Below are 115,343 nucleotides of genomic sequence, written 5' to 3'. Positions count from 1 at the left end.
TTAGCAACTAACGCTGTTCGTATGGGTACTTTAGTAGGTAAAAACATTATCGAACCTAAAGTGAAATACAGAGGAACGCAATCAACTTCTGGTTTGTACTTGTTTGGATACAATATTGGATCAACTGGGGTAAACGTTAATAGTGCTGCCCACTTTGGTTTAGATGTTCGTGCAGTTTTCGTTAAAGACAACTACCGTCCAGAATTTATGCCAACAACTGAAGAAGTTTTCATGAAATTAGTTTATGAAGTAGGAACAAACCGTATCGTTGGTGGACAAATCATGTCTAAATATGATGTGACAGCTTCTGCTAACACATTATCATTAGCGATTCAAAATAAAATGACGATTGAAGATCTAGCTTATGTTGATTTCTTCTTCCAACCTTATTTTGATCGTCCTTGGAACTACTTGAACATTTTAGCTCAAGCTGCTTGTGATCAAGAAGATCAATTAGCTAAATAATTTAAAATATAAATTATTGTGTAAAAGAGTTAAATTTTTTGATAGTTGAAAAGATTCATAATAAAATAGGAAAGGGTCTGAGGCAGTTAATCTCAGACCCTTTTTATAAGCATTAAAATTGGGGGTTCTACTATGAAAATAAACAAGAAAATCTTTTCTGGTATTATTGCGCTTATTCTTTTCTTTACAGGATCGTTTGTTATCGAACAACAGCAAGAAACACCTAATACATTAGCAGAGGATCAAACAGCTGTTGAGTTGGTCAGAACGATTGACGGAGATACAATCGTTTTTACTGAAGATGGTGAAGAAAAGAAATTGCGGTTATTGCTGATTGACACTCCAGAAAGTAGTACGACAAAAACGGGTTCTGCACAGCCATACGGTAAAGAAGCAAAAGACTTTTTGAAAAATTATTTAGATGGAAAAAAATTATCGATAGAATATGACCCAGCTCATGAAAAAATAGATGACTATAATCGTGTATTGGCTTATCTTTACGCAGATGGAGAATTGATACAAGAAGTGATGGTTAAAAAAGGACTAGCGCGTGTAGGGTATGAAAATGGAGATGAGCTTTACTTGGATATGCTTGAAGAAGCAGAGCAAGAAGCAGAAGCATCAAATGTAAATATCTGGTCTATTGACGGGTATGTTGGAGAATATGGATTTGATAAAAAGTGAATAGGGTATAAAATACACTACTAAATATGCTATAATAATTGAGTTAATGAGATAGGCTGCTAGAATAGAGTATTCGTATGACTTACGAGCGTAATCAAAGATTGAGTTAGACTAAATAAAAAAGACTTAAATGAGGGATAATGAATGGAAAGCTATTTAAAAGATGAAGTAGAATCACGAAAAACATTTGCAATTATTTCCCATCCGGATGCAGGTAAAACGACCATCACCGAACAATTATTGTTATTTGGTGGAGCAATTCGTCAAGCTGGTACGGTAAAAGGGAAAAAATCCGGAAAATTTGCTAAATCAGATTGGATGGAAATTGAGAAACAACGGGGTATTTCTGTAACCAGTTCTGTGATGCAGTTTGATTATAAAGGCAAAAGAATTAATATTTTAGATACACCAGGACATGAAGATTTTTCTGAAGACACGTATCGAACATTGATGGCCGTTGATAGCGCAGTGATGGTTATTGACAGTGCAAAGGGTATTGAGCCTCAAACAAAAAAATTATTTAAAGTTTGTCGTATGCGTGGCATTCCGATTTTCACGTTCATTAATAAATTGGACCGTGATGGAAGAGAACCACTTGATCTATTAGAAGAATTGGAAGAAGTACTTGAGATTGATTCTTATCCAATGAATTGGCCTATCGGTATGGGAAAAGGTCTTTTAGGTCTCTATGATAACTACAACAAAACGATTGAAGTGCATCGTCCTGAAATTAATGGTTTAAATGGACAAAAAGTCATTAAATTGAATAAAGATGGGGAAATAGAAGGCGATCATCCTCTTAAAGCTTCTAGTTTATATACTCAAGCTTTAGAGGATATTGAATTATTGAATGAAGCAGGTAATGAATTTTCCGAAGAAAAAATTGCTGCTGGAAAATTAACACCGGTATTCTTTGGGTCAGCATTAACTAATTTTGGAGTAGAAACATTCTTAAATACGTTTATTAATTTTGCACCAAGTCCAACAGCTCACACTGCAACGGATGGTGAAAAAATTGAACCGACAACAAATGAATTCTCTGGTTTTATATTTAAAATTCAAGCTAATATGAATCCTGCTCATCGAGATCGAATTGCTTTTGTCCGTATTTGTTCAGGCATTTTTGATCGTGGAATTGATGTTACTTTAGCGAGAACAAATAAAAAAATGAAACTATCAAATTCAACCCAGTTTATGGCTGAAACACGCGAAGTTGTACAACACGCTGTAGCAGGGGATATTATTGGGCTTTATGATACTGGGAATTTCCAAATAGGAGATACGATTTTTGGAGATAAATTAAATATAGAATATGAAAAACTTCCTCAATTCACTCCAGAAATGTTCATGAAAGTTCAAGCTAAAAATGTTATGAAACAAAAATCATTCCATAAAGGTGTACAACAACTGGTTCAAGAAGGAGCTATTCAATTGTACAAAACATTCCATACGGAAGATTATATTGTTGGAGCAGTAGGACAATTGCAATTTGAAGTTTTTCAATACCGAATGTTAAATGAATACAATTCAGAAATCATTATGACGCCAATGGGGAATAAAATTGCACGTTGGATCAAACCAGAAGATTTGGATGAGAATATGTCTTCCAGCCGTAATTTATTGGTACGTGACCGTTTTGGCAATCCGTTGTTCTTATTTGAAAATCAATTTGCGCTTCGTTGGTTTGCAGATAAATATCCGAATGTTGAATTAACGTCGTTACTATAAAATTCAAAAAAAACAAGCCATTCTGATGTAACTTAGAACGGCTTGTTTTTTTTGATTGTGAAAATAATAAAGAGCATTAAAGAGCGCTTGAAATAAATAGTAGTAACCGTTAAAGTTGAAATGTAGCTTTGTTGGTTATAAATTCAGAAGATTATTCGTAAACAGGAATAGATAGTTCAACAATATGTGGCGCATGTAAGATGTCAACATTGTCTACTGTTGTTTCAAGTATATTTTCTATTGCAAAGTTGATTTCCGCATTTTTTATATTGCGCACTTTGTTTAGTAATAGAACATCTTTATGCGTTGGAGCACCTGAGTAAATAACAGTAGTCGGACCTAGAGAAAAAACTTTCACAAAATTAGCATCAGTATTTTCTAATTGTTCCATTACTAGTTCAGAATGATTATTTGTAACGTCTATTAGTTTCATAATCTTTCACCTCTTCTATACCGGTTAGGTTACAAATATTATATAATTAAAAACACAACAATTCAAAACATTTTAACTTCATAGACACTACTAGTTAAGAAAAGATAACGTTAATCCATCATAAGGAGGTTAGTATTTGAATATTTATAAACTTATATCTAGATTGTCTAATCAATTTTCTTCTATTCAATTGATTGTGTTGTATTATTTTATTGTCGTCATAGCTGCTAGCATCCTTTTGGCGTTACCTATATTTAGGAACCCGGGTATGGAACTCTCTTTTATTGATTTGATTTTTACAGCTGTTAGTACTGTTAGTGTAACAGGACTAACTACAATTAATTTAGGAGAAACCTATAATTTAGCCGGTGTGATTCTTATGCAATTTTTATTTATGCTAGGAAGTTTAGGAGTAATGATGGTTTCGACTTCCTTTATGCTCATTAGGAGAAAAAAAGTTTCTTTAAAACAAAGACAGTTGATTATGACAGATATGAACCAACCTAGACTGAGTGGAACAGTTCGATTAATACGTAATACTGTGCTTATCATTCTGGGATTTGAATTTATTGGCGGTTTAGTTTTAAGTATTTACTTTTTCTTTTTTTCAAATTGGCCATTAAAAGAAGTTCTATTCCAAGGATTTTTCACGAGTTTTTCAGCAGTTGCAAATGTCGGGGTAGACCTTACAGGGCAAGTGTTGATTCCTTTTCATGATGATTATTTTGTTCAATTCATTATTATGTTGTTAATCATTGTAGGGGGAATCGGTTTTCCGGTATTATTAGAAGTTAAAGATTTTTTACAGTATCATAAATTGAAAAAGACATTGCCTTTCCGTTTTTCTTTATTTACTAAAATTACAGTGTTTTCCTTCTTTATCTTATTATTCGGTGGAGCACTTTGTATTTGGTTATTAGAATATAATCAATTTTTTAAAGATATGTCGTTTACTGAAAGTGCTTTTTATTCTTTCTTTTATTCGGTAACCACTAGAAATGCAGGTCTTATGACAACGTCGTTAAGCAATTTTAGTGAAGGAAGTTTGTTGCTGTTTTCTATTTTGATGTTTATTGGAGCAAGTCCTAGTTCTGTAGGTGGTGGGATACGAACCACTACTTTAGCAATTGTAATGGTTTACTTAATTTCTTTTATTAGAGGACATGATCAAGTTTCGTTATTTAAGCGTCGCATTGAGCGAGACGATGTGCAAAAATCAATTACGGTTTTTATTTTGTCTATGGTTTTGTGTCTGTTCAGTATCATGGTGTTAAGTGTCAGTGAATCACATGATCTGATTACGCTCATTGTAGAGGTGACTTCGGCGTTTGGAACAACAGGATTGTCATTAGGAATAACGCCTACTCTTACAGTAGTAGGCAAATTGATTATTATTGTGCTAATGTTTATTGGAAGAATAGGCATGTTGTATATGTTAATGCTGTTAATTCCTAAGCATAAAGATGATAAAAATTATCATTACCCAACTGAAAAAATCATTATAGGATAAAATCAATAAAAGAAGCTCACAATCAAGATTTGATTACTTGATTGTGAGCTCTTCTCATAGTTTAAGTTAGAATTGATCTTCAGTATCTGGTTCTTCAATTTCTTCAACAATAGTTTCTTTTAAAATAGGTTCTTTTGCCTCTACAATTAAATTTCCTTCTTGGTCTGTTTTTGCAACTAATTCTTTTACAGAAGGGTAGTCAAGATAAAAATCAGCAATACGATCTTCAATTTGTTCTTGGATGACACGACGTAATGGACGAGCACCTAGATTTGGATCATAACCTAATTCAACTAATTTTTCTTTAGCAGACTGATCAACTTCTATGGATATACCTTGATGTTCGAGCATATCATTCACATCTGCTATCAATAAATCTACAATATACAATAAGTTTTCTTTTGTAAGTGAGTTAAATTCAACGATTCCATCAAAACGGTTAATAAACTCGGGTTTGAAGTAATCCGTTAAATGATTTAACACAGATTTTTGAGTACCAGAAGCGGCAGCACCAAAACCTACACTTGCTTCTACGTTACCAGTACCCGCGTTACTTGTCATAATAATAATGGTATCTTTGAAGCTCACTGTACGTCCTTGAGCATCGGTCAATCTGCCATCGTCTAGAATTTGTAAGAACATATGAAGAACATCTGGATGAGCTTTTTCGATTTCATCTAATAAAATAAGGCTATAAGGATTGTGGCGAACCTTTTCAGTCAATTGACCAGCTTCATCATAGCCAACATATCCTGGAGGAGAACCAATCAATTTAGAAACACTATGTTTCTCCATATATTCACTCATGTCAAAACGAATATAAGAATCTTTACTACCGAAAAGTTCTAGCGCTAATTGTTTAGCTAATTCAGTTTTTCCGACCCCTGTAGGTCCAACGAAAAGGAAAGAACCGATTGGACGATTTTTACTATTAAACCCTATTCGATTTCTACGAATAGCTTTAGAAACTTTTTCAATTGCTTCATCTTGTCCAATAACATGTTTCTTCAGATCTTCTCCTAAATTACGCAATTGTTCTTGTTCTTTTTCTTTTAATTCGCCTACTGGAATATTCGTTTTCATTTCAATGATTTCAATCATATCTTGTTCCGTTACGGTTGGTTCATCTGAATCTGGTTTTTGCTGATCACGCATAGTAGAGAATTTTTTAGCTTGATCACGATAAAAAGCAGCTTTTTCATAATCTTCTTGTTGTAAAGCTAATTGTTTTTGTTGAGCAGCTTCTGCGATTTTATCTTCTAGTTGTTTAGGATCAACGACTTGTATCGTCAGGTTCTTTTTGGAACCAGATTCATCTAACAAATCGATTGCTTTATCCGGCAAAAAACGATCCTGAATGTAGCGATTAGAAAGATTTACAGCGCTTGTGATTGCTTCATCAGTGTAATGAACGTGATGATAATCTTCGTATTTTTTTTGCAATCCTTTAAGAATGGTAATCGTCTCTTCAACCGACGGTTCGCTTACACGTACAGGTTGCATACGACGTTCTAATGCAGCGTCTTTTTCAATTGTACGGTACTCTCTTAAAGTTGTTGCTCCAACCATTTGCAATTCGCCACGTGCAAGAGCTGGTTTAAGCATATTTCCAGCATCCATACTTCCTTCTGCACTTCCGGCTCCAACAATTTCATGAACTTCATCAATAAACAAAATAATTTGTGGATTTTTCTTCAATTCATCCATTAATTGTTGCATCCGCTCCTCGAATTGTCCACGAATACCAGTTCCTTGAACCAGTGAAGCGACATCTAATCGAATAATTTCTTTACCCAATAATTTTTGAGGAACATCGCCGTCAACAATTTTCTGTGCTAAGCCTTCTACAACAGCTGTTTTACCAACACCAGGTTCTCCAGTTAAGACAGGATTGTTTTTAGTACGGCGATTTAAAATTTCAATTACGCGTTCAATCTCCTTGTCACGCCCTATAACGGGATCAATGGCACCTGATCGAGCAGCTTCAGTTAAATTTGTTCCGTATTCACCTAAAAGACCAGGTTTCTTGTTGATAGGTGGCTGTCCTCCAGATCCATTTTGAGTTGGAGGGACGTCAGGATTATTTTTTTGGAAATTATTGTTTTGTGCGTTTTGCATTGAACGGAAAAATTGATCTAAGTTACCAAAACCAAATGGGTCTTGTGGTGTGCGATTGTTTCTAATTTCTCCACGGTTTTGTGCATCTTTGATAAGTTGATAACAATTTTGGCAAACATCTAATTGACCTTTTTGACCATTCATATTGGTATATAAATGGATAGTTGCTTCACGTTGGTTACAATTTTGACATAACATTTCAGCACAACCTTTCATATAATCGGTTAGTTAGGAAAATAAAAGACCAAGCAATTAATTGACCATTACTGACCTTTCATGATTATTATTATACACTGACCTTTTTTTGCTTTCAAGTAATTGATACTATAAATTTTCAGTATTTTCCATTAGACTATTTATATTCAAGATAAAATAAAAAATAAAGCAAGGATGTTTTTAAAATGACAAAAGAAGAACTGCAAATGATGACGGATCAATTAGTTCAAGGTAAAGTGGATAATGTAACAATTGAAAAAAAAGATTTTATGATTTTTCGCGAAATTTGGATCAATCATGAAAAAAAAGACCAGATTATTGGAGAAGCTCTGCATAATGGGAATATCATTTATCGGTATAGGTCAAACTAAAGAGTAACAAATCAAAATTAGGAAATAATAGTTGTTTAAATGAGCAAAAAGTGGTATTCTAGTAAATTGTAAGGGCTGTATCAAATGTTTTACTGAAAAGAATGTTATTGACAGTTAAAACTGGATGTAGTTCTCAAAAATAATTTTTATTAAAGGGGATTTTTAATTATGGAAAAACGCGAATTTCACGTAGTAGCTGAAACAGGTATCCATGCACGTCCAGCAACTTTATTAGTACAAACAGCAAGCAAATATAGCTCAGATATCAACTTAGAATATAAAGGTAAATCAGTAAACTTAAAATCAATCATGGGTGTTATGTCTTTAGGTGTTGGCCAAGGCGCTGATGTAACTATTTCTGCTGATGGTTCAGACGAAGCTGAAGCTCTTGCTGGAATCGAAGAAACAATGAAGAAAGAAGGCTTAGCTGAATAATGGTTGAAAAATTAAAAGGGATCGCAGCAAGTGACGGTATTGCAGTAGCAAAAGCTTACTTACTAACTGAACCCGATTTAACTTTCAACAAAATTTCAGTTGAGAACTCTGATTCAGAAATTGACCGCTTAAAATCGGCATTAAACGAAGCATCAAAAGAACTTGAGATCATTCGATCTAAAGCAGCAGAATCTTTAGGCGAAAAAGAGGCCCAAGTTTTTGATGCTCATTTAATGGTTCTTTCTGATCCAGAATTAATCGGGAGCATCGAAAGTTCAATCGTTGACAACAAAATCAACGCAGAGAGCGGTTTAAAAGAAGTAACGGATATGTTTATTGGTATGTTTGAAGGCATGGAAGATAATCCTTACATGCAAGAACGTGCAGCTGATATTAAAGATGTTACTAAACGTGTATTGAGCCACTTGTTAGGTGTCAAACTTCCTAATCCTTCAATGATTGATGAAGAAGTGATCGTGGTTGCACACGACTTAACACCAAGTGATACTGCTCAATTAAACCGTCAATTTGTCAAAGCTTTTGTTACTGACATTGGTGGACGTACTTCGCATTCAGCTATTATGGCTCGTTCGTTAGAAATTCCTGCAATTGTAGGAACGAAAGAAATCACTTCTTTTGTTAAAGAAGGAGATCTTATTATCATTGATGGTTTAGAAGGCGATGTAATCGTTCACCCTGAATCAACAGATGTTGCAACTTACGAAACAAAAGCTAAAGCTTTTGCTGATCAAAAAGCTGAGTGGGATAAATTAAAAGATCAACCAACAATTACTGCAGATGGAAAGCACATTGAACTAGCTGCAAATATTGGTACTCCAAAAGATTTAGTAGGAGTAAAAAGTAACGGTGGGGAAGCTGTTGGGTTATACCGTACAGAATTCCTTTATATGGATTCGCCTGATTTTCCTACAGAAGAAGCTCAGTTTGAAGCCTATAAAGAAGTTTTAGAAGGTATGGAAGGTAAAGCTGTTGTTGTCCGTACCATGGACATTGGTGGCGACAAAGAATTGCCTTATCTAACATTGCCACACGAAATGAATCCTTTTCTAGGGTACCGTGCAATTCGTATTTGTTTAGCACAACCGGACATGTTTAGAACGCAATTGCGTGCATTGTTACGTGCGTCTGTTTTTGGACAATTACGTATTATGTTCCCAATGATCGCGACTTTACAAGAGTTCCGTCAAGCTAAAGGAATGCTTATGGAAGAAAAAGCTAAATTAGTAAGTGAAGGCGTAGATGTTTCAAATGATATCGAAGTAGGTATCATGATTGAAATTCCTGCTGCTGCTGTTATTGCAGATAAATTTGCTAAAGAAGTTGATTTCTTCAGTATTGGTACAAATGATTTGATTCAATACACTATGGCTGCTGACCGTATGAACGAACGCGTTTCTTATCTGTACCAACCATATAACCCATCAATTTTACGTTTAATCAAAAATGTTATTGATGCTTCTCATAAAGAAGGAAAATGGACTGGTATGTGTGGAGAAATGGCTGGAGATCAAACAGCAGTGCCACTTCTTGTAGGATTAGGACTAGACGAATTTTCTATGAGTGCTTCAAGTATTCTTAAAACACGTAGTCTAATGAAACGTTTAGATACAAAACAAATGGCTGAATTAGCTGATAAAGCAATCAATGATTGTGATACTGCTGATGAAGTTGTAACACTTGTTGAAGCGTACACTAAATAGAAACAGTTAAGCACAAGAATCTAATGGATTCTTGTGCTTTTTTTGTAATTATTTCATCAAAATGAATGCGTTCTTCTTATTAGAACTGATATACTAGAATTAATTTAAGTTAAGGGAGAGGATGCAAATGACAAAAGCTATCGGATTTATTGGAATTGGGGTTATGGGTTCTTCGATTGTCGAACACTTATTAGCAGCTGACTATGCCGTAACAGTATACAACCGCACAAAGAGTAAGGCTGATGAATTGATTCAGTTAGGGGCTAAATGGGCTGACTCGCCAGCTGATGTAACGGCTAAGAGTGAAATCATTTTTACGATTGTTGGGTATCCGCAAGATGTAGAAAAAATCTACTTTGGTGAAGAAGGAATCTTTAAAACAGCAACACAAAACCATATTTTAGTGGATATGACAACAAGTACACCTACATTAGCTCAAAAAGTGTATCAAGAAGGTAAAAAGCGAGGGATTGAAGTTCTAGATGCTCCGGTATCTGGAGGAGATCTGGGCGCTAAGAATGGGACGTTGACTGTGATGGTTGGCGGAGAAGAAAGTACTTATGAGAAAGTAAAACCTATTTTTAACGTATTTTCTGCTAAAGTAAATTTACAAGGTGGAGCGGGTAGTGGACAGCATACAAAAATGGCGAACCAAATTATGATTGCCGGCACAATGATGGGAATGGCAGAACTTTTAGCTTATGCTAATGCTGCAGATTTAGATCTTGACAAAGTCTTGGATACTGTTGGTGGAGGAAGTGCACAAAATTGGTCATTATCAAATTACGGACCAAGAATTCTTAAAGAAGATTACACAGCTGGTTTTTTTGTAAAACACTTTATCAAGGATTTGAAAATTGCGTTAGATGAGTCTGAGAAGATGAATTTAGATTTGCCTTCTACACGTTTAGCTAAACAACTGTATGAAGACTTAGCACTAAATGGTTTTGAAAATGATGGAACGCAAGCTATTATTAAGTTATGGTGGCCAGATGGAAAACGCCCATAAAGAGTATTAAAAGAGAAATAAAAAGTACGCCAGTCCTATGCACCATTTGCTTATGGACTAGTGTACTTTTTTGAAAAACTATACAGTTTTCGTATGAGAAACTATATAGCTTTTCAATCGTTCAACAGCTTCTACTAAGTTTTCCATGCTGGCAGCATAGCTTAGACGGATATAACCCTCACCGGCGTCTCCAAAAGCTGAACCGGGAATTAAAGCTAGCTTATTTTTTTCAGCTAAATCCACACAAAATTTCATGCTATTTTGATTGTACTCTTTCGGAATTTTTGCAAAAAGATAAAAAGCGCCATTAGGACGTGCTACTTCAAATCCTAATTGAATCAACTCTTCAAAAAGATAATCTCTTCTCTTCTGGTATTCTTTTTTCATAGGAAGGGCATCATCTATTCCAACAGTTAAAGCAGCTAAAGCAGCTTTTTGAGAAATAGAAGTGGCGCACGTAACCAAATATTGGTGTACTTTAATAATTTGTGCAGTAAGTTCTTTTGGCGCAAAGATAAACCCGATTCTCCAACCGGTCATGGCATGTGACTTTGAAAGACCATTAATTAAAATCGTTTGTTCTCTTAAGTACTCGGCAATAGAGACATGCTCATTATCGTAAGTTAGTTCACTATAAATTTCATCGCTAATAACAAATAGGCCATGTCTTTTTAGGACTACAGCTAGAGCTTTGATTTCTTCTCGCGTGTAAGTTACACCTGTCGGATTATTTGGGTAGTTTAAAATAATTGCTTTTACAGAGCTACCATATTCTGTCATTGCATCTTCAATCATCTGAGGAGTTAAGACAAAGCCATTTACACTCGTGTCAATAAAAATAGGTGTTGCTTGGCTTAAAGTGATTAAGGGTTCATACCCAGGGAAAATAGGGGAAGGCACCAAAATTTTATCGCCTGGGTTTAAAATAGCTAATAAAGAGGCGGATATAGCTTCAGTAGCACCAATGGTTACTAAGATTTCATTTGTAGGATCGTAAGAAAGTGAGTATTTCTTTTTAAGAAATTCAGAAGCTGCCATTCGTAACTGAATATCGCCAGCCATACCTGTATAATGTGACTCATTGTTGTTAATAGCTTCTATAGCTGCTTCTTTAATATGGTCTGGTGTGTTGAAGTCTGGTGCTCCTAAAGTCAATTTAAGCATGCCTTCTATTGGTGACACGCGTTCATCGAATTTACGGATATCTGAAACTTCAATTTTATAGACTTGATTGTTAAAACGTTCTTGTAATGGATTCATTACTTTGGTGCCCCCTCTTGATAATGTATTTCAACTATATTAACATAAGTTCTTGCAAAGATTCGACATTTTTTGTATAAAGATTATTTTTTTATGAAAATAGAGTGAGTTTAATGTCTTTTACATAAAATTCTGGTAGAATGATTACTGAGTTAAGTTTGAAAGGGGCACGAAACTATGACAACTTCACAATTAGTAGGAATTATTCGCCGATTGGAAGCTATGCTAGAAGATACAGAAAGTGAAGTTCAAGTTCGTCGATTTGAAAAAGAAGGAAACGAACGTTGTGTTATTACTTATGATGCAAAAACTGAAACATTTGAATTATTAGAGACTTCTACTCAGCAAGTTTATCAATTTGATGATGTGGACTTGGTTGCTATGGAAATATTTGAATTACTTCAAGATTAAAATAGCCTGTTAAAGACATACAAAAAAATTCTTTTAAGAATTTTTTGTATGTCTTTTTTTGTTTATTTTCGAGCTAGTATTTTTTTTTATATTCGTTATACTAGTAATACATATAATTAAAAATGTATGAGATTAAAATTGCTTACATCTCATAAATGACAGGGAATAATTTAGCTGGAAAAGGAGACAGATAATGAAAAACCATTTGCAAATAGGGATTTTAGGCTTTGGAACAGTTGGAAGTGGTGTGTTGCGTATACTGAAACACCATGAAACTAAATTAAATCAAGTGACCGGTGTTTCTTTAAAAGTAAAAAAAGTTTTAGTGCGCGATATTGATAAAAAACGAGGTGAAATTGCTGAGGGTATTGAGTTGACTCTGGATGTCGACGAGATTATAAATGACCCAGAAATAGATATTGTTGTAGAGGTTATGGGTAGTATTGATGAAGCAAAAATGTACATCAAAAAAGCATTGGTAGCTGGAAAACATGTTGTCACAGCAAATAAAGATTTAATTGCACTGCACGGAAATGAATTGGTGGCATTAGCAAAAGCAAACCAGTGTGATTTATATTATGAAGCAAGTGTTGCTGGTGGAATTCCAATTTTACGTACGATAGTAGATAGTCTTGCTTCAGATGAGATCCAAAAAGTTTTTGGAATTGTTAATGGAACAACGAACTTTATTCTGTCAAAAATGACGAGTGAAGGAAAAACGTATGAAGAAGCTCTAAAAAAAGCTCAAGAATTAGGTTTTGCGGAAAGTGATCCAACAAATGATGTTGATGGAATAGATGCTGCACGTAAAATGGTAATATTGACGCGTTTAGCTTTTGGTATGAATGTCGAATTAGACCAAATTGAAACAAAAGGAATTCGAGATTTACAACAAGAAGATATTCAAATGGCTGAAAAATTAGGCTATAAAATCAAATTGATTGGTTCGGCAATTCAAATTGAAGAAAATATAAGCGTGGATGTCGGTCCAGTCCTTGTACCAGATGATCATCCATTGGCAAGTGTGCAAAATGAAAATAACGCTGTTTTTGTGGTTGGTGCAGCGGTTGGGGAAACGATGTATTATGGCCCTGGTGCAGGAGAGTTGCCCACTGCTAATAGTATTGTCAGTGATGTAATTACAGTTGCGAAGAATATTCAGTTAGGTACGAGTGGCAATGTTTTTAGTTCTTATCAGCATGAAACAAGTCTTGCACAAGATATTGAAGTAAGTAATAAATATTATATTGCTATTGAGATGCAAGATAAAACTGGCCAATTTTTAGCACTAGCAAAAGTATTCAGCCAATGCGATAGCGGTTTTGACCAAATTATTCAGCAACCACATTCAAGTGAAACGGCAAAAGTAGTGATCGTGACGCATGAAATAAATAAAGCTCAACAAAAAGAAATTTTAAAAGCACTCAAAGATTCCAGAGATATGGATCTACTTGTTTGTTTTAAAGTAATGGAGGGAAGATAATGTATCAAGGTTTACTTGAAAAATATAAAGAACACTTGCCTGTCACAGATAAAACGCCCATGATTTCTCTCTATGAAGGAAATACACCTCTCATTCCACTAACAAATCTCTCTAACGAACTCGGGATTGAGTTGTATGGAAAATACGAAGGGTTGAATCCTACTGGTTCATTTAAAGATCGTGGAATGGTTATGGCCGTAGCAAAAGCAAAAGAAGAAGGTGCAAAAGCAATTATTTGCGCATCTACTGGGAATACCAGCGCTGCAGCTGCAGCATACGCTACACGAGCTGGTTTAAAAGCATATATCGTCATTCCAGATGGAAAAATTGCTTTAGGTAAATTGGCTCAAGCAGTCATGTATGGAGCAGATATTATTTCGATTCAAGGTAATTTTGACCAAGCTTTGAAATCTGTTCGGAAATTGGCTGAAACAGAAGCTGTAACATTAGTTAATTCGGTTAATCCTTATCGGATCGAAGGGCAAAAAACAGCAGCTTTTGAGGTATGTGAAGATCTTGGGAAGGCACCGGATGTGTTAGCTATCCCGGTCGGTAATGCAGGAAATATTACTGCCTACTGGAAAGGATTTAAAGAATGGGATAAATTAAATCAAACGGGATTACCAAGAATGCATGGATATGAAGCAGAAGGCGCGGCAGCTATTGTACAAGGAAAAGTGATTGAAAATCCTGAAACAATTGCAACAGCTATTAGAATTGGAAATCCAGCTAGTTGGGAATTAGCGGAGAACGCTCGAGATGAGTCTAAAGGGAAAATTGATTTTGTAACTGATGATGAGATCATTAATGCTTACCGTAAAGTTGCTGCAATGGATGGTGTATTTATTGAACCAGGATCTGCTGCTTCATTAGCAGGAGTGATTAAGGATGTTAAAACCGGAGCCATAATAAAGGGTGAAACTGTTGTCTGTGTATTTACTGGAAACGGATTGAAAGATCCAGATACGGCACTTGAAGTGACGACAATTCCTATTTCAAAGATGGATGACTTAGAAGATATGAAAAAACATTTGCAAGCAGGTGTTGAAAAATTATGAAAATAATCGTACCAGGAACAACGTCAAACTTGGGTCCCGGTTTTGATTCATGCGGGTTAGCTTTAAACCTCTATTTGACATTGGAAATAGGGACTGAAACGGACAATTGGATCATTCACCATCAACTTGGAGAAAGTATACCAAACGATGAAACAAATCTTATAATTCAAACGGCCTTATCGCTAGTTCCAACGCTTACGCCTAGAGAATTATGGATGGAAAGTGAGATTCCTGCAACACGCGGATTAGGAAGCAGCTCAGCAGCAATTATTGCAGGTATTGAAATGGCTAATCAATTAGCTGGATTAAATTTGAGTGACAAAGAAAAAGTAACCTTGGCTTCTAACTTAGAAGGGCATCCAGATAATGCTGCGCCCGCTATCCTTGGTGATTTTGTAGTAGCCAGCAAAATTCAAGACTCTGTTTATGCAATGAAACAGGTTTTCCCGGATGTGGGCATACTAGCGGTTATCCCCATTGAAGAATTATTAACAAAAGAAAGTCGGGATGTATTGCCAAAAATATTGGATTATGCGCAAGCCGTAAAAGCTAGCTCTATCAGCAATGTAATGATTGCAGCAATTTTAGCGAATGATTTGAATTTAGCGGGAGAAATGATAGAAAATGATTTGTGGCATGAAAATTACCGGAAAGATTTGGTGCCTCATCTATCTAAAATTCAGAGTCTAGCCAAAGAAACTGGAGCTTACGCTACATTTTTAAGCGGCGCAGGATCAACGGTAATGATTTTAGTACCTTATTCGAAATTAAAAGAGCTAGAGCAACGATTAAAAGAAACCTTTACAGATTGGGATGTACGACAATTTAGTGTTGAACGAGAAGGTATCCAAGTACAAAGCAACTAAAAAAGACAGAACAACATGTTCTGTCTTTTTTTAGTTTGTATTTTTTAAGCAGAACATGTCTCTGAGCAAGCATGATCATTTACTGCCGATGGAAATATGGGTTTAAAGTTCGCCAACTATTTTTGAACCATGTAATTCTGTAACGCCAAGGTATTGTTGGATAGAATCAGCATTTTCACTAGTGATGCCTCCACCAGGAAGAATAAGAATACGATCCTTCGCGTAATCAACTAATTCTTTAAGGTGAGGGAGTGTTTCTTCAATAGGCAAACTTAAATCTCCACCATGAGTTAAAATTCTTTGGACGCCATGTTCAGCTAACCAGTCAATAGCTTCAAATTGTTTTTCAACGGGTATAGCATCGAAAGCCATATGAAATGTTACTTGTAGTCCGTAGGCTTCTTCTAGTAATTGTTCCATAGCATCTTCATCAATCAAATGGTCGCTGGTCAGACAACCTAATACAATGCCATCTAATCCTAAATTACGGGCTTCGATAATGTCATATCCCATAATTTTCAGTTCGCTATCATTGTAAATAAAATCACCTGAACGTGGACGGATCATAGCCATCAATGGAATCATTTTTTCAGCGCAATAAGCAGCTGCTTCATGCATGACACCTTTGCTTACAGTTGTTCCCCCACTAATCAAGTAATCACATAATTCAATTCTGGTTGCTCCTTGAGCAATGGCTTTAGGAATAAAACTATAATTTTCTAAACAAACTTCTTTTAAATACATTAGTATAAGCCCCTTTTAAGTGAATGTGATAATTTGTTGACTCTTTCATTGCTTATTTTATTGTGTAACCATTATTAGTATAGCAAAAAAAATCTAAATTGTTCTATGAAATTCGTAAGATAATTGAAACTAAAGAATGTCTTCGCTATAATAAAGCAGGAATGCTAAATCTAAATTTCTAATTAAAAAACGTACTTAATAGGTATGCTGTATTTAGTGCAGCTAAACAGATTTAAAGGATGGTAAACAATGAAAATTTTAATTCAAAAATTTGGCGGTACATCAGTAAAAAATGAAGAAAGTCGATTAGCAGCTGAAAAACACATTGAACATGCTGTCTCATTAGGTTATAAAGTTATTGTTGTGGTGTCCGCAATTGGAAGAATGGGCGATCCATATGCAACAGATTCTTTATTAAACTTGATTGATGGAGAAAGAAGCTACTTAGACCTAAGAGAGCGAGACATGCTGTTGTCCGTTGGAGAGACGATTTCAACAGCAGTTTTTACAAATCAATTAAAAAAGAATGGCATCAATGCAGTCGGTTTAACGGGACAAAGTGCTGGTATTCGAACCAATGAAGATTACGGACAGGCAAAAGTGATAAGGGTCGATACTGCAACTATAAATGAGCAGTTTAAAACAAAAGATGTTGCTGTAGTAGCTGGTTTTCAAGGAGTAAGTGATAATGGACATGTCACAACAATTGGTCGCGGGGGTAGTGATACCACTGCTGCTTTGCTAGGTGCTGCTTTTAAAGCAGAAAGCATTGATATTTTTACAGATGTTTCTGGAATGATGACAGCAGATCCTAGGTTAGTAGAAAATGCTCAATTCTTACAAGTAGTAAGTTATAACGAAGTTAGTAATATGGCTCATGAAGGAGCAAAAGTCATTGATCCGAGAGCGGTTGAAATCGCACAACAAGCAGGGATACCGGTTCGGATTCGTTCAACTTATGAAACTGTAACCGATGTGGGAACATTGATCACACATTCAGAAAATCGAAACATCCCACAACGACTAGTGACAGGAATTGCTCACGTATCTCATTTAGTGCAATTTACGATTGAAACAAACGAAAAGCTGCAGGAGTCATTGTTCAATCTCTTAGCTCAATCCGGTTTTAGTTTAGATTTCATCAATATATTCCCTGGTAAAATAGTTTTCACTTTACCACAACAGATTAGTGAAAGAGCCAAACAGTTATTGGATGAACATAATGTGATCTTTACAACTCACGAAAATTGTGCGAAGGTAGCAATTGTAGGCGCAGGAATAACGGGAGTCCCAGGTGTGACTGCTAAAATTGTAACAGCAATGGCAAAATTGAACATAGCTATCTACCAATCTGCCGATAGCTATACCACCATCTGGATTCTTATTGAAGAAAAAAACTTGAAACTAGCATTGAATGAACTTCATGAAGTATTTTTGCAAATAAATTAAATGAAAAAATTTGTAGCTGTTCTTTATAAGGTTAAAAAATCTGGCACATGAGAATTAGCCTAAAAAAGACCGCTAATGATTGTTTTTTTAATAATTTGGCGTATAATTAAGTAAATAGTAAACTTTAGGAGTACTGTAAGAGGTACTCCTATTTTAATGAGTAGGGTGAAAAAATGTTAAAGGTATTTAAACCGACTTATATGGTAGAAGCGATTTACCATATAACACCAGAACAATTGAAAGAACAAAATGTCAAAGCTGTCTTAGCAGACTTGGACAATACTTTGATTGCATGGAATAATCCGGATGGGACCGCAGAATTGATTGAGTGGATCAGCCTTATGGAAGAAGCTGGTATTCCTGTAGTGATTCTTTCTAATAATAAAGCAACACGTGTGGAGCGAGTTGCAAATGTATTGCAACTAGACTATATTTCGAGAGCTTTAAAACCAACGACGATTGGGTTTAAAAGAGCGAGTAAAAAATTAAATCTATCCACTGATGAGATCATTATGGTCGGCGATCAGATTATGACGGATATTTGGGGAGCAAACCTTGCGGGGATACGTAATGTATTAGTAAGACCGATACTAAATACAGATGCTTGGAATACTCGATTTAACCGTTTTATGGAGCTGCATATTATGAACTACATGATCAAAAAAGATCCAACTATGAGATGGAGGAAGTCAATAAATGACGACAAAAGAATTAAATAATGAGGAAGAGATCCGGTGTATTGGGTGCGGAGCTATTATTCAAACAACGGATAAAGAGGCTGTAGGATATACACCAGCTTCAGCCTTAGAAAAAGGGTTAGAAAAAGGTGAAGTCTATTGTCAACGGTGTTTCAGATTGCGCCATTATAATGAAATTCAAGATGTTCAACTAACTGATGATGATTTTCTGAAATTATTAAATGAACTGGGTTCGGAAGATGCATTAATTGTAAATGTAATTGATATTTTTGACTTCAATGGCAGTTTGATACCTGGACTACACCGTTTTGTTGGGAAAAATCCAGTATTGCTAGTTGGGAATAAAGTAGACTTACTTCCTAAATCATTGAAGCGTGGTAAAATGACGCAATGGTTACGTGAACGGGCTCATGAGGAAGGGTTACGTCCAGAAGATGTTTTACTAACTAGCGCCATGAAACCTGCTGAGATGGAAATCTTGCTTGATGCTATTGAGAAACATCGTAAAGGACGCGATGTATTTGTAGTTGGGGTTACCAATGTTGGGAAATCGACATTAATCAACCAGATCATTAAATCAACTGCTGGTGTACAAGATTTGATTACGACTTCTCAATTTCCTGGAACAACACTTGATCGGATAGAAATTCCTTTAGATGACGGCAAAAACTTAATCGATACACCAGGAATTATCCATCGTCATCAAATGGCTCATGTTTTAGGAGACAAAGATTTGAAGTTGATTGCACCTAAAAAAGAGATCAAACCGATCGTTTATCAATTAAATGAAGGGCAAACTTTATTTTTTGGTGGAGTCGCTCGTTTTGATTACTTAAAAGGAGCAAGACATTCCTTTACTTGTTTTGTGTCTAATGATTTGCATATCCACCGTACTAAGTTAGAAAAAGCGGATGAATTGTATCAAAAACAAGTAGGTAAGTTATTGCAACCACCTCGTGAAGATGAGGTTGATGGATTTCCTGAATTAGTTCGATTTGAATTTTCTGTTAAAGAAAAAGCTGATATAGTCTTTGCGGGCCTTGGTTGGGTAACAGTTAATGAGCCTGGATGTGTTGTAGCTGGATGGGCACCAAAAGGTATAGATGTCCTTATTCGAAAATCTTTAATATAATATAACAGAGTAGAAATAAAGTAGAAGAGATCGCTATGGTCTTAATGGAGTGAATAAAAATGAAGTTAACAGGTAAACAAAAACGTTTTTTAAGAAGCAAAGCACATCATTTAAATCCTATTTTTCAAATTGGGAAAAATGGATTGAATAAAGAAGTTATCGTACAAATTAATGAAGCTTTAGAAAAAAGAGAATTAATCAAAGTAGGTTTATTACAAAATACAGATGAAATAGCTGAAGATGTAGCAGCTGTTCTTGAACAAGAAATTGGCTGTGATGCAGTACAAGTAATTGGTCGTGTTATTGTGTTATTTAAGAAATCTAATCAAGAAAAATATCAACGTATTTCGAATGAAATTCCACGAGCAAAATAACAAACCTTTTAGATTAGTATATTTTTGGGAAGAAAGGTGATTAGCTTGAAAAGGCAATCTTTTTCTAATAGTAGAACTCAATTGGCAACAGAAATTGAATTTGACATCCAACAAAAAAAAAGAGTTGGCATTCTTGGAGGCACATTCAATCCTCCTCATATTGGACACTTGATTATTGCAGATCAAGTTTGCCATCAATTGGGGTTAGAAAAAATCTATTTCATGCCAAGTGCCAATCCGCCACATCAAGATGAAAAAAAAGCAATTGAAGCTAATCATAGACTTCATATGGTTGAACTAGCCATCGAAGGCAATCAAAGATTTGATGTTGAAAAAGCTGAAATTGAACGCGGTGGAAAAAGCTATACTTATGATACAATAGTGAAATTGAAGGAAGAGCATCCTGATACAGATTATTATTTTATTATTGGCGGAGATATGGTGGAGTACTTACCAAAATGGTATAAAATAGAAGAATTAGCTCAGCTTGTAGAATTTGTGGGAGTTAATCGCCCAGGATATAATCTTCTTAGTCCTTATCCAATTATTTGGGTAGATGTACCTTCAATGGATATCAGTTCTACTTCTTTACGTAAAAATTTAGAAATGAACTGTCCAGTAAATTATTTAATCCCTAGAAAAACGCTAGAGTATATTTGGCGCGAAGGGCTGTATCAAAATGGAAGATAAAATGAATCGTTTAAGGTATTCGAAAAAATACACAACACTTACAAGAAGCGAATTAATCCAAGCTGTTCAAAGTCAAATGAGCCAAAAACGGTTTCAGCATGTTTTAGGTGTAGAGCAAACAGCTGTTCAATTAGCAGAAAAATATGGTGCCTCAACTGAAGCAGCTAGTATTGCTGCATTAACGCATGATTATGCCAAAGAACGCAGCGATAAAGAGATGCATGATTTAATTTATCGCGAACAGTTTGATTTAGAATTGCTGGAATACGGAAGCAATATTTGGCATGGACCATTAGGTGCGTTTCTAGTTGAACATGAATTAGGAATATCTGATTCAGATATTCTAAATGCTATTAAGCATCACACAATAGGTGCAGAAGAAATGACGGTTTTAGAACAAGTTATTTACGTTGCTGATTATATCGAACCTGGTAGAAATTTTCCTAGTGTAGAAAAAGCTCGTAAAATTGCAGCAGAAAATCTACAAGAAGCAGTTCAATATGAAACAAAACAAACCTTGCAGCATTTGATTGAAAAAAACAGGAAAATTTATCCAAAAACAATTGCTACTTATAATAAATGGGTAGCAAATCCTTAGGAGGAACAACATGGTAACTGAAAGTATAGAATTAGTAGAATTGGTTGTAAAGGCAGCAGATGATAAAAGAGCAGAGGACATCATCGCGATGGACGTTAGTAAAATTTCTATTTTAGCAGATTATTTTATTGTTATGCACGGTAATAGTGAAAAACAAGTTAAAGCTATCTCTGAAGAAATCATTGATAAAGCTGAAGAAGCTGGAATTGATGTAAGAAGAGTTGAAGGACGTGATTCATCTAAATGGTTGCTAATTGACCTTGGAGATGTAGTTGTCCATGTTTTCCACTATTCAGAACGTTCATTCTATAATCTTGAAAAATTATGGAGTGATGCTCCGTTGGTAGCCATCACTAAAATGGTCTAATTTCAATGAGTTATCAAACATTTGCACAAGTATATGATGCGATTATGGATGAATCCCTTTATGATCGTTGGGGGCAATTTGTTGATAAGTACCTTCAAAATAAAAAAACAAATGTGTTGGAACTTGCTTGTGGAACGGGTGCGCTAGCCGTAGCGCTCTCTAAAAGAGGCTATACTGTGACAGGACTAGATTTATCTGACAATATGCTGAGTTTAGCAAATGAACGAGCAATTGCAGAAAAAGTAGATCTACCCTTAATTCAAGCAGACATGATGGAACTATCTGACATTGGACAGTATGAAGCTGTTACGTGTTTTTCAGATTCATTATGTTACATGCCAAATGAAGAAGCAGTGTCAAAAGTTTTTCAACAAGTCTACAACGTATTGACAGAACCAGGAATATTTTTATTTGATGTTCATTCGACCTATCAAACGGATAACGTATTTCCAGGATATATGTTTAACGATCAATCTGAAGATATTAGTTTCTTATGGAAAAGTTATGCGGGTGAAGAACCTCATTCTGTCGAACATGACCTAACATTCTTTGTTTATGATGAAGAATTAGATCTATATGAACGCTATGATGAAACACATAAAGAACGAACCTATTCAATCGAACAGTACAAAAATATGCTTTCAAAATCTGGTTTTTCTTCAATTGAAGTAAGTGCTGATTTCGGGGATACTGAAGTAACCGAAGAAAGTCCACGTTGGTTTTTTGTTTGTACGAAATAAATGGCTTATGAATGAAACCTTTTTAATGGAAAACAGAAAAATCGATTAAGATTTTTCTGTTTTTTTACATAATGATTTCTATCGAAAGGAGAGATACATTGTTAACAAAGGCCTATCAAGTGCTCCAAGAGACATATGGTTTTACAGAATTTAAAACAGGACAAAAAGAAGTTATTGAAAAAGTTTTACAAGGAAAAGATACGTTAGCCATTATGCCAACAGGCGGGGGGAAATCCCTTTGTTACCAGATTCCTTCTCTAGTATTTGAAGGAGTGACAATAGTTGTTTCACCGCTTATATCATTGATGAAGGATCAAGTAGATGCATTAACAGAAGTAGGTATACCGGCTACTTATTTAAATAGTACGTTAACTGCTACAGAGATGAATGTACGTTTAAAAAAAGCAGTGAATGGAGAGTATAAGTTGATTTATGTTGCTCCTGAGCGTTTTCAAACGGAAGAAATTTTTTATTTGATGCATACGATAAATATTTCAATGATAGCTATTGATGAAGCGCATTGTATTTCTCAGTGGGGGCATGATTTTAGGCCAAGTTACTTATCTTTAGGAGAATCAATCCTACAGTTGGATTATCGACCTGTCGTGTTAGCTTTAACAGCTACGGCAACGCCTATTGTCTCAAATGATATTTTAAATTTATTAGGTATTCTTCCTGATAATCGAGTGAAAACAGGATTTGAGCGTGATAATCTAGCTTTTCAAGTTATTAAAGGACAAGAACGCAACCGATTCTTAATGGATTATTTAACAGTGAATAAGGGGCAATCTGGGATTGTCTACGCTAGCACACGAAAAGAAGTAGAGCGGATCTATGAACTGCTAAATGCCAAAAAAATTAAGGCTGGTAAGTATCATGGTGGGTTAAAAGAAGCTGAACGTAATAGCTGGCAAGAAAAATTTTTATATGATGAAGTAACGGTAATGGTAGCAACAAATGCATTTGGTATGGGAATTGATAAAAGCAATGTCCGTTTTGTTATTCATTACCAGATTCCAAAAAATATTGAAGCTTATTACCAAGAAGCTGGACGTGCAGGTAGAGATGGACTGCCAAGTGATGCGATTTTATTATTTTCTCCTCAAGATATGCAAATTCAGAAATTCTTTATCGATCAATCAGAGATGACGGAAGAATTAAAAAATCAAGAATACCGAAAATTAAGAGAAATGGCCCAGTATGGATCAACTCAAATTTGTTTGCAGCGGTACATTGTCGAATATTTTGGCGACAACTGTGAGGATTGCGGAAGGTGCAGCAATTGTTTAGATGATCGTGAAGTTGCAGACATTACGTTGGAGACTCAAAAAGTTTTATCTTGTGTTAAGCGAATGGGTCAAACGTATGGAAAGTCTCTCATCATGAAAGTATTGACTGGCTCAAAAGATAAGAAAGTCACGCAATGGCATTTTGAAGATCTTTCAACTTATGGATTGATGAAAGGGGTGCCTCAAAAAGATGTGACCCAATTGATTGATTATTTAACGGCTGAAAAATATTTAGCGCCTACTGATGGGCAATATCCTATTTTAAAATTAACAGAAAAAGCTGTTGCTGTTTTAAAAGGAGAACTGTCTGTTACCAGAAAACAAGCAAAAGTTGCACAAAAAGTAGCAGTAGATGATGCTTTATTCGATCAATTAAGAGAACTAAGACGTGCATTCGCAACGGAACAGAAAGTTCCACCTTATGTTATTTTCTCAGATGAAACCTTGCATCAAATGTGTGTCTTAATGCCTCAAAACGAAACCGAAATGTTGACAGTAAAAGGTGTAGGAGAAAACAAATTAGAAAAATACGGAGAAGCTTTTTTAACCTGCTTAAAACAAGCTAAAGTAACCAGTTAAAGAGAGGTCTTTAAATGATGAAGAGTTGTGGTGTAGTTGTAGAATATAATCCATTGCACAATGGTCATGTGTATCATTTGAAAAAAGCTAGGGAGTTATCGGGTGCGGATATGATTATTGCTGTAATGAGTGGGAATTTCTTACAACGTGGCGAACCAGCTATTGTAGACAAATGGGCTCGGACACAAATGGCGTTAGCAGCTGGAGCCGATATAGTGATTGAACTACCAGTAGCTTTTAGTGCGCAACCAGCTGATTATTTTGCCAAAGGAGCCGTTGGATTACTGCAAGCTATGAAATGTGATGCAATCTGCTTTGGCTCTGAATCAGGAAAAGGGTCAGATTACCAAAAACTAGCTCAATTTTTAAATCAGAATACAGCAACTATTAACCAACGGTTTAAAGAAAATAAAAACCAAGGACAAACATATGCTTCACGAATGGAACAAGTTCTTAAAGAGCTTCTTCCGGATCAGCCCATCGCTCTATCTACACCAAATAATATTTTAGGACTAGCCTATGCAAAAGAAAATCTACTGTATGAAAAACCGATGAAGCTTTATACACTGACACGGATTGGATCGGATTATCATGACAAAGAATTAATTGAGCAAAACTTTTCAAGTGCTACAGCTATTCGAAAAAAATTGTTGGAGACCAAACAAAAAACTTTCCCTCTTGAAGAAATAAAGGCAAGTATGCCAATAAGCAGTTTGGAATTAATAGCGGCCAATCCGCTTGTTAGCTGGGAAAACTATTGGCCTTATTTAAAATATCAAATAGAAGTTCAGTCTTTGGAGGAACTCCAGTCGATTTATCAAGTAACAGAAGGAATTGAATATCGCTTAAAAGAATGTATTCAAGAAGCCAATAGTTTTGAGCAGTTTATTTCGTTAGTTAAAAATAAACGTGTATCATGGACTCGATTGCAACGAATGTGTGTGTACATTTTGCTTCAATTAAAAAAAGAAGATATGGTCAAGGAACTGAAAAACCCAAAAGCTGTTCATTTACTAGGGTTCAGCTTATTAGGAAGAAAGTACTTGAAAGAAGTAAAGAAAGATTTGGCGATACCTTTAATGACTAATGTAACCAAAAAGAATAAAAATTTATGGGCATTGGATATAAAAGCGGGTAAGATTTATCAAATGGGTCAGTTGGGTTTAATAAAAGAACAAGATTATTATCGTCAGCCGATAAAATTTTCATTTTGAAAATACGTATGAAAACAATGCTTAGCAAGAAAAGACTGTAAGGTAAAATACATTGACAAAGGGTTCATTCACTAGTATAATAATCTTTGTTGCTTTAGGAGTGATGTAAAATGAAATGGTCATTAAACGAATTGCAAAAATACCGCAATGAGCCGTTAGTTTTCTCGGAAACTGTTGACTTAAAAAAACCGTTGATGAATCGAGAAAAGGAATTAATGGATGTTTCTCCGATTAACTTAGAAGGAACACTCATTGTTCATGAAAAAGAAATCTTGCTTCATATGGTTGTTTCATTAAATGTGACACTACCCTCTGCAAGATCACTAAAACCAGTTTTGTTCCCTATGTCAATTGGAATAGATGAAATCTATATTCCGCCTTCTGCTACTCCTGGATCTAAAATAGATAATGAGGAAGAAACAGTCATTCTTTTAGATAAAGATATGATTGATCTATCTGAAGCTATCACGGATGCAGTTTTGTTAAATCTTCCATTGCAAGTCTTTACGCAAGAGGAGATAGAAGGGCAAGAAATGCCTAGTGGAAATGATTGGCTGGTCGTTTCTGAAGATGAATACATTTCAGATTTAGAAACACAGAAATCAGAAACTGTGGATCCTCGTTTTGCTGGTTTGAAAGATTTGTTTAAAGACGAATCTGATAATCAGAAATAAGTATGTATTATACGCTTCTTTTTAGCACAAATTTGTGTAGAGAAGCAATTTTTAAGGAGGTGTAAGGAATGGCAGTACCAGCAAGAAGAACATCAAAAGCTAAGAAAAACAGACGTCGTACTCATTTTAAATTAGAAGTTCCAGGTATGAACGCATGCCCTAACTGTGGCGAATTGAAAAAAAGCCATCACGTTTGTGCATCATGTGGACATTACGATGGTAAAGAAGTAATCAGCAAAGAAGCTTAATTTTTTGCAAATTTCATCACGAGATGATTTGAAAACCCTTATTGAGACCATGGCTCAATGGGGGTTTTTTGATTTTTAAACTAGTACTTAATTAGGAGTATACAAAAAGCTGAAATTACGTTAAATTTAAAAAGAGTGTTTTTTATGGTAATGTAATCTAATAAGTAACTAGATATTAAGTAAGGCATATACATATTTAAAAGGTGGGATGAAATGGAGTCCGAAACTTCTTTAGTAATAGGAAAACTGATACTGTACTGTTTGCCGCTCTTTTTATTGATTTTTTTCAGTAAGAAAACGCAACATCATTTTAAAAGGCAACATTCAGCTATTAAGTTGCCAGATCTGTTGGTTCCTTTTTTATTTTTAGGGATTCATATTCTTAGTGAGTTAACCTATGGATTTTCTGTAATTCCATATTTTTTAATTTTTATATTTAGTTTAGGGATTATCGTACTTTTAGTTATTGCGGCAAAAAAGGGTGAGATTTTATATAAAAGTTTTTTTAAAACATATTGGCGTTTTGTTTTTATCAGTTCTATATTAACTTATTACAGTTTGGTTACAGCTAATATAATAGTGACTTGAAAAAGACTTAAAAAAGTCTGACTAACTAAAAAGTAAGGTTCTTTCTAATTTAGGAAATAATAGTTTAAATATTGTTTGGAAATAATTTTAAGATTGGTTAAACAAAAAAAGCGAAAAAGAGACAATTTTGTCTCTTTTTCGCTTTTTTTGTTTAATAATTTGGGAAAATTCCCCACATGAAATTCAGTATAGGAATATAAGCATTTAAGTAATTAAAATTAATCAAGCTGTAATCAAAAAGATTTATGTCTTTTTTTGAATAAATGTGGAGGAAAGTGGGGCATTGTGGTAGACTAAAAATATCTAATTGGAGTTTGGGGTGAGACAGCTATGTTATTGGGTGAACACAAGCACAACATTGATGCCAAAGGTCGTTTAATCATGCCATCAAAGTTTCGATCTGATTTAGGTGAGAAGTTTATTCTTACTCGTGGATTAGATGGATGTTTGTTTGGATACCCGCAAGAATCATGGTCTGCTCTTGAAGAAAAGCTCAAACAACTTCCGTTAGCAAAGAAAGAAGCTCGTGCTTTTACAAGATTCTTTTACTCAGCTGCTGTTGAATGTGAAATAGATAAACAAGGAAGAATCAATATTCCTCAAACATTGAGAGAACATGCAAAATTAGAAAAAGTTTGCCATGTTGTTGGAGTTTCTGAACGAATTGAAATTTGGGGAGAGACAAGATGGAACCAAGTTTCCCAAGAAGCTGAAGAAACATTTGATAGTATTGCCGAAGATATGATTGATTTTGGATTCTAGCAATCTACAAGTTTAAAAATAAAAAAAGATAAATAAATTAGTGAGTTAGGTAGGCGAAAAAAATGACAGCATTTAATCATGAAACAGTCTTATTGCGCGAAACAGTTGATGGGCTGTCGTTATCCCCAGAAGGTATTTATGTTGATTGTACTTTAGGTGGAGCGGGTCATAGTGAATATTTATTATCACAATTGAATGAAAACGGGCATTTATTTGCTTTTGACCAAGATGAACGTGCAATTGAAAACGCAAAAATCCGGTTAGCTGAATATGTTGAAAAAGGTATGGTTACCTTTATTAAAGCAAATTTCCGATATATTAAAGAAGAATTAACTGAACGTGGAATAAACGAAGTAGATGGAGTGCTATATGATTTAGGAGTTTCTTCTCCACAGCTAGATGAAGCAGAACGTGGCTTTAGTTACCATCAAGATGCACCTCTAGACATGCGAATGGATACAGATGCTCCCTTAACGGCAAAAGATGTCGTTAATGAATGGTCTTACCACGATTTGATTAGAATTTTCTACCGTTATGGAGAAGAAAAATTTTCGAAACAAATTGCTCGTAAAATTGAAGCTGCTAGAGAAATTAAGCCTATTGAAACAACTAGCGAATTAGTTGAACTCATTAAATCAGGAATACCTGCACCAGCTAGAAGAAAAGGCGGGCATCCAGCAAAACGGGTTTTTCAAGCAATACGAATTGCCGTTAATGATGAGTTATCTTCAGTAGAAGATTCGTTAGAACAAGCAATTGATTTATTGGCAATAGGCGGACGGATCAGCGTGATTTCGTTTCATTCATTAGAGGATCGAATCGTTAAATCTATCTTTAAGGATCACTCTAAAGGACCTGAATTGCCGCGTGGATTACCAGTTATTCCAGACGAATTTTTACCTGAATTAAAATTGATTACCAGAAAACCAATTCTGCCTTCAGAAGAAGAGCTAGCCGTAAATAATCGTTCGAGAAGTGCCAAGTTACGAATTGCTGAAAAACAAACTAAACTAAACACTAAAGGATAGGAAGGATGTATTAAATTATGCCATTAGAAAGTAATTTAGCTAGAAACCTTGAAGTCGAAGTACCCTTTCAGCCGCAGACAGCTCCTACTCCTAAAAAGGAAAAAATACATACTCCTTTTACAAAAAGAATAGGTATAACAAAAGGAGAAAAATTACTTATCAGTTCAGTTTTAATTGTTTTGTTTGCTCTTATCGCTGTTAGTATTTCATTAGAAATTACCATTGCCAGTAGCAATCGCACACTGCAAGATGCAACAACCACAATTTCTGAATCCACAACGGTCAATGAAAACTTAGAGCAAGAAGTCCAAGAATTATCACGTTATGATCGCGTGTATGAAATTGCGAATAAATTTGGTTTAGAAATGAATGAAGAAAATGTAAGGAATGTTATAAAATGACGAATAAAAATCCTTTAAAAAACAGAAAAAAGGTTGCCATACTGTTGTTTTTTTGCACAGTTCTTTTACTCATTGTTTTTGCGGGACGAATTGCATTTATCATGGTAAAAGGTGAAGTTAATGGCGAAAATTTATCCCAAAATATAAATAATTTATACACGAGAAGTAGCATCCTAGAAGCAAACCGAGGAACCATATATGATGTTGGGGGGGAGTCGGTTGCATTAGATGCTACTTCTTATTCTTTAGTAGCGGTTTTAACAGATCAATGGTCTAATCCTGATGAAGCACTTCATGTATCGGATAAAGAAAAAACAGCTGAAATATTAGAAAAATATATCCCTATGAGCAAAGAAGACATTTTAACCAACTTAAATCAAAAAAATCTTTCTCAAGTTGAATTTGGTGAAGCAGGAAAAAACTTGTCCTTTGATACAAAAAAAAGTATTGAAGAAGAAAAACTACCAGGGATTGTCTTTGAGGAAACCCCTACAAGACTTTATCCTAATGGAATATTCGCTTCGCATTTAGTCGGGTATGCTGCATTACCTTCTGGCAAAGAAGAGGATGTTTCTAGCACAGATTTAACAGGCATGATGGGTATTGAACTTGCATATGACGATATCCTTAAAGGAACAGATGGGAAAACGATTTATCAAAAAGATAGTTTTGGTTACGTTATTCCAAATTCTAAAGTAGAAACAACAGAGCCTGAAAATGGTGATGACATCTATCTGACGTTAGATAAACGTATGCAAGTCTATATGGAAAATGTCATGAGCGAAATTGATGAAAAATACAATCCTGCGATGGTAACGGCAACGTTGATTAATCCAGAGACAGGTGCTATTATTGCAGCGTCACAGAGACCTACATTTAATGGGACCACAAAAGAAGGAATTGATCAATTGTGGCAAAATCTTTTGGTTGAGAACACGTATGAACCAGGATCTACAATGAAGATATTGACTTTATCTGCAGCTGTCAGCGAAGGTGTGTTTGATCCAAATGCTTATTTCCAATCAGGAGTAAAAATGATTGGCGATGATCCGATTCACGACCATGATCCAAATGGTTGGGGTACAATTTCTTATTTAGAAGGTTTGGCACGTTCGAGTAATGTGGCATTTGCTAACTTAATGGAAAAAATGAGCCCAGAAACTTGGAAAGAATATATGGAGGCCTTTGGAATTGGCGAAACGACTAATTCTGGTTTGGCAAATGAAGCCAAAGGTTCAGTTGCCTTTAACTATCCTCTAGAACAAGCAAATACTGCATTTGGGCAAGGATTAACCGTTACCGCATTTCAAATGCTGCAAGCTTTTACAGCGGTAGCAAATGATGGTCAAATGATGAAACCACAATTTATAAGTAAATTTGTTGATTCAGATACAGGAAAAGAAACAATCGTTGAACCAGAAGTTGTAGGCCAACCGATTAGTAAAGAAGTAGCAGACCAAACATTGGACTATTTAAAAGAGGTCGTTTACAACAAAAATGGTACTGGGGTAGGTTATCAAATCGATGGCTATGAAATTGCTGCAAAAACTGGGACTGCTGAGATTGTCAATCCTAAAACAAAACAGTATTATAGTGGTGGAACAAATTACATTTATTCTGTCGCCGCTATGGCCCCAGCAGATGATCCAAAAGTGATTCTTTACATTACAGTACAACAGCCTGAAATTAAAGATGGCAGTACAACAGGAAGTGGAGTAGTTAAAGAAATTTATCACCCTATTATGAAACGAGCATTAGAATATTTGGCCTTAGGAGAAGATGAAGAATCTGAGACAAATACGGTCGAAATGCCAAAAGTTACTGGGATTTCAAAAGATGAAGCACTTAAATCATTAGAAGGTACTCAGTTAAATGTGACCGTTGTCGGAAATGGTGATACAATAGTACAACAATTACCATTACCAGCTGAAACCACTATTGAAAATCAACGTGTGGTTTTAATGACCAATGGGGCTATGACTATGCCAGATATGATGGGATGGTCAAAAAATGATGTTTTAAAGGTATCAGAAATAACTGGATTAGAATTTACATTTGAAGGTGAAGGCTATGTAGTTAGTCAAAGTCTTGAACCAAACGCTAATATGCAAAGTACGGATAAAATCAACATAAAATTAGAAACTCCACAAGAATAGAAAAAGGTGAAAATAGTGAAAGCAATTGAATTGATCAAACCATTAAAATCAAAGAAGTTTTCGACAGGTTTTTCCGATAATTTAGAAATTACAAAAGTTACTCAAGATACGAGAGAAGTTGAACCTGGTTCACTTTTTGTCTGTATTATTGGTTCTCTTCATAATGGACATGAATTAGCGAAAGAAGCTGTTCAAAAAGGAGCAGTTCTAGTGGTGGCAAGCGAACCACTAGATTTAGAAGTTCCGGTTGTATATGTAAATAATACAATGAAAGCTATGGCAATTTTAGCTGCTGTTTTTTATGATTACCCGAGCCAGAATTTACGTGTCATAGGTGTTACTGGTACAAACGGTAAAACAACAGTCACACATCTTTTGGATTATATTTTTCATGATCATAAGGAAAAAACAGGGGTTATTGGAACGATGTACCGTCGTATTGGTGCTGAAGTTTATGAAACAAAAAATACAACACCAGATAGTCTTACGCTACAAAAAACATTGCGTGAAATGCAAGAAAACGGCGTAGAGACTTGTTCTATGGAAGTTTCTTCACATTCTTTGGTTCAAGGTAGGGTGTGGGGGACTGATTTTGACATTGCAATTTTTACTAATCTAAGTCAAGATCATCTGGAATATCATCACACTATGGAAAAATATGCTGAAGCCAAAAGTTTATTATTTTCACAATTAGGTAATGGCTATCAGCAAGATAAGCCTAAATTTGCTATCTTAAATTTTGATGATCCAGTGGGCAGAAGTTTTGAAGAAAAAACGGCTGCTTCTGTTTTTTCTTATGGAATCGATCAACCAGCTGATTTTAAAGCTACTGATTTAAGGATCACAAATAAAGGTACCCGTTTTAATTTGAATTTTGAAGATCAAGTATACGAAGTACAATTACAACTAGTTGGTAAGTTTAATGTGTCGAATGCTTTAGCAGCAATTGCAGGAGCATATGCGGCTGGATTGGAATTGCCTTCTGTTATCCAATCCCTTAGTCAGATAAGTGGCGTAAGAGGCCGTTTTGAGATTGTTAAAGGAGAATACGATTTTGCTGTAATAGTTGATTACGCACACACGCCAGATGGGTTATTAAATGTATTAAATGCAGTAAATGAAATCAAAACTGGAAATGTATTTTGTGTAGTTGGTTGTGGCGGAGACCGTGATCGCACTAAACGACCAATAATGGCTGAAATTGCACAAAAAAATTCAGATACAGTCATCTTTACATCTGACAATCCAAGAACGGAAGATCCTTATGATATATTAGATGAGGTAGTTTCAGGATTAGAAAAAGATTCATATCAATTGATTCCTGATAGAAGAGAAGCTATCCAGTCTGCCATTAAACAAGCAGCACCAAATGATATTGTCTTGATTGCTGGAAAAGGTCATGAAAATTATCAAATTATCGGGACTGAAAAAATTCATTTTGATGATGTTGAAGAGGCCGAAAAAGCGATACTCATAAAAAACAATGATAAATAGGAGCGGAAAATAATGCAGTGGACAGAGATGTTAATCGCAGTTGTGAGCGGATTTGCTTTAACTATTATGGCAATGCCGATCGTGATTGGTTTTTTTAAAACAAAACAATTAGGACAAACGACTAGAGATGAAGGGCCTAAGTGGCACGAAGTGAAGACGGGAACTCCAACTATGGGAGGGATTGTCTTCCTAGTAGCTGCCATTATTTCAACTGTTTGGGTTTCTATATGGCAAAATGTCTTTTCAATAGGCATTGTGTTAACTCTTTTCATCTTAATCCTTTATGGCTTATTGGGATTCTTGGATGATTTCATTAAGGTGTTCAAAAAAAGAAATCTTGGTTTGACTTCTAAACAAAAGTTAATTGGACAAATACTTGGTGGAGTGCTTTTCTTTGGTGTTTTCCTTTATGAAAATATTCCAACAGAATTAGCTTTCCCTTTTCTAGGCACTGTTGATATTGGTTGGTTTTATGGACTATTTATTATCTTTTGGTTAGTTGGTTTTTCAAATGCTGTTAACTTAACGGATGGTCTAGACGGGCTAGTTGCCGGAACCGCCAGTATTGCTTATGGAGCATATGCTATTATTGCTTGGAATCAACAGCAATTGGATATTTTAATTGTTTGTTTAACTGTCATAGGTGGGTTGATTGGCTTTTTCTTTTTTAATAAAAAACCCGCTAAAATATTTATGGGAGACGTTGGTTCACTAGCATTAGGTGGTGGTTTAGCAGCTATTTCAATTTTGTTGCATCAAGAATGGTCACTTCTTTTAATCGGTCTTGTTTTTGTTATGGAAACCGCAAGTGTTATGATCCAAGTTACTTCTTTTAAACTAAGAGGTAAACGGGTCTTTAAGATGAGCCCTATTCATCACCATTTTGAAATGAGCGGTTGGAGTGAATGGCGTGTCGTTCTTACTTTTTGGTCTATTGGATTATTAGCTGCAGTAGCATGTCTAATAATTATTCTATGAAGCTTACAGTAACTTTCACTGCTTGATACTAAAAAATCCTTATTTTAAGAAAAAGAGGTTTAGATATGAAAAAAATAAAACGCTATGAACATAAAAAAGTATTGGTTTTAGGACTCGCTCTAAGTGGAGTAAATGCAGCTAAACTCCTTCATTCGTTAGGTGCACTAGTAACCGTTAATGATTATAAAAATTTTGATGAAAATCCTCAGGCTCAAGAATTATTAGAATCTGGTATACGAGTAGTTACAGGAGGACATCCCGTTGAGCTATTAGACGAAGATTTTGAATGGGTCGTGAAAAATCCGGGTATTATGTATAACAATCCTATCATTATGAAAGCTGTGGAAAAAGGCATACCTGTCATTACAGAAGTCGAATTAGCTTATGAAGTAGCTGAAAGTATGATCATTGGTATTACAGGTACAAATGGAAAAACAACTACTACAACTATGATAGCAGAGTTGTTAAATGCCGGGCGTTCTCAAGGTCATGCTTATGTGGCTGGAAATATTGGAACTCCTGCAAGTCTTGTAGCTCAAAAAGCAACAAGCAATGATGAGATTATAATGGAATTATCTAGTTTTCAATTAATGGGAATAACTGAACTAAGACCGCATATTGCGGTCATAACAAATATTTATTCCGCTCATTTAGATTACCACGGAACAAGAGAAGAGTATGTGGCAGCTAAGATGAGTATTACTAAGAATCAAACTGAAGAAGATTATTTGATTGTCAACTGGGATCAACCTGAACTAAGAGAATTGTCTCAACAAAGTAAAGCCACTATTGTGCCTTTTTCAAGAAAAGAAATCATAGAAACAGGAGTGTATTTGCAAGACGATGTGATCTATTATCAAGGGGAGCCCGTAATGGCTAAGGAAACTATTTTGATTCCTGGTGATCATAATGTTGAGAATGCAATGGCAGCTATTGCAGTTGCTAAGTTGATGAATCAAGAAAATGGCGTAATCCGGACGAGTTTAGAACAGTTTACGGGTGTCAAACACCGAACTCAATTTGTAAGAGAGTGGAATGAACGTCGCTTTTATAATGATTCAAAAGCCACGAATACGTTAGCAACAGAAAATGCATTAAAAGGTTTTGATGTTCCTGTTATTTTACTAGCTGGTGGTTTAGATCGAGGAAACAATTTTGATGAATTGATTCCAGTAATGAATAAAAAAGTAAAAGCTTTAATTGTTTTTGGAGAAACGGCAATGAAATTAAGTGAAACGGGTACTGAAGCTGGAATTCCATCGATTATATCTGTTCAAAATGTTGAAGCGGCTGTGCCGGTTGCTTATGAGCTAAGTGAGCCAAACGATGTCATTTTATTATCGCCTGCTTGTGCAAGTTGGGACCAGTACCGAAGTTTTGAGGTTCGTGGCGATGCCTTTATTCATTCCGTTGAACAATTAGTAGAAGAAGCAACAGAAGAGGAGGAATAGGCCTTTTGGTCTAGCAGCCGATGAAAATTTTATTATCTGGTGGTGGAACTGGAGGACATGTCTATCCAGCACTCGCACTTATGCATCGTATACAAGAACTAAATCCAACTGCAGAATTTTTGTATGTTGGAACTGAAAAAGGGTTAGAAAATAGAATTGTAAAAGAATATGGGATACCTTTTGCTTCTGTAGAAATAAAAGGATTCAAACGTTCATTGTCTCTTGATACAGTTAAAACGATAAGAATGTTTATCAGTAGTATAAATCAAGCTAAAAAAATTATTAAGAACTTCCAACCTGATATCGTTATTGGGACTGGTGGGTATGTATGTGCACCGATAGTATACGCGGCATCAAAATTAGGTGTTCCTAGTATTATCCACGAACAAAATAGCGTTGCAGGTATAACGAATAAATTTCTTGCACGGTATGTAACTAAAATTGCAATTTGTTTTGAAGAAGTACGAAATGATTTTGCTAAATATCCTGGAAAAGTTTGTTTTACGGGTAATCCAAGAGCACAAGAAGTAAGTAATGTACAAAAAAAAGCGGCTTTAGAAGAGTACAATTTAGATTCTGAGAAACCAACTGTCTTAATTTTCGGTGGTAGTAGAGGAGCCAAAAGGATTAATGATGCTTTTGTTGAATCCCTACCTTTATTAGCGAATAAAGATTATCAAGTATTGATGGCTACAGGAGATGTTCATTTTGAAACGATTCAAAGTCAGTTAACAAAAATCAAGAATGAGAAATTTAATGTTTCTGTAGTATCCTACATTTCGAATATGCCAGAAGTCTTCTCGACGGTTTCTTTGGTTGTTTCAAGAAGTGGAGCTACAACGTTAGCAGAACTTACAGCACTCGGATTACCAAGTGTCTTGATTCCTAGTCCTTATGTGACCAACGATCACCAAACAAAAAATGCAGAGAGTTTAGTAAATAAAAATGCTGCAAAATTAATCAATGAATCCGAATTAACTGGTGAAAAGTTAGCCCAAACATTGGATGATTTGATGCTAAACCAAAATTTGCGTCAAGAAATGGCAAGAAATGCTAAAAAAATGGGCATGCCAGATGCGTCAGATAGAATAATTGAAGTAATCAATAAAATTGTGAAAAAATAACTTTTATAAAGGAGGATAGGTGCATGAGAAAACAGAATAACAAAAAAAAACCTGTAACTAACCTGCATCTTTCTTCTTTAAAGAAGGGAGAACATAAAAAAGAAACGGCAGATAGCGATAGGCAAGCTGCATTTCAAAGAAAAAAATCATTAGAGCATACATTACCAAAATTAAAAAAACAACGTCAAAAAAAACTTTTCACACGATTAATCACACTTATTTTATTATTTTCATTTGCAATTTTGATAGTTGTGTATTTTATAAGTCCCTTAAGCAAAGTAGATATCGTTTCTGTTAGTGGTGCAAAAGAAGTAGCTGATCAAGAAATAATTGATGAAAGTGGTATTAAATCTGGAGGTAATCTCTGGGAAATATTCTTTGAAAGAAATAAAATTTCTGGAAAAGTTGTATCTGAATTACCACAAGTTAAATCTATGGAAATTGTTTTAGATGGTTTGAATGACTACACTTTGGAAATCGAAGAGTATGAGACTGTTGCTTATTTAGTTAAAGACAATGAATACTACAATATCCTTGAAAATGGGAAAATTGTAAATGAAAGTAGAAAAGTATCTATTGGAAATCCACCAATTTTCAAAGAATTTGAAGAAAACAAAGCGTTAAAGGAAATGATTGTTCAGTACCAATCACTAAATGAAAATATCCAAAACAGTATTTCAGAAGTCCAGTATACGCCTAGTAAGGTTGATGATTACCTTATTAAATTGTATATGAATGATGGGAATGAAGTAATTGCTTCGATACCTTCTTTTGCAGAAAAAATGATTTATTATCCTGATATGGTAAAAAAAGTGGGCGACCAAAAAGGAACAATAAATATTGAAGTTGGGGCTTATTTTTCTCCATTTAAGTATAGTGAGGATAAAAATGAAGAGTCAAACGGAGCTTCTGATGAAAACGGTGTTGAACTCGTTCCAGAAGAAGAAGCTCAATAAAAAAATGGAATAAAAAGTTTTTTATCTAAACAGAAAAAAATCCTGAAATACTTCGTAAATTGGTAACGCTTATGTTAAAATTGGTAATAACTATAGGTTTTAACTTAAAATAATGATATAGGAGGTTTCAATGAATTGAGGAATACTGAAATGTATGTAAGTCTAGATATTGGAACCACTTCAATAAAAGTAGTTGTAGCTGAATATATAAACGGTCAAATGAATATTATTGGAGTAGGAAATGAAAAGTCTGAAGGCTTAAACCGTGGAATTATCGTAGATATTGATAAAACGGTACAATCGATTAACAAAGCAATTAAACAAGCAGAGCAAAAAGCAAATGTAAATATTCATAACGTTATTGTAGGAATTCCAAGTACATCTGTCGAAATAGAAGCATGTCATGGAATGATAGCAGTATCAGGAGAAAATCGTGAGATCACTGAAGCAGACGTCCAAAATGTTTTGGCAGCAGCAATGGTAAAATCGGTTCCTCCAGAAAGAGAAATCTTAACCATTTTACCAGAAGAATTTATTGTTGATGGATTTGACGGCATCAAAGATCCGAGAGGAATGATTGGTGTTCGTTTAGAAATGCATGCTATTATGTTAACTGGACCAAAAACTATCTTACATAACACAAAACGTTGTGTGGAAAAAGCTGGTTTACAAATTCAAAACATCGTCTTACAATCTTTGGCGGCAAGCAGTGTAGCTATGTCTAGCGGCGAAAGAGATTTTGGTACAATATTGCTTGATTTGGGAGGCGGACAAACAACGGCTTCAGTTATGCATGATCACCAGTTGAAATACACATATGTAGATCAAGAGGGTGGAGATTACGTAACGAAAGATATTTCTGTTGTTTTAAACACCACCATTGAAAGTGCAGAAAGAATAAAACGCGATTATGGATATGCTTTGCCAGAAGAAACTTCTCAAGAAGAAACTTTTCCAGTAGAAGTGATTGGCAAAAGCCAGCCGGTAAAAATTGATGAGCGTTATCTGTCAGAAATTATTGAAGCTCGGATGGTCCAGATTTTTGAAAAAGTGAAATCTGAATTAGATAAGGTCGGAGCAAGAGATTTGCCTGGTGGAATGATTTTAACGGGTGGTGCTGCAGCCTTACCTGGTGCAGTAGAGCTTGCTGAAGATATGTTTGAAATTCCAGTAAAACTCTATATTCCTCATCAAATGGGTCTGCGTTATCCAGCATTTACTACTGGTATAGGCTTGATTCAATATGAAGCTAACTTAGATGATATTCATCAAATTATAAAAGAATATCAATTAGGTGTTACCAAAAAAGAAGAGACTTCTTATAATGCTAAACTAGAAACCTTTTCAGAAAATAATGAGATCAGTTCTTTAGAATATGAAAAAGAAAAACCAATTAAGAAAGAAAAGAAAAAAGAAGACAAGTGGAGTAATAAGGCAAAAAGCTTTATCTCAAATTTTTTTGATTAAATAGAATACATTCAGATTGTAGTAGGAGGAAATGGAATGGACTTAGAATTTGACACAAATCCAGCTAATGGAGCGATAATTAAAGTAATTGGTGTTGGTGGAGCTGGAAATAATGCTGTTAACCGAATGATTGATGAAAATGTACAAGGTGTAGAATTTATTGTAGCGAATACTGATTTACAAGCGTTGGCAGGTTCAAATGCAGAAGTGAAAATTCAGCTTGGGCCAAAATTAACACGTGGTCTAGGAGCAGGAGCAAATCCTGAAATTGGTCGTAAAGCAGCAGAAGAAAGTGAAGAACAAATTGCTGAATCATTACGTGGAGCCGATATGATTTTCGTAACTGCTGGTATGGGTGGTGGAACAGGTACTGGTGCTGCACCTATCGTAGCTCGTATTGCTAAAGAACAAGGTGCTTTAACAGTTGGAGTAATCACTAGGCCCTTTACTTTTGAGGGACCTAAACGTGGACGTTTTGCTGCTGAAGGTGTAGCACAAATGAAAGAGCACGTTGATACTCTTGTCATCATTTCAAATAATCGTTTATTAGAAATTGTTGATAAAAAGACACCAATGCTTGAAGCCTTCCATGAAGCTGATAATGTTTTACGCCAAGGTGTACAAGGGATTTCAGATTTAATCACTGCACCTGGATATGTAAACTTAGATTTTGCTGATGTAAAAACAGTTATGGAAAATCAAGGATCAGCATTAATGGGTATTGGTATGGCAAGTGGTGAAAATCGGACAGTTGAAGCTACTAAAAAAGCTATTTCATCTCCATTGCTAGAAGTCTCCATTGATGGAGCAGAATCTGTATTGTTAAATATTACAGGTGGATCTGACTTAACATTATTCGAAGCACAAGATGCTTCAGATATCGTTTCTGCAGCGTCTACTACGGAAGTGAATATTATATTTGGTACTTCTATTAATGAAAACCTAGGTGATGAAGTTATTGTGACGGTTATTGCAACAGGTATCGATACAAATAAAGCAAAAGAAGCGAAACCACAAACAAGTGAAAGAAATCGAAACAGTTCCACTCAAAGAATTGTACCTGAAACATCATCTTTACAATCTGATCAAACAAAAGATCCTTTTGGTGACTGGGACATTCGTCGCGAACCTAGTCTACGTGATCAAAGAACTAAATCACAATCGAATGAGTTGGATCAACAAAATGAAAAACCTGACTTTGACATTTTTAAACGAGAAGAAAAGCAAGAACAAGAGAGTCGTCAAGAAGAAGATAATCTTGATACACCTCCATTCTTTAGAAGACGCCGTAAATAAAAATGAGTTCTGTTAAAGAAAATTGTCAAGAAATTGAACGTAAGTTAGGTTTGTCATTGAAAAAAGTCAATCGAGAACGTTCTAGTTTACAAGTTGTTGCAGTGACTAAAAGCGTTTCTAGTGAACAGGCTATTGCTGTAATTGAAGAAGGCTATACACATCTGGCAGAAAATCGACCTGAAGGGTTGGAAGCAAAACTGGAAGAACTAAATGTCCCTCAATTGGTTTGGCATTATATTGGAAATCTACAAACAAGAAAAGTAAAAAAAGTAATCAATAAAATTGATTACTTTCATGCTCTGGATCGTTTGGCATTAGCTGAAGAAATTGAAAAAAGAGCACAAAAAAGAATTTCTTGTTTTGTTCAAGTAAATGTGACAGGTGAAGTTTCCAAGAGTGGTGTAAGCCCGGATGAGCTTGATGAATTTATTGGCAGCCTTTCACAGTATTCAAAGATAAAAGTAGTTGGTTTAATGACTATGGCGCCTCTAAATGCTGAGGAGACAGTTGTTCGCGCGGCTTTTGCTCATCTGAGGAATTTACAACAGACCATTCAGAAAAAAGTATTCTCTCATGCACCATGTACAGAACTTAGTATGGGAATGAGCAAAGACTACACCATTGCTGCTGAAGAAGGAGCAACTTTTATTCGAATCGGAACGTCTTTTTTTGAATAAGAATCAATTTCAATATTGAAGGAAATTGATTTAAAAAGGAGGACTTTAAATGAGTATGTTAACTAATTTATCTCAATTCTTTGGTTTAAGCGATGAAGAAGAATTCGAATTAGAAACTGCAGCTGACAACCAAGAAAATGAATCATCAAAAGTAGAAAAAAGTGAAACTAAGCGAGAATTAAAAAATCAACGAGCTTTTAATACACGTCGTGAGCCAGCAACAACAAATAAAGTTGTTGCACTGAAAAATCCAGATATTCCTTACCAATCTAAAATTGTTGTATTTGAACCTAGAGTTTATTCTGAAGTTCAAGAAATTGCAGATTTACTGCTTAGCAATCAATCTGTCATTTTAAATTTCACTCGTATTGAAGAAGATCAAGCTAAAAGAATCGTTGATTTTTTAACTGGAACAATCTATGCTATAAGTGGAGATATTCAACGTATTGGTGAAGAAATTTTCTTATGTACACCTAAGAATGTTGAAATTGATGGTGCATTATCAGATGTTATGCAAGAAAAAGATTTTTATTAAAGAAATGAGGAAAAATTAATAGTGGCTTATTTTATATCTTTACTTTACACGATACTTTCTAGAGCCTTAGATATCTACTCTACTCTGATTATCGTATATATCTTAATGTCTTGGTTTCCTGGAGCGTATCAATCAAAGTTTGGGCGCATATTAGCATCTATTTGCGAACCGTATTTAAACTTCTTTAGACGGTTTATTCCACCAATTGGAATGATTAGTTTTTCAGGAATTGTAGCTTTAATTGTTTTAAATTTAGCTAAAAGTGGATTATTTTCACTATTTCAGCTAATTATGAGGATTTTGTATTAATTGAAGGAGGTATTTTTCTTATGATTGAAAATGTCTATCAACATTTTAGAAAAGAAGAGCAATCCTTTATTGATACAGTTATTGGTTGGATAAGAAATGTTGAAGACCAATACACTCCTTATTTGACAAATTTTTTAGATCCCCGTCAACTGCACATCGTAAAAACAATCATTGGGAAAAATAGTGAGATTACTATACATTCTTTTGGAGGATATGAAGCAGCAGAGAGAGTGAGAGCTTTCATCTGCCCTTCATACTTTACTCCAAAGCAAGATGATTTTGGAATAGCGATTTTTGAAATCCGTTACCCTATAAAATTTGCATCGTTGTCACATGGAAAAGTTTTAGGGACTTTACTTTCAACTGGACTAAAAAGAGATTATTTCGGGGATATCATTTCGGATGGTACACGTTGGCAAGTATTTGTCGAAAATGCAACGAAAAGTTATGTGGAACAGCAAGTTATTAGTATTGGGAAAGTTGCAGTCCGTATGGAAGAAAGAGACTATACCGACATTTTAGTTCCTATAGATAATTGGACGATTGAAAGTCAAACAGTTTCATCTATGCGTTTGGATACGTTGGTTTCTAGCGTGTTTAAAATATCTAGACAACGTGCTAAACAGATGATCGAATCAGGAAAAGTGAAGTTGAATTGGGTTGAATCAACTCGACCGGATTTTGAAATTGGGTTGTTAGATATTGTTTCAGTTCGAGGATATGGACGACTACAAGTTCAAGAAATTGAAGGCAAAACTAAAAAAGATAAATGGCGTTTGCAGTTAGGTGTATTATATAAATAACTGCTAACTCATTTACTTGTAGGTTAGTTTATGATAATTTAGTACTAAAGCACGTAAAAATTAAAAAAATGGAGGTGTCTTATATGGTGTTGACTCCCTTAGATATACATAACAAAGAGTTCCCTGTCAAGATGCGAGGCTACGATCAAGATCAAGTAAACGATTATTTAGATCAAATCATTAAGGACTACGAAATGGTTTTAAAAGAAAAACGTGAATTAGAAAAAAACTTGCAATTTTCTGAAGAAAAAGTTGGGCACTTCAACAATCTTCAGGACGCTTTAAATAAATCGATTATTGTTGCTCAGGATGCAGCCGATAGATTAAAAGAAAATGCGGCCAAAGAAGCAAATATTATTCGTTTAGAAGCTGAAAAAAATGCAGATCGTTTGTTGGATGAAGCAGTTTCTAAAGCTAGAAAAATTACGACTGAGACAGATGAATTGAAAAAACAAAGTAGAGTTTTTAAACAACGTCTGCAAATTATGATAGAATCTCAATTAGAAATGGTTAAAAATTCAGAATGGGACGATTTGTTAAGACCTGCTGAAGAAGAAACCCTCAACATTCCTACATTAAAGGAAATTTTAGCAAGTGTTAATCAGCCAGAAGAAGTTGTGAGTTCTGATGTTGAATCTAATGATGAAACAATTGAAGAGAATAATTCTGAGAAATTGACGGTAGTTAGTACCAATGAAGTAGAAAATAATGATATACAAGAACAACCTTCATTAGAAGGCACTTTGCCAGCTATTGAATTGCCTAAATAAGTAAAATCAGTGAATGGAACAGAAAAACACTAGAACACTAAATTAAGCGAGTTAGAGATAGTGAAAGCCTAACAGTCCCTTCTAGTCGTCAGATCCTCCATGAGTGTTAATTTGAACTTGAGTAAAATTAACCGGTTAATTGACGTTATACAATTACTTAAGAGAAGGAAAAGGTATAAATTTTTTCTTCTAAATTTGGGTGGTACCACGAAGATTTCGTCCCTCTAGGGATGAAGTCTTTTTTTATTGATAAGATTAGTTGCAATTGACAAATCTCAGTTGTATGATGAGCATGTCGTTTTGGAACTAAAGAGATAAATTATAACAAATGAGGGGTAGATCTTAATGAAAATGAAAGAAACTTTACAATTAGGTAAAACAAAATTTCCCATGCGTGGAAATTTACCAGTACGTGAGCTAGAATGGCAAAAAAACTGGGAAGAATTAGATATTTACGGACAAAGACAAAAAATCAATGAGGGCAAGCCAACTTTCGTATTACATGATGGCCCACCGTATGCAAATGGGAACATCCATATTGGACATGCCTTAAATAAAATCAGTAAAGATATCATTGTACGTTACAAATCAATGTCTGGATTCAGATCTCCTTACGTGCCAGGTTGGGACACTCATGGTCTGCCAATTGAACAAGCTTTAACAAATAAGGGTGTTAAACGTAAAGAAATGAGCCTTGCAGAATTCCGTAAATTATGTGAAGAATATGCTTGGGAGCAAGTAAATAAGCAAAAAGAAGATTTTAAGCGTTTAGGTGTAGCTGGAGAATGGGATCATCCATACGTAACATTAACGAAAGAATATGAAGAAGCACAAATTCGCGTGTTTGGGAAAATGGCCGAAAAGGGTTATATCTATAAAGGTTTAAAACCCATTTATTGGTCTCCATCTAGTGAATCTGCACTTGCAGAAGCAGAAATTGAATACAAAGACGTTAAATCAGCAAGTATTTATGTAGGTTTTAAAGTTGTTGATGGAAAAGGTCTGATCGATGAAGATACTTCTTTTGTTATTTGGACAACTACGCCATGGACTATCCCTTCAAATCTTGCGATTACTGTCCACCCAGAATATGACTATTCTGTTGTAGTTGCAGACGATAAGAAATACGTTTTAGCAAAAGACTTGATTGATGCTGTCGCAGAAGAAATTGGGTGGAATCAAGTTGAAACGATTAAAGAAATAAAAGGTAAAGACTTGGAGTTCATGACGGCTCAACACCCAATGTATGACCGAACTTCTCTTTTGATTTTAGGGGACCATGTAACTCTTGAAGCTGGTACTGGACTTGTTCATACAGCTCCGGGTCATGGGGATGATGACTTTATTGTAGGACAAAAATACAAATTAAGTGTTTTATCACCAGTTGATGATAAAGGTTGTTTTACAGATGAAGCGCCAGGTTTAGAAGGTATTTTTTATAATGATGGAAATAAAGTCATTACTGAGTGGTTGGAAAAAGAGGGAGCACTATTGAAATTAAACTTCTTTACTCATAGTTACCCACATGACTGGAGAACTAAGAAACCGGTTATTTTCCGTGCAACACCTCAGTGGTTTGCTTCTATTGATCAATTCCGTGGAGATATTTTAGAAGCTGTTGAAGGCGTTGAATGGGTTCAAAAATGGGGTATGCAACGTTTGTATAACATGGTCCGCGATCGAGGCGATTGGGTTATTTCACGTCAACGTGCTTGGGGAGTTCCTTTACCAATTTTCTATGGTGAAAATGGAGAAGCTATTATAACACCGGAAACAATTGAACACGTAGCAGCTCTATTTGGGGAGTTTGGTTCAAATATTTGGTTTGAACGTGAAGCTAAAGATTTACTCCCAGAAGGATTCACTCATCCCTCAAGTCCAAATAATCAATTTACAAAAGAAACAGACATTATGGATGTATGGTTTGATTCTGGTTCATCTCATGAAGCTGTACTAAGAGCTAGAGAAAACTTAACTTTCCCAGCGGATATGTATCTTGAAGGTTCAGATCAATACCGTGGTTGGTTTAATTCAAGCATTACGACCAGTGTAGCTATCAATGGAGTAGCACCTTATAAAACAGTTCTCTCTCAAGGAATGGTTTTAGATGGAGATGGCCGTAAGATGAGTAAATCTCTTGGAAATACGATTGCACCAAGTAAAGTTATCAAACAAATGGGAGCCGACATTGTGCGTCTATGGGTTTCTAGTGTAGATACACAAGCAGATGTGCGTGTGAGTGATGAAATTTTAAAACAAGTTTCTGAAGTTTACCGCAAAATTCGTAATACTATGCGTTTCTTATTGGCTAATACCGCTGACTACAATCCTTCAACAAACAAAGTAGCGTTTAATGATTTAAGATCTGTAGACAAATACCTAATGATTCGTTTGAATCAATTGGTAGAAAAAGCAGAAGGGCATTATGATAACTATGAATTTTCTTCTATCTATCAATTAATTAATAACTTCTGTACAGTGGACTTGTCTCAATTCTATTTAGACTTTGCTAAAGATGTTGTCTATATTGAAGCTGAGGATGCTTATGAACGCCGTGCTATGCAAACAGTGTTCTATGAAGTATTAGTAAAAATTACAAAACTTATAACACCGATTCTTCCACATACTGCTGAAGAAATTTGGTCATTCTTAAGTGAAACCGATGAGTTCGTTCAATTAACGGATATGCCAGTTGTTGATCGTTATGAAAATGAAGCTGAACTATTAGACATGTGGGATGCTTTTATGGATATTCGCGATGTGGTTCAAAAAGCTCTTGAAGAAGCACGTAATGAAAAAATCATTGGAAAATCTTTTGAAGCAAAAGTAACTCTTTACCCTACAGAACAAACAAAAGACTTGTTTGTTTCGTTAAATAGTAATTTAGCACAATTATTAATTGTTTCTAATTTAGAAATAGCAGAGTCGATTGAAGATGCACCTAGTCATGCGGTTCATTCAGATTCTGTAGCGGTTGTAGTAGAACATGCTCATGGAGAAACTTGCGAAAGATGTCGCGCTATCAAGGAAGATGTAGGTTCTAATGAAAATGCACCAACTCTTTGTGCTCGCTGTGCAGCAATCGTTGAAGAACATTTTCCAGAAGCTTTAGTACCTGAAGCTGAAGAAGAATAAACTTGTTATAAAATAAGGAAGTGAGGCAAAAGTCTCACTTCCTTATTTTGATACTTTATATTTTTTATTGTAATCTATAAATGAAATGGTAAAATATGTTAAGGAAAAAAGGAGGTACAATTATAATGCAAGTAGACTTAATTAAAGTTCATGGATCAGAAAACGAATTTTTTATTTTAGATGAAACATTGCTCGAAAGAACATTAACACAAGATGAACTTGTATCTCTGACTAAAATCATTACAGATCGTAACACAGGGCTTCTAAAGGGAGCTGACGGAGTTCTTTTAGTAGGGACAACGAATCATAAAGAAACAGATGGAAGTATGAGAGTAATCAATTATGATGGTAGTGAAGCCAGTATGTGTGGCAATGGATTGAGAACGGTTGCGCGTTATCTTTCTGAAAAAAATAAAAAAAATGAGTTTGTAGTTGAAACAATGCATGCTGACCTACACGTAAAAAAAGCAGAAGAGTTAGGAAAAGATATTCAAACTTTTCAAGTTGAGATTTCACCAGTATCTTTTAATGTAGATGATTTGCCATTCAATTGGTCATCAGAAAAATTTATTGATCAAGCATTACCAGAACTAGCTACTAATTTACGTTTTTCTGCGGTTGCAGTGCCAAATCCTCATTTGATTAGTTTTGTTGATCATGAAACATTATACAGCTCACAATTTGAGGAGCTTGCAACCTATTTGAATGGAAAAAATCCTTATTTTCCTGACGGAGTAAATGTTAGCTTTGTAGAAGTATTGGATAAACAATCACTATTTGTTCGTACTTTTGAAAGAGGAGTAGGCTTTACAAATGCTTGCGGGACTGCAATGGCAGCGAGCAGTTTAATGTATGTGTTATTAAAAAATGGTCAGTTTGAAGAAAAAATTCAAGTGATTAATCCTGGGGGAATGGTTCAAACAGTTGTTCACAAAAATGAAGATGGAACCTACTGGATGGACTTAATTGGAAATGCAACGTATTTAAATAAACTGTCTATATCCCTAGAAGATATTTTAACTCATAATCTAAATAATTATGCCCAAATAACTCTAGATGAAAATGAAAACTACCATAATTTTTTAAAAGAAATTGAGATTGATTCAAAAAAAAAATAGATAGGAATGTCTATTTTAAAGCAAAGTAAACCCTTGCGAAAATAAAAACACTGAGTTATAATAATTTTGCAATCGATTTTATTTTTTTTGAAAGACATTAAGTCATAAAAGAGAATCAATTGCAAAATGACTAATCGGAGGTACAGCGAATTATGGAAAAAGGAACAGTAAAATGGTTTAATGCAGAAAAAGGTTTTGGTTTTATTGAGGTTGAAGGCGGAGACGACGTGTTTGTACACTTTAGTGCAATTACAGGTGATGGTTTCAAATCATTAGAAGAAGGACAAGCAGTTGAATTTGAGATTGTTGAAGGAAATCGTGGAGCACAAGCTGCAAATGTTGTAAAACTTTAATTTAATTCAATTAATCGTAGTACCAGCAGATTAAAATTCTGTTGGTACTTTTTTATTGTATAAGTAAGTAGTAAACAACAATTTTTTGTTGACTTTAAGTTAGTGATGAGATATTATAGTTAGCGTGCTAACTATAATTCGTTCTATCTGTAAATTTCTAACAAGGTTATCCGAAAGAATGAGGTGAGAATAATTTTTTTTGATGAGGGAAGTAATGAAAAAGAAATTGGAATGGAAATACGTAAATTAGTAAATTTTATACACCGAAATGTCGATTCTTTTAAAAAAGAGGATGAAAAATACCCTATCACCAAGATGCATGGAATGATTATTGGTTTTTTAAATAATGCAAAAGATGAGGATGTATTTCAAAAAGATATTGAAAAAAAATTTTCTATGCGTCGTTCAACTACTTCAAAGATGTTGAAAAGTATGGAAGATAAAGGCTTGATTGAGCGTATTTCTATTGAGAAAGACGCACGAGTAAAAAAGTTACAATTATCCGAAAAAGGTCAAAGCTTAGTTGAAGAAGTAACAAAAGAATACCAAAGAATTGAAAATTTATTGATTGAAGGCTTAACAGAAGAAGAGCTTGATCAATTTTTTAAAACAATCCACAAAATGCAACAAAATATGTTGAAAGATATAGAGTAAGAATCAGTTAAGAAACGAAGGAGAACGACTATGATAAAAATACTAAAATACTTAAAACGAAAAGAATGGATGATGATTTTATTTAGTGTCATCTTTATAGTTGTTCAAGTCTATTTGGATTTAGAATTACCAGAATATATGTCTAAAATTACTCAACTTATTCAAATTCCGGATTCAAATATGCAAGATATATTTGAAAATGGTGGCTATATGATGCTGTGTGCCCTAGGTAGCTTGGTTGCATCTTTTATAACAGTGTTCTTTGTTTCAAAAGTAGCAGCGGGTCTTTCACGCACGATAAGATCAGAAGTATTTACGAAAGTTGAAGGATTTTCAATGGAAGAAATCAATCATTTTTCTACTGCAAGTTTGATTACCCGTTCTTCAAATGATGTAACGCAAATTCAGATGGCAATGGCACTTGGTATGCAAGTAATAATTAAGGCACCTATTATGGCTGTATGGGCTATTTCCAAAATAGTTGACAAATCATGGGAATGGACATTGTCAACAGCAGGGGCAGTAGGTGTTTTGCTTCTTATCATAAGTGTTATAGTAATATTCGCTTTACCGAAGTTTAAAGTAATCCAAAATTTAACAGATAACCTTAACCGAGTTACACGTGAAAATCTAACAGGGTTACGCGTTATTCGTGCATATAATGCAGAAAGTTTTGAAGAAGAAAAATTTGAAACAGCAAATCATAAATTAATGACTACAAACTTATTTATCAATAGAATCATGGCGATTATGGGACCTGGGATGACTTTGATTATGAGCGGATTAAGTTTATCTATTTACTGGATCGGTGCTTATTTAATCAATGATGTTCAACTAACTAGTCAAGCAAGTGTTTTAAATCGTGTTGATATATTTAGTGATATGGTAGTGTTTTCTTCTTATGCTATTCAAGTTGTTATTTCATTTATGATGTTAACGATTGTATTTATTATTGTTCCTCGTGCTGCAGTATCCGCTGGACGTATTTTAGAAGTTTTAAATACAAAAGAGACCATAAAGGATGGAACATTAACACAGTCTACTCAAGATCAAAAAGGTACGGTAGTATTTGATAATGTATCTTTTCAGTATCCAGATGCTTCTGAAGCTATATTGGAAAATATTTCCTTTACGGCAAACAAAGGTGAAACAGTTGCCTTTATTGGTTCTACAGGTAGTGGGAAAAGTACGTTAGTTAATTTGATTCCTCGTTTCTTTGATGTAACAGGTGGGCAAATTAAAATTAATGGACATGATATCAAAGAGTACACACAAAAATATCTGCATTCTCTAGTTGGATTTGTTCCACAAAAAGCATTTTTATTCAGTGGTACGGTTCGTTCAAATGTGAGTTACGGAGATGCTGGTCAAGAAGTAACTGAAGCTGACATGAAAAAAGCTATTGAAATAGCTCAAAGTAGTGACTTTGTTGAGAAAATGGAAGATGGATATGATGCCTCAATCGCTCAATCAGGAAGCAACGTTTCAGGAGGTCAACGTCAACGTTTAGCAATCTCACGTGCGATCTCACGGAAACCAGAGATTTTGGTTTTTGATGACTCATTTTCAGCTTTAGACTATAAAACAGATCGTGTATTACGTGCAGCGTTAAACAAAGAATTAAAAGATACAACAAAATTGATTGTTGCACAACGTATTGGTACCATTCGTGATGCAGACAAAATTATTGTTTTAGATGAAGGAAAAATTGTTGGAATTGGTACACATCAAGAATTGATGCAAACATGTGAAGTCTATCAAGACATCGCTTATTCTCAACTTTCTAAGGAGGAATTAGCAGATGAGTAAACAAAAAAAAGGGCCAATGAGTGGACCAATAGTAGGTACGAAACCTGATAATTTTAAAGAGTCTATTGGTAAGTTAGCAAAATATTGTAAACCTTATATGATGTACATTATAATAGCATTCGTATTTGCTATTTTTGGTACAGTATTTAATTTAATAGGACCTGATCGTCTTAGTGAAATTACTGACATCATTACTGCAGGAATTACAGGTGCTATAGATTTAGAAAAAATAAAAAGTATTGGTCTATTTTTGGTTACGTTGTATGTTCTTGGTGCAATTTTATCTTATTTCCAAGGATTTATTATGGCTACTGTAACCCAAACCGTTACAAAAAAACTGCGTACAGATATTTCAACAAAAATTAATCGTTTACCATTACGATACTTTGATAGCAATAACCATGGTGACATTTTGAGCCGTGTAACAAATGATGTGGACACTATTGGCCAAACTTTAAACCAAAGTTTAGGTCAATTGGTAACGTCAATTAGTTTATTTATTGGTTCGTTGATCATGATGTTTTACACAAATGTTCCTATGGCTATCTCTGCCATCTTATCAACGGTTATTGGTTTTGGTTTAATGATCACAATTATTAAAAAATCACAAAAATATTTCAGTCAACAACAAAGAAGTTTAGGTGAATTAAACGGTCATGTTGAAGAAATTTATACGGGCCACAATATCGTTAAAGCATTTAATGGTGAAGAGTCAGCGATTGAAGAATTTAATCAAATCAATGATACATTATTTGATAGTGCATGGAAATCTCAATATATTTCAGGTCTAATGATGCCGTTAATGAACTTTATTGGTAATTTTGGATATGTAGTGGTCTGTGTAGTTGGAGCTTATCTAGCATTCAATGATCAAATTACTTTTGGTGTGATTGTTGCCTTCATGATGTACATCCGTTTCTTTACGCAACCTCTTTCACAAATTGCACAAGCTTTTACTAGTTTACAATCAGCTGCTGCTGCGAGTGAACGTGTCTTTAATTTCTTAGAAGAAAATGAATTAGAAGTGGAAACTGGAAAACCCACTTCATTAGGTACAGTTAAAGGGGATATAACCTTTGATCATGTGAAATTTGGATATGATCCTGAAAGACCAATTATTAAGGACTTTTCTCTAGAAGCTAAAGCTGGGCAGAAAATTGCAATTGTAGGTCCAACGGGAGCAGGTAAAACGACATTAGTAAACTTGTTAATGCGTTTCTATGAAGTTAATAGCGGAGAAATCTATATTGATGGAACTCCGATTTCCAGTGTTACTAGAGGGGCCTTACACGAACAATTCTGTATGGTACTACAAGATACTTGGTTATTTGAAGGAACGGTTAGAGAAAATATTGTCTACAGTAAGCAAGGTGTAAAAGATGAAGAAGTGATCAGTGCTTGTAAAGCAGTTGGAGTACATCATTTTATTCAAACATTGCCACACGGTTACGATACAGTTTTAGATGATACAACAAGTTTATCTGCTGGTCAAAAACAATTAATGACAATTGCTCGTGCTATGGTCGCCGATGCACCATTATTGATTTTAGACGAAGCAACTAGTTCAGTTGACACCCGTACGGAATTGATCATTCAAACAGCAATGGACCGTTTGATGCATGGAAGAACGTCTTTCGTTATTGCGCATCGTCTATCCACCATTAAGAATGCAGATTTGATTATTGTGATGAAAGATGGAGATGTAGTAGAAAGTGGCAATCATGATGTTTTATTGCAACAAAATGGATTTTATGCAGATCTTTACAATAGTCAATTTGATCAAGAAGAAGAGTAAAAAGATAAATCTAAAAAATAGTTATACCCAAAAGACATGAATAAAGAACTTTATTCATGTCTTTTTTTTATCCAGCAAAAATATTATCAGGAACCTATTTATCAAATTTTGCACGTTTTAAGGTCGTCAAATCTATAATAGGATAACTTATATGTCTTTCTCTATAAACATGCTTAAAACAGAGTTATTTCACGCTAATTAGGTCCGCTATGCTCAAATATTGAACAAAAAAAAAGCAGTCCAAGAAATTTCTTTCTTGGACTGCTTTTTAATGATTATTCTTAACCTTTGCGTCTTCCAACAATAAGTGAGAAGATAAAAATTAAAATAATAGCTCCAATTAGTGCTGGAATAATCGCGAAACCGCCAATGATTGGTCCGAAGTCGCTTAATAACGAACTACCGATCCATGATCCGATAAAACCAACAATAATGTTTCCGATAATTCCGCCTGGTACATCTTTACCAACTATCATACCTGCGATAGCTCCTAAAATTCCACCTACAATTAATGACCAAATAAATCCCATGTTCTTTTCCTCCTTCAAAAAATGTTATTCTTTATTACTCTTATTAGTATAGTCACCTTTTGTTCACATATCAAATGATATGCTCTTCGTAGTATTTGTTGTACAAAAAAAGCATTAAGATAATCAATCGAAGGCTATCAATTGACTATCTTAATGCAATTAGTTATTTTTCGTCAGTTGTCAGTTCTAATAACTTATCACGTAAAGAAGTTTCCATAACGGATAATTCTCGTTCTGCTTCTTTGCGTTTGATTCTTCCATCTTGTTGAATTTGTAACGTTTCTTGTAAAGTTTCAATTAAATCATTTTGAGTTTTTTGCAAAGTTTCAATATCGATGATGCCACGTTCGTTTTCTTTGGCTGTTTCAATAGAAGAGATTTTTAACATCTCAGAATTTTTCTTCATTAAATCATTCGTTGTTTCGGATACTTGTCGTTGAGCTGTAACAGCATCTTTTTGACGAAGTAACGTAAGAGCAATCGCAATTTGGTTTTTCCAAAGAGGGATTGCCATATTGATAGAAGATTGAATCTTTTCAGCTAAAGCTTGGTTCGTATTTTGAATCAAGCGAATCTGTGGGGCTTGTTGAATAGTCATTTGACGCGCAAGTTTCAAATCATGGGTTCTTTTTTCTAAACGGTCTAAAAATTGATTTAGATCATTGACCGTTTGTACATCCATTTGATTTGTACTCGTTTCTGCTTTTTTTACAGCCTCTGGAATAAGATTATTAAGCAAGTCGTCAATTTTTATTTCTCCAGCGGCAATGTAAATATTTAAAGCATCAAAATAATCTTTGTTCTTAGTGTAAAGCTGTTCTAACATTAAATTATCGTTTAGTAAACCGGCTTTTTCTTTATCTAATTTCACAGAAATTTTATCTATTTGTGCACCGATTTTTTGATATTTTGCAGTCATTTCATAAATTGATTTTTTTACACGTCCAAATATTTTTTTAAACATATTACTGTCTTCAGCACGCAAGTCTTCTGGGTTAGCTTCATTCAAACGATACATTAAATCATTTAAGGTATCGCCAATTTCACCAGTATCTTGGTTTTGAACATGGTTTAACATGGAATGAGAAAACTCTCCAAGTTTTTGTTGAGCTGCTGAACCATACATCATAACAGATTGAGCATTCGTAACATCAATTTGTTCTGCTAATGAGCGAGCTTGTTCTTGACGTTCTTTTGGTAAACTGTCAATTAAACGTGGCACTTGTTCTGTCTGGACCATTTCTTTTTCAATTTGTTCTTGTTTTTGTAAAACAGGTGCATTTTCAGATACATCTCCGAAAGGATTAGCTAATAAACTTTCTAATTCAGAGTCGACTTCTTTAACTGTAGAAGATTGTTCTAATGCTTCATTTTTTTTATCCATCTTACCATCTCCTTAAAGATTATAATTCTTCTGATTCTATTGATTGTGTATGACCATTATCGCGTTCAATTGCTTTCTTTGCAAGCTCAACCTCTATGGCCATATCTTCAAAATCATCAGACTTAAACAGAACATAATCTTCAGCAATTAATTGACACATTTCATCTATTGTAGAGGCGCTTTCGTCAAGAATATCAAATGTTGATTTATTTTTTACTTCATGTTGACTAATTTCCAGATATTTATCTGTTAAATCGGTTAAAGAAGGAAGGTGGACATATAAAAATTTATCTACTTCATGTAAACGATTCGGTTCTTCAGTAATGCTTTTAAATAAAGATTTAGATAATTGAATCGTATTGTTGCGCTTTTCAATTGCTTCCAGTTTTGATACACTGTGGAGGTTTTTTTCTAAGCTTAATAATTTTAATTTGGCTGTATGCATGGTTTCTCTAAAAAATTGAATTTCTTCTTTAGACATTCCTTTAGATTTATAAAAGGCTTCCTTTTCAGGAGATAAACGATTTAGTTTTTTTGAAGACATAGAATCCTCATTAACAGATTGCTTATAAATAAAGAACGCTCCGATAGCCATACTAATAATCAATGATAAGAATAGGTCAAAATTAAATACAAAGCGGACAATAACGAAAATTAGAATAGTTGATAAACTGGTCAAGGTGTAATAGAAAATGTCACCTAAATTTTTGATATTTTTTTTCATATTTTTCACTCCAATAATTTATTTTTTGAATTGTTTTTAAGTTTTATTTTCTTAGTCTTATTTTAGCATAAATAAGACTAAATCTCCTATCAGACCTAAGAATGATTTCTTGCTACAACTAATGAAGTGGAGTAGCTTGTAGACAGTCTATAATTTATTTGTAGAAAGGCATAGAATGTAGACTTAATTGAAAAAAATGAAAAGGAAAGGTATGATAAGGCATAAGAAAATTTTTTTATGGAGGAAATAAAATGATATTTGAAGAGAAAACACTGTCTTCTGAGACGATATATAATGGAAATTTGATTGATTTTGTAGTTGACACTATTGAATTGCCTAATGGAGAAACAGCTACTAGAGAGTTGGTTAAACATCCTGGTGCAGTAGCTATTATGGCATTCACAGATGACAATAAAATGATTTTTGTTAAACAATACCGAAAAGCCGTTGAGCAAGTCTTGTTAGAGATACCTGCTGGAAAAATTGATTTAACAGATGAGGACCCATTGGAAACAGGAAAAAGAGAGTTAGAAGAAGAAACAGGGTTCCAAGCAGAATTATTTGAACTGGAAACTTCTTTTTATACTTCTCCAGGATTTGCAAATGAATTGATATATGTTTATTCTGCTCGTGGACTAAAGAAAGTAGAAAATCCACTTGCTCAAGATGAAGATGAATTTATTGAATTAGTTTACTTAACGTTTGATGAGGCTTGGGAAGCTTATGAGAAACACTTGATTTACGATGCAAAAACAGTATATGCTCTTATTGCGTGGAAACTTAAATTAGCCACAACGAAATAGAAAGGTGATTGTACTAGATGAATCCAAAAACTAGAGCAGAAATTAGAAAAGAAAATGAATTAAAAGAAAAAGAACAAAAGAAAAGAGATAAAGAACGCGAAAAAGTTGAGCGAGAATATCAGAAACAATTAGAAAAAGAAGGCATCGTTACGAAGAGCCGTAAGAATGAAAATGAAAAGGTTCGTGACAGAGGACGCAAGCTGGATAAAATCATTTTAGTGGTAGCAATATTACTAGTTATTGTATTGGCAATTGTATTTATTATTTAGTTCAGAGAGGAATTTAAAGGATGAAAATTGGAATCATCGGTGCTATGCAAGAAGAAGTAACCGTATTGAAAAATAGGATGAGCAATAAACAAGAGTGGGTAGAAGCGAATGCTTCGTTTGTATCAGGGGAAATTGAGCAAGTTGAAGTCATTTTAGTACAATCCGGTATTGGAAAAGTTAATTCGGCCATTGCAGCAACACTCTTGCTATCTAAACATGAAGTGGATGCTATTATCAATACTGGATCTGCTGGGGGAATAGGAGACGGATTATCTGTAGGAGATGTGGTAATTTCAACTGAAATGGCTTATCATGATGTCGATGCAACCGTATTTGATTATGTTATTGGACAAGTTCCTCAAATGCCAGCTCGCTATAAAGCAGACCTCTCTCTTGTAGAACAAACTAGCCAAGCAGCTAAAATAGTAGGTTTGCAAATGGTTCAAGGCTTAATCCTGACAAGTGATTCATTTGTTGCAGATAAAAAAATTGTGAATCAAATCAAACACCACTTTCCAGATGCTTTGGCTTCTGAAATGGAAGGTGCAGCCATTGCACAAGTTTGTTATCAATTTGAAAAACCCTTTGTTATTGTAAGAGCTATGTCAGATGTAGCAGATGAAGAAGCGGGAATGAGTTTTGACGAATTTATTATTGAGGCAGGTAAAAAATCTGCTGAAATGGTACTAGAGTTGTTAAAAAATTTAGCTTGATATAAAAAACGAAGAGATCAGGATGTTTGCATCCTTGTCTCTTCGTTTTTTATTTGTGTAAGGGTGCAGAGAATAACGTTAGAGTTGTTTGTATGCTATTTCAGTGTAAACTTCATAGCCCAATTGCTGATACACTTTTTTTGCTCTTTCATTATCAGACCAATAATGCAGTTCTAGTTGGAAAATGCCACGTTCCTTTGCAAAGTTATCAGCAAATGCTAAAAGTTCTTTGCTTAGACCTTTCCCTTGGTAAGCAGGCATGATTAAGATATGGTGCAAGTATAATCGAGTGTAGCCATAACGATAAACCGTTTCTGCTACTGCTTCTTCCTCTAACCAAAGATAAGCAGCAATTTGTTCGGGTTCTTGCTGATCATCTATCCAAAGAAATACTTGTTGTTTTGGATTTTTAAATTGTTCTTGAAAATAGTGTAAGATTGCTTTTTCATCGTATGGTTTAAAAAAATTAGGATACATTTCTTTATGTTTTTCTTGCATGACATATCCCAATGTTGCCATTAACTGCGCATCTCTTGTTTCAATAATTTTCATATTAAAGCCTCGCTCACATTCATTTTTCTAAATTAAACACACTTTAATAGTTTATCACGAGAAGGAAGAAAATAAAAATAATTATCTTGTGGATACACATATAAAAATGGTGTGGATGTTTTTAAACAAATTGTAGTCACTGAAGTACTAATAGTTCCTAAACCTCGATGAATTCTAAAAATGGCTACAAGCTACTTTAATCCTTCAGAAATTTTTGGGGAATAGATGATTCATCGAGCAACACATAAAAAAGTATAGATCCAAAAAAATAAAAATAAAGTTTGCTATAAAAGCGTAAACATTTTAAAATAAAGATATTATATACAATCATATTAAAATTGGTCATGGGTGGGAAATAAAATTAGTAGGAAAGAGGCTTTTAGTAGTGACTATTTTAGAAACGGAACGTTTACTACTCGTATCTTATCAATTATCTTTTATTGAAGCTACACTAATTGGAGACGATAAACTACAAGAAGTATCTGGTTACAGTGTCGCACAAGAATGGCCAGGTGTAGAATTTTTCTTTTATCTGCCTTATGTGCTTGAAACAGTAAAACAAGATAAAATAAAAGAAAAATGGACCCATTTAGTGATCCTAAAATCTGAACAAAAAATTATTGGAGAAGTCAGTGCACAAGGCGATCCTGAACTGACGGGTGAAGCAGAATTGGGTTATAGCATAGTAGAAACTTATGCGGGAAATGGATATGCCACAGAGGGAGCTCAAGCATTTTTAGAGTGGCTTTTAACTGAGAATATCAAGAATATAAAGGCTAAAACATATTTATATCATAAAAAATCACAACATATTTTAAAAAAATTGGGGTTTGTAAAAACAGGTGAAGGATTATTTACTGGAGGAGACAGGGTAGCCTATTATGAATGGCACTCCAATCCAATCACATCTATAAACAGTAATGAATACGACAAAAAAGCTAAAGGGTAACGATTTAGCTTTTTTGTCGTATTCATTATGAGAATAAATTTTTAAAAAATGAAGGTTTCTTGTCTTCTTTTTCTGGAGGAGTCATCAAAGGGTATTTAATGGCTACATCCACTTCAGTTTCATTGACAGCAGTCGATGAGACATAAATTAGCCCAAGTGGACTACGTAGGGATCCTTCATCGGATACAATCCGAAAAGGACAATTGTATTCTTGACATAATTTAATATAAGGGCTCAATTTGTTCATATCAATTTGTCCATTCAAGAGCAATTGTTGATTTGGATGAAGCTGTATTTCTTGTTTTACAGCATCAATATAGTTCTCTGAAATAAGTTGTTCAACGGTCATAGATAGATAGACACGTTCTCTAAGACTGCCAAAATATTTATTCCTTTCATCAGGATTTGTTTTTTTATTTCCATATATACCTTTTGATAAATAGTCTTGAGTCTCTCTGTCAGCCATTTTAAATCCCTCCTTTTATAGTCATTCTTTAACGAATTAAAGTTTTCAATGTTCTCTTAGGTTAAAAAATAGTATAGCATGAACCTCAATGAAATAAAACATTTTGTATTTGATTAAGCTGACAAAGAAAAGCTAAAAGATTGATGAAAAAAAACTGTACAAGCAGCAGTATAAATAAAATTATGATTTTATAGTTTAAAGAGGTGATTTAATAAAAAAGGTCTTTATTAAAAATTTAATCTAATTTGATTGTTTATTTGGTAAGATAGAAACAGTAATCGAATTCAAGGAGTGAAAGAATGGATAATGTCACGTTTACCAAAGCCGATTTTGCGGTGTTTACTATTGAAGGGTTAGAACCTAGAATGGCAGCCATTCGAAAACAAATTCAACCAAAGTTTCATTTATTAGGACAGAGACTAGCTAAGGAATTAGCAGTTGAAGTAAATAAAGAAAAGCTTCCTGTCCACATTGCCCAACATATAAGAAGAACAAAGAACGCTCCAAAAGATACTTGGATGGCGATAGGTGGGAATAATAGAGGGTACAAAAAATACCCCCATTTTCAATTAGGCTTATATGGAACGCATCTTTTTATTTGGTTGGCTTTTATTGATAATCCTCTGCACGAAGAAAAAATGGCTCAGAAAATAATAGAGGAACCAACTCTATTATTTGATTTACCTGATGATTATGTTGTTTCTTGGGATCACACAAAAGAACAAGTGATACCTATTCATCAAGCCGAATTACTCAATGGATTGATGCGATGGAAAACGGTTAAAAAGGGAGAATTTTTAATTGGAAGACAGCTATGGGCCAATGATCCACTTTTGATAAATCCAGATGCGACCCACCACTATATACTGGATACATTTATGCAGTTATTACCATTATATCAACAGGCTTACAATGTGCATGAACTACAAGAAACCAGTGATTAAAAAAAGGATTCAACACGATAATTATCGTGTTGAATCCTTTTTAGATTAAGCAAAGACAATATGCCATTCATTGCGTTTTGTTAAGAAATCTTTTGCTAATTGTTGTGCACCCTCTAGTGTATGATGAGCTGCCCATCCACATTGAGTTTCGTTACTTGCCGGAACTTCAGTAGCTACTAAAACATCTTCCATTGTTTTTTGTAAAACTTCTAAAATTTCCTCATAGTTCTCATGATTAATAACGGTTAGATAAAAACCTGTTTGGCATCCCATAGGACCAAAATCGATAATATAATCTGCATGGTTGCGAATCAATTCTGCAGTTAAATGTTCTAATGAATGAACACTCATCATATCCATGTGTTCTTTATTTGGTTGTGAGAAACGGACATCATATTTTAAAATTTTATCCCCATTTAATCCCATCTTTTTATCGGCTAATCTAACGTAAGGTGCTTTAACTTTTGTATGATCTAAGTTAAAACTTTCCACATTCATTTTGCTTGTCATAAACAACACACTCCCTATTTCTTTCTAACGCTATTTAATTTCCTAGTAATTAGTGTACCACTTTTAACTTCAGACTAAAAATATTTATTTTTTCAGTAGAGATTCCGGAAAATAAAAAACGCTGAGTTAAGTCTCAGCGTTTGTCGTGGTTATTATCATCTTTTTTCTCATTAAATTTACGAACAATAAATTCATAGTTTATAAGAGCATTAAAATCATCTTGAAAATGAATTACTATTTTAGACTTGTTGCTTTTTAATTTGACGGCAGGACCAGTGACTTCAACTACTGTATGGTTAGACACAATATACACTCCTTTTTAGTTAAATGAAATAAGAATAAATGACTTTTTAAATAAAGTATATTTGGATAAAAAGAATAATTGCTATTTATTAATCTATAAAGTTTACCATAAAATTATAGAGATTAAAATATTCTTGAACGACTTTTTTTATATTCTCATCAAATTCATATAAAACTTGGTATTTAGCCATTGGAAACGGTTATTTATTTAGTGAAATTTGCCTAATTTTCCAAAAAAAACAACAAAAAAAGTACCAAAGGAACGGCTTGAGCCATTTCTTTGGTACTTAATAAATTAGTTATTAACGAGAGTAGTACTCAATCGTTCCGCAAAAGCTTTCACTGACAGTCTTTTAAAGGTATTTCATTAAAACCTCCCCCAAAAGCCCCCCAGTTTATAAATTTTGAATGTTTAACGAGTTAGAAAAGGAATCAACTAAATCATCTTCCATCTCTTCAATGACATGTCCATAAATGTTATTAATCATATCTGGTGTATTGCCAAGTCGCTTAGCAACACTTACGACCGGGTTGTTATCTTTCAAAAGAAGAGTGGCATGAGTATGTCTTAATCCATGTGGGCTTAACTTTTTTAAACCAGACTTAGAACATAATCTTCTAAAGACGTAAAGTGGAGTAGAAGGACTTAATGGATCCCCAGTTTGATAACTACAGAAAAGAAAATCAGTTGATTTATAAGGCTTACCAAATTGTAATCGATTGGTTTTTACCCAAAGTAAATACTTTTTCACTTGCTGCATAATAACTGGACTCATTTTAATAGTGCGGTAACTATTTTTTGTTTTAGGTGTTCTAGTTCCTTTTCCATCACGAGTTCGATTGATGGAAATAGTATTTTTTTCAAAATCAAGATCATCTTCAGTTAATCCTAAAGCTTCACCAATACGCATCCCAGAATAAGCAAGTACAAGTACAAGAGTATAGTTTGTAATATTTTCCGTTTCTTTAGCAGTCTTAATAAAAAGTTCTAATTCTTTATCTGTTAAATAATTTTCACTTTTAGTTGGTTCAGGAATATAAACTTCTTTCATTCTATTTCGATCTAGAGATTCATTTTTTACCGCAGCGTTTACTGCTATCATAAAAATAGAGTGGAGGAGGTCAACAGTACCAGGTTTATATTTTGCTAAAAGCGGCTTAATAAATTTAGTTTTATACGTTACTAAGTCAAGGTTTGAAAGAACATAATCACCAATTAAAGGATTGATATGATTCTCTATAGCATTAATCCTTTGTAATTGAGAATTGATTTTCCAATCATCTTCAAAAGTTTCGTACCATATCTTCATCCAGTCTTTAACTTTTAATCGATCGCTTGATAATTCTTTAAATGAACCATTTGCTGCTTTAGTTTGAACTTCTAGTAAAGCTTTGTAAGCCTCTTTCTCAGTGTCGAATCCTTGTTTTGAGGCTTCTTTTCGTTCGTTAAAATTGTTATAATATCTATATCGGTAAAGCCATTTCTTCCCTTTTTTGGATTCGTAAGAGAAAACGAATTGGTATTTTTTAGATTTTATATAGTTCATATTTTGTCCCCTTTAGTCTGGCGGACTACTAGGCATTGTGATAAAATATGAATACGACAAAAGACCGTATGACAGCGTGACTTTGTTTTGAACACTCCTTAGCTTTGATCGGTGAGGGAGTGTTCTTTTTTTATTTTTTTGGAATTAATATTTCTTTACCAGATTTAGTTTTACCTATAGTATTGTCATATTTATCAAAGTATATGGAATCAAAAAACGGAGCAATTATGCCGCCCACTTCACTATAATCTTCGGGTGACAAATCTGAATATGTTTTATACTTTTTTGTTATGTCAAAAGGTATTATTTTTTTGTTGGACATATGATCACTCCTTGTTTTTTTAATTTTAAATTATTTATTCACTCATAAAATCGTCGTATAAATTTAAATTATAAAAAACATTCACTGTGTAAATCCCATTCAAACCCATCGTGTCTGCAATTTCATTTTGAAAAGCTAGCACATGAATTCCTATCTCGTCATTTAATAAATAAGATGAGTATCTTTGGTCGTACTTTGTTTCAAATTCATCTGGTTTGCTAACCAATAAATTTATATCATCTTTTTCTTCTTTAGGTAAGCCAACTTCTTTTAAAACTAATTCTGCTTTATCAGCAGTTATTCCTCTAAATTGAATGTAAGCAATTTGGTTACTTTGGTTTGTATAAACTGTAACCTCATTAGCTAATTCTTTTTTATCGTAATCTTTTAAATAATCTTCTTTAGTACCGGATTGAGCTATGTTTTCTGTATCGAAGTTATTTGATACAAATGAAGCAGTCTCAGCAAAATCATCACGACTGATACTTTCTTGAGAAGAACAACCAACCATGATTACTGTAAATAAAAGCAAACTAAGTATTTTTTTCATTCTAATCCCTCCAATAAAATATGTTATACTTTATTTGAGATAGAGATATAGAACTCAGGCCTGAACTGTTCCAGCAGTTTTGGGCCTTTTTTTATTTAAATTTACATTCCCAACCTAAACCCAAGTTGTAATTCTGCAATACGTCAGAGTAATTAAATTGACCATCTGATTCATTAATTAAATATGTAATCATATATTTTGTGGCTTCATATTCCATTTTAGTACGGTAAGAAGGATTATTATATAAAGAAGCTAATTCTTTATGATTAATCACATGTCCTAATTCATGAAGAATAACTTCTTTTTGCTTTTCCTCATTCAACAATTGATTAATGAAAATAATATTTAATGCCGGATCATAATATCCGTCATTCTCAATATTTATCAAAACCAATTCAATTTTATTTTTTTGAAGTATATCAAAAACATCATTCATATTATTCTCCTTACTTATTGCTAAATCTTCCTTCAAGATAAGCACGGATTGATTCTCTATCATTATCAGTCATAGGTTTTCCATCAAAACTCATCATGCCATCTAATATTTCGTCTAAGTCAGTTGGAAGATCTTTTTTAGGTTCTTTCCCTCTCAAGTAATCAACTGTGACACCAAAATAATCAGCAACTTTTTCTACGTTCTCTAATTTAGGAGAAACAGTGTTCCATCTTCTTATTTGGCCATTAGAGATTCCGACACGTCTTTCAACCTCAGCAAAATTAGTGTGATGATCTTCGCATAACTTTTTTATTCTCTCTACTATTCCCATGATACTCACCTTTCATAGGCTCACAAAAATAAATAATGACTTTTAAGCTATTTTTATCATTGGCAAATAACTTTTAAGCTATTATACTATGTTCATAAGCTAGTTAATCAGCTAATAAGTAACCAAAACGATACCCGTTACGTTCCCCAACGTTCAAGAATCAAGCTTTCGGACGGCTTATTTGCTATGGATTTATAATAGCATAAAAGCTATTTTCGGTCAACGATTAGCTGATAAATTAGCTTATAAATTTAAAAATAAAAAAGGAGGCTAATCGAAATGCCAGAAACACAAGCATTGCGAAATAAAATATTAACTCATTTGAAAGAAAAGAACATTCCACAAAATCACCTAGCAATGTTAATAGATGAAAATTATCAATATTTAAACGATGTATTAAACGGAAAAAAAACAGGTCCTAAAGCAAATGAAATGTTACTAACCATTGTTAAAGTTTTGGGAATTAAGTGAGGAGGGAAGAAAGATGAATATTGTCGAAGTAACAAAAGAAGCAATGTCAAAAGGACGTGGAATAACAAGAGAAAGCTGGTTGCCAAATTCTATGTTATTAATACCAACTAATACGATTCACTGCTTTATAGGTGAAACAAGCGATGGAAAACTAATAGGAAAATGGCAACCATGTGCTGATGACATAGTTGCCGATGACTGGATTGTTTATGGCTAAATAAAAGGGATAGCATTCTTTATTTTCTCCATAAATGTAAGAATATTATTTACTTTATCTGAAAAGGTTTCTTCTAATTGGGAAATCGCATAAGTAGTTAAAGTAATATATTGCAGTTTATTAGATAAGTACCGTCCAGAAATAAAATCATTCTTTTTTAACTCTGCACATGTATATTCTACATCTTCAATTTTCCATTCAGACATGTAGTTTTTATGAATCTCTTCAACATCTATGAATTTTACAGATTGAGCTTTAGTCTGATCGTTTTTTCTTCTCAACACGTATTCCTTGTATAGAGAAGATAAAAGATACTTCGCATCATTTGTTAAATTATCCAAATCAATCACCACCTTTAAACAGATTATCGCACTACAAATAAAAAATAGGAAGAAATATAAATAAAGAAAGAAGGGAACCATATGAATCATTTAAACTCAATAAGTTCGAAAATGACAATTGATTCACGAGAAGCAGCTGAAATGGTTGGTAAAGAACACGGCAAATTATTAAGAGACATTCGAACTTATGTTGAATATTTAGCCGAAGCCAAAATTGGATTGGGCGATTTCTTCTTAGAGTCATCATATTACGATGCAAACAACCAAATTAGACCATGTATTCTATTAACTAAACAAGGATGCGAAATGGTGGCCAATAAATTAACCGGTAAAAAAGGTGTTCTATTCACAGCAAAATACGTTATGAAGTTCAACGAAATGGAAACTCAACAAGCTCCAGCCTCTTATATGATTGCTGATCCAATAGCAAGGGCAAAACAATGGATTGAAGAGCAACAACAAACTCAATTATTAATTGAAAAAAATGCTGTTCAAGAACAGTTGATTGCAGAATACGAACCAAAAATCACTTATCTTGATGAAATTCTTAATTCAAAAAATACAATGACCATTACTCAAATAGCTGCAGACTACGGAATGAGTGGCCAAGAGTTGAATAAAATTCTTTGGAATCACGAAGTACAAAGAAAAGTTGGTGGTCAATGGCTGTTGTATAAAAAACACATGAATAACGGCTACACGAAATCAAAAACTTATTCAAATGACACAGGCGCTTATCCTCAAACTAAATGGACACAGAAAGGCAGAATCTTTATTCATAACTTATTAGAATCACTTGGTCATACAGCTTTAGTTGATGAACAAATAGAAATAGAGGTGTAAAGATATGATTCAACTTGATGAAAATCTAGTCAAGGAGGAAATAAAAGAACAGGTCCAACTGATTCTAAAAGATACTAATGAGCTTTGGTTGTGGGATGTTGAGACTTTAGTTAGAAAAATGTGTATGTCAAATGCTTTTGTGGAAGAAGAATTCTTACGTGATCCAAGAATGAAACGAATTGAACTTAAAAAAAGTCGTAAACGTTGGTATCAAGTTGATGAAGCTAAACGAGTGATTCAAGAAATCATGAATGAATGGTAATAAAAAAACTGAAAGGATAGTTCTGGCGGACTACTAGGCAATTAAAATTATGGAGGAATTAATCAAGAACTTAATCTGGTCATCCAATGTTTTCTTCTTTGGAAGAAAAAGAATAGCTAAAAGAGACTTTTATATATTTTACGGATTCATTGCAGCAATGATCATTATCTGTTTACCGCTGTTAATTCTATTCTGGGTAAATTGAAGGGAAGTGAAATATATGCCGTGGAAGTTTAAAAACAAGAACTTTGTTGATTATTACAGCAAAGAAGAAGGCAATCTTGAAGCAAGGATTACTAAGATGTCTGATTTCAATAAAGTTTCTATTCATAAAGACAATGAGCTGGTCACTAGCAAGAAGTTAGCTGCTAATAACTCTTTAGAATTTTTATTTGAAACAGGAGAAAAGATGTTGACTGAAGCCAAATAGGAGGAGTGATTATGAACATTTTAAATGAAAAATCTTTAACAGCAGAAGAAAAAGCAGTTGTAGAAGCAATGCGTTTAGGTGCAAAAGTAGACGTTACTTTTCATCAACTAAAAGGAATCGAAGAAGTGGATGAAAGAATGAATTTATTTTCTGAATTTGAAGTTGATAAAATTAGTTGATTAACGATAAAGGCGATTGGGTTTCATTTTATAAGGGAATGAAAAATATAAGGGTCGCTTGCAATTTAGAAATAGAAAAAGACTGAAAGTAGGTAAGAAAATGGAAAGTAATTATGCAACCGAAATTACGGAAGCACTAAGTAATGTACCTAGTGAAATAGCATTAATCGTTTTAACGGATGTCGATAAACGAATTACCGATTGGTTAGCAAGCGGCGGTGATCCAAACGCACGATACATTCAGCAGCAAGTTAATTATGCAAAAGCAATTTCTACACGTTTTGGAACAAAAAAAGAGCCACTGATCGCCGGCAAGCAAAGTCAGTGACTGAACGAAATATTTTATACCGAAATTATAGCACAAATAAGGAGTGAGTAAATGGATATGTTTAGTGAACTACCAAAATCTATGCTGGAACCTCCTGAAAATAAGCCTGTAGCATTTGATTGGCAGGAGTCGGAAATCTATTCAGGTGATGAAGTATTTACCGTCACAGAAAACACTGGAAAAGTGGTTCTTGTTTTAAAAGATGATTTAGAAAATTATATTGAAAACCAATTCGGTGAAGCAGAGGTGATGCAATAGTGGCTGTAAAAGAATCTGAAAAAAAATTACAAAAAATTAGTACGAAAAATATGGATAAAGCTACATGGTTAAGAATTAGAAGGTCATCTATTGGAGGAAGTGACGTTGGTACGATTCTTGGTTTCAACAAATATAAATCTGCTTATCAACTTTGGTTAGATAAAACTGGTCAAATTGAAATAGATACAGATTCTCCTTCAGATGCAGCTTATCTAGGAACAGCATTAGAACCATTTGTAGCTAAAGAATTTGAAGTTAGAACAGATAAAAAAGTTCGCGTTGACAATCATATGTATTTTCATAAAGACTATCCATTTTTAAGTGCTAATGTCGACAGACAAATTGTTGGAGAGAACGCCATCTTAGAGTGCAAAACAGCAAGCCCATATTTAGCGGACAAATGGGAAGGGGATAACATACCGGAACAATACATTTTTCAAATCCAGCATTACATGGATGTGCTTGATAAAGACTACGCCTATGTGTGCGCGTTGATTTGGCCAAGAATTATTTGGAAGCGAGTTGAACGGGATCAAGAGTTAATTGATATCATGCAAGAACGGTTAATAGACTTCTGGGAAAACAATGTCATCAAAAATATTGCTCCACCAATTGATGGTAGCAGCGCTACTACAAACTTTTTAAAAGAAAGATTTACATCTTTTGATCAAGGAAAACAAATTGAATTAGGTTCTAGGGAAGACGAACTTATTCATAATCTCAACAAACAAAAGGTAATCATGGAGGAAGTGAAAGAAAACATTGCTCAGATTGAGAACCAGATAAAAAACGAACTTGGTAAAGAGAATGCTGAAATTGCGGTTACTCCTAAAAATATTATCAAATGGAAAGCTATTACTTCCAATCGAATTGATAGCAAGAAGTTAAAAGAAGAACAACCAGAAATTTTCGAGGAGTATGTTAAATCAAATAGTTACAGAAAATTCAAAATAGAGGAGATTAAATAATGGCTACGAATAGTACTTTGAAAAATCAATTACAACAAAAGGGGAATAATACTCCATCACAAGCTCTAACTTTAAAAGGATTAATGGGTAATGAAACAGTTAAACAAAAGTTTAATAATGTTCTAGGAGAAAAAGCGCCTGGCTTCACCACTTCACTACTTAACATGGTAGGTACAAGCAAAGTTCTTGCGGAATGTGATCCAAATACAGTAATGACCAGTGCGATGGTTGCAGCTACATTCGATTTACCTGTAGATCCAAATCTAGGATTTTTCTACATTGTCCCATTTAACAATAAGAAAAAAATGCCAGACGGGTCATTTCAATGGGTTAAAGAAGCAACGCCGTTACTTGGTTATAAAGGTTATATCCAATTAGCTCAGCGCTCAGGACAATACAAAAAGTTAAATGTCATCACTGTTTATGAAGGTGAGTTAATTAAATGGGACCGTCTTACAGAAGAGTACGAACTTGATTTTGAAAAGAAACTATCTGATAAAGCAGTAGGATATCTAGGGTATTTCGAACTATTAAACGGCTATAAAAAAGCAACGTACTGGACTAAATCGCAAGTAGAAGCACACCGAATCAAACACAACAAAGGAAAAGACAAGTCAGCATTATCAGGTGTATGGAGAAGTGATTACGATGCAATGGCTACCAAAACAGTATTGAGAAATTTATTAAGCAAATGGGGTCCGTTATCTATTATTCAACAAGTTGCTTCTTTAGATGGTTCAACCGTGAAAGAAACTAATGGCTATTTAGAACGTGATCCTAATAGTCGCAGAGAAGCAGAAGTAATTGAAGATGAAGCAACTGAACCGAATATTCCAATAGACCCAGCGACAGGTGAAGTCATATATCCAGAAGAGAACGCTGAACAAGAAAACTTGTTTGAAGGAAGAACAATAAATCCAAAAGAAGAGAAATAAAAGATGACATCCATTCGAAATAGCGTAGGAGGTGTAGAGCGGAGTGGAAATTGGTTATATAAAACTTTATAGGAAAATAACTAATTCATTCGTTTGGACAAATCCAAATATGCTAAAGCTTTGGATGCTTTGTTTAATGAAGGCTAGTCATAGTGGAAATAAATTTTTGTTTAACGGAAAAGAAGTAGTCGTGTCCAGCGGTGAATTCGTCACAGGGCGCGATGCTATAGCAAAAGAATTCAATGAAGGGGTACCACGTGACCAACAGATTGTCGGACGTACGTTATGGAGATGGATAAAAAAATTCGAAGAAGAGCAAATGTTGTCCATCAAATCAACTACGAAATACAGCGTGATTACAGTGAAAAACTGGAACGAGTACCAAGCCAGTGACCAACAAGTGTCCAACAACCGTCCATCAACTGTCCATCAAGTGTCCACAATCAAGAATGCAGAGAATGCTAAGAATGCAAAGAATAAAGATAATAGTCGCCAATCCGCAAAGCGGACTTACGACGAGGATTCTATTCATTATCAATTAGCTTCATCTCTTTTTAAAGAAATTCAAAACAATAATCCAGAAGCAAGATCACCGAATCTGCAGACCTGGTCTGATGACATTAGAAAAATGATTGAGATAGATAACAGAAAACCGGAACAAGTTGAAAATATGATTCGTTGGTCTCAATCAAATGATTTCTGGAGCAGCATTATTTTATCAGCTAAGAAGCTTAGAGAAAAATATGATCAGATGAGAGTGCAAGCATTAAAAGGAACTAACACTAGTAAGAAGCAACCATATAGTAATCCTTCAACTAGAAAAGAAACTCTTCCAGATTGGGCAAAAGAAGAGAATCAGCAAGTTGAAGAAAAGCCAATGGATGAAAAAACAAAAGCTGAATTTATGGAACGTCTCAAAAAAATACAATCATTCGGAAAGGAATAAATCAATTGGAAATTAAAATCACTGTACCTGGTCAGCCAGTACCACAAGGAAGACCGAAGTTCACAACTATTGGTGGCCATGCAAGAGCATATGATCCTAAGAAGAGTGTTGATTATAAAAAGATAGTTGCTTATCACGCAATGCAACATAAACCTAAACAGTTATTAGAAGGCGAATTAGAAGTTGAAGTACTTATTTATAAAGAGTGTCTTAAATCTTTCAGCAAGAGGAATATGGAACTTGCTGAACTTGGCCAACTTAGACCGGTAACTAAACCAGATGCTGATAATTATGCAAAAGGTCCGTTAGATGCAATGAAAGGAATCATTTGGAAAGATGATGGCCAGATAGTTGATTTGATTGCTAGGAAGTTTTACTCGAGTAAACCGAGGATTGAAATCACTGTTAGGACGTTGGGTGAAATACAAACTGAATTATTTTAAATAAAAAAGTACTGCTTATGCAGCACTCAGTGATCAGAATAACTTATATATGTAATTTAAAACAGATTGTCTCATTTCTTCAATACTAGGTGTAAATAGCCACCAAATAGCTAATATGATCCACCAAATTACTTTAAGTGTTTTAGGTATTCTTGTACTTTTGAAACCTAAATAATTTACTATAAATGCTGGTAAATTCAGAAAGACTCTTACCCAATACAATGGATTCAGCATTCTATTAAATTTTAACTGATAAAAACCTAAAGCTTGATTTAATTTTTTCTCGACATCATAAACAGATTCTTCATGAGGAAATACACTGTAAATAGACGTGGTAGCTGGCATAGGAGCTATGCCATTTGTATCCATATATCTAATGATTTGCGTATCTGGTACAAATGCGCCTATCAACAGATTCAAAATAGGTGTTTTATAAACCATTAAACCATCTAATTGACTCTGATCATCTTCGTTTACATCTTCTAACATTTTGATGTACTTTTTACAATCTTTAATTCTAGGGAAAATCTCTAAAAAGTTAAAAGCAATTACAATTAACAAAAGAATAGCTAATTTAAATATGATTAACACCTCATCTTTATTTTACAAATAATATAACATAAAAAAGGAGAAATAGGACATGACAAAAACAGTAGAATTCAGACCAACAATTAAAGCGGTGAAAATGAACAAGGGTGACAAACAAGAAATTGTTCTTTCAATCGAAAATGGATCACTAGATGGCAAGTTCGAAAGTATCAATCAATTAATTGGTGAAGCAGTCAATGTGGTCATCCAGCCTTCAGTAATCAGCTACCGGATTCCATATGATGTTGAAAATGAAACACCTTATTTGAAATATGTAGTTGACGGATCAGGAGTAGTAGTTGAAGTGAAAGAGGAGCAGTTGGCCATTGACGGTATCAATAATAAATCATATAAGGATTTCATTGTTGAAATGGATGATGTTGATAACTTTATCAAAGAAGCTGCTTCATTCACTATGCCACCAAACGTTGAATTAAACCCAAGAACCATCCTTGAATACTTGGGTGACGGAATGACTTATGAAGATATTGCGGAAGAAATGGAAACAAAAGAAGCTGCAGTAGTGATTGATCTCGACAAAGCTAGACAGTATTTTGCTCCTTATGCTGCAGCGTGGGTTGAGTATAAGCAATGACCATAATTCTTGAAGCTGCCAAGTTTATTTGGACAGACGATGAAGTCAGTATCTTTAGGACAATGTGGTATGAGAATAAAAGTAGCGTTGAAATTGCCAGGGTTTTAAATTGTAAGATCCTGGACGTTGCTTTACTCGTTATGGACCAGGCAGAGAAAAAGAAAATTCAACAAAGAAAACGAGGGATAGTATGACCGAAAGAACAAGGCGTAGATGGGTAGGAGCAGAAAGAAACGACAAGTTCGTGGATGAAATTGAACCGGACAAGTACAAAGGTTTAGCTGATGATAAAGCATTCATGAAGTTAATTAAGTTTAAACGGCCGGACACTTTAACTATTGGCCAACTAAAAAGGATTCATTCAATAGCAGCTCATGGCGTAGATATTAGAAACAATATTGATTTAGCAATTGCTGGTCTTTATCGAAACAAAGCTTGTGCAATCAAAATGTTTAATGAATCAGAACAAATTGAATTTACTCGGCAAATTAAATTGTTGGAGAGAGTGAGGGATGTTGAATGAGTAAGAGATTAGAAGTATATAAAGGCTATCAACTACTTGCAGAAGGCACAGCAAAACAGTGCGCGGATAAGTTAGGCGTGAAAGTAGAGACAATCTGGTACTACAAAAGTGCTGCTTATCAGAGAAAGGGCAGCGGAGAGAATAGACGGATTGCAATTGAATTGGGGAATGTTACGGAATAAAAAAGAGACGATTTAAAAATCGTCCCGTGAATTAATATATTTATAGTAATTTTCGTGAGATAGATTTTATAGACGAGGTTTTATAGAAAGTAGAAAAATCAGTATTGTCACCTATAGAGATCCAATCCATCTCATTGATCAAACCTGCATATCCTAGTTGAGGAACATTTTCATTTAATAAAGTTGTCACTTTAGTATGTAGTTCCATAAATGAAGTTGAGAAAGCTTTTTTTAATTCATATTTATTGGTTTCTTTATTAATATTCACATATCCATTAATAATCGAAGAATCACACAATTCAAGCTGATTTCCATCAATAAAGCTAATCACTATTTTCAAAAAATCGCCTCCAATTTTTTAAAATTATCTCATAATAAAAAAAAGATGTGAACTGATATGCTCTTATCAATGGTTTAACTAAAAATCTAAAAAATAAAGCGAGGTTAAAAAATGATCAATTATGTAGTTCTAGTTGGAAGGTTAACAAAAGATGCTGATTTAAAATTTACTGGGAATGGCAGTGCAGTTGCTTCATTCACACTTGCAGTCAATCGTTCATATAAAAAAGAGAATGAAAATCAAAAGGCTGACTTCGTTAATTGTGTCGTTTGGAGAAAGACTGCTGAAGCATTAGCAAACCACACAAGCAAAGGTTCTCTTATTGGAGTTGAAGGAAGAATTCAAACACGTTCTTACGATAATAACCAAGGGCAAAGAGTATATGTTACTGAAGTAGTTGCTGAAGAAGTAACGTTCCTAGAAAGTAAAAAAACAGGTGCTCAATCAAATGGAGATAACCAACAGACAAATACTCAACAATACAATTCAAATCAATCTAGCAATCAGAATAGCAACCAGTATTACAATAGCGACCCATTTGATAAGAGTAGTACTCCAATTGATATTGAAGATGATGATTTGCCGTTTTAAACAATTGACCACAGTAAAGGCAGGTGAACCGTCATTTGTATGAATGGTTGAAGGATTATAAAGAATTAATGGAACAAATAGAATATCTTGAATTCAATCTTGAAGTAACTGAGAGCGAACTTGAACGATGGGAAGGTGGTGACCTTTCTAAAGTATTCTTAACTAAAGAATCTAAAGGTTCAAAAGTTGAAACTAATATTGAGATTATAAAAAAAGAGTTAGCTCTTAAAAGAAATCAGAAAGAAAGAATGGTTCGTTTAATTTCTAACTTTAAAGGTTTAGACAATAAAATACTTAAACTAAAGTATGTGGATGGAATGACACTAGAAATGATTGCTGAAGAGTTAACATATAGTTCAGGCTATATTCAAAAGAAACATGCAGAGATAATGAGGATGATTCGTTTCGCTGAAAAAGTTGACCTTTAGTAGGTGTGGTTTTGAGGAATGTTAAAGGTTGTAAAAACAGTTTATATTAATAACATAAGAAAACGATAAAAGAGCAACAGCTTAAATGCGGTTGCTCTTTCTTTATTGAAATGACTTACAAAATAAAAAGTTGTAAGTCTTGGCGACCAAGTTATGTCCTATATTTTTATAATGATTCGAAAGGCTCAATATGAGCATCCTGTGGAACAACTCTAAACGAAGATTCATTTTCAGATGTTGGAAATAAGATTGATTGTTTATTTTCAACTAACTTTACTATAGCTGACCCGAAATCAGTCAATTGATATACCTTAATATTAACATTAGAAAAAACGTCGTCAAAATGTTCGTTTAGTTCCTTCTCGTATTTAGAATAATAACTGATATCTTTAATTATTATATTAATTAATTCTTTAAGCATTTCTGATCCGTATACTCCTACTGTATCATATTGTGTCAAAGAGAATTCAGATATTATATTTAACTTTGTTAATATTCCTAATGAATTATAGTTGCTATTTGTGTCCATTGAAAATATAGATGGGCTATTAATTTGTGGAATGCTATTAATATCTTCTGTTTTAATATACATGTTAAAAGTTGGGAAATCTGAATCTAGAGAAATTTGGAAATACTTATTGTTTATGGGTTGCCCAAAGCTCTTAGAATAAAAATCAACTGTAACTTTAAATTGAATTCCTAAATGACAATTTAATTTTTTTAAAAGTTCAGCTTCTTTGCTGGTTAATTGTTTTATTGTTTCGATATGCAGCGGATGAATATTATCATGTAAACTTTTATTAGCTGTACCTGCTAAAATTTTAGCAAAGTAACTTCTAACATCATCAACCTCTAAATAGAGCTTAGCATTATCCATAATTAATGAAACAATATGTTTATCAGGAAGTGATAAATTGTCATCTTCAATTTTTAATAAGTTTTGTAATATTTCTTTTTTAAATAAACCTATATTCTTTTCTTGTTCAAGTTCATATTCATAAATATTTAACTCATTTTGGTTTTTTAACTCTAGTTTCTTTTTTTCTAATTCTGATTTTGATCCAAAAGTTTTATAAAACCAATTATCATAAATGGTTAAAACTGGATTTAAAAAATTCCCACCAGCATTTCCAGCTAATGCTGATGTAAATGGAATAAGAGCATTTGTTACAAAAAATTGTGGATCCATAGTAAATCGTCTCCATTCGTTTTAAATTATCATATCATAAATCAAATGTTATGATAGGGGTTTATCATATTGATAGTTTGATTCATTGTTTCTTTATATTAAGGGGATAAAAAATATGTTAAATGATCTAATAGAAAAAGCAAAATTAAGAACAAATAATGATGTATATGCAGATAGATTGGCACGTAACAATTTTTATCAATCTCAAACGTGGCGCAACAAACGTAAAGCAATATTGAAGCGAGACAACAATGAATGCCAAGTAGCCAAGTCAACAGGAGGAGTTGATAAAGATAAATTGATTGTCCACCACGTCAAACCGCTGGAGTACTTCCCTGAGCTAGCGATGGATGATAGCAACCTGATTACGGTTAGTCATCGAGTGCACAACATCATACATGGATTAAAAGTCGCTAAGTTCAACGATGAATGGTGGTAAATGAATAAAAGTTAGAAGATTTTTTTCAAGAGATGCCCCCGTAAAAAGTTTTGGGAATTTTTATTTCCTTCTTCAGCGGGATGGTAGACGGCTCTGGAAATAAAGAGTAAAAAATATTCGCGAGGGGGGTGTTATGGGTGAAACAGATTCCAATTTCTCAATTAGAAAAATATATGTTGGGGTTAGTGAATGAATCAAATTTACTAGATGTGAACAAGGTTTATCGTTATATTCAACTAACTAAAAATCACAGAAAATTACAAACGTTGATTAATAAACAAGGTGTGGTAGATTCAGTTGAAAATCAGCATCAAAAGTATGCAAAACCACACTTTGCTTTAAAAGAAATGAGAGAAATTGAGAAAGAATTGAAAACGATTGAGGATTCACTCATAAAAAAGACACCCTCGAAATCAAATTCAAAACCGGAAAGAAAACCGTTGATTGATGCTTAGTCAAAAATATGTAGACGAATATATTGATCTTTATGAAACAGGCGCGATCAAACTCAATCGTGATCGCATAGATTTATTAAACTGGATAAAAAGAGTAGTATTGCCTCACGAAAATTTCTATTTTGATGAAGTGCAAATTGAAAATTGTATTTCATTCATAGAAAAATATCATTTTAAAACTGAACCCTTTCAAAAACTCATCATCGCTTTTGTTTTTTTATTCGACTTTGAATTTGATGAAGTTGTTTTTGATGAACATTTCTGGACATTTGCTCGTGGTGGTGGAAAGAATGGTTTGATTTCTGGTCTAGCCAACTATTTTATTAGTGAGCTTCATGGGGTTGACTACTATAACGTAGCGATTACGGCCAACAGTTTAGAACAAGCGCAAAAATCATTTGACGATGTTTATAAAATGCTTAAAAGGAATCCTGAATTAGAGGATGAGGGGTATTTTAAAAAGACTCAAGAAGAAATTGTTGGATTAGATACAGACAGTGTCTTGGTAACTCGAACAAGCAATGCAGACACAAAAGATTCATTTGCCGATGGTGCTTTGTTTTTTGATGAAGTCCATGGGTATATGACGAATGACATTGTCGAAGTACAGACCAGCGGACTTGGAAAAGTTCCGTATGGCCGTACTTTTTTTGTTGGTACAAACGGATTTGTCCGTGATGGTGTTTATGATCAATTAATAGAGCGCTCAAGACTTATTTTAATGAGCGATGAATTAACTGACACGATGTTTCCTTTTATTTGTACTTTAGATGAAACTTCTGAAGTAGAAGATCCAAAGAATTGGGAAAAAGCAAACCCGATGTTTTGTGAGCCAATGTCTCCATATGCTAGAAAATTATTTAATCGAGTATTGAAACAGTGGAATCGATTGAAAAACGGCGTGGGTGACAAAGCTAAATGGCTAGTTAAACGTATGAACATCCAGGATGTCAAAATGGTTTCAAACGTTGCCAGCAAAGAAGAAATGAAAGCTACAAATCGTGAGTACGGTAATCTATCCGGGCTTCCTGCTATCGGCAGTGTCGACTTCTCAAGTGTAAAGGACTTTACAGCAATGGGATTATTGTTTAAACGCAATGAAGAATATATATGGAAGTCTCATACATTTGTATTCAAAAAATTTTTAGAAACTGAAGCCATTCCCGCTCCGATTGAACAATGGGAAAGAGAAGGGCTGCTAACCATAATAGACGGTGACTCCATCACTGAGGAGCAAGTATTGAATTGGTTCCTGGAACAAAGAAAACATCATGAATTTGACACGATTGTAATTGATAATTATCGTGCATCGACTTTGAAGCCTGTTTTAGAACGTGGCGGATTTAATGTCGAAACTATTCGTCGTTCCCCTGGTGTGCAGGCAACTATAGGAACTACGATTGAATCTTTGTTTGCACAACGTTCATTAGTATTTGGTACTCCTACCATGATGAACTGGTACACCAATAATGTATATGTAAGACGTGATAAAGATGGTAATATGCGTTTCGAGAAAAAAGAAGAAATTAAACGGAAAACAGATGGGTTTATGGCTTTCATTCATGCGCTGCATACCAGTTTGAAAGTATTCCCTGAGATAAATACTCAAAGCTTCGATTATGATGATACTTGGATTTTTTAAAAAAGGAGATGATAATCCAATTGCTGAACATATTTCAGATACGCTTGATTTTTAATTGTTTTTATTAAGTCGATTAAAACTAGTCGGCTATTTTTATACCTGAAAGGTGGTGATTATGATTGGTGTATTTAATTATTTAAAGAGTCTGCTACCAGGTTATTCTCAAAGCGAGTGGGGAATTTTGGTTGATGATTATGAAAAAGTTCATTTAAAGCAATCTGCTTTAGATACAGTTTTAGGAAGGATTACAGCAAGTGCATCTCTTGTTGATTTCAGAACTAAAGACAAAGAGCTCTCCTACATTTTGAACGTTGCACCAAACGCAAATGAAAATGCAAAAGATTTCCGAACGAAGTTGTTACGAACAATGATTCTGGACGGCGAAGTCTTAGTGGTCCAGTTGAACGACAAGTGGTATGTAGCGGACGGGTTCTCTGTCGATGACAAGGTGCTAGCTGAAAAAACGTACAGCAATATTTTCATTGATGGTTTGAGCTTAAAAAAACCATTTATTGCTAGCGAAGTTTATCACTTCAAATACCATAATTCGAAATTAAGTAAATTATTAAAAGAGTTGGATAACTCATATGTAAATTTATTTAGTCAATTACTATCTGTTCAGATGAGGCAAGGGCAACTAAGAATTTATGCTAAATTCAAAGGATTTTCGGACCCTAATAAAAAAGGTGAAGAAGAGAAGAAATTTAAAGCTTATCTAAGCAGTTTATCTGAAGCGTTAAAAAATAATTCCGTAGTCGTTTCAACCAGAAATGATTCTTACGATTTAGAAGAAAAAACAGACAATTATCTAGGTCGTTCAGTTGATGAGCTGCAGAAAATGGAAAATATTTATATAGCGAAGGTGGCAAATGCATTGCAGTTGTCGCCTCTTTTATTTACTGGAGATCTAGCAGATGTCGAGCAGCATGAAAAGAATGCAGTCAAATATGCGATTCGTCCTCTATTTGAAATTATCACAACTGAAACCAACAAGAAGTATTTTGGACGTGATTACGAAGCGGACTTGGTTGCCAACGTCACGCCATTGACTTATAACAACGAGTTTGAGATGGCTAAGGATATTGAAAAATTGGTTGGTAGTGCTGTATTTACACCGGATGATGTGCTGGAAATGCTAGGAAAAGAACGAACCGGACTTCCAGAAATGATGCAACATTATTTAACCAAAAACATGGAAGCATTAGATATGAGAGGGGGTGAGAAAGAAAATGCCGAAAATTAAAAATGTCCCGTTTGAATTTACAAATGAATCGAAAGACGGGAAACACATACTCACTTTAAGCGGAACTATTCGGCAACGGTACTGGGATGATGATAAATCAATTGATGCAGAACTAGTGAGTGATTCATTAGATGGGGTCACAGATGATATTGTTATTTATTTAAATTCAACTGGTGGCGATGTATTTCAAGGGATTGAAATTTACAACTATTTAAAAAACCATTCAAGCCACATCACAGTTGAAGTAACAGGAACCGCAGCAAGTGCCGCCACATTTATTGTAGCTGGTGCAGATGAAGCCATCATGAATACCGGAACATCATTCATGATTCACGAAGCAAGTTCTTTTGCTTGGGGAAATAAAGCAGATTTAAAGAAAACATTGAATGCTTTAGAAACTATTGATGAATCCATTATCTCTATCTATACAGAAAAAACGGGTCAATCAAATGAACAATTGACTGACTGGATGGAAGAAGAAAAATGGTTCACTGCTGAAGAAGCCGTTAATTATGGTTTTGCAAATAAAGTGAAAGAAAAATCTAAGAACATTACTGATCAAATTGACATCGTTGCAATGATTAATCAATCAGTAGCACAAGCTATGGAACAATTTAGTGCGAAAGCTACTAGCAAAAAAAATAGTGTTGAAAAACCAAATGAACTGAAAAATGAAAAACCAAAACAGAAATCACTTTTAAATAAGTTGAGAAAAGGGGAACAATAATATGCCATTAAAAATTACAGACAAAACTGCAGATGCTCGTTTAGCGTTTAACAACGTTTCTACAAAAGAGGATGCAACACCTGAACAAGTAAATGCCGCAATGGAAGCTTATATGACTGCTATCGCTGAAGATGCTGGAAAGCAAGTTCGTGATGAATACGAAGAACTGAAAAACGTAAACGACAATAACATTTTACAAGCACGCGGCATTCACGTTCTGACTGCTGAAGAAAACCAATTTTATAACGAAGTAACAAAAGCTGGTGGATTCCAAGAGGACGAGGTTTGGCCAGAAACAATTCTAGAACGAGTATTTGACGACATTCAGGAAGACCGTCCATTATTAAAAATGATCACTTTTTCTCCATCAACTGCTAAAACAAAAGTTATCCGCGCTCGTCGTAAAGGGGTTGCAGTTTGGGGAAGTCTACACAAAGATTTAGAAGGGCAATTAGATGCGGAATTTGGAGCAACTGAATTTACTCAACTTGCTTTGACAGCTTATTTCCTAATCTCAAATGATACATTAGATCTTGGACCACGTTGGGTAGACCGTTTTGTTCGTTTATGTCTTCAAGAAGCAATTGCAGAAGCTTGGGAAGCAGCCATCGTTTCTGGTGATGGAAATGAATCTCCAATTGGTTTGTTAAAAGATTTAGACGGGTCTGTAGTTAGCGGAGTTTATCCAGATAAAACTTCTGCAGGTACATTAACTTTTGCGGATGCACCAACCATGGTCAAAGAATTGGCATTAGTCTTAAAATCAGCTTCAGAATTTACTCAAAAAGTTGGTAAAGATGACACTGGTAAAAAGAAATATCGTAAAGTAGCTGGGAAAGTTCATTTAATTGTAAACCCAGTAAATTACTATGACATTTTAGCTCGTGTGACTACTCAAAATTCAAATGGTGCTTTTGTAAGTAATCTTCCGTTTATTTCGCAAGATAATATCATTGAATCTTTAGAAGTCCCTGCAAATAAATTGATTGCCTTTGTTGAAGGTCAATATGATGCAACTCAATCTCGTGCTGAAAAAGTATATGTCTATAAAGAGACATTCGCTGTAAAACGTGCAACGCTTTATGCAGTTGATCTTTTAGGTAACGGACAACCAGCAAATAATGATGCTGCTAAAGTTTACGATATCGCCATTCCTGTTGAAGGAGTAACATCTGAAACACCAGTAGTTCCAGCAGGATAATAAAAAGATAATAGGAGGAAATGATGATGGCTAAATTCAAAGCAGATATCAAATTCAGAGGTATAAAGGAAAATAAAGAATTTGAAAAAAATGAAGAGTTCGAAATGACAGTCAAACGTGCTGAAGAAATCGAAGCTAATATCAAAAAAGAGCACAAAGATATTGAACGTGTTATGACTCGACTTGATAAAGAAGATCCAGAAGACAAACAATAGGGGTGGATTAAATGGACACTCTTGCTCTAAAAGAAATGAAAGATTATTTACATGTCGTTACAGATGATGATGACAAAAATTTAATAGCCCTATCTAAAATGGCTCATTCCACTTTAAAAAGATGGTGTGGGTCGTTTGATTTAGATAATGAAGAAGGAAAGCAACTTGTTTTCGATTATGTTCGCTATATGCGTGCCGGAGCAAGTGAGTATTTTTATAAAAACTTCGAGTCACAAATTCAAAGTTTTGGTTTTTCATTAATGGAGGTGCCTGCAGATGATGAGGTTCCTGAAGGATAAAGAGTTAGTTGAAACAGTTTATAATGATGGGACTCTAGAACTAAAAGCCAAGGTGCCATTGGAAGATGAATACGGTACGCCGATACCTGGTAAATATACGTACGAATCTAAAATGAAATCTTGGTGGAGAACACTTGGGATAACTAGTCAAGAAGTTATTGATGCTAAAAGTATTAATCGTGAGTTAACTAAAAAAATAGGCGTTACTGGTAATCAAGAAATTGATTCTCGGTGGCGTGCTTTTATCGGAGATAAAGAATTTGAGATTTTTCGTTCTTTTTACAATTACAAAAATGATGAAATGGAAATCAGTTTGTTGGAGGTGGATTGATGAGTAAAAAGAAATTGATATTTGATACTGTAAAAAGTCTAGGTATTGAAATTAGTTACAATCAATCCACTTCTGATACTTTACCAAAAATTGTTTACTCTTTTGTATCCAGCCGATCAACAAGATTGAGCAATAAGAAACACGATAAACATGTCCGCTATCAACTCATGTATTACGCACAGAAAGCTTTAGATGTAGAAACGGATATTAACTTGTTAGCAATCGAAAACGCTCTAGAAGAGGCAGGATTGATTACTACAGACTGGATGGAAATATCGGATGTTGATTCGGATTCCGAGCTTGGCTATTTCAATTATTTGATTGAGGTGATTTAATGAACTCTTTTGGATTTGAAGGTATTGTACAAGATTTTAGTCAGTTTGAGGAGAACGCGAATCAAGCTCAACCTGAAGTAAGAAAGTATGCTATCAAAATGCGTGATCAAGCACGCTCGATTGCAAAGTCAAAAGGTTTGGCAAAATCCGGAGCTGGAGTTTCAGGTATTGAAGTAGAAGATAAAATAAATGAAGTCCTTGTCGGTTGGAGTCAACGCCCGAATTTTCACTTGTACTTTCATGAGTTGGGTTTTCATGCATTGGATAATCGCAGAGGGAAGATACGAGTTAGAAGAAATAATGACAATCGATCTCGTATCTACGGTTCTGCTAAAGCAACGTATGTAGGTCCTAAACCACATATGCGACCAGCTTTCGATCAATTAGAACCAGAATTTTATAACACAATACAAAACACATTAGAAAAAGGAGTGTAGATTTAAATGGCAAAAACATCAACTTATACAAAGCAAGCTTTACTGAACGGAGCAGGTAGTCTCTACTTGCAAATGATTACAACTGAAGAAACACCTTCTACTCCACCAATTTATGACGAAGAGGTATTTGAAACTCCATCTTTAGATAATTTGAGCATGTCTTTAGAATTAAATGAAAAACAAGTGTGGTTATCAAACAAGATGCATAGTGATTTGTCCAATGTTCGTTTGGCAACTATTACAGTAGCAGCCGGATATTTCCCTCGTGGATTTGCAGAAGAAGCACAAGGTATGGTTAAAGTCGGTGGTGGTTGGTCTATGCCGACGACTCCAAAAAAAATACCATTCCGTTTAGCTGTTCCATTCAGTGATGAAAATGGGGATGAATTAATCCTTAATTTCCCTAAATGTACGTTGAGCCCTTTGGATATTAGTGGTGAAACGAAAAAAGAAGACACGACTGAACAAATTCCGCAATTTGTTATTAAGTCAGTTGCTCCGGATTACAAAGGAGATTTAGCAAAAGAATTTGTTTACCACAAATTGGATTTAGCTGATACTGAAAACAAAACAAAATATGATCGTGATTTGTTATTGATTAACGGCTGGTATGACGATACGTCATTAGCTTTAAACGAAAAAACTCTTCCAGCAGGATAATAGATAGGAGAATGAACGATGTCCGTTTTTGCAAAAAGTCTTAGAACGTTTGAATCAAATATTACTGGAGAAACGAAAGATTATAAAATTAATAATGCAGTCTGGTTATTATTGAAATCAAAATATAAACTAACTCAGACACAATGGGCGCTTGGCTACGAAAAAGAAGAGGTACTCTACGGTGTCAAATTCGTTGTTTGCGTACTAAAGGCAAACGGTGTAGAGACCACTGAAAAAGAAGTGTCAGAAAATACAGATGCGGTCGATATCATGAATTTTACCGTTGCTTATCAAACGGCTATGATGTCTGATGAAAATGATTCAGATGATAACGAAGAACAAGAGGAAGATGAAGAGGGGAAGTAGAGGAGCCCGATTGGGACTTCCTCTACTTTTTATCTAAAGAGTTTTTCCACATGACTTCCAACGAATTTATGTATGATCATGATCAGTCTACTATTGTCGATTTATTGAATAGACACATGGAATTTCATGGGCTAGGAGAGAAAAAAGAAGAAAAAAATAAAGTTTCAAACCCGAGAGAATTCTTTTTATAGAATTCTCTTTTTTCGTATGCAAGGAGGTGAAAATATTTGGCATTAAGAAAAGCCGGAATTAGTTTAACGTTAGAAGGTCAATCAGCTTATAAAGCAGGGCTAGCAGAAATTAACCGAGAGCAACGTCTAATGGCAGAGCAATCTAAGCTAGCTGTAGCTCAACTAGGAACACAAGCGAGCCGGCAACAAACATACTCAACTAGCATGGATAATTATTCCAAACGGATTCAGTCAGCTGCAGATAAGACGGAAATGTTTAAAAATAGACAGAAAGAATTACCTGGTATTCAGAATCAAATCAGCAAAAGCATTAAAGATACAAATTCAGCCTATCAGGATTCGGCTAGAGAAACGGACCGTTTAAAAAATAACTACGATCAGATGCGCAAAGCATTAGGTAGTAATAACGAAGAAACTCAAAAAGCAAAAGCAGCTTATCAAGCTTCTAAGGAAGAAACTAAATTCCTTGGGACAGAAATTAAGAATCTTGAAAAAGCCTACAACAGCAATGAAAAAGAGTTGTCTAACTTACCTTTCAGCCTAAACAAAGCAGAATTAGCCACTCAACAACTTCGTAACGAAGCACAAAAGCTACACGATGAGTATCGTAATGCTGGTGGAAGACTAGCCGAAACAGCAGAAAATTATCAGAAGTTTGGAAATACAATGACCAATGTCGGCGGTCAAATGCAGAGCATCGGTGGTAAATTAACCACAGGAATAACACTTCCTCTTGCTGGTATAACTGCTGCAGCATTAACTGTCGGAATTTCTTTCGAGAAACAAATGAGTCGAGTTGGAGCAATCGCTGGAGCTACTGCTGATGAATTGAAACAACTAACTGATCAAGCAAAAGAATTAGGTGCTTCAACGGCTTTCAGCGCAAGTGAAGTAGCAGCTGGAATGGAAAACATGGCTTCAGCTGGCTTTGCAACCACTGAAATACTTGCAGCTATGCCAGGAGTTCTGGATTTAGCTGCTGTATCTGGAGGAGACGTCGCTCTAGCCTCTGAAGCTGCAGCAACAGCTGTAAGAGCATTTAATTTAGAAGCGAGCGATACAGGTCATGTAGCAGACGTTTTTGCAAGAGCCGCTGCAGACACAAATGCAGAAGTGGCGGATATGGCTGAAGCAATGAAATATGCTGCTCCAATGGCTAATACATTAGGAATGAGTATTGAAGATACTGCTGCGGCCATTGGAATAATGAGTGATGCCGGGATCAAAGGTAGCCAAGCTGGTACTACTTTACGTGGTGCATTTACACGACTTGTGAAACCAACTAGTAAGGCTTCTGATGCGATGACCGAATTTGGAATCCAAGTGTTTGATTCGCAAGGTCAAATCAAACCTATGGCTGAAATTGTAGCAGAACTACAAGATTCTCTTACTGGCATGACTAGCGAGCAAAAAGCTTCTACACTTGCTACTATATTTGGTCAAGAAGCTATGTCTGGAATGATGACATTAGTTGAAGCTGGACCAGATAAAGTAAACGAATTGTCTACTAGTCTTGTAAACTCTGCTGGTGCTGCTGATGAAATGGCTAAAGTTATGCAAGACAATGCGGCCGGTGCTATTGATGAAATGATGGGTGCTTTAGAAACTGCAGGTATCGAAATTACTCAATTATTAGCGCCAGTTATCAGAGATTTAGCTGAAGATATTACTGAACTAGTAGGAAGTTTCAGTGAATTAGATGATGAAACGCAACGAAATATTATTAAATGGGCTGCTCTTGCAATGGCAGGTGGTCCAGTATTATCTATGCTAGGAAATATTACAAGTGGATTTGGTGTTGCAAGCAAAGGGGCAAGTGAGCTAGTTAGAATTTATGGAAAACTGACTACACCTAAACTGGCGAGCGATATGACTACTTCGTTTACTGCAGTAGCCGGTGGAGCAACTGGTGCTTCTACTAATATTGCAGGTTTAATTGGCACGATTGGAGGACTTCCGGTTGTTCTTGGAGTTGCTGGTGCTGCATTACTTGGGTGGACCGCTTGGAAAGTCTGGGGCGAAGATGCTTGGAATGCGTCCGAACGAACTAAGCAGTGGGGGACTGATGTAGGAGAAACAGTTGATGGTCATTTAAGTAAAATGCAAGAATTGACTCAAAAAACATCGGGTCAATTTGAAAATATGACTTCAGGATTGAGTACAAATAAAAATCAAATGTCTAGTGATTTTGTAGAATTAGGTCAAACTATTGAATCTAGTTTGAATGAGCACATTACTAAATTAGATGAATTGATGGCTAACCTTCCCGAAACAGTTCGTACAACGTTAACGGAATTGTTATCCGAAGACAAAAAGAAAGCTGAAGAGTCTTTGAAAATAGTTTCAGACAACAACAAACGTATCCAAGAGATTAATTCCAGGGCGGCCAAAGAAAATAGAAGTGCTACAATTTCAGAAAATCAAATCATTTTAGATTTAAATAGAGAATCAGCTGAAGCTTATGTTAATACACTTCAGGTTTCTCAGGAAGAAAGAAATAATATCTTGAATGCTATGAATGGCGATGTCGAAAAATCAACTAAGGAACAAGCCACTTCTTGGGCTAAAAGTTTAGCAGAGCAACGTCAAGAAATGAAAACCCACTACAATGAACAAAAAGAAACATATTTAAGCTCTCTAAAAGAACTTGGTTACAGTCCAAAAGCTATTGAAGAACAAGCAAAGATATGGGATAAAGCTAACGAAGCAACCACTCAAGGGATTGATCAACAACTAGCGATAATTGCTGCTAAATACCCTGAAATTGCTAAAGAGATATCTTTGACCAATGGACAAACCATTGATTCTATGGGGGAACTTGGCGAGCAACAAATCGCCGAGAATGAAAAAATCGTCCAACGTGCAGGCTCTTTATCAAAAGAATTAGCAGGAAATGCTGAAGAGAATGCTAAAAAACTTTCTTGGGTTGCTGACGAAAGTGAAGCAGGGGCTAAAACTTGGAATAATATTATTTTAGATCCAAAAACTGGTGAAGTAAAAACAAACGTACGAGAAGAAGTTATTAAAGCAGGTGAAGATGTTACTTCTTGGAATGAAATGAGATTCCAACTTCATAATGCTGATTTAAGCTCAAATGCTAAGTCAATCATTGGAGAATCAGCTATTGTTAACGGCTGGTGGGATGGCATGGCTTGGGATGATAAAGCTGTTATTTTAGAAGACGAGTTTTCTCAAACAACTTATAAAGCTTTAGAACAGTCTGGTAAATGGAACGAAATGTCGATAGAAGAAAAAACTGCGATTATGTATTCCAACACACCAGAAAAAATGACAGAAACTTTAGCTTATTTAAATCTTTGGGAAGAATTTGAACCAGATATTAAAAAAGTGGATGCAGATAACCAAGGTTTCATTCAATCAATTATGGGTTCAGAAGAAAAAATGAACTATTGGAGAAGTATTCCTGATGATGTAAAAGAAATCATGGGAGAAAATTATGACTTATTAACAACTATATTTCAATCTGAAGATGCTTATAACAATTTTAAATTATTATCAGATGAAGAAAAAGTTTTCTTAGGTGAAAACTCTGACTTAATGAGTACCGTACTACAATCAAAAACAAATTATAATAACTGGGTTTCGATGCCAGATAATGAAAAAAGACTTTTGGCAAATAATGTAGACTTAATGACAAAAGTTTTTTCTTCTCAAAAATCCTATAACGATTGGAGAAATCTCCCAGATACTCTCAAAAAAATAAAAGCAACAACAAATGTGCCTGGCGTATCTGAACAATCAATTGGAGCCTTAAATAAAGTACCAGGTCTTAAACAGGTAGACATTTTAGCTAAAACAAATGCATGGGCGACAGCAGATAGTGCAATAAGAGCGATCAATAGAGTTCAAGGAAAGACTGTAAAGATCACAACTCAATTTGAAACGATGGGTAGTCCAGCGGGAGCAGGAATTGGAAAAGAAAAAGGAACTAACTACCATTTAGGCGGCCCAATGATTGTGAACGACCAAAAGGGACCCACTTATAAAGAGATGATCACTTTTCCAAATGGAAAATCATTTGTCCCGGAAGGAAGAAACATCTTAATTCCAAATGCTCCAAAGGGAACCAAAGTGCTGAAAGCTGCATTGACTAAATCACTAGTTCCTAGATATGAAAAAGGTATCGGATATGATGAACTATCTATCAAAAGTGCTGGTTCTCAGCCTGCAGTTAGTATAAATATTGAAATCAATGATCCAGTAGTACGCGAGGAACAAGATATTAATAAATTATCTAATGCGGTAGTTGAGAAAATAACTCTTAACACCAAGCTTAATAATCTATTTAACAAAGGAAAGGGAGGTGCCTATGCCTAAGTATAATGAACTCATGATAAACGGACGGTCTACTGGTGACCTTCCGTTTTTTTGTGGAGTAGAAGAAAATAGCGCTCCAACAAGAGCCGAAAAGAAAAATAAGTATCATGATTTGGATATGGTAAATAGTGTTGCAGTTCAAACAATCGAAGCTTGGTCTTCCGTAACTAAAACGTATCAGTTTTATCTACATGATGCTACAAAAGCTGATATTAGAAAACTGAAAGCTTTTGTTGGATACTCTGGATGGTTTACTCCTTTTGACGATCCTGATATCCGATATGTATTTGTAAATGCTGATTTTAACTCTGAACCATTAGATGAGTTTAATGGCTACACCGTTACAGTTACTTTCACTTGTGAACCATTCGAATATGAAGCCGAAAAAGTAAGTACTTTAGGAAGCTCAATAACAAACCATACAACTGCTCCTATGTATCCAAAATTAGTCATCACTGGAAATGTAGCAACTAGTACTTTTTTACAAATTGGTAGTCAGCGTATGACTTTTCCAAGTGGAATGGATACTAAAGTAACGATTGAATGCAAACATGGACTGCAGAATGTATTTGATAAAAGCGGAAATGCAATCAATAGTAAAGTGAGAGGTCCATTCTTTGAAATTGAACCAGGAACAAATCTCGTGACAAAAGGAACTGGAATAACAAACATCCAAATCACTGAAAGATGGGGGTGGTTGTAATTGTTATATTTGTATCCTAAAAACACAGTCGATTTTACGAATAACGGAAATCCTATTCGTTATTCGTTTGATGAACATGTTGTTAGGGATGAGGGTTTTTATTTATCTTTTAATCTTCTCCTGGACAAAGAGGAAGACTACAAAAAAATAAAAAAAGAAATGATCATTAGCGCTGATACTCCGGATGGAATAAATCAGTTTAGAATTTATGATATCAAAAATAAAAGCACTACCGTTGAAGTGACAGCAGTTCAGTTGATGTATGACTTTGATAATAAAGAAATCAATCCTTTTTCGTTAAAGAATGCGACCGGTTCTCAAGTGATAAGTCGATTCGAAAGTTCTTTTAAATCAACATTAGGACAGTTCACAATGGATTCATCCGTTACTGAAACGCACGATTTCACTACAAATGATGAAGATGATGACATTCCAAGCCATAACGCTTTAGAAATTTTAAATCGAATAACGGATCGTTGGGATAGCGAGCTCATGTTGAATGGTTTTGATATTCGAATGATCAAACGTCTCGGTGCTAAAACTGATGCGTTATTGTATGAGAAGAAAAATATTAGCGAGTTTGAAGATGCTTCTTCGGTAAGTGGAATGATTACCAGAATTCACGCAACAAGTAAATTCACTCCTGAAGGTAAAGAGGATGAAGTTATTTTATCTGTTACCGTTGATAGTCCGTTGATCAGTGAATATGCACAAATATACGAAAAGTCCTATGTCAATAACGACTGCAGAACTGAAGCTGAATTAATTGCCTGGACGAAATTAAAATATAGCACTGAAAACGTTGATAAACCAAGTCGCTCTATAACGGTTTCGACCAATATTATTGACGGTACTGAAATTAATTATGGTGATGATCTTGTATTAAAATACTTGGTACATGATGTCGATGAAATTATTCGATGCGTTGGTTATGATTATGATCCTATTAAAAACATTTACTACAGCGTTACTTTAGGAGATTGGAAAGATTCTTTTTTAAACACAGTAACAAGCAATATTATTGATAATACTAACAAGCAACTTAATCAAATGAAGAATAGCGTTACTTATATTGCTATGTCTGCAAATGGGAAAAATCGAAATGCATATGGTCCTGATCCGGTTCCTAATCCAATAAATGGTGACAATTGGTACTATTATGAATTTGATAGGCCAAATGATGTTGAATTAAGAATATTTCAAGATGGTTTTTGGGTAGTAATTGATTTTGCGATGAAAAAAGAAGTAGAAGCAGTACTTGATCAAGCTGATCTCGACCGTGCCAAAGCGGAGCAAGATATCAGTCAAGCCCTCCTTGATGCCAAAAACTACACTGAGACAAAGGCTAGAGAGTTCGATAACCAATTACTCATTGTTAATCAAAACCTAGTGACAGCTACTGATTCAGCTGATGCAGCAGTGCAAAAAGCAGATAAAGCAATTGAAGATGTAGGATTCATGAAAATTGATGTCACTACAACTAAACAAACAGCTATTGATGCATTAACGCAAGCTCAAACGGCAACAAACAATGTAAGTACGTTGTCATTTAACATTGATGAATTAACTAAAACAGTTGGTTTTAAAGCAGAAAAAACAGTGGTGGATGCTGTCACTAAAAAAGTAGATCAGCATACTTTAGACATTACCGCCAATGCTCAGGCTATTAGTGCAAGGCTTACTTCTGCACAGGTTGATAGTTTGGTTACTGGGAAAGGGTATGTAAATCAAGCTCAATTAACTGCTACATCTTCACAGTGGAATTTAGCATTGACACAAGTTAGTACTGATTTGAGTAACGTTAATGTGGGTGATAGAAACTTAGTACTTGCATCTAATAAACCAGTAAAACCGGGAACAGGGTACAACTTTGCCAATTACACGTTATCAGAAAATTGGTCGGTTGGTTCAGAGTATACCGTAGTTATTAAAGCTGATTTCAAAGCTGGAAAAGACATCGGGGTTTACTATAACGGCGGAACTTCTGTGTTTAAAAGAATTCAATATGATGTGGTTAAAGGGGTGTATATCGGAACAGGTACAGTAACCACTGCAAACCTAGGGAGTACAACTGTATTAAATAAAGTATATTTATTTCAATTTCCAAATGATTCATTCGCTTTAAACGTTGAGTGGATTAAAATAGTCAAAGGAAATAAAGCTTCTGCAGATTGGACACCAGCACCAGAAGATTTGACTACACTTGAACAATTTACTACTCTGGATATCAAAGTGAACGGAATTCAAACTACTGTAGGCAATAAAGCAGAACAATCTCAAGTCACGCAACTGGCCGGACAGATAACGACTAAAGTAGAATCATCAACTTACAACTCAAAAATGACTCAACTAGATAGTGCAATCAACTTAAGGGTTGTTCAAGGTGATGTAACGGCTGCTATATTAGCAGATAAAACGATTAAAGATACAAGAGCAACTAATGAAACTCCATTATGGTATTTTACGAATTACCCAAAACAAACAGTTGAAGAGTTTAAACAACGAACTACAATGGGTGTTACCGGTTCATCTACCTATGGTCAATTAACTACTAAAGTCTTATGGAATAGTACAAGTGGAGGATCAATCACTCAAGCATTTTCATCATCTGATGGTGTGTTTCAAAGGCAGAGCGTTTCTGGGAGTTCTGCAGCATGGGGGAATTGGGATAAAGTTGCTGAAGCCGGAAAATTAGTTGCTCAAATAAATCTATCTAGTGAAGGTGTATTAATTCAAGGGAAAAGAATTCAATTAGATGGTGATGTAGCTATGAACGCTGCATTTGTGACAAGGTTAGATGTTTTAGCTTTATCCGCTGTCTACGCAGACATTGCGACTCTTAAAGCTAGAGTACTAACAGCGAATGTTATTACGGCAGATATGCTACAAACTAATGTTTCAATTATCAATAAACTTTTTGCTACAGATACGATGGTAACAACTTTGACTGCTAAAACATCATTTATAAATTCAGTAAAAGCTATAGATATAGCAGCGGACAGAATTACTACAGGTAATTTAAATGCGGCAAATGTAAATATTATTAATTTGAACGTCTCTAAGATTGTCGGTTTGAATAGTAGTTTCATTCAGTCGAATTGGAATGCGGCAGCTGGTGGTGGTGTTAGTATCGCAGGTGGCGGAGTTGTAACAACTGCTTCTGATGGAGCGCAAACCTTGCTTCAAAATGGTGTGTTATATGTTAAATCTAAATCCGGACAAGGTTTAGGAACCATAGGAGCAGCCTTAGATGGTAACGAAAACTTATTCTCAATAGATATTGTCAATAACCAATCCTTTACTATTCGTTATCAAACAGCAACAGGTAGCTCAACTTACAAAGATATCATTGGTTATTATGATTATCTAGGTACTGTAGTAATTAACAATGCTACCCAAATTAATGGCTGGTTAAGAATGAATGGCGCCTTAGACATGCAGCAATCAGATATTTTAGCAGCAAGATATATTACAGCTGGGGTATTACAAACCGGAACTATCGGAAGTATTTTGAACGATGGTAATAGGATAGCTGCAAAAGGAATATCCGGTGTATCACTTGGTGTAGGTGGTCAAGTAAATGGTGGGTTTTCTAGGATTTTCTGGCTAGATGGGACAACTATATATGCAGAGAAAAATTTGTCTATGCAAAAGAACACCATCACCAATCAATCAGACAAAAGATTAAAGAAAAACATTATTACTTCTTCCAGAAATGCTATGGATTCAATACGCAATTGGAATTTTGTAGATTATGAATGGATAGACAATGAACAAAATAAAGATGTTCAATTCGGCTTAATTGCGCAAGATACACCTGAATTAATGACCTATGGTGAAGAACATGATTTTTATAGCATTGACACTGGCAGACAGATTATGTTGAACAGTAAAGTCGGTCAAGAATTAGTTTTACGAACTGATAAACATGAAACAAAGTTTACTGAATTAGAAGGAAAATACGAATTGTTAAAACAAAAAATAGAGAAATTGGAGAGTGAACAATAATGAACGAAAAAGCAATTAATACAGTTCTTACAAACTATGCGGTTGAAACAGCTAACTTGAGAATTCAAGTAGCTACTTTACAAACAGAATTGGAAGATTTAAAAGCTGTTCAATATAAAGTAGAAACAAAGGAGAAAAAATAATATGTTAAAAACAACAAGACAAATCACGTTAACAGGGAGCTCAATGATCAATGACCAATCGGTGGTTAATTTAACCGCCACTATTCCTAGCGATACAGGTGTTAGTAATATTAATCAATACGTACAGAACTCCTCTTTGTACGAAGCTAATAAAGCACAAGTAAGACGCGACATTGCTGGCTTCACTGCTCAAGTGTATGAAATTGAAGATGAGATTGTGGCTGAAGCTGAAATAGTTGGGTAAGTTTAGAACTATTATAAATAGTATTGATTTTTAATAAAATAACCTCCATAATAAAATTATTAACATATAAATGGAGGAATTAATTTGAAAAACGAATTTTTAGAGCAAGAATTGCCACTTTGGGAAAAAATGATAAAAGAAATTTTTGAGAATAGCGAACCTCACAATAAAGAGTGGAATGACATTAATCAGATTGTGCAAATTTTAAATATGATAGGAGCAAACGATGCGCATAATCATACATTTTTACCTACAGGAGGTGGGAATGATTTGCACGGATGTACAATCTCAAATGAAGAGAATTGTATTGAAATGAATTTAGACAACATCCCCACAATAGTAAAACCTAAAAGATTAGTTTTTACTTGTTATGAAAGTTCTAGTTATGAATGGGCGTTTTTTTATCTCGAAATTGAAGAGCTGAAATCATCAGAAGTTTACAACACAAATTTTGAATTTGAAGAACTTGTAGAAGTGAGACCAAAAGAATATGTAGATAGAAGTATTTGGGATTATAATCGAGATTCATTACCTAAAAGTGCTCGAGTAGTTGTTAGAAACTTTTCAGGCAATTTTGCTATTTTTTCAAAAGCGTCTACGTATAACAGGATTGGTGAAACTTACGACGCTAGACATAGTGGAATGGGGTATGAAGGATTTAGGGAATATGTACGACCTGCAGCGGAAAATTAAATTTTGCATTACTAGAAAGGTACTCTCCGGAGTATCTTTTTTAATTCTGTCAAAAACTTAAATTAAAACTAATTACTCCGATATAAATATTATAAGAGTTTTGGAGGAGTTAGTTTGAGAAGAGAGAATATATCCAAAGGAATTAAAGGTATTAGAAATAAAAGGAACTATGATTTAACATCTATTGTTAATGATATGAACGTATACTACTCTAATAACGATTTTACCAATAAAGTATTATTAGAAAGATTACATCAGCTAAGAGTTGATAAATTATATATGGATTCTTTTCAGGGAGGAATTGTAGGACTTTTAATAGGAGCACTTGCTATGGATAGTGATACAGCTACTTCTATTAGAGTACTAACGAAAGAAGCTTTTTCCACTAGTAAATTTGGCGGATTTGTAATGATAGTTGCATTTTTAATAATGCTTCTAACACTTGCTGGTGTATTATTAGGCACAATATATTTTATTAAATTCACGTATTACAAATTAGTGAAAAGTGATGTTGTAGGCAATTTTCTTGATGAAAAAGAGGTAGAAATAATCAAACAAATATTAAATAATAGAATAGTATCATAAGTTAAACTAATGATATGAATATCACTACTAAAAAGAGTAACCAAAAATGGTTGCTCTTTTTAGTTTGTGAAAAGGAAGGTGATGGAATGTGAAAGATGTCAAAGCACCCAGCTTAGAAAATCATGAAATTAGAATTTATAAGCTTGAACAATCAAATGAAGATATCCAAAAGAATATAAAAGAATTAAAAGATTCAGTTTTAATTAACCAAGCTCAATCAGCAGAACGTTCAAAAATCATGATTAGTCAAAATGAAAGCTTAATGAAGCAAAATGAACGATTATCAGAGCAAATGGGAAATGTCTTTAGTACCGTAACCAGAACTAGAGAAAAAGAAGCTGAACGGTCACAGGAAATGAAAAAATTGAGCACAGATACTCGTATGAAGTTAGCTACTATGATTATTGGAGCAGGTAGCGTTGGGTATTTGGTTATTGAAACATTCTTAAATCTAATCGGAAAGTAGGAGATAAATATGGAACAAATACAAACAGCTCTTATAGGAGCATTAGGAACTATCATAGTAAGTTTAATCGGAGTCATTGCCAAAAAGGTAGTGGCTTTTTTAGATGAAAAAGGAATCAATGAAAAACTTAATCGTAAACAGTATCTAGTGGACATTGCTGTTAATGCTGCTGAACAGATTTGGCAGAATGAAGATGGTGCAATCAAATTAGCGAACGCTCGAAAAGAAGCGATTAAATTATTAAATGAAAACAAAATCAACATTACAGATGCAGAATTACAAAACTTAATCGAAGCATCTGTAAAGGCAATGAATGATGCATTTAACAGCACTAAAGTTGGAGTAATTGAATTGAAAGAGGAGGGAAAATAAGATGACAATCAAATCAGTATGTGAGGCTAATGGTATTAAAATTACCGATCGTCGCAAAATTTCTATGGGAGGAGGTTCCAAACGAAGCAAATCAAAAGTGACACATATCGCTCGTCACCATTCAGGTGTAAATGTGGATCAAACGATGGAAATTTTAGAAGGTTTTTGGAAAAATACTCACAGCTGGACTACAGGTGGTTATCATGTAGTCATTCATTTTGATGGTTCAGTTGACTGGAATTATGATTATGATGTTATTTCAAATGGAGTAGGTGACCATAACTCATATATCTTTAATATTTCTGTTTTAGGTAACGGTAAATTTACTGCAGAACAAGAAAGAAGTTTTGCTATAATCTGCAATGAAGTTCAGCGAGAGTTGAATATTCCAACTAACAAAGTTTTAGGCCACAAAGAATTTAAAGGGCATGAATCAAATGCGTGTCCTGGTATTGATATGAAAATTGTGAGAGCAGCATTGAACAAAACGATTGAAAATAAAAATGAAGATAAAGAAAGCGGGGAAACTACAGTGGCTAAATTAGGTAAAGAAACAATGAAGTGTATTAATCATTTAACAATTTACACAAAACCAACTAGAGATTCTAAAGTTCTTAAAACAAAAGCAAAAGATAGTAGTATGTTGATTGAGGGTTATGTTTATGGAGAAGCGGTTTATGGCCACAATATCTGGTGGTATAAAGTTGAAGGTGGATTTGCTTTTTCTGGCGATTTTGTACCAGAAATTGACCAATTGTATTTAGATAAAAGTAATAATTCATAAGGCACAACAAAACCCTATCTCTTAATTGAGCTAGGGTTATTTTTTTGTTTTTCGTTAAAATTACGTATTACACCTTCAGCGGTCCACATTAATTTTTGGGACAATAATTTAGGGTCGACTTCTGCATTTATCGTTATTGGACCAATTGGACGATTATTTATATCTACGCTAGCATAACCAATAGAATAACTTTCAACATCAGTAGTAACGAATTTAAAGTTAAAGAAAATCTCACTAAATTTAAATTTTTCATCGTTTTTAATTAATTCTTCGTAGTTATTCTCCAATTTTTTTAACGTATGTTTATGTAATAATTGTCCTTCATGAAACATTTTACACCTAATTAAATAAGCAACAGTTCCGTCTAATTGGTTCATAGCCACTCCTTTAGGTGGGTTTTCGTATGCGAAAATGTTTTCATTATACCATTTAATATACCTGTCTCCAGTTTCCATTCTTTTTAATTGACTGTTCGAGAATTCAATTTGAGCACAAATATCGGGTATAGAAAGGGCACAAAAAAAAGCAGCTTTAACAGCCTCTTTATCTAATGCGTCTCTAATTGTATCAATTACATTTTGTAGAGAAACGACTAAGTCTTTTTTTGCCAAAGGACCTTCACTCCTTAAAATAATATTTATTATTCAATATATTTAATTTTAAGCGTATTATTTAAAAAAAGATACTTATTTAAAACATACTTTTCTTAAACGGTAGCCGTCTTCCTTTATAATCCCATAACTGCCCCAAAAGAGTAGGTTGGCTGTCTATTTTATACTCTTGAATAATCAATTGTTTACGATCATTAATCGTATAGCCAACTGTTAAACCAGTACCTTTTTCGACTTCATAAACAAACTGAAAAGCTTTATTTCCACCAATCAATAAATTTCGAATCTTGCCATTAACATCTAAAGCGATGTAGCAAAAAGGGTAGCCGTGTTTAGTGTTGATCACTTTTACATCTGAAACTACTTTTCCAGTCATCATAGCAGCATCCATAATTGTTCATCCTCCTTCAGTAAGTCTTCTAACTCGTCTTCAATAATTAGTAATGCTGATTCACTCAAACCCCAAATGTCATCCACAATCATCACTCCTCTTCTATAGTAATAATGAAAGCATTGAATCCAAAAGGCACGCCATCCAGTCTGTATTTTCCAATTTCACCCATGCGAATTGTCTGTATCATAGCTGAGTACTCGATATTATAATCTTTAACTTCTTGGTGAGAAATGTTATCGAGTATGTAATCGGAAAGTTCTCTATCTGGATATTCTTCAAAAATCATTTCTTTTTCGTTTATCATCATATAGTTCTTATTAAATTCTTGAATCTTCATTTTTTTCATTTCGTTCACCTCGTGTTTATTATACGAACAAGTGTTCGTTTTGTAAAGTAGAAGAGTACATAATTACTTAAAATAAATTGACTGAATATCAAAACGTTCATTTTTTTGAATTTTATTATAAATTGTAGTAATAAGCGTATAATCGCTTTGGTGTAAACCTTTAGTTGCTAAATGTAAACCAATGGTTGCGTTACTTTTAATGAAAAGTAATAGATAATTAATCTATTAAATAAAAGGAGGTTGTAGTGTTTGTTGATTTTAAAAAATATAGACGCAAGTTATCAAAATCTAAAATAAACATAGTTATAAAATTGGTTTTTAGATAGTGGATTAAAAATAAGGGAGTGAATTTTTTGAAAAATAAAAGATTTTTTACTATTAGTTTATTAGCGTTAATCGGTTTGATATTTACTTTTGAGGGATCATCTACAGTTTTTGCAGAAACAACAGATAATAATAAGGCTGTATTAGAAAATGATTACATAGGGCCAGGTTATTACGATGAAACAGTTAATACTAATAAATTTAAAACAGATCAAAGTAGAAGTGCCAGTACAAGTAATTTTCTTGATACAATAAAAAGTGGAGCAATATCTGGTTGGAAAAAGTATCAAATATTACCTTCCGTAACTGCTGCTCAAGCTATTTTGGAAAGTGATTGGGGTAGATCTGGTTTAGCAACTACCGGAAATAATTTATTTGGAATTAAGGGTAGATACAATGGGCAATATGTCTTATATCCTACCAAAGAATATATAAATGGAAATTGGGTTACAGTTAATGCTGAATTTAGAAAGTATCCTAATTGGGCAACTAGTGTAGAAAATCATGGAGAGTTTTTCCATCAAAATTCTCGTTACTCTAATTTAATAGGTGTAACAGATTATAAAAAAGTAGCTAACTTATTGCAACAAGATGGCTATGCAACTGATCCTGCATACCCAAGTAAATTGATTAATTTAGTAGAAGCTAACGGACTACAATCATGGGATGAAGAAGCTTTCTCTGGTGGTGTACCAAATAATTTGGCAGATAATGATATTATAAGAATTAAGCCAACAGCCTCTAAATGGAGTAAAAAAACACAAACAAAAGATGCTCCATTTGATACTGTGGATAAAAGTGTGCGTTTTAAAGTATTACAAAGAAGTGGAGTGTTACTTAACATTCAAACACTTGATGAATCATATGGTGGATGGATTTATGATTGGGATGCTAATTTGGTAAGCAAGACAAGTACTAAAGCTGGTCAAGTAATAAAATTTACTGATACTGCATCTGCATGGTCTAAGAGAATTCAAGAAAAAAATGCTCCTGTTAGTGCTGAAGATAAAGGGAAATACTTTGAAGTGTTACAACGATCTGAATATATGTTAAATATTCAAGCGGTAGATGGATCGTTTGGTGGGTGGATATACGATTGGGATGCTAGAGTAATCGCACCTACTGCAGCAAAAGTAAATGATAAAGTAGTATTCAAAACTTCGGCGAAAAGATGGTATAAAAGAACAGATACCTTCGAAGCTAGTGTAGATACTAAAGATAGAGGTACAACTTTTGTGGTCTTAAGACGAGATGGCAATAAGCTGAATATTCAAGCAACTGATAAGAGCTATGGTGGCTGGGTATACGACTGGGATATGGATATCAAATAGCTGTTGTAAAAAATATAAAGAAGAACCCCGCTAAAAAAATTCTTAGCGGGGTTTTTTATACACTAATGTTAAAGTTTTATTATTCTTCCTCAAATAGTTCTTTCATCAAATCTTCTATTTCAGTGCGTAATTTATCAGTACCAGCTTTATCAATAGTAATCGAATCTCCATCAAAAACAAGTAAATCACCGACATTACTATCTTTAGGTAATATATTTTTTGGGATGTCACGCATTTCCGAATCAAATTCTATTACCGCTAAGTCACCCTCAAAACGATCGATAACACCTTTTTCCATTTATTTCACCATCTTTACTGTAATTTTTGAACCATTGGACGTGAAAATTACATTACCAGATTTATCAGTTCGGTAAACGGTTGATTTAACAGCCTTTAATCTATTTAAAACATCAGAAGTAGGATGACCATAACTATTTTTGCCTACAGAAATTACAGAATAGGTAGGTTTTGCTTTGCTTAATAGTTTAGCAGAAGTTGAGTCCTTTGAACCGTGGTGTCCAACTTTTAAAACATCAACTTTAGGGATCAAATTTTTTGCTAGCATATCTGTTTCGGCTTTTGCTTCAGCATCACCCATGAACAAGAAAGACTTCTGATTATGTTTAAGATGTAAAACGGCGCTCCAGTTGTTTAAATCGCTTTTAGCATAGGTTTTTACTGGTGCAATAAATTTCAATGTAATATCTTTTGCTACTGTAGGAATTTCAAGACCTTGTTTAGCAACAGTAATTTTCAGTTTTTTGTTTTTTACTGCTAACAGAAAATCTTTATAAGCTTGAGTCGTATGGCTAATGTTTGGTGCATAAACTTTGCTTACTTTCATATTCTTGATAACATAAGCTAACCCACCAACGTGATCAGCATCAGGGTGTGTAGACACAACAGCCGTTAATGATTTAACTTTATACTTATTTAAATATTTGACAATTTCAGGTCCTTTACCTTTACCACCACCATCAATTAAAATATTTTCATTAGGTGTCTGGATAAGTGTGGCATCACCTTGACCAATATTTAAAAAATGGACCTGTACATTACTTGCAGCTTCAACATCTTTAATACCAGCAAAAAATAAAGCGAATAGCAGAACAAGAGTGATTACTCTTATTTTCTTCATAGATACTCCTCCAAGTAATATAATGTATACCAATCAATACGTTTTCATTCAAGAGTATACGTTATTTTTTTAAAAGAGTATAGCAATATTTTAATCAATAATGTTTAGAAGAGTGGAGTATCTAAATCTTCGTCAAATTTAAGCCACTTTTTAATCCGATGCATATCTCTTGTATGAGAATCAGCTATAGTTTTTGCTAATTCAATCGCAAAAGATTCATCAGGACAGGAATAACTTTTTTCTAATTCACGAAAATTTAAACTTAAGAAACATAGTCCTTCAAATTCATATGCTTTTACAACAAAACCCTTATTGTAGTAGACAAATAAGATATTCATAATAATCTCCTTTTTCATATGATGATTATAATATCCGCAAACTATTTTAAATGCTTTTATTTAGTACAAAAAAATAACCCTAGGATTTTTTCCAAGAGCTTTTATCACAATACCTAATAGTCCGCCATTTGTTTTAAAAAAAGTTCCCCCAAAAACTCCCCCAAAGTTCCCCCAATTTAAAAGAAAAACATGGACTTGTATGGAAGGGTAGATAAAAAAGAAAAAGCCCGAAAGGCTATTACATAGCACTTTCGAAGCTTTTACAGTTACTAGATAGAATCTAGTTTTATTAACGAGAGTAGTACTCAACGATGATTGTTTCATCGATTTCAGCAGATAATTCATCTCTTAATGGTAGACGGTTGTATGAACCTTCTAATTTTTCAACATCGAAAGTTACGTATTCGGGACGGCCGAATAATGCTTCAGCAGCTGATTTAATAATATCCATGTTTTTAGATTTTTCACGTACAGAGATAACTTGTCCAACTGAAACGCTGTATGATGGAATATCAACGCGTTTGCCATCAACAAGGATGTGGCCGTGGTTTACTAATTGACGTGCTTGACGACGAGTAGTAGCTAAACCTAAACGGTAAACAACATTATCTAAACGTTGTTCTAAAAGGATCATGAAGTTTTCACCATGTTTACCTTCTTTGATTTTACCAGCTTTTAAGAATAAGTTACTAAATTGACGTTCGTTCATACCAAACATGTGACGCAATTTTTGTTTTTCTTGTAATTGTAGACCGTATTCTGTTAATTTTTTACGGCTGTTTGGACCATGAGGACCTGGAGCGTAAGGACGGCGTTCGATTTCTTTACCTGTGCCAGAAAGTGAAATGCCTAGACGACGAGAAACTTTCCAACTTGGACCTGTATAACGTGACATAATGTAATTCCTCCAATAAATGTTTTTTTTTGGAGTAAAATAATAAGTAGAAGTTCAGTATTTCGTGCAGTCCATTTTTCAATCTTCACCTTTGCAGCCATAGGTTACGCAATTGCACCATTACTGGCAATGAACTGTTGACGTGAATACCACTCTCACGCTGCATTATTTTACACAAACGCAATTATACGCTATAAATCATTAGTAAGTCAAGCCATTCTATTATATAATTGAAGGATCTAAAAGAATTTGAACGAATTCTTCTAAATATGTTTGGTCGATTGCGTCAAAGCGACTAGTAATAGGAGCATCGATATCTAAAACACCAATTACATGACCTTCTTTGATTAAGGGCACAACAATTTCAGATTGGCTTGCTGCATCACAAGCAATATGCCCTGGAAATTGATTAACATCTTCAACAAAAATGCTCTCTTTTTTAGCAAATGCTGTCCCGCAAACGCCTTTACCATTTTGTATTCTTATACAAGCTACTTTGCCTTGGAAGGGTCCTAAGACCAATTCGTCAGAAGCTGGTTCATATAAATAAAATCCAGCCCAATTGATAGTAGGTAAGTTCTCGAATAATAAAGCTGCTGCGTTACTTAAATTTGCAATGAAATTAGTTTCATCACCTATTACAGCACTAAGTTGTTTATTTGTTAATGAATAAGCAGATTCTTTTGTCATATAAGCACTCCTTAAAAGTCTCTCAGCAACATATCAGAAAAATGATTATTTTCCTAGATTGAGGTGTGAGAATATTTTCTTCTATGTTATAATATACAATAGGTGTTTTTATAAGTAAATCCTTTATAAAAATTAGACATACCATTACATTCCTACATAGAATGAAAAAACTATTTTTGTGAAATCAAAATGAACTTAGCAGTAATCCAATCGGAGGTTTTAAAATGAAAATAGAAACAATTTTAATGGTTATCATTGTATTAGCTCTGGTATCCTATATAACCAGTTATATAATGAAAAAAAAGCATTATCAAACGATCAACAAGCTGGAACAAGAAAAATTTAATTTAATGGATACACCAATATCAGAAACCCTTCAAAGTGTTAAGGATCTTTCTTTGACAGGACAGACAAAGAAAAATTTTGAACAATGGAAAGAAAAATGGAAAAAATTAGAGATGACGGCATTTCCTGATATTGAAAATCTTTTGTTTGATGCTGAACAGGCAACAGACCGTCTACAATTGATCAAAGCCAGCAAAGCTGAACAGAAAAGCAGCGAGCTGATGAATAGCACAAAAGAGAGTATTAAAGAAATTCAATTAGCGTTGAACGAATTATTAAAAAGTGAAGAAAAAAATAATCAGGCTATAAAAAAAGTCCAAGAAATGTATCAAACCATTCGGAAAAAATTACTAACACAAAGTTTTTCTTTTGGCCCAGCACTGGATAGATTAGAAAAGAAACTTACTTTTTTAGAATTAAGTTTTGCTGATTTTTCTGACTTAACGGTTTCTGGAGACCATATTGAAGCTGAAGAAGTGTTGAAAAAGCTTAGCCATGAAACAAAAGAGTTAAATGATGCAGTTACGACTATTCCTAGCTTAGTTAAAGAAACTAGTACAGAATTCCCGGATCAAGTTCAAGAATTAAAAGAAGGATATCATGAATTAAAAGATGTGCAACATTTCGTCTTTTTAGAAGATTCAATAGCAGCCGACATTGCGGATATTGAAAAAGATATTAAACAAAGTGAAAAATTACTTAAGCAATGTGAACCTGAAGAGGCTAAAAAGCTGAATGTGATAATTGAAGAAAAAATCAACCACATTTATGATGTTATGGAAGCAGAATTAAATGCTAAAGAAGCAGTCGAAAAAGAGTATACTATTTTGGCTGAATTCATTGGATTTGTGAATAAGAGAAATCAACAACTAATGATTGAAATTGACCGCGTATCACAAAGTTATAAATTAAACGACGCTGTTTTAGAGCAAACAAAAAAAATGCAAGAACAAATTGATGAAATTAAACTTGATTTTGAAACATTTAAAAGTGGAATTGAGAAAAATCAGGCCGTCTATACAGTTGTTGAAGAAACATATGCTGCAGATGGAGAAAAGTTAACTCATATTGAAGAAGAGCAAGAAAAATTGATTACTCAATTAGCCGATTTACGCAAAGAAGAAACTGAAGTAAAAGAAAAAATTGATGATTTTGAGTTTAACATGCGTGGCATAAAACGCTACATTGAAAAGCAACACTTACCAGGTTTACCTGAAGAATATTTAGATTTATTTTTTGTCACAACAGAGCGGATTGAAAAATTAGCTAAAGAATTAAATAAATTGAAAATTGATATGACAGAGATAAAAAAAATGTGTGAACTTTGTGAAGATGATGTTGAATTACTTATTGATAAAACTGAAGAAATCGTGGATAGTGCATTACTGACAGAATATATGATGCAGTATGCGAATCGTTACCGAAATGAACATCCTGAAATTGGGGAAGCCATTTTGGAAAGCAATGATTTGTTTAATAAAGAATTTCAGTATAAAGAAGCGCTTGAAGTTGTCTCTACAGCACTAGAAGTTGTAGAACCAGGAGCATTCAAAAAAGTTGAGAACCAGTATTATGAAGAAAAAAGCCAAAGTGCTAAGTAGCTAAAAATTGAACCGATAATGAAAGAGTCAACAGAGTGGTGATTAGCACTACTCTGTTTTGTTTTGTTAAAAAAAGAGACGTCTTGTATTCGAAAAAGTTTTTGTTATAATAGTAAAGAATTTTCACTTGAGGAATAATTTAAAAGAAAGTGTGACAATAAAATGATTTATTTTGATAATAGCGCAACAACGAGAATGGATAAAAATGTTTTACAAACTTATGAAAAGGTAAGTCAAACCATCAACGGCAATCCTTCCAGTTTACACTTATTAGGCAACTATGCGGATGGGTTGCTTCAGCAATCTAGAAAACAGATTGCTGATTTAATGCACGTTTTGCCTGAAGAGATATACTTTACAAGTGGCGGAACAGAAGGTGACAACTGGGCGATAAAAGGAACTGCTATTGAAAAGAGACAATTTGGCAAACATGTAATTACAACAGCGGTGGAGCACCCTGCAGTCAAGGAATCTGTTGGTCAATTGAAAATGTTGGGATTTGATGTAACTATTTTACCTGTTGATCAGAGTGGAAGAGTTTCTGTTTATGATTTAAAAGAAGCACTAAGATCGGATACTATTCTAGTGTCGATAATGGTTGTAAATAACGAAGTGGGAAGTATTCAGCCAATTGCAGAGATTGGAGAAGTGCTAAAAGATTATCCAACAGTTCATTTTCATGTGGACGCAGTACAAGCGATTGGAAAAGTACCGCTATTATTAGGTAAGGAGTCAAGAATCGACCTAGCTACTTTTTCTGCTCATAAATTTCATGGACCTAAAGGTATGGGATTTATGTATATTAAAAAAGGGAAAAAAATTGCGCCACTTTTAAATGGTGGTGGACAGGAGTCTGGCAAACGTAGTGGTACAGAAAATGTAGCTGGCGCAGCATCTATGGCTAAAGCCTTGCGCTTGGTACTTGAAAAATCCGAAAAGAAGCAAAAGAACCAAAGAGAAATAAAAAAATATTTGGTACAGCAATTAGAAGGATATAAAAAAGTCTCGGTTTTTTCTCAAAAAGAAGGAGCACCTCATATAGTATGTTTTGCTTTAAAAGGCATTCGTGGAGAAGTAATGGTTCATGCTTTTGAAAAAAAGGACATTTATATTTCAACAACTAGTGCTTGTTCTAGCCGCAATGGTATGGGTTCTAGTACATTGGAAGCTATGCACGTCCCTGAAAAGTTAGCCACAAGTGCAGTGCGTATTAGTTTGACAGATACCAATAATTTAGCAGAAGCAAAAATTTTTATGGGTGAATTTGATCAACTATATCAACAATTTAAAGACATTAAATAAATTTAAAGGGAATAAAGAGAGGAAGTTAGTGGCACATGCAGTACGATGAAGTAATGATCCGTTATGGAGAACTATCAACTAAAGGTAAAAATAAACGACTTTTTATCAGCAAATTGGCTCAAAATGTAAAGTTTGCTTTACAAGATTTTGAAGAATTAAAAGTACATGGAGAGCGTGACCGTATGCATCTAGAATTAAATGGTGCAGATAGTGATGCAGTATTGAAGAGGTTAGAATCTATCTTTGGTATTCAAAATTATTCTCCGGTTAGACGTTTGGAACGAGATATTGAATTGTTGAAAAAAGTTGCAGTCGAGATGGTCGAAGAGCTCTATACAGATGGTAAAACATTTAAAGTAATGACTAGACGTTCTGATCATGATTATGAATTGGATACGAATGACATGAATCAATTGTTGGGAGCAGAAATTTATAGCAAAGTTAAAGGCATAAAAGTTCAAATGAAAAAACCAGATATTACATTACGAGTTGAAATTCGTAATGAAGGATTCTTTTTATCTAGCAAGACGGTTATGGGAGCAGGCGGTCTACCTGTAGGGGCAAGTGGAAAAGGTATGCTGATGTTATCTGGTGGAATCGACTCACCTGTAGCAGGTTATTTAACCATGAAACGTGGTGTGAACTTAGAAGCTGTTCATTTCCACAGTCCTCCATACACAAGTCCGAGAGCTCTTCAAAAAGCGAAAGATTTAGCTGCTAAGCTAGCAGCTTTCTCAGGCAGTGTTCAATTTATTGAAGTTCCTTTTACCGAAATTCAAGAAGAAATAAAGAAAATTGTTCCAGAAGGTTATTTAATGACGGTTACAAGAAGAATGATGATGAGATTGACCGATCGTATCCGCGAAGAACGCAAAGGATTAGCAATTGTGAATGGCGAGTCATTAGGACAAGTAGCTTCTCAAACGCTGCATAGTATGATTGCAATCAATGATGTAACTGCGACTCCGGTCATACGACCAGTTGTTTCAATGGATAAAAATGAAATTATTGAGATTGCTCAAAAAATTGATACATTTGATTTGTCTATCCAACCATTTGAAGATTGCTGTACAATTTTTGCTCCTCCAGCGCCTAAAACACAACCTAAACTAGAAAAAGCTCGTAAATATGAAGAGAGACTTGATGTTGAAGGGTTAATTGAGAGAGCGATGAATGGTTTAGTGATTACTAAAATTACAGTTGGAGACACATTAGAAGCACAACAAAAAGCTGATTTTTTAAGTTTATTATAATTACATGCAGGGATAAAAAAGCTAAACATATATAGTATGTTTAGTTTTTTTATCGTTTTACTTACGTAATTTAATACTGCTAAATAAAACTTAAGTAGGTATAATAAAAATAGCGAATACGATAGGAGGATATCAAAGTGAAGTTATGGAAGAATGGTCTTTTTTTTACAATGGAAAAAGAAGACGAAACGGTTTCTGCAGTTCTTACTGATAGTGAAACCATTTTGGCTGTAGGCGAAGAAGAAGAGTTGAAAAAAAAGTATGGCAATAAAATAACCGAGGTGATCGATTTAAATGGAGAAACGATATTTCCGGGTTTTGTAGATAGTCATTTGCATTTATTGTGGTATGGAATGAGTTTAGCCCGTTTAAATTTAAATCAATTTAAAAGTAAAAAAACAAGTTTGGAACAAATACGAAAAAAAGTTGAACAATTAGCTCTAGATGAGTGGCTTTTTGTTGAAGGATACAATGAAAATGAATGGCAAGACGACCCAACGCCTATTACAAAAATGGACTTGGATGTTATTTCAACATCGCATCCCATATTGGTTCGCAGAATTGATTACCATAATGTTGTTATCAACACACCTTTAATCAATAAAATACAGATTAAAGATGGGCAGACATATGATGGTGGAGGCGAGATTCAATTAGATAAAGAAGGAAAATTAACAGGTATTTTAAAAGATGAAGCCACAAATTTAGCTATAAATGCTTTTCCTGAGACAACACCTTCAGAACAAGAGGAATACTTAGCTTTAGCAATCGAAGATTTATGGTCAAAAGGAATAACAGGAGGACATTCGGAAGATCTTCATTATTTTAACGGCTTTGCAGGAACCTTTAAAACGTTTCATACGGTTATTGAAGAAAAGAGAAAGGCCTTTCGAGTACATCTTTTGATTCACCATGAGGAATTGAATGCCTACAATCAGTCAAATGAAGTATACCTGGATGGCAATCCTTATATAGAACTAGGTGCAATGAAAATTTTTTATGATGGAACAATAGGATCTCGAACTGCTTTAATGAGTTATCCGTATCCTGGAACTACTAATTATGGCCTACAAATTCAAACAGATGAAGTTTTTATTGCCCTTATCAAAGCTGCACGTAAAGCCAAACTGCCAGTAGCTATCCATATTTTAGGGGATAGAGCATTTGAACAAGTAATTGAAACATTGCATCAATTCCCACCGCTTCCTGGACAACTTGATCGAATGATCCATACACCTTGGTTAAACGCTGGATTATTAAAAATGGCTAAAAATTTACCTCTGATTTTTGATTTACAGCCGCAATTTATGAGCAGTGATCTGCCGTGGGCACTGGATGTTTTAGGTAGAGATCATCCTCCTCTAGCATTTGCATGGAAGACTATTAAAGATTTCGGATTTCCAGTTGCAGGAGGTAGTGACGCTCCAGTTGAAATACCCAATCCTTTTTATGGTATCCATGCAGCTGTTACTAGAATGAAAAGAGACGGGCAAAATAAAAAGCGTTATTTCCCAGAAGAAGAGCTTTCTGTATTTGAAGCTTTATCACTTTACACAACAGGAAGTGCCATTGCAAGTTATAAAGAGGATTCTAGAGGAAAAATAAAACCTGGCTATATCAGTGATTTTACAATCTTAAAGCAAAATCCTTTTTTAATAGAGAAAGATGCTTTGAAAGACCTGGTCGTTTCGAAAACAGTTGTTGGTGGAAACATTGTTTTTTCGACAAATGATTAATAATTAAGAGGTCTATAAAGAAAGAAGATAAGTGGAAACATTTGCCTTCTTTTTTTGTTCAATATAATTGTGATATTAATCACAATTATATTGAGTTAATAATTGAAAGATGTTATGATAATGAAGAAAATTAAAGGACAGGAGGCAGGATAAATGGAGATAACGACTAAAATACATCAAATTCCAAATGCAACAGCTCAAAGGCTACCTATCTATTATCGTTCATTAAAAAAATTGAATGAAACAGGGGTAGAGCGCATAAAATCAAAAGAATTAAGTCAACTAACACAAATTCCTTCAGCAACGATTCGTCGAGATTTTTCTCATTTTGGTGAGTTAGGAAGAAGTGGATACGGTTATGAGGTCGTTTATGTAACCGAAGTATTTCGTGAATTATTAAATGTGAATAATATCATTAATGTAGCACTTATTGGAGTGGGGAATTTAGGGACAGCCATTTTAACCAATAATTTCAAGAAAGAAAAAAACATTACGATCAAGTGTGCTTTTGACATTCAAACTCCTTATTTAGGTAAAGAAATATCAGGTGTACCAATTTTTCCTATGGAACGAATGAAAGAACTTGTTAGGAAACAAGAAATTCACACAGCTATTTGTGCTGTACCTAGTGAAGTGTCGCAAGATGTAGTAGATGATCTAATTGATGCTGGTATCACGTCCATTTTAAACTTTGCCCCTGGAAGAATAAAAGTACCGGATACTATTCAAATGAAATATATTGATTTCTCCAGTGAAATTTTTACAATGGTCTATCAAAACGAAGCGTTATATCCTGATAATCCATCTGAAAAATGAGTGAGATAAAATAAACTTTCAGATAAGTGGAATAAAAGTAGAATTTGACTACTCGTACGGAAATATTGCTTTAAAAAATGATTATTCGTATACTATTCTAAGATGAGTCATAGAATAGGAGTGTTTGATATGGAAATTACTAGAAAAGGTACACCGCATAAACTTAGAGGTATTCAAACAAAGGTTGGAGATAAAGCGCCTGAATTTACTATAAAAAACTTAGTTGATGAAACAGTTAGATTAAGCGAATTTTCGGGAAAAGTTGTTTTGATCAGTGTCGTTCCAGATATTGATACACGAGTATGTGCTTTGCAAGCAAAAGAATTCAATAAAATCGCCAGTGAATTAGAGGGCGTGCAATTGATCACTATTTCAAATAATACTAAAGAAGAACAAGCTGAATGGTGTGCTGGAAAAGACATTTCAATGGAAATGTTGCATGATAGTGAATTAAGTTTTGGTAACGCGTATGGTTTAGTAATGGAAGATCTTGAGCAATTAGCACGATCAGTATTTGTTGTTAACCCAAGAGGTGAGATCACGTATCAAGAAATCGTTCCTGAGATGTCTAGTGAACCTGACTATGATAAAGCAATTAAAGCAGCTAGAGCAGCACGCTAATGAAATCCATAAGGCATATTGAAAAATAACTTTTTTAATGCTACTATATAAAAATAAAAGGCAATGAACAAGAAGAGTAATTTTATTTACTGACTTTATAGAGAAAAGAACGAATGCTGGGAGTTCTTAGTCGTGATAAAATGAAGGTAGCTTGGGAGCTGACAAAGTGAACATACAGTAACTTTGTTCGGAGTAACGATCCGTTAAAATTGTAACTAAGAGGTATACTTTTGAAATTAATAAAGTATGCAATATAGGTGGTACCGCGAGTGAACAGCATTCGTCCTAATAATAATTTATTATTGGGATGAGTGCTTTTTTTGTTTGTATAAATTTTTTAATTAAAATTGTAAAGGAGAGATAAAATGACTGATGAATTGAAAATGTCTACTAAATATCAACCAAATGAAGTAGAAGCTGGTCGTTATGAAAAATGGGTAGAAAAAGGGCTATTTAAGCCAAGTGGAGATAAGACAAAAGAGGCTTACTCCGTCGTTATTCCTCCTCCAAATGTAACTGGGAAATTGCATTTAGGTCATGCTTGGGATACAACTTTACAAGATATTATTGTTAGACAAAAAAGAATGCAAGGCTTTGACACTTTATGGTTGCCAGGTATGGATCATGCAGGAATTGCAACCCAAGCAAAAGTAGAGGCTCAATTAGCTGAAGATGGTATTTCACGTTACGATTTAGGACGTGAAAAGTTTATTGATACTGTGTGGGATTGGAAAGAAGAGTATGCCAGTGTGATTCGTGAACAATGGGCAAAAGTTGGTATTTCAGTTGATTATAGCCGGGAACGTTTTACGTTAGATGAAGGATTATCTGAAGCGGTTCGTAAAGTATTTGTAACGATGTACAATAAAAAATTGATTTACCGTGGGGAATATATCATCAACTGGGATCCAAAAGCTAAAACAGCCTTATCAGATATCGAGGTTATTCACCAAGATGTTGAAGGTGCATTTTATCATATGAGTTATCCATTAACAGATGGCAGTGGAGTAGTAGAAATTGCGACAACACGACCTGAGACGATGCTAGGGGACTCAGCTATTGCGGTCCATCCAGATGATGAGCGCTACCAACAATTGATTGGCAAGACAGTTCTGTTGCCATTAATGAATCGTGAAATCCCGATTATAGCAGATGATTATGTTGAAATGGATTTTGGTACGGGTGTTGTGAAAATCACTCCTGCTCATGACCCAAATGACTTTGAAGTTGGAAAACGTCACAATTTGCCACAAATCAATGTGATGAATGATGATGGGTCAATGAATGAATTGGCTGGCAGGTATGAATCAATGGATCGTTTTGAAGCTCGCAAAGCTGTGGTAAAAGATTTAGAATCTGAAGGTCGAATGATAAAAATTGAAAAAGTGGTTCATAGTGTTGGTCATTCAGAACGTACAGGAGTTGTAGTAGAACCAAGATTATCTACACAATGGTTTGTAAATATGGCACCACTAGCTAAAGAAGCAATCGAAAGCCAAGGAACAAAAGAGAAAGTTAATTTTGTGCCAGAACGCTTCGAAAATACGTATATGCGTTGGATGGAAAATGTTCATGATTGGGTAATTTCACGCCAATTGTGGTGGGGTCACCGTATCCCCGCTTGGTACCATAAAACAAGCGGTGAGTTGTACGTAGGTATGGAAGCACCTGAAGATAGTGAAAATTGGGTACAAGATCCAGATGTTTTGGATACGTGGTTTAGTTCAGCTTTATGGCCGTTTTCTACAATGGGCTGGCCAGATGAAGAGTCTGAAGATTTTAAACGTTATTTCCCTACCAATACTTTGGTAACAGGATACGACATTATTTTCTTCTGGGTTAGTCGTATGATGTTCCAAAGTTTAGAATTTACTGGGAAACGACCATTTAATAACGTATTGATCCACGGTCTTATCCGTGATACGGATGGCCGTAAAATGAGTAAATCACTAGGCAATGGAATCGATCCTATGGATGTCATTGAAAAGTATGGAGCGGATGCACTACGTTGGTTCTTGTCTAACGGTTCTGCTCCAGGGCAAGATGTTCGTTTTAGTTATGACAAAATGGATGCTGCATGGAATTTTATCAATAAAATATGGAATGCTAGCCGTTTTGCATTGATGAATATGGAGAACTTTACTGTCGATCAAATTGATTTAACAGGTGAAAAAACAGTTGCTGACCGTTGGATCTTAACCAAATTAAACGAAACCATTGAAAAAGTAACCGACTTATTTGAGCGTTTTGAATTTGGTGAAGCGGGTCGCCACTTATATCACTTTATTTGGGATGATTTTTGTGACTGGTACATCGAAATGAGTAAGGAAGTATTATTTGGAGAAGATGAAAAAGCGAAACAAACGACCAGAAGTATTTTAGCTTATGTATTGGATCAGACGTTACGTCTGTTGCACCCAATCATGCCATTTGTTACTGAAGAGATTTGGGAAAATATTCCTCACGAAGGAGAATCCTTAGTGGTAGCAGAATATCCAGTTGTTCATCCAGAACTTTCTGATGAAGCAGCGACCAAAGGGATGGATGTATTGATGGAATTGATTCGTTCGGTTCGTAATATTCGTTCTGAGGTAAATACACCGTTATCTAAAAAAATTGAGTTATTGATCAAAACAAACGATCAAACAATCGAACAATTTTTGAAAGATAATACTTCTTATATTGAACGCTTCTGTAACCCTGAAACATTGACAATCTCAAGTGATGTAGAAGCTCCTGAAACAGCTATGTCAGCTGTAATCACAGGTGCTGAAATTTACTTGCCACTAGCAGGATTGATCAATTTAGAAGAAGAAATTGCTCGTTTAGAAAAAGAATTGGATAAATGGAACAAAGAAGTGAAACGTGTGGAAGGAAAATTAGCGAATAAAAAATTCGTAGATAATGCTCCTGATGCAGTAGTTGAAGCTGAAAAAGCAAAACAAGGCGATTACCTTGAAAAACATGCTGCAGTAAATGAACGTATAAAAGTACTGAAAAATCAACTTTAATTAGTAACCTATGAACAATAAAACGAGTAAAAACTAGGATTTTTCTTAGTTTTTTACTCGTTTTGTTGTTCTTTGAGAAAAGGCTGTAGTAAATGATTGAATGCACAGTATGATATTTTAATGGTTGAAATGTACAGCGTAGTTTATAATTAACTAAGTATGGAATTTAAATAAGTGGAGGTAAGTCATGTTCACTACCTATGAAGAAGCAATGAATTGGATTCATGCAACAAGAACTTTTGGTGAAAAGCCAGGATTAAAGCGTATGGAATGGATGTTAGGTAAATTAGGTCATCCAGAAAGGAAATTTAAATCGATTCATATAGCAGGTACAAATGGTAAAGGCTCTACATTGGCTTTCTTGAGGAACATGTTGGAAGCAAATGGACAAGTAGTTGGAACGTTTACCTCGCCATATATCGAAATGTTTAACGAACGTGTGAGTGTCAGTGGTGAACCATTGTCTGATGATGAAATTTTGCGTTTAGCAAAAACTGTCTATCCTCTTACAGAAGATTTAAAAAAAACGAACCTAGGCGGACCAAGTGAGTTTGAAATTATTACAATGATGATGCTGATTTATTTTGGTGAGGGACATGCTGATGTAGTGCTAGTTGAGGTAGGAATAGGTGGGTTGTATGACTCAACAAATGTTATTCATCCAGTAGTCTCAGTTATTACGACAATAGGAATGGATCATATGAATTTACTTGGAGAGACTTTGTCTGAAATTGCTATGAATAAGGCAGGTATTATTAAGACAGCTGTTCCCGTAGTAACTGGAAAAATCGGTAAAGAAGCTCTAGAAGTAATTGAACAGAAAGCTACTGAACAAGAAAGCGCGGTAATGAAATATAATAAAGATTTTTTTGTTACAAAATGGCAGACTCTTCCTACTTGGGGGGAGCAATTCGTATTTGAAGATGATTTTATGCGACTTAGTCCCATCCAAATAGAAATGTTGGGGCGGCATCAAGTAGAAAATGCAGCTGTAGCAATTGAAACATTAAGAGTTTACAGTCATGAAACAGGTTTAGCTGTGAATCATGAGAAGATACGGAGTGGTCTGAAAAATACTTTTTGGCCTGGAAGATTGGAAAAAATAAACGATCAACCGCTTCTTATTTTAGATGGTGCACACAATGAACATGCAATAAATACATTAGTTGAAACGATTAAAAAAAATTTTGCTCAACAAGAGGTTTCTATCATTATGGCATCTATGCGGGATAAAGACATTCAAGGGATGGTAGATCAATTGCAATCTATACCGAATTGCCGTTTGATTCTAACGAGTTTCAACTATCCTAGAGCCGCTGGAATCGATGAGTTAAACAAACTAATGCTAAAGAATGGGACAGTAATCGAACATTGGCAAGAGGCGTTGGTAGAGTCTCTTAATGAAATGGATGAAAATGGTATAGTGGTTGTAACAGGATCTTTGTATTTTATTTCTGAAGTGAGAGAATACGTTAAAGTAGCAAATAAGGAATAAAAATTTTGGAGGAAAAATCATGACTAAAATTGAAGCTGTTATTTTTGATATGGATGGACTAATGTTTGATACAGAAGTGCTTTATTATGAAGCGAATCGAACGATTGCTAACAGAATCGATTTAGCATATACGTGGGAGTTTCATGAAAAATATATTGGAGTCTCTGATGAAGAATTCCATAAAGAACTTTATTTAACATTTGAAACAGAAGCCGCTGATACACTTATCAACGAAGGCGGTCAGGCTTTGCTAGAACATATTGAAGCTAACGGATTGCGTAAGAAAAAAGGGCTAATTGAATTACTAGACTATTTAGAAAGTGAAAATATAAAGAAGATAGTTGCTTCTAGTAGTATCAAATCGCTCGTTTCACTGTTTTTAGAAAAAGAACAACTCACTCCGTATTTTGATGCCATTATTGGAGGAGATGAAGTAACTCGAGCAAAACCAAGTCCGGAAATATATGAAAAGGCATGGTTAAAAACGCAAGTTCCAAAAGAGCGTACACTTGTTTTAGAAGATTCGCTTAACGGGATTAGAGCAAGCTATGATGCTGACATTCCAGTTATTATGATACCGGATCTAATACTGCCTACGAGTGAAGCAAAAGAAAAAACACTCACGATTCTAGATGATTTAAATCAAGTGAAAACCTTTATTGAACAGCAAAATCAATAAAAAAATTGACTCCTTCTTTTTCGCGGATAGTACTAATGTGAAAAAGGAGGGTTTTTATGACGATAAAAAGTATGAATCTAATAAAAGAAGTTCCCGTTCAATCAAGGCCAAGAGAAAGACTAGAGCAACATGGCGAGAAAGCTCTTGCCAACCATGAATTGCTTGCTATCTTGCTTAGAACAGGAACAAAAGGAACAAATGTTATCACATTAGCCTTATCTACGCTCAATCAATTTGAAGATCTCTATTATTTAAAAACAGCTTCTTGCCAAGAACTAATGACAATTACTGGGATTGGTAGAATTAAAGCAATTGAACTAAAAGCAGCGATTGAATTGGGTACTCGCATTTCGCAAGCCTCTCAAATTAAAATTGGTCAAATTACTTCCAGTGCGAAAGCAGGAGAAATGTTGCTGCTAGAAATGCGCGGACTGCAACAAGAACATTTAGTCGTTCTTTATTTAAATACAAAAAATGAAATTATTAAAAAAGAGACTATTTTTATTGGGGGACTTAATTCTAGTATCGCTCATCCTCGTGAGATTTTTAGAGGAGCAGTCAGGTATTCAGCTGCGCGGATGATTGTTGGACACAATCACCCATCTGGTAATCCAGAACCTTCTGAAGCAGATATCCAATTTACGCGAAGGATGTCAGAGTGCGGAGAATTAATGGGAATCGATTTGCTGGATCACATTATTATAGGAGAACAAGAATTTATTAGTTTAAAAGAAATAGGTGTTTGTTAAAAGAAAGTGTGTATAAAGGTTGCTTATTTAAAATGTCCATGCTATACTAAGGTAGAGTTTTTGTTAGGTAGAAAATAGAATTGTTTCAGAACATTCCAATTCGCACCGCAAGCAAGAATATCACTATATGTGCTTAAGGGCACGAGGAGGAATTTCATTATGGAACAAGGTACAGTAA

132 protein-coding genes and 1 other annotated feature (1 of these 133 running past the window's edge) are annotated in these 115,343 nt (G+C 34.4%); of the genes, 104 read left to right on the top strand and 28 right to left on the bottom strand.

Annotated features, from left to right (window positions below; translation table 11 throughout):
• From ACKI3H_RS11710 to ACKI3H_RS11700, 3 genes are all read left to right on the top strand, one after another.
• On the top strand, positions 1-465 hold the end of the coding sequence (locus ACKI3H_RS11710; RefSeq protein WP_407372423.1) for an FAD-dependent oxidoreductase. 891 nt of this gene lie to the left of the window's left edge; only the last 465 of its 1,356 coding nucleotides appear in the window; its start codon lies off the left edge, out of view; its stop codon occupies positions 463-465.
• Positions 466-597: 132 nt separating this feature from the next.
• Entirely contained in the window at positions 598-1,149 is a 552-nt protein-coding gene (locus tag ACKI3H_RS11705) for a thermonuclease family protein (protein ID WP_407372422.1), read from the top strand.
• Between the two features lie 144 nt (positions 1,150-1,293).
• Positions 1,294-2,877: a peptide chain release factor 3 gene (locus ACKI3H_RS11700; protein WP_407372421.1), complete on the top strand. Its 1,584-nt coding sequence runs from the start codon at positions 1,294-1,296 to the stop codon at positions 2,875-2,877.
• Between the two features lie 151 nt (positions 2,878-3,028).
• On the opposite strand, the gene ACKI3H_RS11695 is transcribed toward ACKI3H_RS11700, so the two are convergent.
• Positions 3,029-3,310, bottom strand: a complete 282-nt coding sequence (locus tag ACKI3H_RS11695) for a DUF1827 family protein (protein ID WP_407372420.1) — start codon at positions 3,308-3,310, stop codon at positions 3,029-3,031.
• Positions 3,311-3,446: 136 nt separating this feature from the next.
• Between ACKI3H_RS11695 and ACKI3H_RS11690 the strand changes: the two genes are divergently transcribed.
• A complete protein-coding gene (locus tag ACKI3H_RS11690; protein ID WP_407372419.1) occupies positions 3,447-4,820 on the top strand; it encodes a TrkH family potassium uptake protein in 1,374 nt (457 codons plus the stop codon).
• A gap of 66 nt (positions 4,821-4,886) precedes the next feature.
• Here ACKI3H_RS11690 and ACKI3H_RS11685 read toward each other — a convergent pair whose 3' ends face one another.
• Entirely contained in the window at positions 4,887-7,136 is a 2,250-nt protein-coding gene (locus tag ACKI3H_RS11685) for an AAA family ATPase (RefSeq protein ID WP_407372418.1), read from the bottom strand.
• Positions 7,137-7,339: 203 nt separating this feature from the next.
• On the opposite strand from ACKI3H_RS11685, the gene ACKI3H_RS11680 reads away from it, so the two are divergent.
• The 4 genes from ACKI3H_RS11680 to ACKI3H_RS11665 all read left to right on the top strand — a co-directional run bounded on the left by ACKI3H_RS11680 (position 7,340) and on the right by ACKI3H_RS11665 (position 10,690).
• The gene (locus ACKI3H_RS11680) at positions 7,340-7,525 is read left to right on the top strand and encodes a hypothetical protein (RefSeq protein WP_407372417.1); all 186 of its coding nucleotides are present in this window, start codon (positions 7,340-7,342) and stop codon (positions 7,523-7,525) included.
• 168 nt (positions 7,526-7,693) lie between these two features.
• Positions 7,694-7,960: a phosphocarrier protein HPr gene (locus ACKI3H_RS11675; protein WP_407372416.1), complete on the top strand. Its 267-nt coding sequence runs from the start codon at positions 7,694-7,696 to the stop codon at positions 7,958-7,960.
• Entirely contained in the window at positions 7,960-9,681 is a 1,722-nt protein-coding gene (gene ptsP, locus ACKI3H_RS11670; RefSeq protein WP_407372415.1) for a phosphoenolpyruvate--protein phosphotransferase, read from the top strand. The genes ACKI3H_RS11675 and ptsP overlap by 1 nt, the downstream gene beginning before the upstream one ends.
• 127 nt (positions 9,682-9,808) lie before the next feature.
• On the top strand, positions 9,809-10,690 hold the full coding sequence (locus ACKI3H_RS11665) for an NAD(P)-dependent oxidoreductase (protein ID WP_407372414.1): 882 nt from the start codon (positions 9,809-9,811) through the stop codon (positions 10,688-10,690).
• 78 nt (positions 10,691-10,768) lie between these two features.
• Here the strand turns inward: ACKI3H_RS11665 and ACKI3H_RS11660 are convergent, their stop codons facing one another.
• The gene (locus ACKI3H_RS11660; protein WP_407372413.1) at positions 10,769-11,950 is read right to left on the bottom strand and encodes a pyridoxal phosphate-dependent aminotransferase; all 1,182 of its coding nucleotides are present in this window, start codon (positions 11,948-11,950) and stop codon (positions 10,769-10,771) included.
• A gap of 177 nt (positions 11,951-12,127) precedes the next feature.
• On the opposite strand from ACKI3H_RS11660, the gene ACKI3H_RS11655 reads away from it, so the two are divergent.
• The 4 genes from ACKI3H_RS11655 to thrB all read left to right on the top strand — a co-directional run bounded on the left by ACKI3H_RS11655 (position 12,128) and on the right by thrB (position 15,768).
• The gene (locus ACKI3H_RS11655; RefSeq protein WP_007723100.1) at positions 12,128-12,361 is read left to right on the top strand and encodes a YkuJ family protein; all 234 of its coding nucleotides are present in this window, start codon (positions 12,128-12,130) and stop codon (positions 12,359-12,361) included.
• 193 nt (positions 12,362-12,554) lie between these two features.
• A complete protein-coding gene (locus ACKI3H_RS11650) occupies positions 12,555-13,844 on the top strand; it encodes a homoserine dehydrogenase (protein ID WP_407372412.1) in 1,290 nt (429 codons plus the stop codon).
• Positions 13,844-14,902 carry a threonine synthase gene (gene thrC / locus ACKI3H_RS11645; protein WP_407372411.1) on the top strand — a complete coding sequence of 353 codons (1,059 nt, stop codon included), beginning with the start codon at positions 13,844-13,846 and terminating at the stop codon, positions 14,900-14,902. Before ACKI3H_RS11650 ends, thrC begins: the two co-directional genes overlap by 1 nt.
• A complete protein-coding gene (gene thrB, locus ACKI3H_RS11640; protein WP_407372410.1) occupies positions 14,899-15,768 on the top strand; it encodes a homoserine kinase in 870 nt (289 codons plus the stop codon). The genes thrC and thrB overlap by 4 nt, the downstream gene beginning before the upstream one ends.
• A 102-nt stretch (positions 15,769-15,870) precedes the next feature.
• Here the strand turns inward: thrB and ACKI3H_RS11635 are convergent, their stop codons facing one another.
• Complete coding sequence (locus tag ACKI3H_RS11635; protein WP_407372409.1) at positions 15,871-16,512, bottom strand: copper homeostasis protein CutC; 642 nt, start codon at positions 16,510-16,512, stop codon at positions 15,871-15,873.
• A gap of 249 nt (positions 16,513-16,761) precedes the next feature.
• Between ACKI3H_RS11635 and dapG the strand changes: the two genes are divergently transcribed.
• From dapG to ACKI3H_RS11460, 35 genes are all read left to right on the top strand, one after another.
• Complete coding sequence (dapG, locus tag ACKI3H_RS11630; RefSeq protein ID WP_407372408.1) at positions 16,762-17,961, top strand: aspartate kinase; 1,200 nt, start codon at positions 16,762-16,764, stop codon at positions 17,959-17,961.
• Between the two features lie 173 nt (positions 17,962-18,134).
• Complete coding sequence (locus tag ACKI3H_RS11625) at positions 18,135-18,680, top strand: YqeG family HAD IIIA-type phosphatase (protein WP_407372407.1); 546 nt, start codon at positions 18,135-18,137, stop codon at positions 18,678-18,680.
• Positions 18,658-19,791, top strand: coding sequence for a ribosome biogenesis GTPase YqeH (gene yqeH / locus ACKI3H_RS11620; RefSeq protein WP_407372406.1), 1,134 nt, complete (start codon positions 18,658-18,660; stop codon positions 19,789-19,791). Before ACKI3H_RS11625 ends, yqeH begins: the two co-directional genes overlap by 23 nt.
• Positions 19,792-19,850: 59 nt before the next feature.
• Positions 19,851-20,165 carry a ribosome assembly RNA-binding protein YhbY gene (gene yhbY / locus ACKI3H_RS11615; protein WP_089978457.1) on the top strand — a complete coding sequence of 105 codons (315 nt, stop codon included), beginning with the start codon at positions 19,851-19,853 and terminating at the stop codon, positions 20,163-20,165.
• A 45-nt stretch (positions 20,166-20,210) separates the two neighbouring features.
• Complete coding sequence (locus ACKI3H_RS11610; RefSeq protein ID WP_407372405.1) at positions 20,211-20,855, top strand: nicotinate-nucleotide adenylyltransferase; 645 nt, start codon at positions 20,211-20,213, stop codon at positions 20,853-20,855.
• Positions 20,845-21,453: a bis(5'-nucleosyl)-tetraphosphatase (symmetrical) YqeK gene (gene yqeK / locus ACKI3H_RS11605; RefSeq protein WP_407372404.1), complete on the top strand. Its 609-nt coding sequence runs from the start codon at positions 20,845-20,847 to the stop codon at positions 21,451-21,453. The genes ACKI3H_RS11610 and yqeK overlap by 11 nt, the downstream gene beginning before the upstream one ends.
• A gap of 10 nt (positions 21,454-21,463) precedes the next feature.
• The gene (gene rsfS, locus ACKI3H_RS11600) at positions 21,464-21,820 is read left to right on the top strand and encodes a ribosome silencing factor (protein ID WP_407372403.1); all 357 of its coding nucleotides are present in this window, start codon (positions 21,464-21,466) and stop codon (positions 21,818-21,820) included.
• A 5-nt stretch (positions 21,821-21,825) separates the two neighbouring features.
• Positions 21,826-22,560: a class I SAM-dependent DNA methyltransferase gene (locus ACKI3H_RS11595; RefSeq protein WP_407372402.1), complete on the top strand. Its 735-nt coding sequence runs from the start codon at positions 21,826-21,828 to the stop codon at positions 22,558-22,560.
• 71 nt (positions 22,561-22,631) lie between these two features.
• A complete protein-coding gene (recQ, locus tag ACKI3H_RS11590; RefSeq protein ID WP_407372401.1) occupies positions 22,632-24,428 on the top strand; it encodes a DNA helicase RecQ in 1,797 nt (598 codons plus the stop codon).
• A 14-nt stretch (positions 24,429-24,442) separates the two neighbouring features.
• Positions 24,443-25,642, top strand: a complete 1,200-nt coding sequence (locus ACKI3H_RS11585) for a nucleotidyltransferase (RefSeq protein WP_407372400.1) — start codon at positions 24,443-24,445, stop codon at positions 25,640-25,642.
• Positions 25,643-25,752: 110 nt separating this feature from the next.
• Positions 25,753-26,316: a YceD family protein gene (locus ACKI3H_RS11580; RefSeq protein ID WP_407372399.1), complete on the top strand. Its 564-nt coding sequence runs from the start codon at positions 25,753-25,755 to the stop codon at positions 26,314-26,316.
• A gap of 68 nt (positions 26,317-26,384) precedes the next feature.
• A complete protein-coding gene (gene rpmF, locus ACKI3H_RS11575) occupies positions 26,385-26,564 on the top strand; it encodes a 50S ribosomal protein L32 (protein WP_007723076.1) in 180 nt (59 codons plus the stop codon).
• Positions 26,565-26,777: 213 nt separating this feature from the next.
• Complete coding sequence (locus tag ACKI3H_RS11570) at positions 26,778-27,152, top strand: DUF3397 domain-containing protein (RefSeq protein WP_407372398.1); 375 nt, start codon at positions 26,778-26,780, stop codon at positions 27,150-27,152.
• Positions 27,153-27,482: 330 nt separating this feature from the next.
• A complete protein-coding gene (gene mraZ / locus ACKI3H_RS11565) occupies positions 27,483-27,914 on the top strand; it encodes a division/cell wall cluster transcriptional repressor MraZ (protein WP_350450317.1) in 432 nt (143 codons plus the stop codon).
• 62 nt (positions 27,915-27,976) lie between these two features.
• Positions 27,977-28,942 (top strand): 16S rRNA (cytosine(1402)-N(4))-methyltransferase RsmH, encoded by a 966-nt coding sequence (rsmH, locus tag ACKI3H_RS11560; protein WP_407372397.1) that lies wholly within the window; start codon positions 27,977-27,979, stop codon positions 28,940-28,942.
• Between the two features lie 17 nt (positions 28,943-28,959).
• Positions 28,960-29,343 carry a cell division protein FtsL gene (ftsL, locus tag ACKI3H_RS11555; protein WP_407372396.1) on the top strand — a complete coding sequence of 128 codons (384 nt, stop codon included), beginning with the start codon at positions 28,960-28,962 and terminating at the stop codon, positions 29,341-29,343.
• Positions 29,340-31,499: a penicillin-binding transpeptidase domain-containing protein gene (locus tag ACKI3H_RS11550; protein WP_407372395.1), complete on the top strand. Its 2,160-nt coding sequence runs from the start codon at positions 29,340-29,342 to the stop codon at positions 31,497-31,499. The genes ftsL and ACKI3H_RS11550 overlap by 4 nt, the downstream gene beginning before the upstream one ends.
• 15 nt (positions 31,500-31,514) lie before the next feature.
• Complete coding sequence (locus ACKI3H_RS11545; protein WP_407372503.1) at positions 31,515-32,993, top strand: UDP-N-acetylmuramoyl-L-alanyl-D-glutamate--2,6-diaminopimelate ligase; 1,479 nt, start codon at positions 31,515-31,517, stop codon at positions 32,991-32,993.
• 12 nt (positions 32,994-33,005) lie between these two features.
• On the top strand, positions 33,006-33,971 hold the full coding sequence (gene mraY, locus ACKI3H_RS11540; RefSeq protein ID WP_407372394.1) for a phospho-N-acetylmuramoyl-pentapeptide-transferase: 966 nt from the start codon (positions 33,006-33,008) through the stop codon (positions 33,969-33,971).
• Between the two features lie 65 nt (positions 33,972-34,036).
• On the top strand, positions 34,037-35,422 hold the full coding sequence (gene murD / locus ACKI3H_RS11535; RefSeq protein ID WP_407372393.1) for a UDP-N-acetylmuramoyl-L-alanine--D-glutamate ligase: 1,386 nt from the start codon (positions 34,037-34,039) through the stop codon (positions 35,420-35,422).
• Positions 35,423-35,442: 20 nt separating this feature from the next.
• Positions 35,443-36,546, top strand: a complete 1,104-nt coding sequence (murG, locus tag ACKI3H_RS11530; RefSeq protein ID WP_407372392.1) for an undecaprenyldiphospho-muramoylpentapeptide beta-N-acetylglucosaminyltransferase — start codon at positions 35,443-35,445, stop codon at positions 36,544-36,546.
• 23 nt (positions 36,547-36,569) lie between these two features.
• A complete protein-coding gene (locus ACKI3H_RS11525; RefSeq protein WP_407372391.1) occupies positions 36,570-37,502 on the top strand; it encodes a cell division protein FtsQ/DivIB in 933 nt (310 codons plus the stop codon).
• 135 nt (positions 37,503-37,637) lie between these two features.
• On the top strand, positions 37,638-38,969 hold the full coding sequence (ftsA, locus tag ACKI3H_RS11520) for a cell division protein FtsA (protein WP_407372390.1): 1,332 nt from the start codon (positions 37,638-37,640) through the stop codon (positions 38,967-38,969).
• Positions 38,970-39,005: 36 nt separating this feature from the next.
• Positions 39,006-40,265 (top strand): cell division protein FtsZ, encoded by a 1,260-nt coding sequence (ftsZ, locus tag ACKI3H_RS11515; protein ID WP_407372389.1) that lies wholly within the window; start codon positions 39,006-39,008, stop codon positions 40,263-40,265.
• Between the two features lie 2 nt (positions 40,266-40,267).
• Positions 40,268-40,942: a YggS family pyridoxal phosphate-dependent enzyme gene (locus ACKI3H_RS11510; RefSeq protein WP_407372388.1), complete on the top strand. Its 675-nt coding sequence runs from the start codon at positions 40,268-40,270 to the stop codon at positions 40,940-40,942.
• A gap of 49 nt (positions 40,943-40,991) precedes the next feature.
• Positions 40,992-41,477, top strand: a complete 486-nt coding sequence (locus tag ACKI3H_RS11505) for a cell division protein SepF (RefSeq protein WP_407372387.1) — start codon at positions 40,992-40,994, stop codon at positions 41,475-41,477.
• Positions 41,478-41,498: 21 nt separating this feature from the next.
• Positions 41,499-41,786: a YggT family protein gene (locus tag ACKI3H_RS11500; protein ID WP_407372386.1), complete on the top strand. Its 288-nt coding sequence runs from the start codon at positions 41,499-41,501 to the stop codon at positions 41,784-41,786.
• A 20-nt stretch (positions 41,787-41,806) separates the two neighbouring features.
• Positions 41,807-42,589 carry an RNA-binding protein gene (locus tag ACKI3H_RS11495; RefSeq protein ID WP_407372385.1) on the top strand — a complete coding sequence of 261 codons (783 nt, stop codon included), beginning with the start codon at positions 41,807-41,809 and terminating at the stop codon, positions 42,587-42,589.
• 83 nt (positions 42,590-42,672) lie between these two features.
• Positions 42,673-43,359: a DivIVA domain-containing protein gene (locus ACKI3H_RS11490; protein ID WP_407372384.1), complete on the top strand. Its 687-nt coding sequence runs from the start codon at positions 42,673-42,675 to the stop codon at positions 43,357-43,359.
• A gap of 345 nt (positions 43,360-43,704) precedes the next feature.
• Positions 43,705-46,494 (top strand): isoleucine--tRNA ligase, encoded by a 2,790-nt coding sequence (gene ileS / locus ACKI3H_RS11485; protein ID WP_407372383.1) that lies wholly within the window; start codon positions 43,705-43,707, stop codon positions 46,492-46,494.
• 125 nt (positions 46,495-46,619) lie between these two features.
• Entirely contained in the window at positions 46,620-47,612 is a 993-nt protein-coding gene (gene dapF, locus ACKI3H_RS11480; RefSeq protein WP_407372382.1) for a diaminopimelate epimerase, read from the top strand.
• A 152-nt stretch (positions 47,613-47,764) separates the two neighbouring features.
• Positions 47,765-47,965 carry a cold-shock protein CspD gene (gene cspD, locus ACKI3H_RS11475; protein ID WP_035022210.1) on the top strand — a complete coding sequence of 67 codons (201 nt, stop codon included), beginning with the start codon at positions 47,765-47,767 and terminating at the stop codon, positions 47,963-47,965.
• Between the two features lie 183 nt (positions 47,966-48,148).
• Positions 48,149-48,619: a MarR family winged helix-turn-helix transcriptional regulator gene (locus ACKI3H_RS11470; protein WP_407372381.1), complete on the top strand. Its 471-nt coding sequence runs from the start codon at positions 48,149-48,151 to the stop codon at positions 48,617-48,619.
• A gap of 30 nt (positions 48,620-48,649) precedes the next feature.
• Entirely contained in the window at positions 48,650-50,428 is a 1,779-nt protein-coding gene (locus tag ACKI3H_RS11465) for an ABC transporter ATP-binding protein (protein ID WP_407372380.1), read from the top strand.
• The gene (locus ACKI3H_RS11460; RefSeq protein ID WP_407372379.1) at positions 50,421-52,223 is read left to right on the top strand and encodes an ABC transporter ATP-binding protein; all 1,803 of its coding nucleotides are present in this window, start codon (positions 50,421-50,423) and stop codon (positions 52,221-52,223) included. Before ACKI3H_RS11465 ends, ACKI3H_RS11460 begins: the two co-directional genes overlap by 8 nt.
• Before the next feature lie 281 nt (positions 52,224-52,504).
• On the opposite strand, the gene ACKI3H_RS11455 is transcribed toward ACKI3H_RS11460, so the two are convergent.
• From ACKI3H_RS11455 to ACKI3H_RS11445, 3 genes are all read right to left on the bottom strand, one after another.
• Positions 52,505-52,753 (bottom strand): GlsB/YeaQ/YmgE family stress response membrane protein, encoded by a 249-nt coding sequence (locus tag ACKI3H_RS11455; RefSeq protein ID WP_007724863.1) that lies wholly within the window; start codon positions 52,751-52,753, stop codon positions 52,505-52,507.
• Between the two features lie 163 nt (positions 52,754-52,916).
• Complete coding sequence (locus ACKI3H_RS11450) at positions 52,917-54,137, bottom strand: toxic anion resistance protein (protein WP_407372378.1); 1,221 nt, start codon at positions 54,135-54,137, stop codon at positions 52,917-52,919.
• 19 nt (positions 54,138-54,156) lie between these two features.
• Positions 54,157-54,861, bottom strand: a complete 705-nt coding sequence (locus ACKI3H_RS11445; RefSeq protein ID WP_407372377.1) for a 5-bromo-4-chloroindolyl phosphate hydrolysis family protein — start codon at positions 54,859-54,861, stop codon at positions 54,157-54,159.
• Positions 54,862-55,112: 251 nt separating this feature from the next.
• On the opposite strand from ACKI3H_RS11445, the gene ACKI3H_RS11440 reads away from it, so the two are divergent.
• The 3 genes from ACKI3H_RS11440 to ACKI3H_RS11430 are packed head-to-tail and all read left to right on the top strand — an operon-like array spanning position 55,113 to position 56,646.
• Positions 55,113-55,664, top strand: coding sequence for an NUDIX domain-containing protein (locus ACKI3H_RS11440; protein WP_407372376.1), 552 nt, complete (start codon positions 55,113-55,115; stop codon positions 55,662-55,664).
• Positions 55,665-55,681: 17 nt separating this feature from the next.
• Complete coding sequence (gene macP / locus ACKI3H_RS11435) at positions 55,682-55,933, top strand: cell wall synthase accessory phosphoprotein MacP (protein ID WP_407372375.1); 252 nt, start codon at positions 55,682-55,684, stop codon at positions 55,931-55,933.
• 20 nt (positions 55,934-55,953) lie between these two features.
• Positions 55,954-56,646, top strand: coding sequence for a 5'-methylthioadenosine/adenosylhomocysteine nucleosidase (locus ACKI3H_RS11430; protein WP_407372374.1), 693 nt, complete (start codon positions 55,954-55,956; stop codon positions 56,644-56,646).
• Positions 56,647-56,724: 78 nt separating this feature from the next.
• On the opposite strand, the gene ACKI3H_RS11425 is transcribed toward ACKI3H_RS11430, so the two are convergent.
• The gene (locus ACKI3H_RS11425) at positions 56,725-57,198 is read right to left on the bottom strand and encodes a GNAT family N-acetyltransferase (RefSeq protein WP_407372373.1); all 474 of its coding nucleotides are present in this window, start codon (positions 57,196-57,198) and stop codon (positions 56,725-56,727) included.
• A 385-nt stretch (positions 57,199-57,583) separates the two neighbouring features.
• Here ACKI3H_RS11425 and ACKI3H_RS11420 point away from each other — a divergent pair, with 385 nt between their 5' ends.
• On the top strand, positions 57,584-58,147 hold the full coding sequence (locus ACKI3H_RS11420; RefSeq protein ID WP_407372372.1) for a GNAT family N-acetyltransferase: 564 nt from the start codon (positions 57,584-57,586) through the stop codon (positions 58,145-58,147).
• 25 nt (positions 58,148-58,172) lie between these two features.
• On the opposite strand, the gene ACKI3H_RS11415 is transcribed toward ACKI3H_RS11420, so the two are convergent.
• Positions 58,173-58,613, bottom strand: a complete 441-nt coding sequence (locus ACKI3H_RS11415) for a YueI family protein (protein ID WP_407372371.1) — start codon at positions 58,611-58,613, stop codon at positions 58,173-58,175.
• 299 nt (positions 58,614-58,912) lie between these two features.
• Here ACKI3H_RS11415 and ACKI3H_RS11410 point away from each other — a divergent pair, with 299 nt between their 5' ends.
• Entirely contained in the window at positions 58,913-59,557 is a 645-nt protein-coding gene (locus ACKI3H_RS11410; protein WP_407372370.1) for a DUF1054 family protein, read from the top strand.
• Between the two features lie 45 nt (positions 59,558-59,602).
• On the opposite strand, the gene ACKI3H_RS11405 is transcribed toward ACKI3H_RS11410, so the two are convergent.
• The 7 genes from ACKI3H_RS11405 to ACKI3H_RS11375 all read right to left on the bottom strand — a co-directional run bounded on the left by ACKI3H_RS11405 (position 59,603) and on the right by ACKI3H_RS11375 (position 63,556).
• Positions 59,603-60,067: an S-ribosylhomocysteine lyase gene (locus ACKI3H_RS11405; protein WP_407372369.1), complete on the bottom strand. Its 465-nt coding sequence runs from the start codon at positions 60,065-60,067 to the stop codon at positions 59,603-59,605.
• Positions 60,068-60,200: 133 nt separating this feature from the next.
• Complete coding sequence (locus tag ACKI3H_RS11400; RefSeq protein ID WP_407372368.1) at positions 60,201-60,371, bottom strand: hypothetical protein; 171 nt, start codon at positions 60,369-60,371, stop codon at positions 60,201-60,203.
• Between the two features lie 394 nt (positions 60,372-60,765).
• Positions 60,766-61,917, bottom strand: coding sequence for a tyrosine-type recombinase/integrase (locus ACKI3H_RS11395; RefSeq protein ID WP_407372367.1), 1,152 nt, complete (start codon positions 61,915-61,917; stop codon positions 60,766-60,768).
• A 130-nt stretch (positions 61,918-62,047) separates the two neighbouring features.
• Positions 62,048-62,239, bottom strand: a complete 192-nt coding sequence (locus tag ACKI3H_RS11390) for a hypothetical protein (RefSeq protein WP_407372366.1) — start codon at positions 62,237-62,239, stop codon at positions 62,048-62,050.
• 34 nt (positions 62,240-62,273) lie between these two features.
• Positions 62,274-62,789 (bottom strand): hypothetical protein, encoded by a 516-nt coding sequence (locus ACKI3H_RS11385; RefSeq protein ID WP_407372365.1) that lies wholly within the window; start codon positions 62,787-62,789, stop codon positions 62,274-62,276.
• Positions 62,790-62,880: 91 nt separating this feature from the next.
• Positions 62,881-63,270 (bottom strand): ImmA/IrrE family metallo-endopeptidase, encoded by a 390-nt coding sequence (locus tag ACKI3H_RS11380; RefSeq protein WP_407372364.1) that lies wholly within the window; start codon positions 63,268-63,270, stop codon positions 62,881-62,883.
• Entirely contained in the window at positions 63,236-63,556 is a 321-nt protein-coding gene (locus ACKI3H_RS11375; protein WP_407372363.1) for a helix-turn-helix domain-containing protein, read from the bottom strand. Before ACKI3H_RS11375 ends, ACKI3H_RS11380 begins: the two co-directional genes overlap by 35 nt.
• A gap of 279 nt (positions 63,557-63,835) precedes the next feature.
• Here ACKI3H_RS11375 and ACKI3H_RS11370 point away from each other — a divergent pair, with 279 nt between their 5' ends.
• Together ACKI3H_RS11370 and ACKI3H_RS11365 are read left to right on the top strand one after the other, a co-directional pair.
• On the top strand, positions 63,836-64,027 hold the full coding sequence (locus tag ACKI3H_RS11370) for a helix-turn-helix domain-containing protein (RefSeq protein ID WP_407372362.1): 192 nt from the start codon (positions 63,836-63,838) through the stop codon (positions 64,025-64,027).
• Between the two features lie 13 nt (positions 64,028-64,040).
• The gene (locus ACKI3H_RS11365; protein WP_407372361.1) at positions 64,041-64,244 is read left to right on the top strand and encodes an MW1434 family type I TA system toxin; all 204 of its coding nucleotides are present in this window, start codon (positions 64,041-64,043) and stop codon (positions 64,242-64,244) included.
• Here the strand turns inward: ACKI3H_RS11365 and ACKI3H_RS11360 are convergent.
• Complete coding sequence (locus ACKI3H_RS11360; protein WP_407372360.1) at positions 64,241-64,594, bottom strand: hypothetical protein; 354 nt, start codon at positions 64,592-64,594, stop codon at positions 64,241-64,243. The two genes, ACKI3H_RS11365 and ACKI3H_RS11360, sit on opposite strands and share 4 nt — an antisense overlap.
• 72 nt (positions 64,595-64,666) lie before the next feature.
• Between ACKI3H_RS11360 and ACKI3H_RS11355 the strand changes: the two genes are divergently transcribed.
• From ACKI3H_RS11355 to ACKI3H_RS11310, 10 genes are all read left to right on the top strand, one after another.
• Positions 64,667-65,428 (top strand): phage antirepressor KilAC domain-containing protein, encoded by a 762-nt coding sequence (locus tag ACKI3H_RS11355; protein ID WP_407372359.1) that lies wholly within the window; start codon positions 64,667-64,669, stop codon positions 65,426-65,428.
• A 4-nt stretch (positions 65,429-65,432) separates the two neighbouring features.
• A complete protein-coding gene (locus tag ACKI3H_RS11350; RefSeq protein WP_407372358.1) occupies positions 65,433-65,690 on the top strand; it encodes a hypothetical protein in 258 nt (85 codons plus the stop codon).
• Positions 65,691-65,910: 220 nt separating this feature from the next.
• Positions 65,911-66,120: a hypothetical protein gene (locus ACKI3H_RS11345; RefSeq protein WP_407372357.1), complete on the top strand. Its 210-nt coding sequence runs from the start codon at positions 65,911-65,913 to the stop codon at positions 66,118-66,120.
• An 11-nt stretch (positions 66,121-66,131) separates the two neighbouring features.
• A complete protein-coding gene (locus tag ACKI3H_RS11340; protein WP_407372356.1) occupies positions 66,132-66,299 on the top strand; it encodes a hypothetical protein in 168 nt (55 codons plus the stop codon).
• 100 nt (positions 66,300-66,399) lie between these two features.
• A complete protein-coding gene (locus tag ACKI3H_RS11335) occupies positions 66,400-66,627 on the top strand; it encodes a DUF6877 family protein (RefSeq protein ID WP_407372355.1) in 228 nt (75 codons plus the stop codon).
• A 51-nt stretch (positions 66,628-66,678) separates the two neighbouring features.
• The gene (locus tag ACKI3H_RS11330; protein ID WP_407372354.1) at positions 66,679-66,885 is read left to right on the top strand and encodes a hypothetical protein; all 207 of its coding nucleotides are present in this window, start codon (positions 66,679-66,681) and stop codon (positions 66,883-66,885) included.
• 50 nt (positions 66,886-66,935) lie between these two features.
• Entirely contained in the window at positions 66,936-67,853 is a 918-nt protein-coding gene (locus ACKI3H_RS11325) for a YqaJ viral recombinase family protein (protein ID WP_407372502.1), read from the top strand.
• Positions 67,853-68,788, top strand: coding sequence for a recombinase RecT (locus ACKI3H_RS11320; protein WP_407372353.1), 936 nt, complete (start codon positions 67,853-67,855; stop codon positions 68,786-68,788). The genes ACKI3H_RS11325 and ACKI3H_RS11320 overlap by 1 nt, the downstream gene beginning before the upstream one ends.
• Before the next feature lie 43 nt (positions 68,789-68,831).
• Positions 68,832-69,734 carry a replication protein gene (locus ACKI3H_RS11315; RefSeq protein WP_407372352.1) on the top strand — a complete coding sequence of 301 codons (903 nt, stop codon included), beginning with the start codon at positions 68,832-68,834 and terminating at the stop codon, positions 69,732-69,734.
• Between the two features lie 5 nt (positions 69,735-69,739).
• Positions 69,740-70,177, top strand: a complete 438-nt coding sequence (locus ACKI3H_RS11310; protein WP_407372351.1) for a RusA family crossover junction endodeoxyribonuclease — start codon at positions 69,740-69,742, stop codon at positions 70,175-70,177.
• Between the two features lie 33 nt (positions 70,178-70,210).
• Here the strand turns inward: ACKI3H_RS11310 and ACKI3H_RS11305 are convergent, their stop codons facing one another.
• On the bottom strand, positions 70,211-70,666 hold the full coding sequence (locus ACKI3H_RS11305; RefSeq protein WP_407372350.1) for a hypothetical protein: 456 nt from the start codon (positions 70,664-70,666) through the stop codon (positions 70,211-70,213).
• Between the two features lie 151 nt (positions 70,667-70,817).
• Here ACKI3H_RS11305 and ACKI3H_RS11300 point away from each other — a divergent pair, with 151 nt between their 5' ends.
• The 3 genes from ACKI3H_RS11300 to ACKI3H_RS11290 all read left to right on the top strand — a co-directional run bounded on the left by ACKI3H_RS11300 (position 70,818) and on the right by ACKI3H_RS11290 (position 72,065).
• The gene (locus tag ACKI3H_RS11300; RefSeq protein WP_407372349.1) at positions 70,818-71,360 is read left to right on the top strand and encodes a hypothetical protein; all 543 of its coding nucleotides are present in this window, start codon (positions 70,818-70,820) and stop codon (positions 71,358-71,360) included.
• A gap of 190 nt (positions 71,361-71,550) precedes the next feature.
• Positions 71,551-71,883 (top strand): hypothetical protein, encoded by a 333-nt coding sequence (locus tag ACKI3H_RS11295; RefSeq protein ID WP_407372348.1) that lies wholly within the window; start codon positions 71,551-71,553, stop codon positions 71,881-71,883.
• Entirely contained in the window at positions 71,880-72,065 is a 186-nt protein-coding gene (locus ACKI3H_RS11290; RefSeq protein ID WP_407372347.1) for a hypothetical protein, read from the top strand. The genes ACKI3H_RS11295 and ACKI3H_RS11290 overlap by 4 nt, the downstream gene beginning before the upstream one ends.
• A 40-nt stretch (positions 72,066-72,105) precedes the next feature.
• On the opposite strand, the gene ACKI3H_RS11285 is transcribed toward ACKI3H_RS11290, so the two are convergent.
• Positions 72,106-72,405: a hypothetical protein gene (locus tag ACKI3H_RS11285; protein ID WP_407372346.1), complete on the bottom strand. Its 300-nt coding sequence runs from the start codon at positions 72,403-72,405 to the stop codon at positions 72,106-72,108.
• A gap of 111 nt (positions 72,406-72,516) precedes the next feature.
• Between ACKI3H_RS11285 and ssb the strand changes: the two genes are divergently transcribed.
• Together ssb and ACKI3H_RS11275 are read left to right on the top strand one after the other, a co-directional pair.
• Positions 72,517-72,996, top strand: a complete 480-nt coding sequence (ssb, locus tag ACKI3H_RS11280) for a single-stranded DNA-binding protein (protein ID WP_407372345.1) — start codon at positions 72,517-72,519, stop codon at positions 72,994-72,996.
• Between the two features lie 68 nt (positions 72,997-73,064).
• Positions 73,065-73,424 carry a hypothetical protein gene (locus ACKI3H_RS11275; protein WP_407372344.1) on the top strand — a complete coding sequence of 120 codons (360 nt, stop codon included), beginning with the start codon at positions 73,065-73,067 and terminating at the stop codon, positions 73,422-73,424.
• A gap of 166 nt (positions 73,425-73,590) precedes the next feature.
• Here ACKI3H_RS11275 and ACKI3H_RS11270 read toward each other — a convergent pair whose 3' ends face one another.
• The gene (locus ACKI3H_RS11270; protein WP_407372343.1) at positions 73,591-74,613 is read right to left on the bottom strand and encodes an Abi-alpha family protein; all 1,023 of its coding nucleotides are present in this window, start codon (positions 74,611-74,613) and stop codon (positions 73,591-73,593) included.
• A 115-nt stretch (positions 74,614-74,728) separates the two neighbouring features.
• On the opposite strand from ACKI3H_RS11270, the gene ACKI3H_RS11265 reads away from it, so the two are divergent.
• The 24 genes from ACKI3H_RS11265 to ACKI3H_RS11150 all read left to right on the top strand — a co-directional run bounded on the left by ACKI3H_RS11265 (position 74,729) and on the right by ACKI3H_RS11150 (position 95,490).
• Positions 74,729-75,052: an HNH endonuclease gene (locus ACKI3H_RS11265; protein WP_407372342.1), complete on the top strand. Its 324-nt coding sequence runs from the start codon at positions 74,729-74,731 to the stop codon at positions 75,050-75,052.
• Positions 75,053-75,189: 137 nt separating this feature from the next.
• The gene (locus tag ACKI3H_RS11260) at positions 75,190-75,507 is read left to right on the top strand and encodes a hypothetical protein (protein ID WP_407372341.1); all 318 of its coding nucleotides are present in this window, start codon (positions 75,190-75,192) and stop codon (positions 75,505-75,507) included.
• A complete protein-coding gene (locus ACKI3H_RS11255; protein ID WP_407372340.1) occupies positions 75,500-77,149 on the top strand; it encodes a terminase TerL endonuclease subunit in 1,650 nt (549 codons plus the stop codon). The genes ACKI3H_RS11260 and ACKI3H_RS11255 overlap by 8 nt, the downstream gene beginning before the upstream one ends.
• 115 nt (positions 77,150-77,264) lie before the next feature.
• On the top strand, positions 77,265-78,392 hold the full coding sequence (locus tag ACKI3H_RS11250) for a phage portal protein (protein WP_407372339.1): 1,128 nt from the start codon (positions 77,265-77,267) through the stop codon (positions 78,390-78,392).
• The gene (locus tag ACKI3H_RS11245) at positions 78,379-79,119 is read left to right on the top strand and encodes a head maturation protease, ClpP-related (protein WP_407372338.1); all 741 of its coding nucleotides are present in this window, start codon (positions 78,379-78,381) and stop codon (positions 79,117-79,119) included. Before ACKI3H_RS11250 ends, ACKI3H_RS11245 begins: the two co-directional genes overlap by 14 nt.
• A gap of 1 nt (position 79,120) precedes the next feature.
• Positions 79,121-80,320, top strand: coding sequence for a phage major capsid protein (locus ACKI3H_RS11240; RefSeq protein WP_407372337.1), 1,200 nt, complete (start codon positions 79,121-79,123; stop codon positions 80,318-80,320).
• Between the two features lie 26 nt (positions 80,321-80,346).
• The gene (locus ACKI3H_RS11235; RefSeq protein WP_407372336.1) at positions 80,347-80,535 is read left to right on the top strand and encodes a hypothetical protein; all 189 of its coding nucleotides are present in this window, start codon (positions 80,347-80,349) and stop codon (positions 80,533-80,535) included.
• A gap of 11 nt (positions 80,536-80,546) precedes the next feature.
• Positions 80,547-80,834, top strand: coding sequence for a head-tail connector protein (locus tag ACKI3H_RS11230; RefSeq protein WP_407372335.1), 288 nt, complete (start codon positions 80,547-80,549; stop codon positions 80,832-80,834).
• Entirely contained in the window at positions 80,812-81,165 is a 354-nt protein-coding gene (locus tag ACKI3H_RS11225) for a phage head closure protein (protein ID WP_407372334.1), read from the top strand. The genes ACKI3H_RS11230 and ACKI3H_RS11225 overlap by 23 nt, the downstream gene beginning before the upstream one ends.
• Entirely contained in the window at positions 81,165-81,500 is a 336-nt protein-coding gene (locus ACKI3H_RS11220) for a hypothetical protein (protein ID WP_407372333.1), read from the top strand. The genes ACKI3H_RS11225 and ACKI3H_RS11220 overlap by 1 nt, the downstream gene beginning before the upstream one ends.
• Complete coding sequence (locus ACKI3H_RS11215) at positions 81,500-81,937, top strand: hypothetical protein (RefSeq protein WP_407372332.1); 438 nt, start codon at positions 81,500-81,502, stop codon at positions 81,935-81,937. The genes ACKI3H_RS11220 and ACKI3H_RS11215 overlap by 1 nt, the downstream gene beginning before the upstream one ends.
• Before the next feature lie 6 nt (positions 81,938-81,943).
• On the top strand, positions 81,944-82,597 hold the full coding sequence (locus ACKI3H_RS11210) for a hypothetical protein (protein WP_407372331.1): 654 nt from the start codon (positions 81,944-81,946) through the stop codon (positions 82,595-82,597).
• Positions 82,598-82,615: 18 nt separating this feature from the next.
• The gene (locus ACKI3H_RS11205; RefSeq protein ID WP_407372330.1) at positions 82,616-82,963 is read left to right on the top strand and encodes a hypothetical protein; all 348 of its coding nucleotides are present in this window, start codon (positions 82,616-82,618) and stop codon (positions 82,961-82,963) included.
• Between the two features lie 50 nt (positions 82,964-83,013).
• Positions 83,014-83,154, top strand: coding sequence for a hypothetical protein (locus ACKI3H_RS11200; protein WP_407372329.1), 141 nt, complete (start codon positions 83,014-83,016; stop codon positions 83,152-83,154).
• A 36-nt stretch (positions 83,155-83,190) separates the two neighbouring features.
• Positions 83,191-87,492 (top strand): phage tail tape measure protein, encoded by a 4,302-nt coding sequence (locus ACKI3H_RS11195; protein ID WP_407372328.1) that lies wholly within the window; start codon positions 83,191-83,193, stop codon positions 87,490-87,492.
• A complete protein-coding gene (locus tag ACKI3H_RS11190) occupies positions 87,485-88,195 on the top strand; it encodes a hypothetical protein (protein WP_407372327.1) in 711 nt (236 codons plus the stop codon). The genes ACKI3H_RS11195 and ACKI3H_RS11190 overlap by 8 nt, the downstream gene beginning before the upstream one ends.
• Positions 88,196-92,203 (top strand): tail fiber domain-containing protein, encoded by a 4,008-nt coding sequence (locus ACKI3H_RS11185; RefSeq protein WP_407372326.1) that lies wholly within the window; start codon positions 88,196-88,198, stop codon positions 92,201-92,203.
• Positions 92,203-92,346, top strand: a complete 144-nt coding sequence (locus ACKI3H_RS11180; protein ID WP_407372325.1) for a hypothetical protein — start codon at positions 92,203-92,205, stop codon at positions 92,344-92,346. Before ACKI3H_RS11185 ends, ACKI3H_RS11180 begins: the two co-directional genes overlap by 1 nt.
• Position 92,347: 1 nt before the next feature.
• Positions 92,348-92,590, top strand: a complete 243-nt coding sequence (locus ACKI3H_RS11175; protein ID WP_407372324.1) for a hypothetical protein — start codon at positions 92,348-92,350, stop codon at positions 92,588-92,590.
• A gap of 84 nt (positions 92,591-92,674) precedes the next feature.
• Positions 92,675-93,283 (top strand): hypothetical protein, encoded by a 609-nt coding sequence (locus ACKI3H_RS11170; protein WP_407372323.1) that lies wholly within the window; start codon positions 92,675-92,677, stop codon positions 93,281-93,283.
• A gap of 114 nt (positions 93,284-93,397) precedes the next feature.
• Positions 93,398-93,868 (top strand): hypothetical protein, encoded by a 471-nt coding sequence (locus ACKI3H_RS11165; protein ID WP_407372322.1) that lies wholly within the window; start codon positions 93,398-93,400, stop codon positions 93,866-93,868.
• A gap of 88 nt (positions 93,869-93,956) precedes the next feature.
• Complete coding sequence (locus tag ACKI3H_RS11160) at positions 93,957-94,334, top strand: hypothetical protein (protein WP_407372321.1); 378 nt, start codon at positions 93,957-93,959, stop codon at positions 94,332-94,334.
• 9 nt (positions 94,335-94,343) lie between these two features.
• Positions 94,344-94,706, top strand: a complete 363-nt coding sequence (locus tag ACKI3H_RS11155) for a phage holin, LLH family (RefSeq protein ID WP_407372320.1) — start codon at positions 94,344-94,346, stop codon at positions 94,704-94,706.
• A 1-nt stretch (position 94,707) separates the two neighbouring features.
• Entirely contained in the window at positions 94,708-95,490 is a 783-nt protein-coding gene (locus tag ACKI3H_RS11150; protein WP_407372319.1) for an N-acetylmuramoyl-L-alanine amidase, read from the top strand.
• Positions 95,491-95,504: 14 nt separating this feature from the next.
• Here ACKI3H_RS11150 and ACKI3H_RS11145 read toward each other — a convergent pair whose 3' ends face one another.
• The 3 genes from ACKI3H_RS11145 to ACKI3H_RS11135 form a co-directional block, all read right to left on the bottom strand.
• Positions 95,505-96,101, bottom strand: a complete 597-nt coding sequence (locus ACKI3H_RS11145) for a hypothetical protein (protein ID WP_407372318.1) — start codon at positions 96,099-96,101, stop codon at positions 95,505-95,507.
• Between the two features lie 79 nt (positions 96,102-96,180).
• The gene (locus tag ACKI3H_RS11140) at positions 96,181-96,492 is read right to left on the bottom strand and encodes an ssDNA-binding protein (RefSeq protein ID WP_407372317.1); all 312 of its coding nucleotides are present in this window, start codon (positions 96,490-96,492) and stop codon (positions 96,181-96,183) included.
• 91 nt (positions 96,493-96,583) lie between these two features.
• On the bottom strand, positions 96,584-96,841 hold the full coding sequence (locus ACKI3H_RS11135; RefSeq protein WP_407372316.1) for a hypothetical protein: 258 nt from the start codon (positions 96,839-96,841) through the stop codon (positions 96,584-96,586).
• Between the two features lie 353 nt (positions 96,842-97,194).
• Here ACKI3H_RS11135 and ACKI3H_RS11130 point away from each other — a divergent pair, with 353 nt between their 5' ends.
• A complete protein-coding gene (locus ACKI3H_RS11130; RefSeq protein ID WP_407372315.1) occupies positions 97,195-98,496 on the top strand; it encodes a glycoside hydrolase family 73 protein in 1,302 nt (433 codons plus the stop codon).
• Between the two features lie 79 nt (positions 98,497-98,575).
• On the opposite strand, the gene ACKI3H_RS11125 is transcribed toward ACKI3H_RS11130, so the two are convergent.
• The 5 genes from ACKI3H_RS11125 to ACKI3H_RS11105 all read right to left on the bottom strand — a co-directional run bounded on the left by ACKI3H_RS11125 (position 98,576) and on the right by ACKI3H_RS11105 (position 101,557).
• Positions 98,576-98,794 (bottom strand): DUF3006 domain-containing protein, encoded by a 219-nt coding sequence (locus ACKI3H_RS11125; RefSeq protein WP_407372314.1) that lies wholly within the window; start codon positions 98,792-98,794, stop codon positions 98,576-98,578.
• On the bottom strand, positions 98,795-99,634 hold the full coding sequence (locus ACKI3H_RS11120) for a ComEC/Rec2 family competence protein (RefSeq protein WP_407372313.1): 840 nt from the start codon (positions 99,632-99,634) through the stop codon (positions 98,795-98,797).
• 104 nt (positions 99,635-99,738) lie between these two features.
• On the bottom strand, positions 99,739-99,972 hold the full coding sequence (locus ACKI3H_RS11115) for a hypothetical protein (RefSeq protein WP_407372312.1): 234 nt from the start codon (positions 99,970-99,972) through the stop codon (positions 99,739-99,741).
• 289 nt (positions 99,973-100,261) lie between these two features.
• Positions 100,262-100,867, bottom strand: coding sequence for a 30S ribosomal protein S4 (gene rpsD, locus ACKI3H_RS11110; protein WP_407372311.1), 606 nt, complete (start codon positions 100,865-100,867; stop codon positions 100,262-100,264).
• 222 nt (positions 100,868-101,089) lie between these two features.
• A complete protein-coding gene (locus ACKI3H_RS11105; RefSeq protein ID WP_407372310.1) occupies positions 101,090-101,557 on the bottom strand; it encodes a GAF domain-containing protein in 468 nt (155 codons plus the stop codon).
• Between the two features lie 224 nt (positions 101,558-101,781).
• Between ACKI3H_RS11105 and ACKI3H_RS11100 the strand changes: the two genes are divergently transcribed.
• From ACKI3H_RS11100 to radC, 10 genes are all read left to right on the top strand, one after another.
• On the top strand, positions 101,782-103,503 hold the full coding sequence (locus ACKI3H_RS11100) for a septation ring formation regulator EzrA (RefSeq protein WP_407372309.1): 1,722 nt from the start codon (positions 101,782-101,784) through the stop codon (positions 103,501-103,503).
• Positions 103,504-103,665: 162 nt separating this feature from the next.
• Entirely contained in the window at positions 103,666-104,805 is a 1,140-nt protein-coding gene (locus tag ACKI3H_RS11095; protein ID WP_407372308.1) for a cysteine desulfurase family protein, read from the top strand.
• A gap of 35 nt (positions 104,806-104,840) precedes the next feature.
• The gene (gene thiI / locus ACKI3H_RS11090; RefSeq protein WP_407372307.1) at positions 104,841-106,058 is read left to right on the top strand and encodes a tRNA uracil 4-sulfurtransferase ThiI; all 1,218 of its coding nucleotides are present in this window, start codon (positions 104,841-104,843) and stop codon (positions 106,056-106,058) included.
• A gap of 137 nt (positions 106,059-106,195) precedes the next feature.
• Positions 106,196-107,794: an amidohydrolase gene (locus tag ACKI3H_RS11085; RefSeq protein ID WP_407372306.1), complete on the top strand. Its 1,599-nt coding sequence runs from the start codon at positions 106,196-106,198 to the stop codon at positions 107,792-107,794.
• A 153-nt stretch (positions 107,795-107,947) separates the two neighbouring features.
• A complete protein-coding gene (locus tag ACKI3H_RS11080) occupies positions 107,948-108,610 on the top strand; it encodes a redox-sensing transcriptional repressor Rex (protein ID WP_407372305.1) in 663 nt (220 codons plus the stop codon).
• A 129-nt stretch (positions 108,611-108,739) separates the two neighbouring features.
• On the top strand, positions 108,740-109,231 hold the full coding sequence (gene tpx, locus ACKI3H_RS11075; RefSeq protein ID WP_407372304.1) for a thiol peroxidase: 492 nt from the start codon (positions 108,740-108,742) through the stop codon (positions 109,229-109,231).
• A 54-nt stretch (positions 109,232-109,285) separates the two neighbouring features.
• Positions 109,286-109,522, top strand: a binding site (T-box leader).
• Between the two features lie 74 nt (positions 109,523-109,596).
• Complete coding sequence (locus tag ACKI3H_RS11070) at positions 109,597-112,242, top strand: valine--tRNA ligase (protein ID WP_407372303.1); 2,646 nt, start codon at positions 109,597-109,599, stop codon at positions 112,240-112,242.
• A gap of 187 nt (positions 112,243-112,429) precedes the next feature.
• Complete coding sequence (locus ACKI3H_RS11065; RefSeq protein ID WP_407372302.1) at positions 112,430-113,737, top strand: bifunctional folylpolyglutamate synthase/dihydrofolate synthase; 1,308 nt, start codon at positions 112,430-112,432, stop codon at positions 113,735-113,737.
• Positions 113,738-113,756: 19 nt separating this feature from the next.
• Positions 113,757-114,416 (top strand): HAD family hydrolase, encoded by a 660-nt coding sequence (locus tag ACKI3H_RS11060; RefSeq protein WP_407372301.1) that lies wholly within the window; start codon positions 113,757-113,759, stop codon positions 114,414-114,416.
• A gap of 56 nt (positions 114,417-114,472) precedes the next feature.
• A complete protein-coding gene (gene radC / locus ACKI3H_RS11055; protein ID WP_407372300.1) occupies positions 114,473-115,165 on the top strand; it encodes a DNA repair protein RadC in 693 nt (230 codons plus the stop codon).
• The last annotated feature ends 178 nt before the right edge of the window (positions 115,166-115,343 follow it).

Origin of the sequence: Carnobacterium sp. (assembly GCF_045617425.1) — a bacterium.
In the GTDB taxonomy this organism is placed as follows: domain Bacteria; phylum Bacillota; class Bacilli; order Lactobacillales; family Carnobacteriaceae; genus Carnobacterium_B.
The sequence above is the reverse complement of the archived record's forward strand: the minus strand, read 5'-3'. Positions and strand labels throughout refer to the sequence as shown.

Coding starts and splice junctions, on each gene's coding strand:
- ftsZ (WP_407372389.1), top strand. CDS start 39,006: ATGGACTTAGAATTTGACACAAATCCAGCTAATGGAGCGATAATTAAA.
- ptsP (WP_407372415.1), top strand. CDS start 7,960: ATGGTTGAAAAATTAAAAGGGATCGCAGCAAGTGACGGTATTGCAGTA.
- ACKI3H_RS11070 (WP_407372303.1), top strand. CDS start 109,597: ATGACTGATGAATTGAAAATGTCTACTAAATATCAACCAAATGAAGTA.
- ACKI3H_RS11585 (WP_407372400.1), top strand. CDS start 24,443: ATGATGAAGAGTTGTGGTGTAGTTGTAGAATATAATCCATTGCACAAT.
- ACKI3H_RS11490 (WP_407372384.1), top strand. CDS start 42,673: ATGGTGTTGACTCCCTTAGATATACATAACAAAGAGTTCCCTGTCAAG.
- ACKI3H_RS11460 (WP_407372379.1), top strand. CDS start 50,421: ATGAGTAAACAAAAAAAAGGGCCAATGAGTGGACCAATAGTAGGTACG.
- ACKI3H_RS11705 (WP_407372422.1), top strand. CDS start 598: ATGAAAATAAACAAGAAAATCTTTTCTGGTATTATTGCGCTTATTCTT.
- ACKI3H_RS11415 (WP_407372371.1), bottom strand. CDS start 58,613: ATGGCTGACAGAGAGACTCAAGACTATTTATCAAAAGGTATATATGGA.
- tpx (WP_407372304.1), top strand. CDS start 108,740: ATGGAAATTACTAGAAAAGGTACACCGCATAAACTTAGAGGTATTCAA.
- ACKI3H_RS11375 (WP_407372363.1), bottom strand. CDS start 63,556: ATGGGAATAGTAGAGAGAATAAAAAAGTTATGCGAAGATCATCACACT.
- recQ (WP_407372401.1), top strand. CDS start 22,632: ATGATTTCTATCGAAAGGAGAGATACATTGTTAACAAAGGCCTATCAA.
- ACKI3H_RS11455 (WP_007724863.1), bottom strand. CDS start 52,753: ATGGGATTTATTTGGTCATTAATTGTAGGTGGAATTTTAGGAGCTATC.
- ACKI3H_RS11120 (WP_407372313.1), bottom strand. CDS start 99,634: ATGAAGAAAATAAGAGTAATCACTCTTGTTCTGCTATTCGCTTTATTT.
- rsfS (WP_407372403.1), top strand. CDS start 21,464: ATGGTAACTGAAAGTATAGAATTAGTAGAATTGGTTGTAAAGGCAGCA.
- ACKI3H_RS11240 (WP_407372337.1), top strand. CDS start 79,121: ATGCCATTAAAAATTACAGACAAAACTGCAGATGCTCGTTTAGCGTTT.
- ACKI3H_RS11270 (WP_407372343.1), bottom strand. CDS start 74,613: ATGGATCCACAATTTTTTGTAACAAATGCTCTTATTCCATTTACATCA.
- rsmH (WP_407372397.1), top strand. CDS start 27,977: ATGACAGCATTTAATCATGAAACAGTCTTATTGCGCGAAACAGTTGAT.
- ACKI3H_RS11700 (WP_407372421.1), top strand. CDS start 1,294: ATGGAAAGCTATTTAAAAGATGAAGTAGAATCACGAAAAACATTTGCA.
- ACKI3H_RS11410 (WP_407372370.1), top strand. CDS start 58,913: ATGGATAATGTCACGTTTACCAAAGCCGATTTTGCGGTGTTTACTATT.
- ACKI3H_RS11665 (WP_407372414.1), top strand. CDS start 9,809: ATGACAAAAGCTATCGGATTTATTGGAATTGGGGTTATGGGTTCTTCG.
- ACKI3H_RS11095 (WP_407372308.1), top strand. CDS start 103,666: ATGATTTATTTTGATAATAGCGCAACAACGAGAATGGATAAAAATGTT.
- macP (WP_407372375.1), top strand. CDS start 55,682: ATGAATCCAAAAACTAGAGCAGAAATTAGAAAAGAAAATGAATTAAAA.
- cspD (WP_035022210.1), top strand. CDS start 47,765: ATGGAAAAAGGAACAGTAAAATGGTTTAATGCAGAAAAAGGTTTTGGT.
- ACKI3H_RS11060 (WP_407372301.1), top strand. CDS start 113,757: ATGACTAAAATTGAAGCTGTTATTTTTGATATGGATGGACTAATGTTT.
- ACKI3H_RS11155 (WP_407372320.1), top strand. CDS start 94,344: ATGGAACAAATACAAACAGCTCTTATAGGAGCATTAGGAACTATCATA.
- ACKI3H_RS11655 (WP_007723100.1), top strand. CDS start 12,128: ATGACAACTTCACAATTAGTAGGAATTATTCGCCGATTGGAAGCTATG.
- ACKI3H_RS11395 (WP_407372367.1), bottom strand. CDS start 61,917: ATGAACTATATAAAATCTAAAAAATACCAATTCGTTTTCTCTTACGAA.
- ACKI3H_RS11320 (WP_407372353.1), top strand. CDS start 67,853: ATGGCTACGAATAGTACTTTGAAAAATCAATTACAACAAAAGGGGAAT.
- ACKI3H_RS11580 (WP_407372399.1), top strand. CDS start 25,753: ATGAAATGGTCATTAAACGAATTGCAAAAATACCGCAATGAGCCGTTA.
- ACKI3H_RS11220 (WP_407372333.1), top strand. CDS start 81,165: ATGAGTAAAAAGAAATTGATATTTGATACTGTAAAAAGTCTAGGTATT.
- ACKI3H_RS11230 (WP_407372335.1), top strand. CDS start 80,547: ATGGACACTCTTGCTCTAAAAGAAATGAAAGATTATTTACATGTCGTT.
- ACKI3H_RS11570 (WP_407372398.1), top strand. CDS start 26,778: ATGGAGTCCGAAACTTCTTTAGTAATAGGAAAACTGATACTGTACTGT.
- ACKI3H_RS11180 (WP_407372325.1), top strand. CDS start 92,203: ATGAACGAAAAAGCAATTAATACAGTTCTTACAAACTATGCGGTTGAA.
- ACKI3H_RS11325 (WP_407372502.1), top strand. CDS start 66,936: ATGGATAAAGCTACATGGTTAAGAATTAGAAGGTCATCTATTGGAGGA.
- yqeH (WP_407372406.1), top strand. CDS start 18,658: ATGACGACAAAAGAATTAAATAATGAGGAAGAGATCCGGTGTATTGGG.
- ACKI3H_RS11370 (WP_407372362.1), top strand. CDS start 63,836: ATGCCAGAAACACAAGCATTGCGAAATAAAATATTAACTCATTTGAAA.
- ACKI3H_RS11440 (WP_407372376.1), top strand. CDS start 55,113: ATGATATTTGAAGAGAAAACACTGTCTTCTGAGACGATATATAATGGA.
- ACKI3H_RS11345 (WP_407372357.1), top strand. CDS start 65,911: ATGCCGTGGAAGTTTAAAAACAAGAACTTTGTTGATTATTACAGCAAA.
- yqeK (WP_407372404.1), top strand. CDS start 20,845: ATGGAAGATAAAATGAATCGTTTAAGGTATTCGAAAAAATACACAACA.
- ACKI3H_RS11255 (WP_407372340.1), top strand. CDS start 75,500: ATGCTTAGTCAAAAATATGTAGACGAATATATTGATCTTTATGAAACA.
- ACKI3H_RS11200 (WP_407372329.1), top strand. CDS start 83,014: ATGACTTCCAACGAATTTATGTATGATCATGATCAGTCTACTATTGTC.
- ACKI3H_RS11140 (WP_407372317.1), bottom strand. CDS start 96,492: ATGGATGCTGCTATGATGACTGGAAAAGTAGTTTCAGATGTAAAAGTG.
- ACKI3H_RS11465 (WP_407372380.1), top strand. CDS start 48,650: ATGATAAAAATACTAAAATACTTAAAACGAAAAGAATGGATGATGATT.
- thrC (WP_407372411.1), top strand. CDS start 13,844: ATGTATCAAGGTTTACTTGAAAAATATAAAGAACACTTGCCTGTCACA.
- ileS (WP_407372383.1), top strand. CDS start 43,705: ATGAAAATGAAAGAAACTTTACAATTAGGTAAAACAAAATTTCCCATG.
- ACKI3H_RS11225 (WP_407372334.1), top strand. CDS start 80,812: ATGATGAGGTTCCTGAAGGATAAAGAGTTAGTTGAAACAGTTTATAAT.
- ACKI3H_RS11295 (WP_407372348.1), top strand. CDS start 71,551: ATGACCGAAAGAACAAGGCGTAGATGGGTAGGAGCAGAAAGAAACGAC.
- ACKI3H_RS11080 (WP_407372305.1), top strand. CDS start 107,948: ATGGAGATAACGACTAAAATACATCAAATTCCAAATGCAACAGCTCAA.
- mraZ (WP_350450317.1), top strand. CDS start 27,483: ATGTTATTGGGTGAACACAAGCACAACATTGATGCCAAAGGTCGTTTA.
- ACKI3H_RS11300 (WP_407372349.1), top strand. CDS start 70,818: ATGACAAAAACAGTAGAATTCAGACCAACAATTAAAGCGGTGAAAATG.
- ACKI3H_RS11275 (WP_407372344.1), top strand. CDS start 73,065: ATGGAACAAATAGAATATCTTGAATTCAATCTTGAAGTAACTGAGAGC.
- ACKI3H_RS11685 (WP_407372418.1), bottom strand. CDS start 7,136: ATGTTATGTCAAAATTGTAACCAACGTGAAGCAACTATCCATTTATAT.
- ACKI3H_RS11505 (WP_407372387.1), top strand. CDS start 40,992: ATGAGTATGTTAACTAATTTATCTCAATTCTTTGGTTTAAGCGATGAA.
- ACKI3H_RS11245 (WP_407372338.1), top strand. CDS start 78,379: ATGCCGAAAATTAAAAATGTCCCGTTTGAATTTACAAATGAATCGAAA.
- ACKI3H_RS11125 (WP_407372314.1), bottom strand. CDS start 98,794: ATGGAAAAAGGTGTTATCGATCGTTTTGAGGGTGACTTAGCGGTAATA.
- ACKI3H_RS11425 (WP_407372373.1), bottom strand. CDS start 57,198: ATGAAAATTATTGAAACAAGAGATGCGCAGTTAATGGCAACATTGGGA.
- ACKI3H_RS11265 (WP_407372342.1), top strand. CDS start 74,729: ATGTTAAATGATCTAATAGAAAAAGCAAAATTAAGAACAAATAATGAT.
- ACKI3H_RS11135 (WP_407372316.1), bottom strand. CDS start 96,841: ATGAAAAAAATGAAGATTCAAGAATTTAATAAGAACTATATGATGATA.
- yhbY (WP_089978457.1), top strand. CDS start 19,851: ATGAAGTTAACAGGTAAACAAAAACGTTTTTTAAGAAGCAAAGCACAT.
- ACKI3H_RS11350 (WP_407372358.1), top strand. CDS start 65,433: ATGATTCAACTTGATGAAAATCTAGTCAAGGAGGAAATAAAAGAACAG.
- ACKI3H_RS11105 (WP_407372310.1), bottom strand. CDS start 101,557: ATGACAAAAGAATCTGCTTATTCATTAACAAATAAACAACTTAGTGCT.
- ACKI3H_RS11660 (WP_407372413.1), bottom strand. CDS start 11,950: ATGAATCCATTACAAGAACGTTTTAACAATCAAGTCTATAAAATTGAA.
- ACKI3H_RS11340 (WP_407372356.1), top strand. CDS start 66,132: ATGAACATTTTAAATGAAAAATCTTTAACAGCAGAAGAAAAAGCAGTT.
- ACKI3H_RS11510 (WP_407372388.1), top strand. CDS start 40,268: ATGAGTTCTGTTAAAGAAAATTGTCAAGAAATTGAACGTAAGTTAGGT.
- ACKI3H_RS11215 (WP_407372332.1), top strand. CDS start 81,500: ATGAACTCTTTTGGATTTGAAGGTATTGTACAAGATTTTAGTCAGTTT.
- mraY (WP_407372394.1), top strand. CDS start 33,006: ATGCAGTGGACAGAGATGTTAATCGCAGTTGTGAGCGGATTTGCTTTA.
- ACKI3H_RS11100 (WP_407372309.1), top strand. CDS start 101,782: ATGAAAATAGAAACAATTTTAATGGTTATCATTGTATTAGCTCTGGTA.
- murG (WP_407372392.1), top strand. CDS start 35,443: ATGAAAATTTTATTATCTGGTGGTGGAACTGGAGGACATGTCTATCCA.
- rpsD (WP_407372311.1), bottom strand. CDS start 100,867: ATGTCACGTTATACAGGTCCAAGTTGGAAAGTTTCTCGTCGTCTAGGC.
- ACKI3H_RS11650 (WP_407372412.1), top strand. CDS start 12,555: ATGAAAAACCATTTGCAAATAGGGATTTTAGGCTTTGGAACAGTTGGA.
- ACKI3H_RS11675 (WP_407372416.1), top strand. CDS start 7,694: ATGGAAAAACGCGAATTTCACGTAGTAGCTGAAACAGGTATCCATGCA.
- ACKI3H_RS11210 (WP_407372331.1), top strand. CDS start 81,944: ATGGCAAAAACATCAACTTATACAAAGCAAGCTTTACTGAACGGAGCA.
- ACKI3H_RS11550 (WP_407372395.1), top strand. CDS start 29,340: ATGACGAATAAAAATCCTTTAAAAAACAGAAAAAAGGTTGCCATACTG.
- thrB (WP_407372410.1), top strand. CDS start 14,899: ATGAAAATAATCGTACCAGGAACAACGTCAAACTTGGGTCCCGGTTTT.
- ssb (WP_407372345.1), top strand. CDS start 72,517: ATGATCAATTATGTAGTTCTAGTTGGAAGGTTAACAAAAGATGCTGAT.
- dapF (WP_407372382.1), top strand. CDS start 46,620: ATGCAAGTAGACTTAATTAAAGTTCATGGATCAGAAAACGAATTTTTT.
- ftsL (WP_407372396.1), top strand. CDS start 28,960: ATGCCATTAGAAAGTAATTTAGCTAGAAACCTTGAAGTCGAAGTACCC.
- ACKI3H_RS11445 (WP_407372377.1), bottom strand. CDS start 54,861: ATGAAAAAAAATATCAAAAATTTAGGTGACATTTTCTATTACACCTTG.
- ACKI3H_RS11695 (WP_407372420.1), bottom strand. CDS start 3,310: ATGAAACTAATAGACGTTACAAATAATCATTCTGAACTAGTAATGGAA.
- ACKI3H_RS11335 (WP_407372355.1), top strand. CDS start 66,400: ATGGAAAGTAATTATGCAACCGAAATTACGGAAGCACTAAGTAATGTA.
- ACKI3H_RS11385 (WP_407372365.1), bottom strand. CDS start 62,789: ATGAAAAAAATACTTAGTTTGCTTTTATTTACAGTAATCATGGTTGGT.
- radC (WP_407372300.1), top strand. CDS start 114,473: ATGACGATAAAAAGTATGAATCTAATAAAAGAAGTTCCCGTTCAATCA.
- ACKI3H_RS11150 (WP_407372319.1), top strand. CDS start 94,708: ATGACAATCAAATCAGTATGTGAGGCTAATGGTATTAAAATTACCGAT.
- murD (WP_407372393.1), top strand. CDS start 34,037: ATGAAAAAAATAAAACGCTATGAACATAAAAAAGTATTGGTTTTAGGA.
- ACKI3H_RS11390 (WP_407372366.1), bottom strand. CDS start 62,239: ATGTCCAACAAAAAAATAATACCTTTTGACATAACAAAAAAGTATAAA.
- ACKI3H_RS11250 (WP_407372339.1), top strand. CDS start 77,265: ATGATTGGTGTATTTAATTATTTAAAGAGTCTGCTACCAGGTTATTCT.
- ACKI3H_RS11365 (WP_407372361.1), top strand. CDS start 64,041: ATGAATATTGTCGAAGTAACAAAAGAAGCAATGTCAAAAGGACGTGGA.
- ACKI3H_RS11635 (WP_407372409.1), bottom strand. CDS start 16,512: ATGTATTTAAAAGAAGTTTGTTTAGAAAATTATAGTTTTATTCCTAAA.
- ACKI3H_RS11595 (WP_407372402.1), top strand. CDS start 21,826: ATGAGTTATCAAACATTTGCACAAGTATATGATGCGATTATGGATGAA.
- ACKI3H_RS11495 (WP_407372385.1), top strand. CDS start 41,807: ATGATTGAAAATGTCTATCAACATTTTAGAAAAGAAGAGCAATCCTTT.
- ACKI3H_RS11290 (WP_407372347.1), top strand. CDS start 71,880: ATGAGTAAGAGATTAGAAGTATATAAAGGCTATCAACTACTTGCAGAA.
- ACKI3H_RS11305 (WP_407372350.1), bottom strand. CDS start 70,666: ATGTTAGAAGATGTAAACGAAGATGATCAGAGTCAATTAGATGGTTTA.
- ACKI3H_RS11625 (WP_407372407.1), top strand. CDS start 18,135: ATGTTAAAGGTATTTAAACCGACTTATATGGTAGAAGCGATTTACCAT.
- ACKI3H_RS11355 (WP_407372359.1), top strand. CDS start 64,667: ATGAATCATTTAAACTCAATAAGTTCGAAAATGACAATTGATTCACGA.
- ACKI3H_RS11065 (WP_407372302.1), top strand. CDS start 112,430: ATGTTCACTACCTATGAAGAAGCAATGAATTGGATTCATGCAACAAGA.
- ACKI3H_RS11205 (WP_407372330.1), top strand. CDS start 82,616: ATGTCCGTTTTTGCAAAAAGTCTTAGAACGTTTGAATCAAATATTACT.
- ACKI3H_RS11115 (WP_407372312.1), bottom strand. CDS start 99,972: ATGAATATCTTATTTGTCTACTACAATAAGGGTTTTGTTGTAAAAGCA.
- ACKI3H_RS11525 (WP_407372391.1), top strand. CDS start 36,570: ATGAGAAAACAGAATAACAAAAAAAAACCTGTAACTAACCTGCATCTT.
- ACKI3H_RS11450 (WP_407372378.1), bottom strand. CDS start 54,137: ATGGATAAAAAAAATGAAGCATTAGAACAATCTTCTACAGTTAAAGAA.
- ACKI3H_RS11405 (WP_407372369.1), bottom strand. CDS start 60,067: ATGACAAGCAAAATGAATGTGGAAAGTTTTAACTTAGATCATACAAAA.
- dapG (WP_407372408.1), top strand. CDS start 16,762: ATGAAAATTTTAATTCAAAAATTTGGCGGTACATCAGTAAAAAATGAA.
- rpmF (WP_007723076.1), top strand. CDS start 26,385: ATGGCAGTACCAGCAAGAAGAACATCAAAAGCTAAGAAAAACAGACGT.
- ACKI3H_RS11190 (WP_407372327.1), top strand. CDS start 87,485: ATGCCTAAGTATAATGAACTCATGATAAACGGACGGTCTACTGGTGAC.
- ACKI3H_RS11235 (WP_407372336.1), top strand. CDS start 80,347: ATGGCTAAATTCAAAGCAGATATCAAATTCAGAGGTATAAAGGAAAAT.
- ACKI3H_RS11680 (WP_407372417.1), top strand. CDS start 7,340: ATGACAAAAGAAGAACTGCAAATGATGACGGATCAATTAGTTCAAGGT.
- ACKI3H_RS11330 (WP_407372354.1), top strand. CDS start 66,679: ATGGATATGTTTAGTGAACTACCAAAATCTATGCTGGAACCTCCTGAA.
- thiI (WP_407372307.1), top strand. CDS start 104,841: ATGCAGTACGATGAAGTAATGATCCGTTATGGAGAACTATCAACTAAA.
- ACKI3H_RS11175 (WP_407372324.1), top strand. CDS start 92,348: ATGTTAAAAACAACAAGACAAATCACGTTAACAGGGAGCTCAATGATC.
- ACKI3H_RS11430 (WP_407372374.1), top strand. CDS start 55,954: ATGAAAATTGGAATCATCGGTGCTATGCAAGAAGAAGTAACCGTATTG.